Source organism: Psychrobacter sp. M13, from assembly GCF_030718935.1.
Classification (GTDB): domain Bacteria; phylum Pseudomonadota; class Gammaproteobacteria; order Pseudomonadales; family Moraxellaceae; genus Psychrobacter; species Psychrobacter immobilis_G.
In genome coordinates this window covers 288,358-403,700 of the sequence record NZ_CP132194.1, presented here as the reverse complement: position 1 = coordinate 403,700, position 115,343 = coordinate 288,358, and the positions used below count along the sequence as shown (strand labels likewise).

The following is a 115,343-nucleotide window of genomic DNA, read 5'->3' as shown; positions in this document are numbered from 1 at the left end:
ACACTTTAATTGTATTAAGTCTATTTTTAGACTTTTATTTTGCATTATTGGTCATCAACTGTTTAATTAGTGTGACTGTTGTTTAACTTATTTTAATTATAATACGCTCTAAAACTATTTATTTTATTGCTTACCTGCCTATTATGGGTTTAGTCATTCACTTGAAAATTAAATAAATAATAATCCACTACATTTTAAATATCATATTGATAGGAAAAATAACAATGTCAAAAGACAGTACTCAATCTAATACAACAACCGATAACCCTGCTTCTAATACCATCACTTTTGCTCTAGCTCAGTCACACTTTTTGGTTGGTGATATTAGCGCCAACGCTGAAAAGATGCGTACGTTAGCTATTGAAGCGCGCACTCAAGGCGCTGATGTCATTGTATTTCCAGAGCTTTCCCTTTTAGGCTACCCTCCGCAAGATTTGTTGTTACGCCCTAATCTCTCAGGTCGTATCAAAGCTGCTTTGGCAAATCTGAGTGATATCGAAGATATTGTCATGATCGTCGGCTATCCACACGTTGATCATCACGGCACTTTTAATTCAGCCGCCATCTTGCATAATGGTCATCAAAAAGGCTTTTATCATAAGCAGTTTCTGCCTAATTACGGGGTGTTTGATGAGCGCCGCTATTTTGATAAAGGTCGCAATCAAGTACTGTTTGACTATAAGGGCGTTACCATAGGTCTGCTTATTTGCGAAGATCTTTGGGAGAAAAATCTGATCACTGAGCTCAAAGAGCAAGGCGCAGATTTGGTTATTAGTCTAAATGCCTCACCGTTTGAGCGAGACAAGCAAGAGATGCGCAAAACTATGCTGACTAAGCGTAGTAGTGAAAACAAACTACCGATTCTCTATGTTAATGCCGTTGGCGGTCAAGACGACTTAGTATTTGACGGTGGCTCAATGGCGGTACAAGCTGATGGAGTGATTGCTCATGAAGCCTCACGCTTTATGAGTCAGCTGTTGCTGACCACTTTGGATGTGGCGACGACGACTTTTGATACGCAAGCCAAAGCGCCATTATCATTAAGCCGTGAGTCTGAGATGTATCAAGCTTTAGTTGTAGGCTTGCGTGATTATGTCAATCATTCAGGCTTTACTGGGGTGATTATCGGTCTATCAGGTGGTATAGACTCTGCTTTGACGCTTTGTATCGCTGTTGATGCTTTGGGTGCGGATAAAGTCTATGCGGTGATGATGCCTTATGAATACACTTCAAAAATCAGCTTAGAGGATGCGCAAGCGCAAGCGCGCCGCTTAAACGTATCTTATACGGTTTGTCCGATATTTGATGCCGTTGAAGGTATTCGCCATACCCTTGCGCCATTATTTAATAAATCACCTGCGGACACAACAGAAGAGAATATCCAAGCGCGTGCTCGTGGCGTTATCTTGATGGCCTTGTCGAATAAATTTGGCCATTTAGTGATTACTACGGGTAATAAATCAGAGCTAGCAGTAGGCTATTCAACCTTGTACGGTGATATGGCAGGTGGTTTTGATGTGTTAAAAGACGTTTATAAAACGCAAGTCTACGACTTAGCCAGCTATCGTAATCGTTTAGAGGATACGCCCGTCATTCCTGAGCGTGTTATCACTCGCCCACCATCAGCTGAGCTACGTGCTGATCAAACCGATCAGGATAGCCTACCTGATTATGAGATTTTAGATGGTATTTTGAGCTTGTATATCGATGAGGATATGGGCTATCAAGATATAATTGACAAAGGCTTTGAGGCCGAACTGGTTGCCAAAACTATTGCTATGGTCAATAACAGCGAGTTTAAGCGTGTGCAATCCCCAATCGGTACCAAAATCAGTCATAAAGCCTTTGGCCGTGAGCGTCGCTATCCACTTGTCAATAAGTGGTCGTTAAAGGACTAATTGAACTAACGAAAACTAATCGTATAACTATCAGCTGGGTGCTTGCCCAGCTTTTTTAGTTTTTGTCTTTTATTATTTGATCCTACTCTTTTTCAGTGGTTTTATTCTCTAAATCTCACCTTTATTTTATCCCATTTATACGAGTATTTCATGAGCTTGCTAGCAGCTAGTGTGTTTCTTTTATTACTAATCGCGTTAAGTGCGCTAGTCTCTAGTGCTGAGATAGCCATTGCTGCTGCTCGTAGGATCAAGCTACAAGTACTAGCAAAAGAAGGTGATATCCGTGCGCTTGTTGTTCTAAATATGCAAGAGCATCCTGGTAATTTTATTACCTTAGTCCAAGTCGTTCTGAATGCTGTCGCTATCTCAGCCGGTGCTGTAGGTGAGTCAGCTCTTAGCCCCTATTTGCAGCGTCTCTTCCATAATGAAGCACTATCCTCCGTCATATCATTCGTGCTAGTTACCAGTATATTTTCTTTGTTTGCTGATCTGATACCCAGACGCTTAGCTATGTCAGACACTGAAAATATTGCTATAAAATTAGTAAGACCAATGCTATTTTTGATATTTATTCTAAAGCCCATTATTTGGGTATTCGATAGCGCTGCAAATTTGATATTTAAACTGGCAGGCATCTCAACCGTACGTAAAGATGAGATGACCTCTGAGGATATTTATGCGGTGATGGATGCTGGCGCAGAAGCAGGCGTTATCAAGCACCAAGAGCATCACTTGATCGAAAACATATTTGAGATGCAAGAGCGTACAGTGACCTCGGTCATGAATCCGCGCGAGCATGTGGTCTATTTTGATAGCCAAGCCAGCACAGAGCAAATAGTCGCAGTCATGATCAAGCAGCCACATAATAAGTTTTTGGTCTGCATAGATGATGATTTAGAGCATATCATCGGCTATGTCGAGTCACGTAGCTTCTTGGCCTCAGTGCTTGAGCAGCAGCAAGTATGTTTGACGGATAAAGCTCTGCTAAAGCCCGCGTTATTTATCCCAGACACGCTCTCCTTATTTGAAGTGCTTGAAACCTTTAAATCAACAGGCGCTGACTTTGCAGTCATCGTTAACGAGTATGCCTTGGTGGTCGGTGTGATTACTTTGAGGGATGTGATGAGTATCGTTATGGGCGAGCTGGTGACTTTAGAGGAGCAGCCTATTGTACAGCGTACTGATAACTCTTGGCTGATCGATGGTATGACGCCTATTGAAGACGTCATTCGCGCTTTGGGTATGGGCGAGCTACCGCATAGTCAAAACTACGAGACTATCAGTGGCTTTATGATGTATATGTTGCGCAAAATCCCTAAAAAGACCGATAGCATTGAGTATACTAATTATCGGTTTGAGATTCTGGCTACCGAAAATTTAAAGATCAACCAATTACTGGTGACTAAATTTGAAGAAGAAAATTAGCATAAGTTAATTTGTAGAATATAACTCGGTTGTTGGTTAATCACGCGCCCCAAATATCGCCGTACCCACTCGCACCATAGTCGAGCCATTATCGATAGCTTCACTCATATCACTACTCATGCCCATGCTCAGGGTATCCCATCCTGTAAGCTCAGGATGATCCTGTTTTATATCAGCAAATAATCGCTGAGTCCGCGCAAATGCATCAGTATCAGATTTGGCAGGAATGATCATAAGTCCGCGCAGTTGCAAGCGCTCATAACCCTTAATAGTCTCAATCAATTTAGGTAATTCTGCTGGAAGACATCCTGATTTGCTATCCTCGTCATTAATATTGAGCTGAATAAGTACGTTCAATGGTGGCATATCATCAGGGCGCTGATTGTTTAAGCGCTTGGCGATAATATCGCGCTCCAGGGTCTGCACCCAATCAAAATGCTCTGCTATATCGCGGGTTTTATTACGCTGAATACTACCGATGTAATGCCAGACAATAGCACTCATCTCAGGATCGGCCTGTAAAGTTGTGATCTTTTCAATCGCCTCTTGTAGGTAGTTCTCACCAAACTCGTGCTGGCCTTGCTTGACAAGTGTCGCAATCATTTTGGCAGGCTTAGTTTTGGACACCGCTAGCAAGGTCACTTTAGCCGCCGCTTTGCTATGCTGTTGCTCAGCGGTTTGCTTGTGCACTTGTGCTACTTGCTCGCTAACTTTTTGCCAGTTATCGATCAAGGCAGCTTGATCAATGTTTTCATTATTAGCATTATCAATGTTGGCATTTTTATTGTCTGGCAGCTTTCCGATCATATCATTACTCATAAAAGCCTCACGTTTTAGTTGTACGTTTAAAAGGGTCATTAAAATTAATTAAGGTTGTTATTATAGGGTCACATGATTTAATCTATACTGTTAACAGAGTATTGGCTCATTGCCTGTAGCAAAATAGGGTAACATAGAATTTTTGTAGTCTAGATGAATAACTATTATAGGTATGTGAGTATATTTTATTTACTATTAGGAATAGACAATGAAGTCTGAGAAAAGCACGTTGAGTATTGAAGATTTATTACGCTTTACGGTGAAGCATAACGCATCAGATTTGCATATCTCCGCAGGAATGCCCGCTATTATTCGCGTTGACGGTGAGATGACTCGTATCAACATGCCCGTGATGAGCCATCAGACCGTTCATCAGCTGATCTACGATATCATGAATGACAAGCAGCGCGCAGATTTTGAAGAGTTTTTTGAGACGGATTTTTCATTTGAGATTCCAAACTTAGCCCGTTTTCGAGTGAATGCTTTTAATCAAAATCGTGGTGCTGGGGCAGTTTTTCGGACTATTCCCTCTAAAGTGCTCACTATGGAGGACTTAGGCATGGGCGAAGTGTTTAAGCGCGTCTCTGACTTCAAACGCGGCGTGGTATTAGTCACAGGCCCTACTGGTTCGGGTAAGTCCACTACCCTAGCGGCTATGGTGGATTATATTAACGAGACTCGTAAAGAGCATATTTTGACTATCGAAGACCCTATTGAATTCGTTCACGAATCCAAAAAGAGTTTGATTAATCAGCGTGAAGTGCACCGTGATACTCTAGGTTTTGAGCCTGCTCTGCGCTCAGCATTACGTGAGGATCCAGACGTGATCTTAGTCGGCGAATTACGTGATCTTGAGACCATTCGTTTGGCTCTGACCGCTGCTGAAACAGGACACTTAGTATTTGGCACTTTGCACACCAGCTCAGCGGCCAAAACGATTGACCGAGTCATTGATGTTTTTCCAGCCTCTGAGAAGTCTATGATTCGCGCTATGCTATCAGAATCACTGCAAGCCGTCATTTCACAAACCTTATTACCCCGTAAGACAGGTGGCCGAGTGGCTGCGCATGAGATCATGTTAGGCACGCCCGCCATTCGTAATTTGATCCGCGAAAATAAAGTGGCACAGATGTATTCATCGATACAGACTGGTGCAGGTGAAGGGATGATTACTTTAGATCAGTCGCTCAAGAATCTAATAACTAAAGGCACTATTAGTAAGGAAGTTGCTAGACCTTATGCCAAGCAACCAGATGCCTTTTTATAAGTAAAATTATTATAAGTTAAGTTGATGGACGTTTGATATTCAATATCACTAAGTACTTACCCTTACTCTTTATTTATATGTGACTCTATTATGGACTTCGATAAGTTATTACAGTTAATGATCAAAAAAAATGGCTCTGACTTATTTATCACAGCTGACGTCGCGCCTTCAATGAAAATGAACGGGGTTATCCATCCCGTGGGTAAAACGCCATTGACTATCAAGCAAGTCGATACTTTGGTAAAAGGGGTGATGACGCCTGCGCAACGAAAAGAATTCTCTGAGACTAATGAATGTCAGTTCGCCATCACTGATAGTGCTGAATTAGCCCGTTTTCGCGTTAGCGCCTTTGTGCAACGCGATATGCCAGGAATGGTCCTACGTAAAATTGAGAATAAAATTCCGACTGTTGATGAGCTGCAATTACCACCTCTATTAAAAGAGCTGGCTATGAAAAACCGTGGCATCATCCTATTAGTTGGCGCGACTGGTACAGGTAAGTCGACTACCCTTGCTGCTATGGTTGGGCATCGCAATCAAAACTCGCATGGTCATATTATTACTATTGAAGATCCAATAGAGTTTATCCATCAGCATCAAGGCTGCATTATCACCCAGCGCGAAGTGGGTATCGATACCTTATCGTTTGAGTCTGGCCTCAAAAATACCCTTCGCCAAGCACCAAATGTTATTTTGATTGGTGAAATTCGTAATCGTGAAGTGATGAACTACGCTATTCAATATGCTGAGACCGGCCATTTAGTTTTTGCAACTTTACACGCCAATAATGCCAACCAAGCTATTGACCGTATCATTCACTTTTTTGAAGCCGATCGTCATAGCCAGCTATTCATGGATTTATCGCTAAACCTGCAAGCTATCATTGCTCAGCAGCTTATCCCTACCCCTGATGGTAAAGGGCGTCGCGCCGCTATTGAGATTTTATTAAACTCACAACTGATCAGTGACTATATCCGTAAAGGTGAGGTGCATGAGATCAAAGAGGTAATGAAGCGCTCACGGAACAACGGCATGCAGACCTTTGATCAGGCACTGTTTGATTTATATGAAAATAATGAAGTCACTTATGAAGATGCCATGATATATGCAGACTCCCCTAATGATTTGCGCCTGCAAATCAAGCTAAACAGTAAGCATAGCAGTAGTGCTCAGGATCAAGATCAAGACTTGGATAACCTATCCTTAGACACTTTTTAATTGTTGAGTAGAAATTGTCAATTAAAAGCTATCGATTAGAATAAGTCGTTCAAATTTGCAAAACCTTATTTAAGATCACAAAGTTTAAAGTCACAAAAAAGCCTTCGTTATGAAGGCTTAATGGTTAATGGCATCTCGAATTAAAATCATAAAGACTAGGGTCTGTTGAACATTCGATCTTGGCACTGACAGAGACTATTTTTTAGGCAATTCTAGATTAAAAATATCTAGTTTAGTCATTCTAAGCGGATCTTTTTAATGACGAATCGGCAAAAAAGAGTCCTGTCCTTGCAGGCTGATGCTAAAATTGTTCTATTCGTTATAAAAATCTAGCCAATGCACTAAGCATTACCTGCGATTTTTACTTAGACTAGAACTATTTTAGCTATCAGCAGTGCTCATTTATGAATGTTCAACAGACCCTAATCATTCTATTTAGCGCTATCTTGACACTCTTTATTATTACAGATGCCATATAGCACTAACGAGTGTCCCGAGAGCTTAAAGCCATGCTCTTTTGCAACGGCAAGCTGTTCAAGCTCAATAGTAGCATTGTGAAACTCAATAATTTTGCCACAGATATCACAGACTAAATGATCATGATGCTCTTCTTGGGTAATCTCAAATACGGATAGATTATTTTCAAAATTATGACGCTCAACGATGCCTGCTTGCTCAAACTGGGTCAGTACTCGATATACGGTCGCTAGACCAACATCTTCACCTTGTTCAATGAGGGCTTTGTACACTTCCTCCGCGCTCATGTGATGAAGCTCTGCACTCTCTAACAGCTCCAGAATCTTGACTCGTGGCAAGGTCACTTTGAGTCCCGCTTTACGCAAATCTTGATTAGTAAAAGACATAATGTTCCCTTTGACTATTAAAGTCCAAATAAGTAAAAATTAAAATATAAGTAGTTCATAGTGGTTATTTTAAGAAGCTATTTATTTAATAATAAAGCAATTATTATAGTAATCATACTAGCTCGGCGGTATTTAGCAAGCACAGAGTTTTAGTCTACAGACTACAAACGCTCTAAGCTGCACAGCTTAGAGCGTTACAGACATCTGCTCTATCGCTATCGCTATCCTATAAGGTTTATGAAATTAGGTTTATGAAATAATGTCGTAAGTGATAGGCAATTGCAAGTAAATGACGTATCATTTGTCCAAGATTGCTGGTATGCGTTGTTATACTGACGTTTAGCCCAGCCTAACCCATTTTTATGAGTCATCTTATCATGATAAATTCATTAGCTATTTTTTCTAATCGTACTCTACGCAAGCTTGTCCTTGCCATCGGTCTGGGTGCTACACTTACCTTATCAGGTTGTTCGCTATTTAGTGTTTATAAGATTGATTTACCACAAGGTACACCAATCACTCAGACTCAAGCCCAGTCGCTAAAGCTTGGCATGAGCCAAAATCAAGTATTGTACATACTAGGTAGCCCTGCTATTAGGGACACTTTAGCCCCTAATCGCTGGGATTATGTCTATGATTTTCAGGCAGGTACTGAGGGCAGTCGTAAAGGGATTGCTGATGTAAGAGACGCCAGTCAGCATTTAATAATCTATTTTGACGCCAACAGCTTAGTGAGTCGTATTGAAGGTATCGAAACCTTACCTCAGGCTAAATAAATAGCCGCTAAAAGGTTATTTATATAAGAATTTAAGCTTTTAACTTCTAGATCTACTTTTGCGCTGAGACATAGGATCAGCGCTCAAGCTACGATACACCTCAATACGGTCAAAGGGCTGAAGCTGATAGCTAAGTGGCTGCTTTTGCGCAAAGATGCCGACATGCCACAGCTTAGCTGTAGGCACTTTGATATCTATAGCTTGCTGACACCATAACGCTAAATCTGTAAATTGACTCAGCCATCCCGCCTGCTCCAGAGCTTCATATATTGTGCTGCCCTTGATCACTTGCAGTGCCTGATAATGCTGCTCAGTTGCCGTCTTAGCATAAGCTAAATGCACCGTTATCGACTGCTTTGCTCTGCTATCGCTATGATCTGTACTCATCAGCTCAACCACTGTAATATCCAGCCTAATAAAGCTAATACCAATGCTAACGGTACGATGATACGAATCGCTATCCGCCACACATTATAAAAACCTTCACTGGCAAAGTTTAATGATTTGCGCAAATGACTTATTTTCATTTGCCATCCAACAAATATGGATAATAGCAGAACCGCGATACTGCTAATAATGACTAGCACACCAACCAGCCAAGCGGTTGGTACTGCTATTACTAGTAGCACTCCCAAAACTAAAGTCAATGCTAGGCTGATTAACACGCCGAACTTATGCGCTAACTGCTGCGCAGCATAATGCAATAAATAACTCACGACAAACAGCACGCCTACTGAATATAATATCTGAGCGACAGGTGGTAGATTCAAACCACTTATGAATAAAGCTATCACCCCAACGACTAACTGTAATAGCCAGACAGGCAGTACTAATCTAGAAGCACGATAGATCGCAGCTGCTCGTGGCTGACGGTTAGTTTCGGTGTTGTTAGCAACGGTCAACGTCTGATTATAGTTTAAGTGCTGAGCGAACCAATATAAGCCTGTACCAGCGCCAACACTGACCAAGGCCAAAGCAACAGCTCGCGCCCATTCGCTCAAGCTGACATCAGTCATCGTAAAACTAATTTGCGGTAGCCCACTAGTAACCCCTAGCACCAACCCAATCACCATAAGTCCTAAACCAATCGGTAAGGGCGCAGCACCAAGTAAGCTGAGTAGCACCGCAATTACCATCAAGCCTGCGGCAATAGCAAATAGCGGAATATCAGCTGCGCCATTTAGCTCAGTCAGTGCTGATAATAGACTACTACTAGCTGCCGATAGACTCAAAGCGGCAATCGCTATCGCAACTACGGCTGCCAGCCAGCCAAAGCTGCGCCATAGGGAGCTGGCATCCGCTTCGCGGGTGAGCTTTTGCATACCTGCTAGTGGCGATTCAGTACTGCGATAAGCTAAAGCAATCTCAGCATAAACGACTGGCAATGCTACGACGACCATCGCCAGTAACCACAATAGCCAAAAGTCAATCTCGCTAATGGATGAGCTGACAAAAAAGCGAAACAGTAATAAAGGCAATAATGCTGCCATAAAATAAGAAGCATAGCGGATCATCATAATCTCAATCCAAACGATCTAAAGTTAAAAGGTAATCAATTATACAGACCACTAATACGCGGCTATAGATAGATTTTATGAAAGCTAATAGTAAGCTGTAAAAAAACCCCGAGAACGGGGCTTTTAAAACGTAACGATAACGACTGGCTAAGCATCAATTCAAAAAATTAATTCTAATGATGTTCACTAATGATTAATATTAGTGAATGGCACTAACATAATCTGACAAAATACGAATATCGCGATCTGATAGTTTTGAGGCTACCATTTGCATCATGCCCATATCGCCTTCTTTGGCCGCATCGTTATAACGTTTTTGATCATCACCTGTGACATCGTCTTCACGGCCAGCTGCGCGGAACAGCTTGAGCTGAGTGGCGATATACTGAGCATGCTGACCACCTAAACGTGGAAATGCTGCCCACGTATTACCAGCAGCATCTGGACCGTGACAGCCTGCACAGCCAATAACACCACGCGACTTGTCACCACCTAAGAAGATCTTAGTCGCCTCGGCAGTCGTAGCGGGATTACCGAAACCAACTCCCCAAGGCGCTTGTTCAGCGTAGTAGCCCGCTACATCAGCAAGCTGTTGCTGTGATAGATTAGCGACTTGTGATTGCATAATACCATTAACGCGGTAGCCTGATTTAAAATTGACTAATTGCTTATACAGATATTTCGGATTTTGACCGCCTAGATTAGGCTGAGAGGGCACTACACTTACCCCATTAACACCGTGACAGGCCGCACATTGTGCTTCGACGATTTTTTTACCAGCATTAGCGTCATATTCAGGAACGGTGATAGCAGCTTGTACGCTGAAACTTGCAACACATAAGCTGGCGGCAGCGATTAACTTTTTCATTGATATGAATCCTACTAACTCGACGTAAGTATTATTTAGAATGGTTGCGTTAATAAAAGCCAAGATACACCATATCCTAGATAAACTGTAACTAGGTACATTATAAACTACCTTACTATTCGGTAAGACAGCTAAGTATGACAAGCCTTAATTCGAAACCGTTTGCAAGTACTTACTGACATCGGGGTTTATTTGCAATTATTATAGCAAGACTTCACGCTATTTGCTTACTTAATCTTAACATCTGTAGTTTTGCTAACCATAAATTATAGCGTTTGATAACCGTAAATACTGCCTATTTACTCATGTACTTTATAAGTTCACGATAATCCTCATCGCTACAGTTATTGCACAAGCCACCAGCAGGCATCTGAATCATACCGTTTTTGACCGATTTTACTAGCGCTGGCATACCTTTAGATTCTATTAGTTGCTGCCATTTGGCACTATCGCCTTTTTTGATAGCGTTTAAAGCACCGCTATCATGACAAGCACCGCAGGAGTCACTATAAGTCGTTGCAATATCAGCAGCAGACACAGTTGTCATCATAGCAGCACTGCCTATAATAGTGATAAAGACAGGTATTAATAGGCGCTTAATTTTAGCCAATAATTGAGTCATAATGTGCATGATATCTCTCCTTAGATCCGCTATAGACTTTATTTGTAGTCTATAGCTGCTCTTTGTCAAACTTTCCAACCTAGCCTATATTGTAACAAATTATGTAAGGAAAATCCTGCAAAGCTTCATCAATAACTTTAGGAAAGCTTAAGCACTATCAGCAACTTTCTTTGAGCCTTGTTTGAATTTAGTGTTATTCTATATATGATGGCAATAGTGCTATTTTCAATAGAGATTATAGGTAATGCTATTAAATAGTGTCCACACTAATTAGTCACTTAAGCAATTAGTCACTTGATTTTAAATATTAAATATTAAATATTAATGAGCTCCTTATGAGTACCCCGTATAATGATGTTGCTGCTGAACATGCGGCTTTTAATACTAAAGCCCGTCAGCGAATTCAACAAACTGAGTTTATGACCTCAGCTCCTACTTTTCGTCTTTGCCCACCAGATGCTGGGTTTGAGGTTGCTTTTGCTGGACGCTCAAATGCTGGCAAATCATCTGCCATCAATGCGCTGACCAATCAGCGGCAGCTGGCACGCTCATCCAAGACCCCTGGGCGCACGCAAATGATTAACTTTTTTAGTATTGGTGATACCGATAGACGACTCGTGGACTTGCCAGGTTACGGCTATGCAGCAGTGCCATTAGAGATGAAAAAGGAATGGCAAGTTGAGCTTGAGGAATATCTAGTAGCGCGTTCAAGCTTAGCAGGTTTAGTGCTACTAACAGACATCCGTCATCCTATAAAGTTCTACGATGAGCAGATGCTACATTGGGCCAATGAGGGTAACCTTCCTGTCCATATTCTACTCACCAAAGCTGATAAGATGAAATATGGTGCCTCCAAGAATGCACTGCTTAATACCCGCAAGCATCTCAAAAAGCTCGGGCTAAACTGCACTATTCAACTGTTTTCAGCGCTTAGAAAAGAGGGGTTAGACGAATTGGCTGGCGTGATGGGCAATTGGTATGACTATAAGCTAGATGATGAAAAAGTATCCGCAGCAGGTTTTAATGAGCAGACTGATCTAGCGTCACTGAATGCTGAGTTAGACGCTGCTAACTTAGCTGCTGAACCTGAAAGTGATAAATAAGCTTTTATTTTAAAGCTTACAATGAGTTCATAATAGATACGAAAAAAGGGGTTATCACTAACAATGATAACCCCTTTTTATTGTTTTTATAAGTACTTACATGCAGTATTCATTTACAGTACTCATCTGCCAAGCGCTAGACAGTCAATAAGTTGGCCAAAGCTTGTGGTGTTGCGACCTGATAAGTTGGCCGCTGAGCAGCAAGCTCTGCGCTAGATGCCGTACCGTAGTCGACAGCTATGCTAGTCATGCCTATCTGATTTGCCATTTGAATGTCATAGATACTATCGCCAACATATACCGCCTCAGCGACTTGCTTATCCACTGCTAGTAAAACCTCAATCAGCATTTTTGGATCAGGCTTAGAGGCAGACTCATCAGCACAGCGTGTACTGACAAAATAATCATGGCTATTAGAAGCCGTTAGTACTCTTTCTAAACCGCGGCGTTTTTTACCAGTTGCTACTGCAAGCTGTTTACCTTGCTGTTGTAATTTTTGCAGCATGATCTCAATATCAGGGAAAAAGGGCGTACGGTAACTGTTAGCAATATAATAATCGCTATAACTTTTTTGAATAGCTAGCCTTTGCTTGACAGTCGCATTTGGATATAAAATATCGATACCTACATCTAAGCTTAACCCTATAATATCTTTGATGTGTTTGTCAGTAGTAGAGAAGCTATGCGCCTCTCCGGCACTATGCATGGCCTCAACGATCAAGCCTATTGAATCCATTAATGTGCCATCCCAGTCAAAGATGATCAGCTTTTTACTCGCTAAACAATCAGTTGCTGATTGTAGTGTTGTCATAGAGACGCCAATAGCAGGTAGTGGACGTTTGGCATGCGCTTCACTCATAAACAAACCTTATGAACGCTGAAATAAAGATAGTATCAGTAAATAAAATAATATCAGTAAATAACATAATATCAGTAAGTAGGAATAAGACTGAACATAAAGCCAAGCTATTAGCTTGGCTTTATGTTTTACCGAATAGTGACTAAGCCTATTTAGGCAGATCAGTACCTTCTGGCAGTAAGGCGACGATATCTTCAGGTAGTGGTGCGGTAATCGTCTTATAACCTGGAATATCTAAGCGCCAAGCATGCAGGCACAAGCGATGTACGCCTGACTTATCATGGACGTTATACTTGTCATCGCCTAAGATGGCATGACCAATATGCGCTAAATGCACACGGATCTGATGGGTACGTCCCGTCAACGGCTTAGCTTCTATTAGGCTAATAGACTGATTATTGTGCATAAAGCGGCTATGCACAATGATATCCGTTTGGCTCTCTTTGGTTTGCGGGTCTTGCGCATCTACTTTTACTCGGCGCTCACCACTAGCTAGCGTATAGCGCAGTAATGCCGCGTCAATACGTTGCTCATTCAGTATTGGCTGCCCTTTAGCTAGGCACAAATAATGTTTTTGAATGGTTTTATCGACGAGATGCTGTTGCAACGTCTTAAGCGCTGAGCGCTTTTTGGAGATCATCAGCAGCCCTGAGGTATCTTTATCAATACGATGCACTAGCTCCAGATATTTTTTTCCAGTGACTTCGCGCATGGCTTCAATCACTCCAAAATCTAGTCCACTACCGCCATGTACAGCTATACCTGAGGGTTTATTCAGCACCATCATACCTTCATCTTCGTAGACTACGCGTGCTAGCAAGCTTTTGGCAAACTCAGTACTGATAATAGGCTTCTCACGAGTAGCCAGTACCACAGGCGCGATACGCACTACATCCTCACGCTGCACTCTATCGTGTGGCTTACAGCGCTTATTATTGACGCGTACCTCATCGGAGCGGATCATCTTGTAGATATGAGGCTTAGGCAAGCCTTTGAGACGATTCAGCAAAAAATTATCTAGGCGCTGATCGTGTTGATGGCGTGTAACCTCTAGATAATTCACCTTTTCAAAGTTGCTGATCTCGTCGTCAGCGCTTTGTGGGCGAGTTTTACTATTGAAGATAGCAGGGGCTTCGTGAACGGGTGCGTCATTAGTCATTTTGGAGTTTGTCATTTTTAGTTAGGGATTTGCTTAAAGATTTGCTATAGTTTAGCATGTTGAATGCCAATTGAGCAGAGCTTGCAATAATAATCATCGTGAATCATTCATTGTGAATTATTGTGCTAAGAGATTGCTATTGATTTTTTAGCTGGGTAGTCTTCGCAGCTAAATAGTCTGATGCTAAGTTCATGATACCAAGTTTATGGTATCAAAACTTTATGGTATCAAAACCTCATTGATGTCTTTGCTGATTTTGTATGCTTCATCTGATTTTTAGGGCGAGGATCTTACTGATATGTAGATCATGCCTAATTAAATTTTTGTTAACTGTTTAGCAAAACCAGTATTTTGATAGCTTTTTGTACTAATGGCTTTTTTATTAGCATTATTTTTGACAACAAACGTTTTTATAGCAGTGCTTATATAACCATGCTTTGATAAATCAGGCCAATAGCCTTACTTATTGAGCAAAATTTTACTCCATTTACTCACTAAACGTATGACCACGACTTGATTTGCAGATTTTACAACTTGATTTGCAGCTTTGATGGATATGTGCAGTTGAGCAAGGAATGATAGATTAAAGTTAGGATTTTTCTACTGCCTAAATATCGGCGGCCAAACAGATAATAATAGTTAAACTCTTATTTTATAAGCTCTTACAAAGCTAGTACTTTAAGCGCTTATAACTAAGCTCTTGTAAAAGATTATCTCGTTTGCCAAGTGCGCCCCGTTGACTATTTACATAGCGAGACCTTAGCCGATAATCCTTTATTATTTTGTAATATAGAATGACCAATTAATAGAATGACTAAATTTTAGTCTCGAATCACAATAAGCTTACGACTTATAGCGGATGACAGGCTATTGATAATATAGTGAAAGATCGTGTCAGTAGATAAGTTTATCTTGAATATAATGACTTACTAATGTCAGTGACGTGACTTTGAAATATAACCTGAGAAGGTAGATGCTGACAGTCTTACACGCTGTCTAATTAATTTAAGTATCTAAATAGCTAAATACAGTGCTTCATAGTGCGGTCAAATAGCTAAAATAGGTTTAAATTATAATCATCTTTATTTTAGGATAACGCTTTGGTTTAGCAGAATAGCTGAACTCGTAGGTATCTAAACGCTTGAGCTTATAGCCGAACTTTAGAGTGAATAGTATCAGTTTTACAGACCTGTATTTGACCGAGCTTTGTTTGACTGACCTATTTAAGTTATTTATTCATTTGATCGCTTCTTATTATATTGATATTGAATATCTATTAATATTATTCTTGCTCCTGTTCTTGAACAAAAGCCTTGTCGTTGCTCTGCGTACTCATAGGAAACTATTATGAAACGCATTTTAATCAACGCTACTCAAAACGAAGAGATCCGTGTTGCCCTTTGTACGGGTAATCATCTCTATGATTTTGATCTAGAAAACCGTACTCGCGAACAAAAAAAATCCAATATCTATAAAGGCCATGTCACCCGTGTCGAGCCTTCTTTAGAGGCGGTATTCGTCGAATATGGCTCACAGCGTCAAGGCTTTTTGCCGATTCGTGAAATATCAAGCGAATATCTAAGTGGCAATCCACGCGATGAAAACATCAAAAAGCTGATCAAAGAAGGCGATGAGCTGATCGTGCAAGTCGAAAAAGAGGAGCGCGGTAATAAAGGCGCTGCCCTATCGACCTATGTGTCATTAGCGGGACGTTATTTAGTACTGATGCCGAACAACCCACGCGGTGGCGGTATCTCTCGCCAAATCTCAGGCAAGTTACGCGAAGATATGAAGCGGATGCTGAGCAATCTTGATCTGGCCAAAGGTATGAGCGTCATTATACGTACTGCGGGCATCGGCAAAACGCAAGAAGACTTACAGCATGATCTCAATCATCTGCTTAATATCTGGCAAGCTATTCAAGAGCAAAATCAAAAGTACCCTTCTCCGCGTCTAGTGCATCAAGAAGCTGGTGTGGTTACTCGTGCGGTGCGTGATTATCTGCGTGATGATATCGCTGAGATTTGGATCGATAACGAAAACGCTTACATCGAAGCGGCAGGTTTTATAGATGCTGTTATGCCAAAACAAGCAGAAAAATTACGCAAATATACCGACTATGAGCCGATGTTCTCGCGCTTTAACATCGAAAAACAAATCGAGACTGCTTATCAGCGTGAAGTTCGTCTGCCATCAGGTGGCTCTATTGTCATTGACCAGACCGAAGCCTTAGTCTCAATCGATATCAACTCAGCCAAATCGACTAAAGGCTCAGATGTTGCTGAAACTGCTTATCATACTAATCTAGAAGCGGCTGATGAGATCGCGCGCCAGCTACGTTTGCGTGATATGGGCGGTTTAATTGTCATTGATTTTATTGATATGAATGACAATAAGCATCAAAAGGAAGTCGAAAAAAGGCTGATTGATGCCACTAAATATGACCGTGCTCGCGTACAGTTCGGCGATATCTCCAAGTTCGGTCTGATGGAAATGAGTCGTCAGCGTTTGCGTCCGTCGTTAGAAGAGTCTACAGGCTATATCTGTCCGCGCTGTCATGGCAATGGTATGATTCGTGATCTGCGCTCGCTCTCATTATCAATTATGCGCCAAATTGAACAGATTGCTCTCAAAGAGCGTCAAGGTGAAGTACAAGCAGAAGTACCTACTGATATCGCCGCCTTTTTGCTAAATGAAAAGCGCGACAGCTTAGTTTATCTTGAGCAAGATAGTGGTACTCGTATTACTATCCTACCGCATGCTCATCTAGAGTCGCCGAACTTTAAATTGCACTTTAACCGTGATGGCTTTGCGCCATCAAGCTATGAGCGTATTACTGATACTGCCCAAGAGCACAGCGATTTGGGCTATGATGTTGACTGGCAGACCGCTGATTCAGCGCGTCCTGAACAGCAGCCTACGCGCCAGCCACTAAAGGCTATTGCAGATAAAAGCGCGCGCTCAAGCAATCAGCAAGATAATAATAGAAATAACAGTCAAAATACCAATACAGTGACTCATAGCAATGAGCATCGTAACAATAATAGCACTAACAATAACAAGGCTGTGGCCAATCAGGCTCAATCGAATGTCGCTAACAGTGTTCGACAAAGTAACGTTCAACAAAGCAGTACTCAACAAAACAATGCTACACAAAATCAGGCTACACAAAACAATACGCAGCCACCAGCTGTTACTGCTAAGCCGCAAGCCGTCGCTTGGTTGTCCAATCTGTTTGCTCAAGCGCCACAAGCCCAAACAGCACACAGTGTCAGTAGTACGGACGCCGCTAAAGCTATCGAAACACTAGTGAATACTGGGGCGACCAGCTTAGGCTCGTTTGGTCAGGTAGATAGCAGTGTTTTAGCTAACGCTCAAAGCTCATCTACCCAACAAAGTGATAGACAAAATCAGCAGCGTGATGAGCAAACTTCAGATAATCAAAACAATCGTCAGCAAAATAATCGCCATAACGATAATGATGACGAGAGTAATGATGACAAAAGAAGACGTAAGGCACGTAAGTCAAGATCATCAAAGCCGCGCCAAAGAAGAGAGCAGCGTGACGATAATGAGACACAAGACAATCGTAGCACTAGTAATAACGTAGACAATAACGATGCCAACACTAGTGACGCGACGAATGTCAAATCTGATGATCGCAATACACGTAGCAATGAGCCGCGTAATGACAATAGACGCCAAAATGAGCGCAGTCGCAATAGTCGTCAAGACAGCACTCAAAATGATAGCAGTAACGATGCTAGTAAAGACCCTAGCACAGCTGATGAGCAAGCACGTAGCAAGCGTAAGCCGCATAGCAAACGTAGCTCACGTGGAACGCTTGAGCGTAATGAGACCTTAACTGGCTCAAACAGTGATAGCCCTACTGATAATAATGCTAAGCAAAACGGTCAACAAGCCGCTAGCAGTAACAACCGAGCTGATGCCCGTAGCAATCAGAACCCTAATGAAGTTGTTCTACAAATCAATGAGGCGCCAGCAAAACTTAAGTCGCATGAGATCGTGCATTTATCTTTAGATGATAGTAAAGCGGCTAAAGTAGAGCAGAAAACGACTGAGTCTGAAACTGTAAAAGCTGAAAAGGTAGCTGAATTACCTAAAGACAGTGCTGCTAAAGACAATGCCGCTAAAGACAGTGCTGCTAATATCGCGACTGAGACAAGCTCTGCGAGCCAGAGCCAGTCGCAGCCTGCACCCTCGGAGCAACAGGTTGCTGATAATAGTAAAGAGACTGTCAATGAAGCTGTAGTGCCTGCAACTGATACTGATACTGTCGATACAGTTAAAGATGTCGTTAGTGAAGTTGCTAATACTGCCACCAAAGCTCAAACGACAGACAAAGATCAGGCGACAGAAACTGTGCCAGCGAATCAATCAGCACAGTCGCTGACTCCTGAAAAGCTGTTTGCTGAGCGTTACATTACTGCCGCTAAGTTCGGTCAAGCCAGCAACGATCCGCGTGTGGTTCGGGCGCAGCAAGTACAGTCGTCAGAAACGCAGCTACCTGCAACTGAGCAAACATCAGTCAAAGCACCTGCTATACGTGGTACGGTTGGTGAATTTATTCATTCAACCTTAGCCAAAGCACAGGCGCGTCTAGAAGAGGACGGTGTGATCAATTGCTTTATCGCGGCGATTGCTGAGCACAACTCACCAGCGAAGCCTGCAATGAATGCTGCGACTGCTGATAGTGACAATTCTGGCGCTAGCTTTGACTTTAGTAATTATGGCTATCAGCCTCTGAGCGCTGATTACCTAAGTCGCTTTAAGACAATGACGGCAGCAGTGAGTCAGTTTGCAGCGGATCAAGGTAAGACGTCAGTAGCGCCAAGCACTATCACTCAACGCGCTAGCAATGATCCGCGTGGTCAGCATCCAAGCTTTGTAGCACAGACCTCAGAGGTGTCACCACAAGAGAGTGCTGCAACGGATAATACTCAAAAGGACAGTGCCGATAGTATCGATGGTAGTGCCGATGACGTAGATGCGCACAACGTTGCTGCAACCGCGTTAACTAGTGCTATGCAAGCGGACGATGTCAGTGCTGAAAGCGAGCAGCTGTTAGAGGCTGATGCAAGCTTGAAAGCCAAAAGTGCCGAGCTATCAGGTGAGGGCTCTTTACACGCTGAGGGCTCTTCACTAGAATCAGAGGCATTAGCAAAAGACGACAGTCAAGGTAATAAGTCGAAAACCACTATTGCCAGCTATAAGAACATGATTGAGAATGTCGCTGAGCAGCTATTACCACAGACTGGCATGTTCAGTTTGACGACTGCAAAAGTGCCAAAGGCTCGCAGTCGTAAGCCAAAGACTGAGCATAAAAAGCCGACGCAGGCTGAAAAGGTAGAGACGGATGATACAGATACTGATAGCTAACCATTAAGAGTAGTTACTAGTAACACTAGTGTTAGTACGCAAGTAAAAGCCCCGAAACTATTTGTTTCGGGGCTTTTTTATACTTTGTAAATTCAATTGCTGTAATGCTATAAACACAATGCTATAGGATTACCGTTATAATCTTAATGCGCTGCAGATTCGTCGCCGCGCATTTTGCCAACGATAGTAAAGAGAGCGACAACGATAGCACCGATAACAAAACCGACGACACCATTTAATAAGGCATTAGTCAGTCCCTCAAAGACTCCTGTTAGATGCGCAATATCTTCTACACTGTGATATAAAAAGCCAATACCATGGACGATAATACCGCCACCGACTAAGAACATAGCGATAGTGCCTGCAATAGATAAGAACTTCATCAATTTAGGAGCCGCTGATAACATAAACTCACCTAACTTACGCTTACTATCACCAACAGCCGAATCATTGATCAAATGCAGACCCGCATCGTCAATCTTTACAATACCAGCGACTAGACCATAAATACCAACCGTCACTACAACAGACACGATAGATAATACGATAGCTTTTTGTAAAATATCGCCACCAGCTGCGGTAACTGCTCCTAAAGAGATGACTATAATCTCAGCGGATAAAATAAAATCAGTACGAATAGCTCCTTTTATTTTATCTTTCTCAAAAGCCACCAGATCGATACTTTCATCAGCATTGGCTTTTAGGCGAGCGTTCTGTTCTTCATCATGTGGCAAGAGAGTAGGCCAAAACTTGTGAATAACCTTTTCAGCACCCTCATAACTCAGATAGAGACCACCTATCATTAGTAGTGGCGTAATCAGCCAAGGTATGAAGTAACTGATCAATAATGCTGCGGGTACTAAGATCAGCTTATTGACAAAGGAGCCTTTAGCGACTGCCCAAATCACAGGCAGCTCACGATTTGGTTTGACACCAGTCACTTGCTCAGCATTCAATGCCAAGTCATCACCTACCAAAGCCGCTGTCTTTTTGGCTGCAATCTTGGTCATAACACCGACATCATCCATCAAAATACTGATGTCATCGAGCAAGAGTAATAAACTACCACCTGCCATATCTATTCCTTAACATTATTAAATTTATAGTGGTTTTATGGTTATGTATACTAATAACATAACTTACGCGCTCTACGATTAATCATAGCCTACTTGGAGATTGGCTTAGAATAAATAGTAACAATGTATTTTTTTAATGACGATTTTAAATTTTAGCTATTAATAGCGTATCTCTATAAACTACTTTATTGAATCAGCATCTATCTCTAAGTAGTTGTAACTGCTATTTCCAAGTAGTTATGACTGCTAATATGCTTTTGACTGTCATTTTGAAAAATATGTTAATATACAAAGCCTTATTATTTCAAAGCTATTTTAAAGCTTTTACTCCCTAAACGTGTATTTGCGCTCTTGTTTTTGCTTTATTAATAGACCCTTAGTACTCATTATTCAGTATTTGTCACTTAGTACTTATCAATAGAATCTATTAATGGCATTTATCACTATTTATCAGTATCTAGGCGCTTAGCCTACAGGAAAATTTTATGTCCTTATTTTTATCTGCTAAAGCTGCCACTACTCCTCGCAAGCTTACCCGTAATAGACTCGGTACTGTGATGAGTAGTTTATTGATCATTGCAGCGGTCGGCTGCTCAGATAAATCTGCTGATGCAACGACTAATAGCGCTAGCAGTATAGGGGGTGCTCAAAGCATCAAAGCTGACAGCGTAGCAAAAGCCAGTGATCCTGCGGTTGTAAAGTCATTGCAAGCCAATCTGCAAGCTTCGGGTATCGAAGAGACCATCCTTTCAGCCACCCCTACCGATATGGAAGGTATTTATTGGGTGACGGGTGAGGGTCTGCCGCCGTTTTTTGCAGATAAAGCAGGTAAGCATATTATTCAAGGTCAGATCATCGCAGTTGGTGAACCGACACCTATTGATATCAGCGCCGCTTTTATGGCAGATAGCGCTCAACAAGCGCTAGAAACCGTCGATAAAAAAGACATGATTATTTATCCGGCTGTAGGTGAAACCAAATCTGTATTATATGCCTTTACGGATGCAGACTGTGGTTACTGCCGTAAGATGCATGAAGAGATGGCTGATATCAATGCTCTGGGCATCGAAGTGCGTTATCTAGCTTGGCCACGCAGTCAAGAGAGCGTGCCTAAGATGGAGGCCATTTGGTGCAGTGAAGATCGCATGGCAGCTATGAATCAGGCCAAAATGGGCGCTGATGTGCAAGGCCCAAGCTGCGCTAATCCTGTACAGCAACAAGTAGAGCTCGGCGCAGCGCTCGGTGTACGTGGTACGCCTGCTGTCTTTACTCAAGCGGGTGAGCAAATCGGTGGTTATCTACCTGCTGCGCAATTGGCTGCGGCAGTCGGTATTAACTGATCATTATCTGTATTAGTTGATTACTACTAAGAGCCGATTACTACTAAAGTAAATAACCACGCATCTCAACGGTGGTTATTTGCTGGCAGATGCTTGGCAATATGATACGATAATGAAAAATAATTTTTGCATTCCTAAATGCTGTATACCTGAATACCACCATCCCCTTTTATTTTATACTTTAAACTTTTGAGGATACTGTGAGCAAATCCATTAAACTTGCGATACTTGGCCTAGGTACTGTCGGTACCGGCGTAATCAATCTAATCAACGATAACTTAGACGAGCTAAAGCGTCGTAGCGGTCGCGATATTATCATTAGTGAGGTTGGCACCCGCCGTCAGCGTGATGATATCGACCCAAACATCATCCAAAACCATGACTTAATGGCTATCGCCGAGAGTGATAATGTCGATATCATTATTGAAGTAATCGGCGGAACTACGCTTGCCAAAGATATTATTATGCATGCCATCAAAAACGGTAAGCATGTGGTCACCGCCAATAAAGCGCTGCTCGCTGAGCATGGTAACGAGATATTCGCTTTGGCCGAAGCCCATAATGTACATGTTGCTTATGAAGCGGCTGTCGCAGGCGGCATTCCTATTATCAAAGTCATGCGCGAGGCCTTGGCAGCCAATAAAGTCGACTGGCTAGCAGGTATCATCAATGGTACAGGCAATTTTATTATGACGGAGATGCGTGATAAAGGTCGCACGTTTGCTGACGTATTGACCGAGGCGCAAGAGCTGGGTTATGCCGAGGCTGACCCGACCTTTGATGTAGAGGGTATTGATGCCGCGCACAAGCTTGCCCTACTAGCCTCTATTGCTTTTGGTATTCCGCTACAGTTCGATAAGGTCTATTGCGAAGGGATAAGAAACATTACTTTGCAAGATGTCAGTTATGCTGAAGAATTAGGCTATCGTATCAAGCATGTTGGCTTCGCTGTACGCCGTGCGGGTACTGATGGAGACAACGCGGGTATTGAGCTGCGCGTCCATCCGACTCTGATTCCGCAAGATACGTTACTCGCCAATGTTAATGGCGTCAAAAACGCAGTGTTGGTAAACTCTCATCCTTTAGGTCAGACGCTCTATTATGGCGATGGCGCAGGCGCAGGCGCAACGGCTTCAGCAGTTATGGCTGATGTGATGGATCTAGTAAGAGTATTGAGTAGTACCAATCATGGCGATAACGGCCACCATGTGCCGCATTTATCTTTTCAGCCTGAACAATTATCAGATACGCCAGTATTACGCGCGGAGCAGATGACTACGGGTTACTATCTACGCGTTCATGCTTTTGATAATCCAGGTGTACTGGCTGATATCACCCGTATCCTAAGCGATGCTGGTATCAATATCGATGCGATACTACAAAAACCTGCTCATAAAGTTGGTCAAGTGCCTGTCATTATCTTAACCTTGCCAGTGGTTGAGAGTCAGATGAATCTAGCTATTGAAAAGATCGAAAAGTTAGAGGCTATCGCAGGTAAAGTGGTACGGATCCGTTTAGACGAGCTCGCTTAGTAGTTCTAGCTTAGTACCTTTATTTCAGTAGTTCTAATAGCCTAGTAGCTCTGATGCAATAACCTTATTACAGTAGTATTGACTAGCTAGTGCGCCTTATACTTACTCTAATTGGCAAAAAATTGTTATAACATGGCTGAGCGTAGCGTATAGCTACTCTAAAAATATTTGAATATTAAGATAAGGAAAATAATTATGTCAGCAACTATGTCAGATGACGCCATTGTAATCGTTAACGGTGCTCGTACGCCAATGGGTGGATTTCAGGGCGCACTAAAAGACGTCAGCGCTACCGAATTAGGTGCTGCGGCAATCAAAGCTGCTGTAGCCCGTGCTGGGGTCGCAATCGACGATATTGATGAAGTCATTATGGGTTGTATTTTGACCGCAGGTCTTGGTCAAGGTCCAGCTCGTCAAGCCATGCGTGCAGCTGGCCTGTCCGATGCTACAGGTGCGGTGACTATCAACAAGCTCTGTGGTTCTGGCCTTAAGGCCGTGATGCAAGCTTATGACGGTATCAAAGCTGGTAGCTTCGATATCGCTGTGGCTGGCGGCATGGAGTCGATGACCAATGCGCCTTATATTATGCCAGGTGCACGTGGCGGCTACCGTATGGGACACAAAGAAGTCAAAGACCACATGTTCCTAGATGGTCTAGAAGATGCTGAGACTGGCAAGCTAATGGGTCAATTCGCTCAAGATATGGCTAATAAAAAAGGCTATACTCGCGAGCAGATGGATGAGTTCGCTATCGAATCGCTTAATCGTGCCCTTACTGCTATCAAAGATGGTCACTTCGATAATGAGATCACCCCTGTCACTTTTGAGACTCGTAAAGGCGAGCAGACGGTCGATACTGATGAAGAGCCAGGCTTAGCCAATGCTGAACGCATCCCAACTTTGCGTCCCGCTTTTGCCAAAGACGGTACGATCACTGCGGCTAATGCCAGTTCAATCTCAGATGGTGGCGCAGCGGTTGTCGTTATGAAAGAGTCGCAAGCTAAATCTAAAGGTCTAGATTATCAAGCGCGAATTGTCGCCACAGCTTCTAACTCACGTCATCCAAGCGAGTTCACTATCGCACCGATTGGTGCTATCGAAAAAGTCTTAGCTCGCGCAGGCTGGTCTGTTAGCGATGTCGATCTTTGGGAAATTAATGAAGCTTTTGCGATGGTGACTATGGCGGCAATAGATGAAATGTCTATCGATCATGCCAAGGTCAATATAGAAGGCGGTGCGTGTGCATTAGGTCATCCAGTAGGCTGCTCTGGCGCTCGCATTCTAATCACGCTAATCAATTCATTACAGCGTACTGGTGGTAAAAAAGGCGTTGCAACGTTATGTATAGGTGGCGGCGAAGCAGTAGCTGTGGCTATTGAATTGCCATAACAGCTGCCAAAGTATTAGTTGCAGCACATAGATTTAAAAAATAATCTGAAAGTTTTGATAATGACCACCGCATTGGCTCTAGTCAATGCGGTTTTTTTGTTTGCTTCTTTTGAAGACTCGTCAAAACAACACATATCCACCGACACTGTAAAAACACGTTAACTTATACCCAAAGGATGTTATGGCATTTACAGCCTATTACACGCCTTTACGTCTAGCGCACATTTTGCTACCTCGCGCATATATCTCATCAAAAACCTGAGTGCTACTATTATTACAAGTTGAGGCAAAACATTTTTAAGACTATTTATTACTTAGATATTAATTATTTAAACAGTCATTTGCATATAACGAAAGATTTTACTTAGCGTTGTTTCTGACGCTAGTGTTTTTGAATTTTAATATTAATAATCAACATTTACTCATATAAAAGGACGACAATAATGAGCCAACTAATTCGTTTACAAGATATTCAAGCAACTCACCGTGATCTAATTGGTGACGACTATTATGATCCAACTCACAAAACGGCTTATGGCGTTAATGAAGAAAAAATCGGTAAAATCGATGGTGCTCTAGTAGAAGATACTACAGGTCGTATTCGTTACCTAATCGTAGATGCAGGCGGTTGGTTCAGCTCAAAAGAAGTATTAGTACCAGCAGGGTTAGCTCGTATCGTTGGTGATGATGTGTTCTTTGACAGCTTGACCAAGTCTCAAGTAGAAGCTATGGAGCAGTATGACCATGACTATCAGTACAGCTATAAAGAGCAATATGAGAATGATCGTAAAGCGTTTGTAGCAGATACTATTCCAACCGAAGAGCGTATGGAATTTACTGATACTAACTATGATGCGCCAAATACCTTAGAGCTTTTAGAAGAGCGTTTGACCGTAAATAAAGATCGTATTGTAGCGGGTCTTGTTAAAGTCGGTAAGCATGTCGTAACTGAAGAGCGCAATGTAGAAGTTGAGCTAGAAGAAGAGCATGCGCATATCGAACGTACTAATGTAGACCGCATGACTGACAAGCGTATTGGCGATGTAGATGGTACTGGTACGGTTGAAGTTCAACTAGAAGCAGAACGTGCTCGCGTTGGTAAAGAGACTTATGTCACTGAAGAAGTTAATGTCGGTAAAACCACTGAGCGTCATACTGAGACCATCGTTGATACTATCCAACGTGAAGAGCTAGATATTGATCGTGATGGTAACGTAGTAGATGCTAATGGTGCCTTGTACGAAGGTGACAACATCACTGCAGAAGACGTACGCCGCGCTCGTGGTATGTAATAAGCTAATTGTTGACTCATTATTGGTTAACAAATAATAGCCGCTACTCTTTATTACTTATAAGATTATTGATAAGTAACTTAGTTTTAAGTAATTTAGTTTAGTGAATTAAGGCCAGAGTCCGTCTCTGGTCTTTTTTTATGGCAGCATATTTTATAACTTACTAAAATATACTTTGATACTAATGATAACTGAGCTTATAAGGTATACATTATTATCAATGAGCTTTATTGCATTTAATATCGTTAACAGATTACTAGCTGATTTACTTTTATATAGTTGCCTATTACCTGTTTTCAAACTAAAGGACTTATACTATGAATAATGATAATAACAGTAATAACTTAACTGAAAACCCTACCTTATCTCCTACTGCTACTGCTACTGCTACTGCTACTGATAACACGAGAGTTGTTAATGAAAGCAATGACAATACGCTTGCTGCCGCAGATAGTACTGTTGATAAAGAAGTAGCGGCTATTCGAGGTGGAGGTGGTTATCTAGAGCTATTAGAAGAGCGCCCAGTAATCAACAAAGAGCGCCTAGATACTGGTCGCGTCACCGTGACTAAGCATCAACGCACTAAAATGATCGAAGTGCCAATCGAGTTGGTCGAAGAATATATCACTGTCCAAACCGAATACCACGATGCCGAAAGCCGTGATCTATTGTCAGGTAATTATGATGATAAAGATATCTTACGTCATGTTGAGCCCTCTTTGGATAGTAAAGCGGTGATTACTGTTAATGATAAACAAGTGGCTATAGGCGATGCACCTATTGAGATCGTAATATCCAGACAAGTTGCGACTATTACCAAGCAGACTTATGCTATCCAAGAAGTTGCGATAAATAAAAGCGTACATACTCATGTCGATAACATAGAAGTCGAGCTTAAGCATGAGGAGCTGGATGTACAAGAGGAAGGGTTCTTAGATCATGGTAATAGGCCTATCGTTAAGTAATAACCCTAAACTTAGAGGTAATGATAGAAACTCATTAAACGTATAATCATAAAACTGACAGACATAAATTTTACAAAGCAAAAAAGCAACGTTATCGTTGCTTTTTTGCTTTGTAAAGGTTCAATTAATAGAGATTTAACTAACTGGCTTTATTACACTCATAAGTATCAACATTAGATTCATCAGCGCCTGCGGTACGTATGACACCCGTTGCACGCTCAGTATGCGCCGTACGCCACTGCACAAAACCTTGACCGCCATCTAGTGCCGTACTACCTTCAAATACTTCAGGGTTAGCGCCTTCATTGGTCTTGTTCAGACTCACTGTACCTTTATCGGTCACTAGCACCACACTATTTTCGTCATCTTTATAAGTCGCTTCAACTTTTAGTTCAGGTGAGCATAGATAGATCATTTGCGTCACATCAGCATTGACGTTAGCAATGGTATCATCGGTGACTTCATTCAGTGTAGCATCGTCGGTTGCCACTACTATATCATTTGGCTCGGCTGGATCTGCTGACATTGGCACGGCTTGTTCAGCTGCGATATCCTCTTCTAAGCTTGGCTCTACTTCAGCTTGCTGCTGACAAGCACTAAGCCCAATGACGCCAGCTAGTAAAGTTGCTGCAATAACGGACGAGCGAAACTGTTGTAATGATCTTAAACTCATACCCTACTCCTAAATTAAGATGCTAAATGCCTATATATCAAATAACTACATGTCAAATAACAGTATGCCAGACTCTGATATGCAAAATACTATAGCGCGTCCGCTTATCAACGCCTATGTTGAATTTGTAAGCGATAACTACTAATAACTACCCGTTATTAAATTTTGCCATGACATTGCTTATACTTGAGGTTTGAGCCACAAGGACAAGCCGCATTACGACTTACATTCATATTAGCATATGGATTAGGCTCGGCTTGCGCGCCCTCATCAATCGCTGCACCTGCACCAGCCGCTGCTACGCCACCACTCAAGTTGACTCGCATTTGACCATTAGTACGAGCATTGCTACGCGCACTTTGATTAGACTGACCCTGATTGGCATTAGCAGGCTGCTGGCCATCATTCTCGATACCACTAGCATCATTATGCTCAAACTGCATCTGCATGCGCTCGCGATCAGCCCGTTTTTGCTCTTCTAGTGCTTCCATCTCTTCTTTACTTGGGATATGTACTCGCGATAAATCCTGTACCGTCTCAGACTTAATAGCGCCAAGCATCATCTGAAACAGCTCAAACGACTCACGCTTGTACTCTTGCTCAGGGTTTTTCTGCGCATAGCCACGCAAGTGAATCCCTTTACGCAGCTGATCCATCTGCGTAAGATGCTCTTTCCAATGCTTATCGAGACTTTGAAGCATAAAGTGACGCTCAAGCTGAGCAGCGTTTTTCTCTCCCATCTGCTCGCGGCGGCTATGATAATGCTCCAGCGCGGTATCAACGATTTTTGCTCGTAGCGCCTCTTCATCAAGACGACGATCTTCATCTAGCCAGTCATTGATCGGCATATAGAGCTTGAACTCGTCTTCCAGCTCATCTTCTAAACCATCAACATTCCACTGATCATCAATAGAGCCTGGTGGAATAAACTGATTGATCATGGCGTTATAGACCTCGAAGTTCATCACCTCAATGGCTTCTAATAAATCAGTCTCATCGAGTAGATCATCACGCTGACCGTAGATGACTTTACGCTGCTCATTGGCGACGTCATCATATTTTAGTAGGTTTTTACGCGCATCAAAGTCGCGGCTTTCAACTTTACCTTGTGCGTTCTCAATAGATTTGGATACCATCTTATGCTCGATGGCCTCGTCTTCTTTGAGACCCATCGCTCGCATCATATTGACCACGCGATCCCCTGCGAAAATACGCATAAGATCATCTTCTAATGATAAGAAAAAGCGCGACATCCCAGGATCGCCCTGACGACCTGCACGACCTCGTAGCTGGTTATCGATACGGCGCGATTCGTGACGCTCAGAGCCAACGATATGTAAGCCACCTGCGGCAACGACTTCATCATGTTTGATTTGCCATGCTGCTTTGTGGCGTTGCATCTCTTCAGGACTGACAGAATCGATGTCTTCGATAAATGACTGCCAGTTACCACCCAAGATAATATCCGTACCACGACCTGCCATGTTAGTAGCGATAGTCACTGATTTTGGACTACCTGCCTGCGCAATAATCTCTGCCTCACGCTCATGCTGCTTGGCATTTAGGACATTATGTTTAACGCTTTCTTGATCCAGTAAGTACGATAACTCCTCACTGGCCTCAATAGTCGCTGTACCGACGAGCACAGGTGCGCCTTTGGCCTGAATCTCTTTGATCTCGCGGATGATGCCCTTGTATTTGCCAAGCTTAGTTAAAAAGATCTGATCGTCCATATCCACCCGCGCAATAGGCTTGTGCGTTGGAATAACGATAACATCTAAGTCATAAGTCGACTTGAACTCAGCCGCTTCGGTATCAGCTGTGCCTGTCATCCCTGATAGCTTTTCATATAGACGGAAAAAGTTCTGAAAAGTCGTTGTCGCAAGCGTTTGGTTCTCCGCTTGGATATCACAACCTTCTTTGGCTTCGACCGCTTGGTGTAAGCCCTCTGACCAGCGACGACCTGGCATCGTACGGCCTGTGTTTTCATCAACGATAACCACTTCGCCTTCATCAACAATGTAATGAACGTTTTTGACAAAGACATGATGCGCGCGGATAGCGGCTTGTACGTGAGCCAATAGTGGTAGACGACTTGGGCTATATAAACTCTCTTCAGGACCTAATTCGCCAACTTCAATCAAAAAGCTTTCGATCTTTTCATAGCCCTTTTCACTGATCTCAATCTGACGGTTTTTCTCATCGATCCAAAAGTCTTCTTCTTCGTTATTCTTATTAGCCTCTTCATCTCTTGAACGTATCAGCACTGGAATAATAGTATTAATCAGCGCATACATCCGAGATGAGTCTTCCGCTTGACCTGAGATGATAAGCGGTGTCCGTGCCTCATCGATCAAGATAGAGTCAATCTCATCAATAATACAAAAGTTCAGCGGGCGTTGCTTTTTCTCTTGTAAACTAAACACCATATTATCGCGTAGATAATCAAAACCATATTCGTTGTTAGTACCGTAAGTGATGTCCGCTTGATAAGCTTCAACCTTCTCTTGTGGCGGCTGCTGCGAGTAGATAACGCCCACCTTTAATCCCAAGAAGTTAAATAAAGGACGGTTCAAATCCGCATCACGAGCTGCGAGATAGTCATTCACTGTGACCACATGCACGCCTTTAGCGCTAACAGCATTCAGATAAATGGCTAGGGTCGCCATCAAGGTTTTACCCTCACCCGTCTTCATCTCAGCGATTTTGCCTTCGTGCAAGGTAATACCACCGATCAGCTGCACGTCGTAGTGACGCATACCTGTGATGCGTAAGGACGCTTCACGACACACGGCAAAAGCTTCGGGTAATAGCGCATCTAGACTCTCGCCCTTTTGAAAGCGCTCTTTGAACTCTACAGTTTTTTGTTGCAGCTGCTCATCACTCAAGGCTTGAATGCTGGGCTCATGGGCATTGATCTTAGTGACAACACGGCGCATACGTTTGAGTTCACGATCATTTTTGGTACCTACCACACTGCCTACAATCTTCGATAACATAATTTTAACCTATAAAATTTTTGATAATTTGCAATAATTAATGTGCTTTAGAGCCCCGCTTTTTTTATATCTGTCATATGCGACTGTTATTAGGGGCTGTTGTAAAAACAACTGAGTATCAACTTAAAGATGTCGACATTATATATGGTTATGATGCCGATGAATACAAGAGCCGTAGACAGATATTTGCTGCGGTATAAATGCCCTAAGGCATGTTAAAATAGCAATCATCAAGCAACACCAATATATCAAATAAGAGATCTTGCATGCCCGTAAAACCAGCCACCCAAAATCAGCACTCATCCAATAGCCCCACCTCTAAAGTACTCACAATCGGTGATGCAGTCTACGATTTGGACGATCATACGCCAATGATGGTGCAGTATTTGACGATGAAAGTGAACTATCCACAGGCACTGCTGCTGTATCGGATGGGCGATTTTTATGAGCTGTTTTTTGACGATGCCAAACGCGCCGCGCAGATATTAGATATCACTTTGACCCGTCGTGGTACCGATAAAGCAGGCAATACTATCGCGATGGCAGGTGTGCCGTTTCATGCCGCCGACAGCTATATGGCAAGACTTATTGCTGCTGGGCAGACCGTAGTCGTCTGCGAGCAAATCGATGAGTCCACCACTAGTCAACTCCCTACTATGGGCGCAAAAAGTAAAAAAGATACTGCCGATAATATTAACACCTCATCCAAAGGCGGCAAGGCCAAAGCGGCTACGATTATGCGCCGCGAAGTGGTCAAAACCCTGACCGCAGGGACTATCACTGATGATGCCCTTATTAGCGAAGGATCCACCCCGACAGTCGTCGCTATCGACATAGCAGCTATGACAAAAGGTGTCAGCAAAGATGCTAATAAAAATGCTAGTAAAGAACAACCGTTACAAGCGGCTATCAGTCAGCTCGATTTGGCAGCTGGTACGCTGACCACTCAGGAGTTAAGCGCTACTAGTAGTGATGAGTTGCAAATACAAATGCTGACGGTATTGGCGCGCTTTGCCCCTAGTGAGTGCATCGTAAGCGAAGCACTCAATGATACTATTGGTGAGGACTGGCTGCTATGGTTACGTAGCACGCTTGATTGTCCGATAATCGAAGTAGCCGCCAATGACTTCCATAAAGATCACGCACCCAATACCTTGTGCCAGCAGTTCGATGTCCAGCGCCTCGATGGCTTAGGTATATTGGATATGCCTTTATCGCAGACCAGCTGCGCGGCGCTCATTCATTATGCGCGTCAAACCCAGCAGCGCCATGTGCCTCAAGTGAATCAGTTGATCGTTGAGCACGATGATGACTATTTGATCATCGATGCCAATAGCCAACAAAACCTTGAACTGTTCGCGCCTGTCAGTAGCAATGGCACTTCGCTAATCTCAGTCGTCAATCATTGCAAGACCCCGATGGGCAGACGCTTACTAGTACAACAGATGAAGCGACCTTTGCGCCAACACAGTCTTATTGATCAGCGCTTAGATGCTATCGGTATTCTACTAAATAATGAGCGTCAATCAAACGATCATCAACCGAACACCTCGGTCACTGAACTACGTCAAACCCTAAATGCTATTAGCGATGTCGAGCGTATCAGTAGCCGTATTGGGCTGATGAGTGCTCGTCCGCGCGACTTACGTAAGCTTTGCGATAGCATTGCCAGCAGTGCACAATTGGGTGAGCAGCTGAATACGCTATTTATGGGTACTAGCAAAGGCTCTGAGCAGAAAAGCTCTGAGCAAAAAGGCTTATTGCCATTGTTGATGCAGTATTTACCGGCCCAAATGCCTGCTATTAAGGAAATAGCCGAGCTGATTGGGCGCTCTATCGTCATCGAGCCGCCTGCGCATATCCGTGATGGCGGCATGATAGCCTCAGGATTTGATGCAGAGTTTGATCGCCTCAGCCACTTGCATGATAATATCCAAGCGACTCTTGATGAGATGTTAGAGCGCGAACGGCAAGCGCATCAACTGTCCAGTCTAAAAGTTGGCTTTAATAAAGTTAGCGGCTTTTATTTTGAGCTGCCAAAGATGCAGGCACAAAACGCCCCTGAGCACTTTATTCGTCGGCAAACTCTTAAGAGTAGCGAGCGCTTTATTACTGATGAATTAAAGACAGTCGAGACCGAATATCTCAGTGCGCAAACCCTAGCGCTAGCTCGCGAAAAACAGCTTTATCAGCAGCTATTGATTACTTTAAGCGGCCAGTTAGGTCAGCTGCAACAGCTAAGCGCTGCCATCGCCCAAATCGATGTGCTCAGCAACTGGGCACAATTGGCTATCACTTATAACTGGCAGCGACCTATAATGGGCAATGAGATAGCGAGTGACGACTTAGTAAATAGCAAAAACGCAGATAGACCAAACTTAAACAACGCAGGCTCAGATAACTTAAACTCAAATAACGAGCGTCAGCAAACTCAGCTTAACTTTGATGAGCCGTCATTAGCAAATAACCAAGCTCCTAATAGCATTAGTAGAAGCAGTCAAAATAGCCCAACCAGTATCGATATCAAAGCGGGTCGCCATCTAGTCGTAGAAGCCGCACTGAACCCTAGCTTCGTTACTAGCAAAGCCAATAAAAACAGTACCGCTAAGCAAATTCGCACCTTTGTCGCTAATGATTGCCAGCTTGGCACTGGTGCAAGTAACCTTGATAATCATAGTTTTGATAACAACAGCCTTAATAACAACAGTCTTGATAAAAACAGACATCCTGAGCGGCTGCTGCTGATTACAGGCCCGAATATGGGCGGTAAATCGACTTATATGCGCCAGACTGCGCTGATAGTGCTACTCGCCCATTGCGGCAGCTACGTGCCAGCGGCGAGTGCCCGTATCGGTGATATCGACCGTATCTTTACTCGTATTGGCTCAGCTGATGATTTAGCAGGTGGCAAATCGACCTTTATGGTGGAGATGATAGAGACCGCTAATATTCTCAATCAGGCGACCAATAAATCATTAGTGCTGATGGATGAAGTCGGACGCGGTACGGCAACGACCGACGGGCTAGCCATTGCTCATGCTTGTGTCAATAAGCTATTAGAGATTGGCTGCCTAACGTTGTTTGCTACCCATTATTTTGAGCTGACCCAATTGGCTGATAGGGGCTTTTATAGTTGTGACAATACTGATGGCAATAACAATATCAGCCCTTATAAAAACAGTAATAAGCCTACAGGCATACGCAACGTCCATGTAGCAGCAAGCGACGTCGACGGACAGTTATTGCTGCTACATCAAATTCGTGAAGGTGCTGCCAGCTCTAGCTTTGGGCTGCATGTCGCTAAGATGGCAGGCATCCCGCATGAAGTATTAGAAGATGCTAAACGCTATCTGGTGGATAATCTAAACATCGATAACGTAGCGATTACCAATGTTGCGGCTAACAATGCTACTGCAACTCAGGCGCTAGATGACACTATTAATCGTAAAAGCGACTTAGCTAATTCAGTAAATGACGAACGCCAGCTCAACTATCCTAATAGCAATCAAAGTCATGCGGATACTATTGCTGAGCAAGCAACGAGCACAGCTGAAAAAACTAAACAGAATCAATTACTTGATCTACAGCAGGCTCTTGATGACATCCATCCTGATAGTTTAACGCCCAAACAGGCCCATGATATGCTTTATATGCTAAAACAACTGATTAGCTCATAAAGGCAATTGTTTAAATGGCGCAAAAGCGCTAAAATACGCTTTATTTTATGTCACTTATTTAGTCTGATGCTTTAAGCCATCAGCCGACCCAATAACAGGTAGCTATCACTATGACCTTTGTCGTTGCAGATAATTGTATTCTTTGTAAGCACACTGACTGTGTGGAAGTTTGTCCTGTGGATTGCTTTTATGAAGGCCCAAACTTCTTAGTCATCGATCCTGACGAGTGTATCGACTGCGCCCTATGCGAGCCTGAATGTCCCGCAAATGCTATCTTCTCAGAAGATGAAGTACCAAAGGGTCAAGAGATCTTCATTGAGCTAAACGCTGAGCTGGCGCAAACATGGCCGAACATCACTGAGCTAAAACCGCCTATGCCAGATGCCGAAAAGTGGGATGGTGTCGAAGGCAAAATTCAGTATTTAGAGAAGTAATGGCTTAAGTCATCGTTATTATTTTTGTTGTGAATAGGCTATCGCTTTTGCTATGGCCTTTTTTCATGCCAATCAATTGGCAACCCTTATGCGTTGTTATAGATTTATTTTATTGAAAATACTTATCTTTTGTAGGGTGCTTTTTAAGCACCGTTTCATAAGGAATAAAGGATTTAGATACATATTTATAGTTATCCATTTTCATTACCCTCATGATTTTTTTCACACATCGTTGGTACGTGGAACGCACCCTACGCGACTTTTCTGGACTATATCTTCACCTACAAACTCTCAATAGACCGATAATAATATCTATCTAGCCTTGGCAGATCATCAGTATGCACGGGTTGATCTTCGTTAAAGAACTTTACTTGAGATAACTTTTGGCTATCAGGACAAGCAAAATTACAGAGCATAATATTCTGCAAATTATTGCTGTCATTTCTGGTAATGATGTAGGCTGAGTCGCCAAATACTTCATGCCAATTTTTTAGTATCGTTTGGGTATAGCCATGATCTTTGAGCGTCTTACCGATCATATTGGCCATGATGTATTTACTATTTTGTTGAAACTGTCTGAGCGCTTGTAGGGTGTATAAGTTACCTGCCACATAGCGCCCTTGAAAAGCATCAATCAGCATAAAGTCATAACGAGCTTGCGCGTTGCGAGTCAAATAACCACGCGCATCATCCCCTATAAATTCAATATTTGATGCTATCGGAGCTTTTAGAAAGTGTGCTTCGATAATATCAGGTAAGTCTTTATCGATATCGACTACAGTGAGTGCCATTTTAGGATTATGATGCGCCACCTCACTCGGCGTACCCATCCCTGCCCCACCTAAAAATATCAAAGACTGTGGCGCTGTTTGCTCGATAGCAGCCACGGTAATCTTGCCATACCAATGACAGTTTTGCTTGGTGAGGTATATCCAGCAGCTACTGGTAGACTGCCCAGGCTTATCCGTGATGGTGACCGCCAGCTTATCCTCATAGATGATCTGCTTAATGAACCAAGCACCCGTCGCGGTCTGATAGCCTGTATCGACTTTACTTAAGAAGATAAAGCCACCCGTTATGATAATAGCGGATACCGCGAGTAGATAGTTTTGCTTCGGTGTTAGCTGACTAGCATAATCATCTGGGTAAAGCTGCACTGCCAGCTTAGTACATAGATAGGCACTACTCGACAAAGCAACGATAAATAAGGCTAAGCTACTCATCAGACCTATATAAGGTAATAATAAAATCGGCGTGAGTGTCGAGCCGAGCACACTGCCTACTGTGGTGATTGCCACCATTGTTCCAGCGTTCTTGCCTGCGTCAACGCCAGTGCTATTTGGATATTTCAAGGTCAAAAATTGCGTAATCAGCGGAATAGCGGTCGATCCAAACGCTAACCCTACTCCAAATAATAAGCCCACACCCATAGCGGCAATGATAGGACTGCTAGTACTCATAGTCATAGCGGCGAGTAGTGGCAGTTGGATAACGCAGGCGATAGCATGAGAGATGGCGGACAGTGACAGTACATGCCCTGCCTTGAGTAGTGCTTGCCGTGGGGTGGTAATACCATTGGACAGCCGCCCGCCATACCAGTAACCAACGGCTATGGCAATTAGCACCATAGCGAGAATAACGCCAGTAATAGCAATGGAGGAGCCTATATAAGTGGCAGATATGCGAATGGCATAGATCTCGATACCGAGACCTGCAAAGCCCTCAAGTAGCGCGATAGCGAGACATATTCCTAAGACTTTTCGTTGCATAATCCATCCATCGCTATGACTATTTATAATAGAGCGAGTTTACACTATTAAGAAGTAGCTTTTGCGTAGAGAGGCAAATTTTATAGCGTTAGAAAGATGAGTTAAGCATGACCGTAGACTGTACTTTAAACCATTATCTTTTTGGCTAAGGGATAACATAAGACGATGAGTATGCCCCAAACTATCCAACCATATTGTAAAATACTCTCAGAGGGTATTATTCCAATTAAGTTTACAAACAAAGCCATTAAAAAGAAAATAAGCGTACTGATCAGTACTGCACCAATAATATATTTCATAGTCATACCTCATTATTAAGCTAAAAATACAATAGCTAATGAGCAGCTATTCTGCAACAGTACGACATTCAGCAGGAATAATATTCTGATCATCAGCTTGAGCGCTACATCTCCAACTCACAGGTGCAGTGACGGCTACTCCTACTACTAATGCAGGCGTTGGCGTCAAAGTTATCTGTGCACCACCTGAAGCCGCTGTCCCTTTTACCGTAATGACACCTGCTTCACTAATAGCGACAGGGCCACAGTTTTTAGTGACTGCATTGGTAGTAAAGCCTGAGGCAAACTCAGTACCTATGCTCGCGTTTGTCATGACCACATTCTTTGCGGCTCCTACTAGTGATAAGCATTCAGAAGTCCGCGCGCGCTGCGTATAGTCTTGATAAGCAGGAAGCGCAATCGCCATTAAGATACTTACGATAGCTATCGCGATCATCAGCTCAATTAGCGTAAAGCCTGACTGCGAATTCTTATAAGAGTGCCAAACTTTTGATTTCATATTGAATAATGAAATCAAAAGTAGAAACCTATGATGCATATCTCGTGCCTTAGTGTTTTTAGCAAAATATCCAAATATACCTTTCAAACCAGATGACATAGAGTGTTGCACTTTGTATTGAACTAGCCAAAAGTCTGGACTAAGCGCTCTAAATCGAAACATCTTACAGACAGCTATCATTTAAATCAAAACTTAAACCCTTATCTCTAAATTTTAAATTCATATAATTTAGCGGTATTGTTGCCTCTTGCTCATTATAAATACTAGCTTTATAAAACATAATCAAATTCTTATTACTAGGATAACGATAATAAATATTTTCTAGCGATTCTAATTGATGGTTTTGGAGTACATAACAGTCGCCCAAAAACAATATATCGTTATTTAAATCGACCGCATCTAATATCAGCAATTGAGGTTTGATAGAGGTGACTTGTTCAGAGAATAAGCTCTCTTGAGCGTATAGATTTCTTTTATCGACCAGTTTTACATAATCAGTGACTAGCAAGACTACTACGATAGTCATTGATGATAAGCCAAATATGACCAGCTTATTTATTTTTATAGTGCTCTTTTTATTGAGACTATTATTAGAAAGTTTATGGTTATAAAAACTATTTTTATTAAGATTATTGTTACCAAGACTACTATTATCAATATTATAGGTAATGACCCCAATATATATGCCAATAGGCACTAAAAAGTAAGCATAAGCAAAAGGATACTCAAGCAGGCAATGAGCTGTAAAGGCAATGACCATTGAGAGGTAGATAAGATCATTAGTGGTTGTTATTTTTATATAAGACCTTATGAACCAAATAACGATAGAGCCAATAATCAATAGCCCTATCGGTATGCCCACCCACAGCATAATGTCCAAAAACATATTATGAGAATATTCAAGCCATACATTAATTGGATATGTGGTACTGATTTTAGTTTGCGCAACAGAGGTCTGATTCCAGCCATAACCGAACCACGGTTTATCTGCTATGGCGATGATGGTCTGCTTCCATATATACAGACGCGAAGAGTCACCGCCAGCTCTATCAAGCATCGTTATGCTATTACCACGAATAAGCAAAGTGAAGTAAGGCACGACTATCACTAAAGCAAAGAATACTAAGGCGTTTTTTAGCATAGTGCTAAATAAGTTTAACTGGCGTTTACCATAGAATAGGATAAGCAATAAAATAACGACAACCCAACTGGTTCTGGACTGAGTCAGGACGATCCCAAACATAATAAATGCATTGATACTGAGATAGAGCGGCGCTTTTATATGCTGATTACGATAGCGCCATAGGTTTGAGAACAGTCCAATAAATAATAAAGTCGCGAGATTATTAGGTTGACCGATATTGGCAGAGGGGCGCAAAGCGCTGCTATCTAGTATCAATACAGACTCTACAATACCCGTCCATTGGATCAGCTGTAGTACGACGCAGGCTACCGCTATCGAAGAGAAAAAGGTAGAGAGTTTATCAATAGCATTTGCTGTTTTGTGCAGGCTAGTACCAGCGACGATACTTAAAAAGAACACTAGTAGATATAGAGTAGCGAGGACTAACTCTTGTCGGAAATAGAGCAAGCCAGTTAAATATTGAACGATAGGAATGGATAAGATAAATAAGAAAGCGTAACTATAAGCTTTATTAATTTGAATGTCTTTGGTAATGGCTTGCGAGCTAAGCAAAACGATAAGCGCGAGGATAGCGCAAAGGTCTTGGAAGGCACTGACCCATGGCTGCATAAAAATAGGGCTAAGATAACTTAGCCCTAATAGTATATAAAAAGTAGAAAGTAACATTATAGAAGTCTAGCCACCTGCCGTTACGTTACGGCACTCAGATGGTACAAACTTTTGATTAGTATCAGCAGTAGTACTACATACCCATTCAACACCACCACCACCAAACTCAGGAGTTAAAGTCAATGGTACTTCTTTAGCAGCTTCCGTAGTAGTCACTGTAATTACACCGTTTACACAACCTGATGATGCAACGTTTTTAGTTGCTGCTGAGCTACTAGCAGTGATAGTAGATACTCCTGTACAAGCAGCACCTTCCTCCCCGTCAGCAATAATCTTATTGTTACTAATAATATTCTCTGATACGGTTGCTTTCATAGATGACGCAGTCGTTAGTGCTTCTGAGACACGAGCACGAGTCGTATAGTCAGTGTACGCAGGGATAGCAATCGCCGCCAAGATACCGATAATAGCGATAACGATCATTAGTTCGATTAGGGTAAAACCTTTTTGAGCATTCATAATAATATCCTTTAAGATAAGGTGACGGCTATTTATTAAGCCTGCCAACTATAAATATAATGTGTGTTGAATAATATCAACGCTAGTAGAGGGTGATGATCAAACCTACTAACGGTTTTATTATTCCTCTTATTATAATTGTTGCAGGTAGCGTGCCAACTTTTTAGAACAATACCCCTTTGATACTTTTATTCTCGCCTTCTATCAGTAAAACTATAAATATCACTATCTAAATCATCATTCAAATGTATTTAAACAAAGAATATAGCTGCTTTGTGAGTAAATTTTGGCTTAAAAGCCTTCAAACTACCAATCACTCAGCAAATATTGTCACATACAGCTCAATTGTTAGCTTTACGTTACAAAAATTGTCACCCTATAGTAGTATTCAATTATATGAATGTAAGGCTGACAATTTTTGTCACCTTTATTGAGTTTTGGTAGATATTAGCTTTATTTATTCCATTCATCATTCGAGCCGCATTTTTTATCAGTACCACTGCCTCTACACTTTTCACCATCGCCATCTAGAGTTATAGTCCCATCAGTTGCCATTCTTTGATCTGTGACAGGAGTCGCCGTAATTGTCCAATCTTTACTGGTCAACTCAGTACCATCGTTCGGCGTGATCGTTACTGTATATAAAGCGGTACCTGATACTGGAAAGCGGCTACTGCCTGCGTTATCGGGCACAGATATGAATACGGCTGTCAATGGTATATTATCGTAGCGCTTATAATTTATTTTATTGGCTTCTATGCGACTGGCGATCTGTTGCATCTCGCTCATCATCTCAGCACGATTGACTCGCTCTATATAGCCATTATAAGCGGGATAAGCAATAGTCGCTAAAACACCTATAATAGCGACCACGATCATCAACTCTATAAGCGTAAAGCCTGTTTGCTGACTGCTGTCAGATCTTTTATTTATTGTGGTCGACCAGGATATTACCATGTCGTCACTCCTGTACCGCAATCGGCAGCAGTTATAGCAAGGCTTGATGTAGTAGCGCAGCGCAGACCTTGACTATTGATCATAAAACTCTTAGCGCCTGTCAGATCAATGGGTGTAGCTATCATCACCCAATCATTAGCGCTGGTGCTACCTTCGTGCAAAGTACTAAAGGTACTTGTTCCAACGATATGCCCGACTTTTATGGTATAGCGACTATTGCCTGTAGCAAACCCAAGCTCTCCTGTGCTATCTGCAATCGTATCCGCTTGAGGCTTATAGCCTTTATAAGTCAAAGCTTTGGCTCGCCACTGCTCAAGCTCATTAGTAAGGGCTAACATCTTACGCTGTGCATTAGCTTCAGCATTACGAATGATATAAGCCCGATAGCTCGGTATAGCGATAGCCGCTAGAATGCCAATAATAGCCACCACAATCATCAGCTCTATTAGAGTAAAGCCGGATTGCTTTGTAGCTTTATCGTTCATCAGTATAGTCATATCAATGCTCAATCCAACTCAGTGGGTTGATACGTTTGTCAGTATTGACACCAGCTAAAGGATCACAATCGGGACCCGTACATACCGCTGGGTCAGGATCACAGTCGCCATTTGGACAGATAACTTTGGGCTTACAAGCATCTCCTTCACAACGATTGACCAAACTACTAAAGATACTAGTATCATTGAACTGAGTGACAATATTATCGACAATTCCTGACCCTGCATTAAAGGTAGAGCGAGCAGTCACTACCCCATTACCATTGCCATCTAGGCAAGTACCATAAGGCAGACAAGTACGTTCTCGTTGAGTCGCACCTATGACACCAGCGCTACAAGCTTGAACGGCTTGGCCCTTATCAGGATTATATGAAGAGGAGACTAATATCCCAGCTAGTGCATCAGGCTCATTGAACATTTTCATCTTATAAGAGCCCGTAGTCTGCGTTGGCTCATTTAACCAAGTATCAAACGGCATATACCAGCCTTGTATCGCACCACTTTGCATATTTTCTTTGATACCATCTCTAGCGGCTGCTCCACCAGGTATCGCTGCTGCACCAATATCAGCAGCAGTAAAGGTCAGTTTTTGTAACTTATTACTATCATTAGATGCTATCCCAACTCCGTTTACAGATACAGGTGTGCGTAAACTTATCGTCGGTGCTGTCCCTGTTCCATAAAAGAACAAGTCGCTACGAGCCACGTCCTTATCGATGATACTGTATAGCGCGTTAGGAACACTCCTTGTGGCCGTTACTGGATTGCTCCGATCGCCTGTCCCTACGGTCACCATAGCTTGTACACCACTAGCAGTAACTGGCTGATTAGCAGCATTCGTGTAGCCGAACTTGCCATTATAAAAGGTAATCAGTGGACGCTCATAAATACGCGGTGGTGCATCGCCAGTACCCACTTGATCACTGACGTCTAGCACTTTAACGACTCGATCTACTTTAAAGTTATTAGTATCTGCATTGTTATTGATATCAGCGCGCCAGACTTGGCCGCCTAGATCGGCAAAATAAATATGATCGGTTAGACCATCATAATTGCGGTCTAAGGTTCTAATTTGAGTAACTACGCTATGCTTAAGATCAGTTGCTTTTGAATACTGTAATGAAGCGGTCATAGAAGCAGAGGTCGCAGTAACGCTAGTACCACTGTTATTAGCCCACCATAATAGCTTGCCATTACCAGTTTCAGCATCTACCTTTTCTTCGTTATTGGTTTTGGTTTTAACTTCACCCATTTGTACCATATAGACGCCATTGCCTTGGGCAGCGGCTTTATTGTTACATTGGGCATTATTTGGGTAGCTAGTACTTAATTTAAACTTTGCATCCTCATAACAAGTATCATAACCACCAGGTAAAAAGCTCACCATGACGCGTTTGCCGCCGCTTTTGACATAGCCTAGAGCCGGCTTACCCCACGATTGTCCCATCTTTGCAAAGGCTTGCTGTTCTGCTGCATTACTAGTGGTGCTACTTGTAGTACCTGCTAGCACTGTTGCGGTCGCTCCAAGTTGGTCTTGTAACTTATTAGCATAGTTGGAGCCGACACTATAGATCATCTTAGGGGTACTAGGAATGGAGACATCTAGGGCATAATACATAGAGCCGCCCATTCGTAGACCACCTAGTGCAAAGCTTTGATCAGCCTCATAAGTATTGACAGTCGTTGCTGCATCACCAGCACCTGTAGGGGTCGCTTTAGTAGTATAAGAGGCATAAGTGAGCCAAGGGGCATCGACACCATAAGGATAACTGCCGTCTTCGGCAGAGCCGTTACCAGCGAGCGCTTTGGGTTGTAAGTCAAGAATCTGCTTGGGTACAAAAGTAAAAACTTCTTTACCCGTACTATCATCGAGCATATGCAGCGCACCATCCATAGAGCCGTAGATAACATAGTCTTCGCGCTTGCTAGTATCGAATTTGCCAGTTGCATCAACGGCTACTTTTTTGGTGATGAGCTGCGGTATAGAGTGCAGGACACCACCGATATTTTTTAGACTAGTATTTAATGAGGCAGTGATTGCGGTACCATCAGTTACTGGCGTGCCTGTAGAGGGAGCTGTAGGCACAGGTTCACCATACCCCATAAAATTAAGTAAGGTTAGTTTTTGCGGATTAGTGTAACCCGCTAGAGAGCCAAAATTTGCAGGCTTATTTCCTGCCACTACTTGTGGATTGACAAGATTACTGCCGACATCGACAAACAGGTTTCTATTACCTACACTAGTAGTCACATTTTCGAATACTTTTTGATAAGCACCACCAACCTGTGGCGCACCGCCATCCGGTCTTAGGGCATCAGGACGACTGGAATCAAGAGTATTCCATAAGTCATAAGTATTTTTTGCAAACAAACCGCTGTTACCAGAGAATACAAAACTGTCATTACCACCAAGTAAAGTAGCATTTCTAACCTTGTATTTTTTTAGGTTGCCATTCCATAGACTAGATGATCCAGGAACAGGCTCAAGTATAGGCAGATAAGCAAATTGACGTGACTCAAGTCCCCCTAAGCTATCGAGCGGTACTGACATCGTGCCTGCCGATATTGGTTCAATCTCAGTTTCACCAATTTCTTTGATGAATGATTTGACACTCTTGGCGATATCGTCAGACTCTGCAGTATAATAAAATCCACCTTCACCAAAGCCTTGATCTTTTTTGCCCAAATTACATAAGTTTTTGGCATCCTGACTGGTGACACTAGGATCATTACAGTTGTAGGTATCTTTTCCTCCTACTATCGTCCGTCTGTCGTATAACTCTTTGTATACACTACCAAAACCTACAGTTGCAGTTGCAATAGCATCTTTTTTGGAGTTATTGTCACTGTTTAATGCCTTTGCATATTGTCCAATCAACTCCCATCCGGGCGTACCGACATTTGCTCCAGAGGGAGTATTACCTGATCTATAATAGGTACCTTCAGAGGTCAGCTTAGGATTACTAATACTACTAACAGACAGCGAACTGCCCGACAAACTGGTATTCATGAGACTTCGAGTAGCTGCTTCTGAGGAAACCCCATTGGGCTCGCCATCAGTCAAAAAGTATACGCCATAACCATCACACTGGGCTGGCGTCGCAGGCATAGGAGATGAATAGGAGGTATTCCCTTTCAACATATAAGCGCCCGCTTCGGCGTAGGCATTGGCTATTGGCGTGGTCGTTGTCGGTTCTAGGGCAATTATTTTATTAATCAATATTTTTCTATTCTCGAATGTCAAATCAGCAATTTGGGCATCTATATTGCCGCCACTGCCCAAAAAGCTACCTAAGCCAATTTTATATTTGGTTAGGTTAACATCTGTACCGAACCCTCGAGCAGTTTTGGGATTAGCAAGTAAAGGAATGAGCGCCATTTTTAGACGCGACATACGATCATAATATGGTTGGCCACTTCTAGTACGATAATAAACTCGATAGCTAACCTCTCCAATATTTACCCCTTGATCATTGTACAATAGCTGTGGCTCCATTCTATCGTCGGTAACCAATGTTGTCGTACAAAAAAAGAAGAAACAATTTCGTACCGTTCTTGGATCTATATTGTAATCATCTTTAATGCTGTCAAAGCCGCTACTATGACCCATACTGATTGAGTTATCGAGCATCATCATAATAGAGGCATTACCCCCTTGCGCCGCTTGATATATCTCACGATCACTAGTATGACCAGCACTCGTTGCCATACAAGTCAAAACTACTGTTGATAATAACTTGATAGGCCAGCCTTTCATAATAGGACGGACTCTATCAGTTTTGATTCTGTTTAAGACTCTCATAGTCATCATCCCTAAATATTGATTGCTGTTATATGTAAATTGTTAGTCATTTATTGCTTTTAAGCTGACGCGCTAAAAATAGCAATAGCTTAAATAATCCTAGTTTCCAGAAACACAAGTCACCCCAACCGGCTGGTTGATATAAGTCTGCTGTTGAGTCTGATACGGTACGCTTAATGCGGTTAGACAGCTATCTACCGTAGTAGATCCTGTACGCATCTGCTTAAAGCAGCCCGCGATAGAAGTAGTATCATTGCGGCTAGTACTAGCGCTGCCTAATGGGGCGTTAGAAAGTGCTGGTATAACTGAGGTGACATAACCGATAAAGGTAGTACAGCCGATAGCGGCATTAACCCCAGTTGTCGCAGGTTCAACATTGTTAGACGAGGTGCCTGATCCTTCTTGAGAAAAAACACCTGCACTCTCAGGTCGTACAAAGGTCATTTGGGTAATGACTCGACCTTCACTGACATAATCATCGCCATTACTGGGATCGCAATAACCGTTATTTTTGGCGGTCAATAAGGCATCGTTTCTATTAACCTCACTGATCTCAAGAATACTAAATAGCTTCGTGCTCCGCGGTCTAACACAAAAACTGATCTTGTGGCCTTCTCGTTCGCTACTCGATATATAACCTTTAAGAGTATCATTTTTTTCGCGGCTAGCAGCACTCAAGATGCGATCTTCTTTTTCAACTTTCATCAGGGCGGCATCATTAGCTTGAAACAATAACTTGTTTACTTGATCAGCGGTTGTCACTTTGAGATCGGTGGTGCTCTGCCTAACAGCGACTGCTCCTACTATCATAATTAAGATCAACACTAATAAAACTACAATTAACGCAACACCTGATTGACTGTTTAAACTCGTAAACACTTTAGGATGTTTCATAGTTTCAGGTTTCATTATAAACCTCCTCTCGCATTACGTAACAAAATAGTCGTCTCGTAAACATTACGTAAGTAGGTTGGACCCGCTGCTACAGTATCACTAAGCTCTGCATCTACCTTATCCAAAACGGTGAACTGTAAATCACTATTGTTCTGCGCAGTCGCGGTTGGATTGTTTGAACGCGCTAATATACCTATCTGCAAGCTGACAATACGCCTAGTGTCGAGCACTGTGGCAAGACTTGCAGCTGCGGGAATCGGTACGTATGCAATAGTTAAATTTTCGGGATCAGTAGCAAAGTCTCTACTAGAGGATATACCTAGCGTCGCTCTAAAATAATCAACATTAGGTATGATAATAGTGCCAGTCCCTGCTAGATTATTATTTTTTACACTAGCTGCTACAGCTGGAGCAGTTGGTGTTGTAGTTACTGCAGGTACGGCTGGTACTGTATAACTGGTTATATCAATACCTGTCTGACTTCCAGCAGTAGTCTCATTATAATTATAAATAGCTGAAGCACAGGCTAAACCTAGTGCATTGGGAGTAACTGTAGTATCCGTTCTCACAAAATAGCGCTCAATCACATAAAATCCTTCTGGTATCGCAGCCCCTTCGCAATCAAAAGTGCCTTCTCTATCCGATCGATATTGAATCGTTAGCTGATCGCTATTGGTGATACCTGCTAAATTGCTAGTACTATTAGCGGATGCATTACTAGATAATAAAGCTGCTGGAATAGCAGCACCATCTAGTACCAATCCAGATAAATTACCTTGTAACCAACTAACTGGTGAACCAGTACCAGTTGGCGCGGTGAGTACCACTCCTCCCTGCGGGGTCAAATGATTCATAAAAAACTCATTAAAGACCCCTGTTGATTTGGCACCATAGTTAGTACGTCTTAAGTGCTGCTGAATCTGAGAAAAACCAAAAGTAGCATTGTCTTGAATCTGTGAGCTGGCCTCTTGGCGGCGACTATTGACTGAGCTGGTATAAAATATTTGCAATGCGGCTGCAGAGATAAGCAGACCTAGCACTAAGGAGATCATTAACTCTACTAAAGTAAATCCCTTTACCCTATTAAAAGTCACTACTTTCACAGCAGGTGCGCTGTTGTTTGAAGTGCTTGAGCACGAGGAGCTATGATGCTTTGAGTTCATCTCATATCTCCATCATCATGCAAGTGGCTGCAGAGTAATAATTACCACCTGCTTGTGCGGCTACACCTTCGGCAGCGGCCACTTGCGCTGTTAGACAGTCTGTCTCATCATCACTACCAATAGTAGCTGTAGTATCACCCCATGCTGAAATTAGACAGTATGAATACATAATATTAGCTGTTGGATCAGTGCCATTACCACCCGTACTAGGACAAGGATGCATCTGTATCTGAAAATCGTAGTTCTGTAATTCAGTCCTGAATTTGTAGCTTTCAGCAGTCGCTAACTCTGCTGCTTCGCAAAGTGCAGTTACCGCTGTACCATCTAAACCACACATCTCACCTGGCTTTGTAGGTATTGTTACAACATTGAGTTGAGTCTCATAAGTCGTGACAGCAAAAGGATTAGCATGAATTTTTTCTGCTATATTACGCATCATGACCAATGACTGTGAGCGCTCAAATGATTCATTAGTTACTTTAATAGCCTGACCTTGTAAGGCGCTATAGCCCAGCATAGCTACTGCTAGTAACAACAACGCAACCATCACTTCTACCAAACCTATGCCTGCCTGTGTGGTCTTAGTGTTCATTAACAACTCCCAGCATCTTTGATACTAATATTCGCAATTTTATTGACTACAACTTGCTTTTTTGTCTCTTTAGTAGAACCCGTATCACAGATAGTATAGACAACTTCAGTACTTGCTCCACTTACCATTTTATTCGGCTGAAAAATAACTTGAGTGACACTATCAGGGGTAATAACTTGGGTAATATCGCTTTTACTATTAATACTATAGCTAGCTATAATGGCGCTATTCCTACCCGTCAGAGTGATTGTCTTTAGCGTGCTGTTATAGGCAACTGTAACGTCTTGACGGCGGATGATACTCTCAGCCTTGGCTTCTTTTAGGGCACTTTCAATATTTATAGCAGTTGACTTTACCCGCTGATTAGCCAATTGAGTACCAAAGCTAGGTGCTGCAATGCTAACAATAATAGCCATTATCGCAATCGTTATCATAAGCTCAATAAGCGTGAAACCTGCGCTGGTCTGTCTATAAAAGGCGCTATTAGTTATCGATGCATTCACAGCCAAATCCTATTTATTTGCTTAATTATGCTAATGGCAATATTCATTTATGAATAACATGTAGACTAATTTTGACTAGATATTCACTATAGTATTCATTAGTCATATACTTAATCGATGCAATATTCGTACCATTATATTTATCAGATCGATTGTAATTATCCTAGCAATAGAGATAAACCTAGCTCATGCTCAATAGCAGATAAATAAAAACGTACTAAAAATTATATAAAAGTCTTTATAAACCAAATAGTTATATTTATTATACAGGATGTCTACATCAAATGTTATTGACAATATCATGACATGCGCTAATTACTGCCATGGGCTAAAGCATAGGCATAAAATCTATGATTATGACTGTTAGTATTTGCAGAGTCAGAGCTTGTATTGGTTCCATATTGAGCATCAACCGTCTCATACAGCGCTCGCGCTAATGCTTGTAAGCTGGCGCCCGTCGTCGCGATATCATCAAATAATAATAGACGTTTGACAGGCGGTAGCTCGGTAACCCTAAAAGCATCGTCGAGGTTGGCTAAGCGCTCGCTACGAGTCAGACCCTGCTGACTTACCGTACTATCAATACGTACAACACCGCGCCACAATGGGATCTGCCAGTGCTTGGCCAAATAGCTAGATAGTATAGTCACAGGATCAAAGCCGCGCTGACGTAAGCGATTATCGGTAGTTGGCATCGGTACAATGACACTGTTGCTGCCATTGCAGCCTGTAGGCCGTGGTAATTGGCGCAATACATGAACGAGTAATGGCAACTTAGTTATATCCTCAGAATGCTTAAAGCTGCGAAAGGCTTGACGGATAGGATAGTCATAAAAGGTAGCAGCCTGAATAGGCAAAGCAAGGTTTGAGGCGATATCAACGCTGAAAGGATCTGGCAGCCAACTTATACTGTGCTGACAATGCTCACATAATAGGCCACTATTAAATAAGGCAAAGGTAGGTTTGGCAGTAGATGCCGTACTGGCAGATGCAATATTGGCATGCGACATACTGCGCTGGATGTGACAAAGCTGACAGCGGTTATAAAGATACTCAGCCAGCCAAATCCCAAATTGATAAGGAGGTAGACGTGCCATGACTACCTCCTTATTAGATCGTTAGGGATGACTTATCAAAGATAGCTGACTAGAGATAGCTGGTTAAAAATAAATACTAGGCTATCAAATTATACAACACATTTAGGGCGTGTTTGATTTTAGAAGCCTTTCCAATCATTGAGTACGATGCCAAATCCAATAGCAGTATTTTCATAGTTGTAGTCGATAATGGACTCGCCATAGCCTTGGAATAGCTGCACATAGCCATTGACGTTATCACTTAAAGGATAGATATAGTCAATTTGCGCTGCGCCCTTATTGGTAGAAGGGTTGTAGCGTAGTGTACCGCTGATACTCTGCTGATTAGATAAGTCGTAAAGGAATTTTATATCGCCATAACCCATAAAGTCTTCGATATCCTCGTTATCTTCACTACTATCATCTTCATTACCTATCCGCGTCCATACTCGGGGTACGATTGAGAACTTACCCCATTCAGCACCAGCCATCAAATAAGCTCGATTCCATGAGCGTGAGACAGGATCAGAGCGTCCATTTGAGTGATGCATAGCGCCAACACCCAACATACGCAAACGACCGCCAAAAGGTAGATTGGCTGTGACAGGCTGCGTCAAAAAGATCTCGGGCTGATAGTCAGTCGCTCGAAATGGTCGCGAGTTATCCTCGTTATAGACTTGCCAGTGCGCTTGCTGAGTATAACCAAACCATAAGTCAGCGTTGGTATCAAACAAATCCTCACCGACTTTGGTCTTTAGTGATAACTGAAATTTTAGCTCAGTATTACGGACATCATTAGAGGTCGATGGTTCACCCACTTGAGAGGGGCTACTAGGATTTAGATTGGGATCCACAGTGTAATATAGTGGCAAGACATAATTTGGTCGATACGGGCGAATAGTCCAAGTACCACGCTGGCTGTTTTTATCCAAATCATAAGCCAAGCTGAGTGGCGAATATTGCTCAATATCTGCTTGAGTGACGCCGGCATCTACTAGTATTTGAGATTCACTTTTAGTCAGTCCTACAGTATCTAAGGTGGCATTGTTTGACTGATTGGCTGCTAGATCATTATCAAAATCTTGATCATTAGCCGCAAGATCATTATCAAAAGCTTCATCGCCTGCTAATATAATTTGCGGATTACCAGTAATCGTAGATTTGATTGTCTTAACCAAATCTAGCGATTGCTTGGTCGCCGTATTCGTCTCACCTTGGGTGGCAACTTTATCAAAACAAGCCAAGCGTGCCGCGTTAGTCTGTACTTGAGTACACTCAAAAAACAGCTCTGTTTGCTGTGCGACAAAGGCTTTGCTAACAGGTTTGCGGCTCGCCGTAGGCATATTTGGGTTTTTTAATTTATCGTAAATAACTTCTGGGGAGTCGTCATCTTGCTCAACTAGTACGCCAGTAGCAGGCAATTCGGTAAAACGATCATCCGTAACCGCCTGAGCTTGTATCGCAGTAGCACTTAGAGCCAAACCAATAGCTAGGCTCAAATAACTTTTTGAGCGATGACTTGTAGTCGTTACACACCCAGCCTGACGCTGCGAGATAATATGAGCAAACATAGAAATCCTTTATCTTAAATGGCGGTAGTGGCAGTAATGCCAATAGACGATCTAGAAGATGAGCTAATAAATGAAGGGGAACTTTTAAGTATTAGATATTGTTGCTTTATTGTAATAAAAATAAGGTCACTATACTAGCTTTATCATTATTAAATATCCTTATGAGTAAATGATACAGAGCCAGTCATTTTTAGATTAAAAGCGATTAAAAAAGCCAGCGACTATTTTAATAGTCGCTGGCTTTTGACACTAGTACCTTGAGATCTGTTATTTATTTAGTTCCGTTAAGGTTTGCTCAAACTGGGCGCGACCTGTCTCACCGACTTGTTTATTGACCAGTTCACCGTCTTTGTAATACAGCAGCGTTGGTGGACCGAATAACTGATAGCGCGCTAAGATCGCTTTTGAGTCCTCAGTAGTATCGGTGATATCCAAGCGAACCAGTTGCCAGTCTTGCATTTGCGCGGGACGATTGGTGAATAAGTTTTTATCCATTATTCGACATTCAATACACCATTCGGCGGTTACATCGACTATGACTTTAGGGTTAGCCGCCGTAATAGCATCAAGCTCTGCTAAGCTCGTAATATTCTTATCAGTGGTGTGATTTGCAGATAGATTCTGACTGCCTATCTGTCCTGTTGGTGATTGCATCATCGACGTGGCGCTTATAGACTCTAGTGGCTGTAGGCTATCATCATTGCCTAATGCTGCGCCAACGACCAAAATGATGGCCCAAATACCAAAGATCAAACCCAGTGCTTGGGTGAGTATCCTGCCTTTGCCAAGCCAGCTCCACGCCCAAGTTGCGACCACCATAAACCATAACGCCCAAACCAGTAGCATAGCGGATGAAATAAATACCCGCTCAATCAATAACAGTGCTACGGCTAATAGCAGCAACGCAAAGCCGATTTTGACCCAGTTCATCCACTCGCCAGCCTTAGGCATAATACTGCCTTGGGTTGCGCCAATGAGAATAAGCGGTGCCGACAGGCCAAAGCCTAGCATGAATAATGCAGCGAAACCAAGTAGCGGACTGCCGATAGTGGAGACGGCCAATAGGGCACCAAATAATGGCGCAGAAACACAAGGGGATACGACTAACGCGGATAAAAATCCAGCGGCTAAGCTACCCCCTGCGCTCCCTAATTTGCTATCCCCTGCTTGGCTTAAGCCTTGCATCTTGCTACTGAGTGCACGTGGCAAGCGAATACTAAATAAGCCCAGCATATATAGCGCAAGGAGCACAAAAACTATCGCAAAACTAATCAGAATAATCGGATTTTGTAGCCAGCCAATAATCCCTAAGGACTCACCAAATACGGCAATCAATGCTCCCAAGATACCGTAAGCAGTAGCGACACCGATAGCATAGCTAGTCGTTAGTATGACGCCTTTTTTTACCGTTGGATTTTCTTGACGTCCTACAATGTTGGCGACGATAGGTAGCATCGGTAGCACGCATGGTGTAAATGCCAAGCCTAAACCTGCTAAGAATAACAATAGCATTGCCAACCAAGGATGCTCAGCTAAGCCAAACGGATCAGCCTCGTCTACATTAACACTTGCCTCTGCGCTGTTGATATTACTGATACTGTCACCAACTGGATTACTATCGGCACCAGACATAGTATTGCTGTCAGCGCCTGATATCGAATTAGTATCATCACCTGATATAGAGTTAGTGTCTGCTCCAGTTATAGTATTAGTGGTGGCAGGTTCGGCACTATCATTTTTGGCATCACTTTCGGCATCGCTTTTAGCAATACTATCTTGATTCGTGTTAGTAGCGGTTGCCGTAGCAGCAATCGTAACTGTGGTTTTTATCTTTTCAGGCGGATAGCACAGCCCTGCTTTGGCGCAGCCCTGCCAGCCGATAGTGAGATCAGCATTAGTGATACTTTTGCCAGTAGCACTCGTCAAAGTGGTCGTCGCCACCATAGTCGCTTGGTCAAATACCGGCACTTTACCAAAGGTCGGATCGTCAATCATCACAGGCGTGCGATTAAAAGTGAAAGGCGTAGCGCTGACACCAGCAGGCAAAGTTAGCTTGAGCTGATCTTTATAGACATAATGTTCAGGCGTAATAGTAAAGTTAACCGCTAATTGCGACCCTTTAGCAGTCGCTTTATTAATACTATTAACCTGAAAGGCTTGATCGACTGGCAAAAACTTGGCTTGCGCGTCGCTTTTGTTATTACTAAATAAATCGCCTAAGCTGGCGGCTTGCACTGTCGTTGTAGCGCTCAGTCCAGTGACTAATGTTGCTAAGGTTACTAGGCTGGTACTGGAAAGCGCCAATGCTAAAGCGTAAGATTTTCTGCAGGTAGCTTTTTTATTTAATAATGTTTTGTTTGCTGGTGTCTTTGTGAACATGAAAGCTACCTTTATTGCTTATGTTTGAAACTTGCTGCTGATTGCTTTTATAATAATGAACGATAAGCTCATTATTAACGAGTCATTTAAGGGCTACTTAGCCGCTAAGATATTTACGCTCGTTTTAATCTTTTCGGGTGGATAGCACAGTCCTGCTTTGGCACAACCTTGCCAACCAATGACTAAATCAGCGTTTTTAAGCGGTTTGCCATTAGTAGAAGTCAAGGTCGTCGTCGCAATCATAGTGGCTTGATCGAACACGGGTACGCGACCAAAGGTAGGGTCATTCACCGAGACGGGTGACTGGCTAAAGGTAAATGGCGTAGCCCGCACCCCTTTAGGGAAAGTCAAAGTCAAACGGTCTTTATAAACATAATGCCCTGGGGTGATCTTGAATTTAATAGCTAGCTGCGTACCTTTAGAAGTCGTCTTTGCGGTATCGACTACCCCAAAGGCTTTGTCTACTGACAAAAACTTGGATGATGAGCTTTTATTATTACCGAATAAGTCACTGAGACCCGCGGCTTGAGCCGTCATAGTTGTCGCGCCCATTGTAGCTACCAGCACTGCGCTAGTTAAAGCTGACTTCACAACATGAGACTTTTTTGATAAGTTAAAAGACATAAAGAGAGCACCTTATTATTTTGTATTCTTGAAGCTTGAGTTTTGCAAAGGTAGTTTTTATAACGGTAATTTCTTAACAGTGTTTCTAAGATGGTTTTAATATTCGGTGTTTATGATGTCAATTATCGTCTATACAATAATAAAAGCAATTATCGCAACATCACTGCTGTAAGTAAGATACATGATAGAAATATGAGTTTTCAAGCCGCAATAAATGATCGGCAATAAAAATATCAACCAATAAGACTTTACTGGTTGATATCATAAGTAGCTAACAGCAATCTGCTCGAGCGAAATCTTTATATGAGACTAAATCTGAGCATAGATATCCGCATCGAGACCTTCTCCGCCTTGGCTGTTATCGCCGCCTAAAGAGAATAAATCATAAGGCTTGCCATCACTGCCAGGAGCGACGTATTGCATCTCATTTTCCCAACCATCTGTTGGATAGCCGCCTTTTATATAGCCACCGTCAGGATAGTTTTTGGCATCCGCTGGCGGGGTAATTAGGGCATCCAAACCTTGCGCTGTTGTGGGATAGCGCGAGTTATCCACTTTATACATATCTAAGGCATTAGATACGGTAGCCAATGCGGTTTCTGTCGTTTTTACGCGAGCTTTATCACTTTGTCCAACGACTCTCGGCACGACTAACCCTGCCAAAATAGCTAAAATCACGATAACGACCATGATCTCAATCAAGGTAAAGCCAGATTGACTGTTAGGTAATTTTTTAGAGTTTTGTTTCTTATCGATTATAGTCGTCATTAATATCGTCGCTCTTGGTGATTCATGGTTCATTTTAAAAAATAATATGCTTGATTAATAGCCACTATAGACTATGATTTTAAAATTATCTACTTATGAAAGTTGTTATTAAAACGTATCTCATCCTGCCAAATCATTCATATTAACGATAGGTAACATCACTGCCATAACGATAATCATGACCACCACACCCATCAACACCAGCATCAATGGCTCTAATAGCGCAAGTAAAGTACTGATAAAGTTGGTCGCCTCTGCCTCTTGCATATTGGCGGCGCGGCTCAGCATATTTTCAAGCTCACCTGAGTTTTCACCACTTTTTATCATCTGCACCATCATGGGCGGAAAGTAGCTGGAGCGCTCAAGCTGGCTTGAAAGACTAGCACCCTCGGTGACCCGATCAGACGCAGTGATAATAGTGCGTTGAATATGCAAATTAGTAGTAACCGCAGCGCCAATATGTAGCGCTTCAATTAAAGGCACACCTGAGCGCACTAATATCGCCAATGTACTGGCAAAACGCGCGGCATTGAGCCCTTTGGAAAGTCGAGCCAGTATAGGCAATCTAAGCACTACACTGTCAATAGTTAACTTGCCCGCTTGCGTATGCGCAAAGCGATAAAACAAAAAGGCGGTTGCCACTGACACTATGAGCATCAGCCACCACCATTGGGTAATTAGATTCGATAGCGCCAGTACAATCTGAGTGATGAGTGGTAGAGCCTGCTCAGATTGCTCAAAGACTTTGACGATTTTGGGCACAACAAAACTCATAAGTCCGATGATCACTGCCAGCGCCATAACCATCAGCACAATAGGATAAATCATCGCCCCTTGGATTTTCTTTTGCAAGGCAAAGCGGTTTTCGGTGTAGTCGGCTAATTGATTAAGAATAAGATCTAGATGACCTGACTTCTCACCAGCGGCAATGGTGGCGATATATAGCGGTGGAAAGCTGGCTGCTTGCTGTAGCGCGCGAGCTAGACTTAAGCCCTCTAACACATGTGAGCGCACCGCTAGCATTAAGGACTTGATATGGGTTTTGGGTGATTGCTTGGCGACAGCGGCTAAGGTTTCTTCTAATGGAATACCTGCTGCCAGCAACACCGATAGCTGGCGCGTCAGTAAAGCTAGCTCATAAGCAGAGGGCTTCTTATAACGGCTTTTACTGGAGCTTTGCTTATCGTTGACTGCGTTAATCTCAACGGGCGTCCATGCTTTGTCGCGCAGCTGCTGACGTATTTGCCGTGCCGAGTCACCCTCAAGCAGGCCCTTTTGCATCGCCCCTTGGTCATCAAGCGCTTTGTAGTGGTAAGCTGGCATAGCTTTGAGCATCCTAGAGCGAGCGAAAGGTTACTTAAAATAGTTAGTGAACAATTTAACTCTAAAAAAGCGGCGTCGAGTCACTACTATCAGGCATGATGCCTTGCAGTAGCAAAACATCTAAATGCTGCTGCTGGAGTTTTTTATCAAAATCATTGACCTCAGCAATGAGCATTTTCTCAATTCGCTTGTCACTGGCATAGACGCTCAATCTAGCACAAATTACCGCCAGCTGATAAATGCGTTTTTTGCAGTAGCCATCGAGTCCTTGTAATAAGCGTACCATATACGGGGTCTCAAGGCTGGCGTAATCATAGTCCAAGATTACCTGAGAGCCAAGTGCAGTAACGCCATAGCTGATCGACAAATGCGCACAAAAGTAACAGCTGAATAAATAACCGATGACATGCCCAATATAGTAAGCGCGATCATAGGTAAAGCTACTCACACCAAAGTGACTAAGCACATAGCTGTTAAGACTGGCAAGATCCGCTACTGGCTTGGGATGTTTGAGCTTGCCGACCGTCGGCAAGCATAAAGGATTATGACCGTCTTGGACAGTGAGTTGCCAGCCTACAGGCTGCTGAGCCGGCATATGGCTTACGATATCAGCGATGATATCATCAACCACATGTAGCTGTTGCCAGAGACGCTCAATAGCATCAATATCTAACAATCCACGCTTATCAAGCTGCTGTGATAGTAGATACTGCTGACGCTCTAAAAATTGCGGCTTTAGATTTTGTACCAGATATGTTGGACGATTATTGGCAGACGCTTGATATAGCAGACGCGTACGCGCATGCTGATTACGATACAAAGCCAAACGCTGATCAGCAACACTGGTTTCGTTGACAGTAGTAACAGGGGCATCTACGGCACTAGCACTGTATTTTACAAGTAAGCCTTTATCAGATAAACCTTTATCAAATGAACTTTGTACGCCCGCATTAGTTTCAGCATTTATACTGGTGACTGGCACTATAAATAAATCTAGTAGCTCAGCTTTAGTAAGGGCTATATCCGCGACGCTTTGTGACATATTATGAGACTGCTGTGTTGCCAGCTCCATAGCTGTTGCTTGCTCAGTAGTAGACTTATCTGTAGCAGTCGTAGTGCTAACAAGCTTATGGCTAGATTTAGCTGAGGTTTTATCTGTCGTGTTAAGCATCGGTTGAGTCATAATCTGCTAGCACCAATAAAAAGTAAGTCTAGTCGCCTATTATAAGTAGCCACATACGCTTAACAATAATAGCTCAAGCAAAAGCCGCCAGCTTATTAGGCTATAGTACCTCAACTGCGAAAGCTTGTCAGCTTTCGCACTAATGGATATAAAGAAATACTTATCAGCCATAAAAAATAGCGTTAAGAATGATCGTTTCTTAACGCTATTTTTCGATGCTATTGAGCTTCACAGTAGAGCATGTTCTCATTCAGCAAAATTCATAGTTAAGCGATTAGCTTTTTTTGATGCCTCTGACGATAAGCTTTTGGTGATACACCATAAACTCGCTTAAAGGCTTGGCTAAAGGTCGAGTCTGAGGCATAACCGACCAGCTCGCTAATACGACTAATGCTATTCTGTTGCAGACGCAGGTAGCGTGCTGCTAGACGCAAGCGATAATCGATCAGATAAGTCAATGGCGGCATACCTACGACATCCTTGAAACGCTGAGCAAAGCTTGAGCGCGACATACCTGCAACCTCAGCAAGCTTATTGATAGTCCAAGATTTATTAGGCTCATAATGCATAGCCACTATTGCCTTTGCCAAATAAGGATCTTTCAGCGCTTTTAACCAGTTATCAGTTGCTTCAGGCATACTTTCGACATAAGTTCGCAAACACTCTATCATCATAATACTTGCCCAATGATTGATGACCGCCGTTCTACCCATACGCTCTTTTTCGGATTCTAAAGTCAATAACTTGACTTCAACATCAACTACCCCAAATCTACCATCAGATTTCTCACTCAGCTCAGGCAATAATGTAGGCAATACTGATAACAAAGGGCGGATCATTTCTTTATCATATTGGCACTCAATCAAGATCAAACAAACATTCACATCCCCTGTGTTATTGAGCTGAACCACATGGTTATGATCAGCTGCCAACGCCTGTTCTAAAGGTTTTGCATCATCACCGTTATAGCCAAGCGCGTAGCTAATATGCTGAGCGGCGTTAGATATCATTAGAATATCACCTGCATTCGCTTGTCTTACTTCATCTCCAACATCAATACAAAACCCACCAGATAGCACAAGATAAAATAAAATAGTATCTTTTTTATCAATCGAATAAGACCAATTGCCGACCCCGTTCAAACGATAGTATTTGGTCTCGAGCAAATTTACATTTTGTAGCAATACGCTTAATGCGTCCATTGATAATTTCCTTAACGGCTCATTGAGCTAGCCAACCGTAGAAAATAAACCACCTACTAAGTACCACACAAGGTAAATCGTTTATTTTGGACCTTACATGAGAATATAAATACGTTAACACATTTTAAAAATAGTGCTATCAGCATCCCTAATAACCTTCTGCTTGAGATGCAGTTAGAGAATTGTCTATCTTAGCTAAAAAATTAAGATAATCTGAAGTATTATTTAAATATTCTTAATAATTATATACTAAAAAGATGATAAAAATAAGGTCAAGCAATAGATAGGGAATGGCAAGTACAAAATGATTGGTATAAATACAATGCTAATAGTTATAAAAAACATAAAATGTAGACGAAAAAAAATGCCAAAAGAGGCATAGGTAGTCTTAACATTTAACAAGTTATAGATACTATAAAATATGGGGCGACTGATGGGACTCGAACCCACGACAACCGAGATCACAACCCGGGGCTCTACCAACTGAGCTACAACCGCCATAACTGTTGCCAACGATCAGCATATCTACAGGCTAAATGGTGCGCCTGGCAGGATTCGAACCTGCGGCCACCTCCTTAGAAGGGAGATGCTCTATCCAGCTGAGCTACAGGCGCTCTTAAGGGCTTTTTATATATTTAACTTTTGCTCTCATTCAAATAATCGACTTTAAGCAATTAAAGCATTATACATAAAAAAAAGCCTGTAAGGCTCTTGAAATAGATGGTCGGAGTGATAGGATTCGAACCTACGACCCTCTGGTCCCAAACCAGATGCGCTACCAAACTGCGCCACACTCCGATGTACTCTATTATCTCGATAAAAAGTGTTGTTTTAACAAACTAGCAAAGCTGCTAACTGGTTAACGTTCCTCGCTATCGAGGTGCACATATTAAGGGCAAAAGGAGGTGCTGTCAACTGCTATTTTCAATTTATTTAAAATAAAGTCTAATTTTTATTAAACAGCTTTTTATTAGCTTAAATTTTCAGCAAAAATAGCTTCACTTTTTAGTAATCAATGATTTATTTATTGATTGCCAGTCGTTCAAAGTCCCTGTCAATACATTAAAGGGCATAAGCCATAGCTGAGTGTGATTGGTCTGCTCTAAGCGACTCGTTGAGCGGTGCTGCTGTAGAGCAACAGGTTGGCGCGTGTGCTCAATGACAGGATAAACTAGCCAAGCTTGCGCGGCTTGATAAGCTTGCGCGTAGCTGGTTAATTGATAAGCGTCGCTAGCACTAATGGCATTGGCCTGCGCTAAAGCCTTCCATTTAATATCTATGACATGGCTATACACCAAAACCTTTGTATTGTCATAGTTGTTGTCACAAGTATCATCACAAGGCGTATTTTGACCAACAAGTAAGTCAGGCCGTATAGACAAGCAGTTCTGTCCCCACTGATCTCGCAGCCAGCTGTGCTGCGCTTGATACAGTGTCTGATAGCCATCATTGAATTGCGCAAACATCGTTGTGATACGCAAACTTGCCCATTGCTCGAAAGCTTGGTTCATATTGAATAATATACACAATCGCGGCTGGTTAGACGCTATAGCTTTAGACGCTATAGCTCTAAAGACATCATTTGTATGATTTAACTTAAGACTGCTGCCTGTTTGTAGGCTTGCTTGCTGTCTGTACAATAACCAGTAAGCCCAGTCCAACAGCTGCTGTGCTATATGGAGCTGAGAGCGCATCAACGGTTGGGTATTAAGCTGAGTTTTAGCAGATTTATATAGGGCATTTAGCTGGTTCAGCTCATGGGTACTAAAAGCGCTTACCGCTCGCCATGCTGATAAATGCTTAGCGGGTAATGATATCGCCAAGCTTGAGTGTTGTGAGGATAAAGACTGAGATAATAGCGGTTCTAGTAAACCTAACGCGCTTTTGATTAGCCGATTACTTAGCGTATCTTGGCTTAAATGACTCACTTCGCTGATCATTTTATGCGGCTGTGCGCCATTATGTCTTAGCTGCTCTTTGATCAATAACTTGCCCTGCAAGCTAGAAGCGTTCTGAGTGAGGGTCTGATAACCTTGTGTCGGTTTATAGAGTGCTATCAGCTGCATAAACTGCTTGGTTAACCATTCGGATATCGGTAGGGTCTGCATGGGTAATGCTGCAAGCACCTCGACATCACCGCTGAGCTGATCTAAGGTCTTATAATGGGGCTGCCGATCGCAGTCTTTATGAAATAAATCAACTAACATCTGCTGCACCCACAGGCGTGTTACAGCGATATCTTTAGGGCCTTGGTGGCTATTAATACTGTTGCTTTCATTAATAGGCTTCGGCAATATCTCCAGCGTCATACCACTTGGCAGTACAATAATGCCGATGTAATGACCGACTTTTAGCTGCCACTGTCCACTCTGACGCTTGAAACTAAAAACGGCAAACTCTTGGGTTAAGAGCCAATCAAAATCAGCCGCTTGACTAAAGTCATTTACCGTCAAGCGTTGATGTTCAAAGACCGTAATAATACTATCGCCATAAGGCGCTCTATAAGCACCGTTTTGCTTATCTGTACATTGAGCTCTATTCATACGATGACTATTTATTTCTTCTGTCAGCATTAAGCTAGCATCCATTTTTATGAGCAAAGATATACACTATTAAGGCGTCACGCGACTCTCAAATAAATTCAAAACTCACTGCTTACTATCTAATATTGTAACTTTACAAACCTGTTTGCTGGGCTAAAGCCACAGCCTACGCGATATTAAGTAAATACTCGATGTAATCAACTAAAATTTAAATTTTTGCTGTAGGGTGTGGTTAGCGCAGCGTAACCCGCCGTCCAAATTAAGAGTAAGTTATACTCTTAAAACCGTAGAATATATCTTATACAGGCTATATTCAATACAAGCGCTGATACACTTTAGCAGTAGTAAACTCACCCGATCTAGCGATCAGCTGTGGATTTATTTGGTAACTCGTTGCGATCATGGATTGCCCCAAAAAGCCGCTTGGTGTATTGAATCCTGCATTAAAATCGGCCTGCTGCGTTTGATAGCTAGAGCGATCATCAATTTGTATCTGCGCGTCTTGAATAAACTGCAACCCAAACGGCTGCGATTCATCATTGAATAAATACTGTAATAAGCCAAGCTGACCACCAGTTGCCTGTACTAGTTGCGGGATGATCTGTTCTATCAATGCGGTTTGCAGAGTCTCTACAGTGTCAATTGACCATAGAAAAGCGTGACCCAACTGCGCCTCCACGCCTAACGTTTGCACAATGCGCTGATTAAAGCCTGCTAATATCTTAGCCAAATCTATTGCTGACTCTGTAGGCTCATCTTCATCGTTGTCATCAATTTTGGTATCAGAGCATTGAATAGTCGCTAATAGCTCAGGTTTTGGCGGACAATCAATAAAGCGAAATCGCCGACGCATCGCCATATCAAGGGGCGCAAGCGAATGATCTTGAGTGTTCATCGTCGCATAGATATCGACGTTACTTGGCACGCTAAAGGGCCGTCCAGAATAGGCCAGCTGTACTTGCATAGCCTGTGCTTGCCCGCTACGCTTATTGGGCTCGATCAGACTGAGTAGCTCGCCGAATACTCGCGATACGTTAGCGCGATTGATCTCATCAATTAGCATCGCATAGCGCTGCTTGGGATCACTTATGGCACGCTGACATAACTTTAAGAATGCGCCATCTTGAATATCATAGCGCATTTGACCGCCCTGCCCCTGTGACCCAATCGCGCCTATAACAGGTCGAATTCCCTCGACAAACTCTTCATAACCGTAAGCTTGATGAAAGCTAACCATGCTATAGCGTTTGATGCTGATGTCTTGGCAGCTTGCAGGCCTATGCTCATACTGTGCTTGCTTAAGCTCTATCAGCTGCTGCACCAAATCCTTTAATAATGGCAAACTATCAGTCAATAAATACCAAGCGCCGCTCTGATCTTTATCAAAATAAGCTTGGCTGGCACGATGATCACAGCTGACCGTTGTAGACTCTATAGGACTGTGCATTTGCAGCACTGACCATGCCGTGCTATTTAAATTCTTAGCGCGTGCATTTTGTGCCGCTTTTGCTACAAAAAACTCATGCGCGACAATTTCAGGCACTTTTGCCAAATCCTGCTGTTGATTGTGCAGATCTAATAATACCAAACACACCACTTCACGCCAGCTCAACGGCTGCAATAATTGAGTTAATAATGCCTGCTCACTTAGTGTTGGCAGATGATCAGTATACTGCTTGGCAATTTGTAATAGCTGATACGTTTTACCTGTACCTGCAACCCCAGTATAAATAATATTGGTCGCTGTAGTGATTGAGGTCTTAGAGGGAGTACTAGAAACATCGCGCATAATTGACCTATAAAATACCGCAAAATAGACTGTGAATGACAAAATTATATTACTAAGCTAATCGTTATGTTGCCGTTAGCTTATTATTTTTTAAGCGCAGCAGTCTATGTTATTCATACTAAAAAAGCGCTGGTTAATGCTACCATAGTTATATCACTATAAAAAACTATGTGTCTAAAATCAGTAGCTTAAATACAGGTCATAGTGAGCAATCATCCTACTTATCATCATTGCTATTATTAAATTGCTACATCTTTTTAATTTTTATAAGACCTACCAGTTATTAAAATCAGTTATTAAAACCCAAGGAATATGACATGTCAGAGCTGTTAAATAAACTATCCAATAAAGCAAAAGAGACTAAGCTTCCTAAGCTCTCTGCCAGAATCACTGATGCTATCACGTCACAAGACAAGCCTGCCAATGATAAGCTCAAGCCGATCAACAATCAGTTTACAAAGCTGTTGTCAGTAACTAAATATCTACCCGCTGGCACGCGCTCAAAGATATTATCCAAAGCGTTTGGCAAAGTTGTGCCTTATGTCGGTACTACGGGCGTCTACTACGAAACTGTTGAGCCTAATGAGGTAGTGGTCAGTTTGAACAACAGCAAGGCGGTACAAAACCATATTGGCACTGTGCATGCGGTTGCTGTCACTTTGCTCGCAGAAACGGCTACTGGTTTTATTTTGGGTCTAAACTTACCTAGCGATCGGATATTATTGATTAAGTCGTATTCAGTTAACTTTTATCGTCCCCTCAAAAAGGGACAAATAGCGGCTATTGCTACGTTGTCTGATACGCAACGTTTAGAGATTTTAGAGACACCTAAGGGTGAAATGATTATCCCTTGTGTCATTAATGATCGCGAGTCCGATAGCGCGCGCGACCCGATCGTCGTTGAGATGACTTGGGCGTGGATACCCAAATCTGAGCTGGAAGCCCGCCGTCAAGGTAATAATAGCAAAACGCAAAGCACAGAATCTGCGAATGATGTAGCTGACAGTAACATGGCTCACGATAAATCAGCTTCAGATAAAGCTGACAAGCTTCAAAATACCTAGTAAGTATTAGAGCATGTTGACGCTTTTTTTAGGCTATAGAATCATTAAATAATCAGAGCGTCATCCAGCATGGCGCTCTCTTTGGTGACGCGCAGTACTTCCTCTAAAGTGGTTCGGCCAGCTATTACCTTGTGCAGACCATCAGCACGAATAGACGGTGTCAGCTTACGTGCATACTCCTCAAGCTCGTACTCTGCGGTATTGCTGTGAATCATGCGGCGCATAGTATCGTTGATAGGCACGACTTCATAGATTGCCGTACGACCCTTAAAGCCTGATTGATTGCACTTGTCACAACCGACCGCTTTGGGTATCTTTATTGAGGTATCAGCCCCTACGTTAATCTCAGTGAATAGTTTGGCTTGCTCGCTATCTGCTGGCTGCCAGCTATGACAATGAGTACATAGAGTACGTACTAAGCGCTGAGCGACAACACCAATAAGAGATGAGGATAATAAAAACGGCTCAACACCCATATCTTGCAAGCGCGTCACGGCACCAATGGCGCTATTGGTATGTAAAGTAGATAACACTAAGTGCCCTGTCAATGACGCTTGTACGGCAATTTCAGCCGTCTCTAAATCACGAATTTCACCGACCATCACTACATCAGGATCTTGGCGCAACATCGCGCGTAAACTCTTAGCAAAGGTCATATCGACCTTGTTATTAACTTGCGTCTGCCCGATACCATCGAGCTGAAACTCAATAGGATCTTCAGCGGTTAAGATATTACGGGTTTGATCATTGAGATCCGTAAGGCCTGCATATAGGGTGGTAGTTTTACCTGAGCCTGTCGGCCCTGTGACCAAAATAATACCGTGCGGCTGATAGATAAGGCGAGTCAGCTCTTGATAGTCATTATCTGATAGTCCTAGATAAGTCATGTTTAAGCGCCCTGCTTGCTTATCGAGCAAGCGCATAACGACGCGCTCACCAAAACTCGAGGGCAGTGTCGATACCCGTACATCGACCTCGCGTCCTGCCAGCCGTAAGCTAATACGCCCGTCTTGCGGGACACGCTTTTCAGCGATATCCAGCTTGGCCATAACTTTAATACGCGAGACCAGCAATGGCGCTAACTGCCTTTTTGGGGTGATAATTTCTTTGAGTTCACCATCGACGCGAAAACGCACCACTAAGCGTTTTTCAAAAGTCTCGATGTGAATGTCTGAGGCATTGAGACGAATGGCTTCAGATAGCAGCGCATTAATCAGCCGAATGATGGGCGCATCGTCTTGAGAGTCCATCAGATCTTCGGTCTCAGGAACACTATCGGCCAATCTATCTAGATCAGGATGATCCTCAAGACCAGCTGCAATATGCTGCGACTCACCTGTGTTACCCGCATAAGAGGCGTTCATACGTTTTTCAAAGTCATCTGCGCTGATGCTCTCATAGACGGGTATGCCGCGTATGCCTTGCTGCTGCATAAACCGTACCGCTTCATTAATAGCCGATAGTGGCGTCGCTTTGGTTAATACCAGCGTAGGTGGTAGCTCAGGGTCGATTGCCAATACAATCAATAGCTGATGGCGCTTGGCAAAAGGGTATGGCAATTGCATCATAAGAATAACCTGATAAAAAGTAGCCTAATAAAAATAACCTGATAAAAAATTTAACTGTCTTGTAACTGGCTGAGGGCGTGTCGAACATTCACCTATAACGAGTTGGTCGTGACCGCATTAGCACAAAAAAGAGTACTCGTGAGCTGGCATGAGTTTGTTATACTAACATTTTGTATTATCTACAGCATGTCATCAATCAGTAGATATGGTATTTTACTTATTTTAACCTTATCACTTATACGCACTGAGATTCTATATATGTCACAAGTTACTTCTAATGAGCAAGACTTATTGATATCTGACAGCTTTACAGTAGGTAGTCGCACGTTTTCATCAAGGCTATTGGTTGGGACGGGTAAGTATAAAGATATGAGTGAGACAGGTCACGCTATTGCGGCCTCTGGCGCTCAGATTGTCACGGTGGCTATTCGTCGAACTAATATAGGTCAAAACCGCGATGAACCTAATCTGTTAGATGTGATTTCCCCTGATAAATATACTATCTTGCCCAATACCGCTGGCTGCTTTGATGCCGATAGCGCGGTACGCACTTGTAAGCTCGCCCGTGAGCTATTGGGCGGACATAATCTAGTCAAGCTTGAGGTATTAGGTGATGAAACCAGTCTTTATCCTAATGTTATGGAAACCCTAAAAGCGGCCAAAATATTGATCGACGACGGCTTTGAGGTGATGGTCTATACCTCAGACGATCCTATAGTCGCCCAAGAGCTTGAGAGTATGGGCTGCGTAGCTATTATGCCGTTAGGTAGTTTGATAGGGTCAGGACTTGGCCTACTTAATCGCCATACCCTCAGCCTAATTATTGAAAACGCTAAAGTACCTGTGCTAGTCGATGCAGGCGTTGGCACGGCGTCTGATGCAGCAATTGCGATGGAGCTAGGCTGTGACGGGGTGCTTATGAATTCAGCGATTGCCAATGCGCAAAATCCAGTGCTAATGGCACAAGCCATGAAGCATGGTGTTTGGGCAGGACGCGAGGCGTTTTTGGCAGGGCGTATGCCAATGAGAAGGATGGCTAGCGCAAGCTCGCCACAGACTGGGTACTTTTTCCAATAAGCAGCTTTCAATAAACAGTTTTTGATAAACCACTTTCAATAGATAATTTTAATGATCTGTCTTTAGCAAGTTTTTACTATACTCTGTTGGGTGAACTTTTAATTACTATACGACTACTTATTCATTATAATCTTAAGGCTTGTTGAATATTTACAAATAAGCCCGGTCAAATACTTAATAGACCTTAACTTTTATTAATCGCCGTAAAAGGACTTATCATGCGACTAATGAGCGCCGTTGATCAATTATTTTTAATTTTAGAATCGCGTAAACAACCTATGCATGTCGGTGGTTTATTTTTGTTTGAATTGCCTGAAACTGAGCGCGATATAGATAGCGATTTTGTTTATAAATTAGTGCAGCAAATGCAGACTTCAAAAGCACCTCCCAGCTTTCCTTTTAATCAGGTGCTTGAGAACCTATTATTTTGGAAAGAAGACGAGCAGTTTGATGTTGAGCATCACTTTCGTCATGTCGCATTGCCCAATCCTGGACGCGTCCGCGAGCTGCTGATGTATATCTCCAAAGAGCACAGTCGCTTGCTTGATCGAGCTATGCCGCTGTGGGAGTGTCACGTTATTGAGGGTATTTTACCTGAAACTGAGGGCGGTCCTGAGCGCTTTGCTTTTTACTTTAAGATTCATCACTCGCTAGTCGATGGCATCGCCGCTATGCGTATCGTTGAAAAGGCCCTATCACAATCGCCTACTGAACCCGTGACGCTGCCGATATGGTCAGTGATCACTCGAAAAACCAGTAAAGCTGAAAAGGCTCAACCCACAGCCCGTGCAGCATTGCGAATTATAAAGGAGCAGCTATCCACTATTAAACCTGTTTTTACAGAGTTAGTAGATAATTTTAAGCACAGTGGCGACGAGGATTACGTTGGCACTTTTGATGCACCTATGAGTATTTTGAATCGTCGTATTTCAGCGTCTCGGCGTATTGCGGCGCAATCTTATGATATAAAGCGCTTTTATGATATTGCCGACACCTTTAGCATGAATCAAAATGATGTAGTGCTGGCAGTCTGTTCAGGAGCGTTACGTCGTTATTTATTAGATATGAATGCGTTACCAACTAAGCCACTGGTGGGTTTCGTACCGATGTCACTACGCTGTGATGAAAGCGCTTCTGGCAATCAAATCTCGTTTTTGATGGCGAACTTAGCGACGCATTTAGAAGATCCTGTTAAGCGTATGCAGCTGATTCATGACAGTATGAACAGCGGTAAGCGCCGCTTTCGACGGATGAATAAAGCGCAAGTGATCAATTACAGTGCAGTTGCCTACGCTTGGGAAGGATTGAATGTCTTTACAGGTTTGTTCCCAAAAAAGCAGGCCTTTAATCTCATTATCTCTAATGTCCCTGGCTCCAAAAAGCAGCTGTATTGGAATGGTGCACCGCTCAAGGCCTTATACCCAGCGTCAATCTTAGTCGATGGACAAGCGCTCAATATCACCCTTGCCAGCTATCAAGATAAAATTGAGTTCTGTATTACCGCTTGTAGTAAGATCTTGCCCCATGTGCAGGATATGCTAGGATTGATCGAGCAAGAGCTAAGCTTACTTGAGAGTATTAGTGAAAAAAAACGCTTAGGGCTGCGTGAAAGTTAATAGACTATAAAAGTTTAGGTATGTGAAGAACATAATAAAAAAGCTGACTCCATTACAGAGTCAGCTTTTTTACTTGGCGCAGTTTGACTGTATTTAATCAAAGCTTAAGAGAATAGAATCTTAAACCGCATCGCCCCATATTGGCACGACCACTTGCATCAACGGCTTAAGCATTTTGATATTACAAGCAAAGATAGAGCCTGTGGTCATAGAGTCGTGCGCGCCTTTGTGATCGACCACAGTGCCGCGTGCTTCGGTCACAATAAGCTCGCCTGCGGCAATATCCCAAGGCTTAATTGACATCTCAAAATAACCATCAAAGCGACCCGCTGCTACATAGCAAAGATCCAATGCTGCTGAGCCTAAGCGACGAATTTGCCCGCCCTCTTCAGTGACCTTTAATAGGCTATCAAAATGCTGCTTGGCGTAAGAGATGGACTCCCCATTACGGGTACGCTCTAGCGGATGACCTGTAGTGAATAGTCCACCGTCAATAGTTTTACGCTCACTAACGTTAATACGGCGATTGTTCAAGCGTGCGCCTTTGCCACGACTGGCTGAGAACATCTCATCACGTACAGGATCATAGACTACCCCATGCTGAGTGACGCCTTTATGCTGTACTGCGATCGACACACAGAACTGCGGAATGCCATGTACAAAGTTTTTGGTACCATCGAGCGGATCGATAATCCAGCACCAGTCAGCGTCTTCACCGCGACCATGCTTCATCCCGAACTCCTCCCCTAAGAAGGAATGGTCAGGATAGCTGCTCTTTAGTGTCTCTATAGTCAGCTCTTCACTAAAGCGATCAATACGTGTCACTAACCCATCAAGGCCCTTTGACTCAATATCAAATTCAACTTTATGGCGGTTTTGATGCGCGTATAAAATCTCTTTACCAACTTTTTCAGCAGCACGCGCTGCGATGACAACCATGGGTTCCATAAATAACCTGTTTGTTTGAGGAATAAAAAACGAAATAATTTTTGGCTTTAAAATACTTTCTAGCTTTAAGATACTATCCAGCTCTAAGATACTGTTATATGAAACTTAAAACTACTTTAATAAAGCTTGTAACTGTTTGAGCACGCCTGCCACGTCTATACCACTATCCACCCATTGCTCAGCTGGCGAACCGTGTTCCAAAAACCGATCAGCTATAGCAATATTGGTTATAGCCACTCGATTGGTCTTAAAAGCTGTCGAGCTATTGAGCAGATATTCATTGACCGCGCTACCTGCACCGCCCATCAACACATGCTCCTCGACGGTCGCAATGTGGGTGACGCCTTGCGTTATCAGCTCTTCTAGCAGCTCGCAATCTAAAGGCTTGACCCAGCGCATATTGATAACTTGTATCTGCAAATTATTATCACTCTGGATCAACTGCTCAGCAGCCTTCAAAGCGGTATCCACAAGAGTACCAAAGGCTAAAACAGCCAATTTAGTCGTCGCCTGCTCTAACCCCAATACTGACTCTATAACGCCCTTACCTATTGGATATAGCTGAGCGGGGCGTTCGATAACTGCGCCTATGCCACTACCGCGTGGATAGCGGATCGCCGTGCAGCCTTGATACTCATAACAAGTATTAAGTAGCTGGTAGCATTCGTTCTCATCCTTGGGTGCCGCTATCAGCATATTGGGCACACAGCGCAAAAAGGCAAAATCAAATATACCTGCATGCGTTGCGCCATCTTCACCGACTAACCCTGCCCGATCTATAGCAAAGGTGACATCAAGATTCTGTAGGGCAACATCATGAATGAGCTGATCATAACCGCGCTGCAAAAATGTCGAATAAATAGCGACAACGGGTTTTACCCCTTGAGTCGCCATACCAGCCGCTAGTGTTACCGCGTGCTGTTCTGCAATGGCCACATCAAAGAAGCGCTCTGGATACTGACGCGCAAAGTCCGTCATTCCTGAGCCTTCTTCCATAGCGGGGGTAATCGCCAGCATTTTATCATCAGCAGCGGCTTTATCACATAAAAACTCACCAAATACTTGCGAGTACTTAAGAGTGGGCTTGAGGGCAGGCTTAGAGGACTGATCGTTACTCATCGCTGTCTTTTCGGAGCTAGCAGCGAGCTTGCTAATAGCATGGAAGCCAACGGGATCACTCTCAGCAGGTGCAAAACCTTTACCCTTGGTCGTATAGATATGAATCAGCACAGGGCCTTTTATTTGTTTGGCGAGGCTTAATACGCGCAACAACTCAGGCAAGTTATGACCATCAAAGGGGCCAAAATAGGTAAAGCCAATGGCTTTGAATAAATTATCTTCAATCTTTGGCACAGCGCGCAGCTCGCCATGGCGATTACGACGGTCAAAACCCTGCATACTAGGGCGCGCACGTAGTACTGGCTCACCTGACTCTGAGATATCAACTTGATATCCTGACTCCCAAAGCGTCGCTAAATGGCGTGAAAAGCCACCGATTGAACAGGAGATAGACATATCATTGTCATTTAAGATAACCAGTAGATCAGCGTTTTGTTGAACAGCATCATTCATGGCCTCAAAAGCCATGCCACCGCTCATCGCCCCATCGCCTATGATACAGGCGACCGTCTGCTCGCGCTTTTGATATCGTAGTGCCAAGCTCATGCCTAGACCTGCCGATATTGAGGTTGAGGAATGACCCACACCAAACGTATCATAGATAGATTCCGCGCGTTCAGGAAAAGCGGTCAAGCCTGCTTTTGCGCGAATACTTGCCAGCTGCTCGCGGCGACCCGTTAGCACTTTATGACCATATGCCTGATGACCGACATCCCAGACGATCTGATCACGTGGCGCATCTAGCAGATAATGTAAGGCAATAGTCAGCTCAACCACTCCCAGATTAGCACCGAAATGACCACCGCTTTGACCGATTGAATATAAAAGAAATAGGCGCAGCTCATCCACCAAACAGATAAGCTGTTCGGTAGATAGCGACTTGAGATCGGCTGGGCTAGCGATAGCGTCTAATAACGGCGTATTAGGACACGCCTCTGGAATCGTCAAATAAGTCTGTTGTAAACCAGATAGGTGAACAGCAGAATCAATAGCTGACGTCGATGTAGACCGAGACTGTGGGGAATGAGATGACTGCTGCATAAACCGTACTATACCTGCTGCTGACAAGATAATGACCTACCATATCGAATGTACACCGTTATCATTAGGATACGGCGTCATAACTACTCTATAGCCTTAACAATAGCAGACTAAAACTAGCCATTATGAGCTACAGATGACAATAGGTTCAAGGGATCACCACTAAATCATTTGTTTTGAATGTCAATAATAAACGTTGTTATTTATTAGTAATAGATATTGTTGCTCATTGATAATAAACGTTGTTATTGGAGATTCATACTAAATGTTGATGACGGTACAGTAAGCCCAAGCAAAGACTTGTGACTGTATCTGTCAAAATAGTATGGCATAATAGCATTTTTTTTAAACCATCGCTCCAACCATCGTGCTGACTGTGTGAATTTTATGTGTTTTATTGCTAGCCTAGTCGATGTGGGCTAGTATTTTGGTTAATCATGCCAATATAACTACAGTTACCCTAGCAGCCATCACTCTTAACCCTCTAATGCTTAAATAATTAATGCCCAAATAATCGGCCTACGCAGGACAGCAATGTCATATCATTTTATTACCAGTGCCAAATTACCGACTCGTCATGGCGAGTTCGATATTCATATGTTCGAAAACGGTGACGGTCAAGAGCACGTTATGCTGACCGTTGGCCTCCCCAGAGCTGCATTAGATAAAGACATTGAGCAAACACCCTTAGTGCGTATTCACTCTGAGTGCCTAACAGGTGATGCCTTTAGCTCGCTCAAATGTGACTGTGGTGCTCAGCTCAATACGGCGATGCAGACCATTCAGCAAGCAGGCTGTGGGGCTATTTTATATCTGCGTCAAGAAGGGCGCGGCATAGGTTTGACCAATAAGATTCGTGCTTATGCGCTGCAAGATCAAGGTCATGATACCTTAGATGCCAATCTGATGTTAGGCTTTCCAGCAGACGCGCGTACCTATGAGATGTGTGGCGCGATGCTCGCTCATGCGGGTGTGGATAAAGTTCGGCTCATCACTAACAATCCAGACAAAGTCGCTTATCTAGTTGATCATGGTATCGAAGTGGTTGAGCGTGTGCCTTTGGTAGTTGGTGTTAATGATATGAATGAGGAATACTTGGCAACCAAGCGCGATCGTATGGGTCATTTGCTTGATAAAGACTTTAATACCGCCATGCATCTCAACAAATAAAAATAAAAAAAGTAATAGAAATAGACATTCATAAATCAATAAATGGATATTTTATGAGTATTTTAAATAGTGATAATCTTTCCAATTTGTCAGCGCCAGACTTATCAGTAGCAGACGCTACAACGCCAACCAACGATGACATCATGCGGGTTCGTGAGTTTTTAGTCGATCTGCAAGCGCGTATCTGTCAGGCGTTAGAGGCCCAAGAGAAAGATGGTGGCGGCAGCGCAACTTTTGTCCCTGATGACTGGCAGCGTCCTGAGGGTGGTGGCGGTCGTTCATGTATCTTAGCTGATGGTAAAGTTATAGAAAAAGCGGGGGTCATGTTTAGCCATATTCATGTTCATAATCTACCTGCGTCAGCCACAGCTCGTCACCCTGATATCGCAGGTCGCCAGGCACAAGCTATGGGCGTGTCATTAGTGGTGCACCCCAAAAATCCCAATGTACCAACCAGCCATGCTAATGTGCGCCTGTTCGTTGCAGAAGCTGCTGACAAAGACCCTATTTGGTGGTTCGGTGGCGGGTTTGATTTGACGCCTTTTTATCCTGTATTAGCCGATTGTGTGCATTGGCATCAAGTCTGTCATGATCTGTGCACTCCTTTTGGTGATAGCGTCTATCCTGATTTTAAGCAATGGTGTGATGAATATTTTCATCTACGTCATCGTGATGAGCAGCGCGGTATCGGTGGACTGTTCTACGATGATGTCAATCTTGAGAGTCGTGGTTGGGACTTTGAGAGATGCTTTGAGTTTATGCAAGCAGTAGGTCAAGGTTATCTCGACGGTATCATACCTATCTTTGAGCAGCGCAAAAATACTGCCTTTACTGATGAACAGCGTGAATTTCAGCTGTATCGACGTGGCCGCTATGTCGAATATAACTTAGTCTATGATCGTGGTACTTTATTTGGCCTACAAAGTAATGGTCGCATTGAGTCCATCTTAGTCAGCATGCCGCCCCTTGCCAGTTGGCATTATCGCTTTGAGCCTGTAGCAGGTACAGCAGAATTTGAATTGACTGACTATTATCTAAAGCCGCGTGACTGGTTGACTTTATAGTCTTTATTGGCATAATGGATCTAATAGGCAAATGAATTTTGTATTTTATAGGGTCAGCTTTGTAGCTGACCTTTGTTTTATAAATAATGCAAATACTAGTTTGTAGCCGAATTTTGAGAGTAGCTTGCCGTTGGACTTGCTTACTCTCTTTATTAATAGCCACATACGAGGATTTTTTATATGTCAAAGCTTTATAGCACTAAATCGTTAAAATCTATGGTTAGCATCACTTTGATGAGTGCAGCACTTGGTCTCACAGCTTGTAGTGGCTCTGTTGACCCAGATGTCAAAGCCCGTCAAGATATTATGAAAAACTACGGCGATACCATGAAGGTTGTCGGCGGTATGGTTAAAGAGCCTGATACGTTCGACGCTGATGTGGCGAAAGAGCAAGCTTCATTTTTGGCAGGAGCCTCTAAAGATCCTTGGGTACATTTTGAAAATCAAGAAGCAGTAGGCAATGCTACTGAAGCGGTTTGGAGCGATAAAGAAACTTTCCTTGCCGAATCAGAGAAATTTCAAAAAGTAACAGCAGAACTAAATACTGCGGCTCAAACGGCAACTAGTGTGGATGACATCAAGGCTGAATTTGGCGCGGTCGGTAAAAGCTGTAAGTCGTGCCATACTGATTTCCAAGTAGAAACAGACGATTAAGATTTTTTAAGTGCCTAAAAAAGCCGTTATATTTGAAATATAGCGGCTTTTTCGTTTTTAATATCTCTTATACTCTTAGGCTCAATTACTTAGTAATTAAACTTGGCGTCTCATCTTGTTCGGTGCTCGCCTGTTGTTGATCAGCCAGCTTCTTGACGATAGCCTTGACCGAAGGGTCGCTCAAATCTAGCGTACGTACTGGGAACGGCATATCGATGCTTGCTTTATCTAGCGCTCTTTTGACTTCAACGAGCACTTGATCGATAGATTTTACTTTATTGGCTTGAGTGCCATCATCTATGAACCAACGCACAACTAGATCAATGGTAGAGTCGCCTAGATTGACTGCGATGATTGTCGGTGAAGCATTCGTTGATACAGTATCAGATCTCTCTAATGCCTGCATAATCTCCGACTTGGCCTCATCAATATCATCAGCATAGCCAATACCTACTGCTAGTTGCAGACGGCGCTGCTTATAGGCTGTATTAACTGTCAATGCTGAAGTATATAGATCTGAGTTGGGAATAACGACTTGGCGACCGTCATAAGTTCTAATCACTGTTGCTCGTATCTTAATATCTTCAACGGTTCCCTCGTAATCACCTGAGACGATCTGATCACCAATACGAAACGGCTCTGAGAGCAACAGTAAAATACCCGATAATAAGTTCTGGAAAATATCTTTAAAAGCAAAACCAATGGCTACCGAACCTATGCCGAGCGCGCCGATGAGTTTGGCTGGGGTAAATCCTGGTATAGCGACGACCATCGCGATCATAAAACCAATAAAAAATATCAATGCACCGCCTACTCGCTGGAATACTTTGACTAAATTTTGATGGCTACTACGATTGCCTAATAACTTGCGCACTATCTTTTTAAATAATTTTGATAGCAACCAAAAGATAAGCATCACTATTATTGCGGCGACAAAATACGGAATACGCTCGACAAAACCAATCAATAGCTCATTGGCAGTATCAGCAATGGCTTTGTAGGTCAGCGCATCATCAGTGGCGGCAACAACTGTAGTATCAGTAACAGTATCGGAGGTAGGCATAAACGTAGTGTTCCTATCTTTTATAGTATTTTTATAATGTTTTGCTTGCAAGGTTTAGCTCACAGCACTAAACGATATCTTATTCAATCCTTAGGCTGTACAGGCACATAAAACCAACCTTTATAATATCTAACCCATCAGCCCTGCTTCAACAATCTCAATCCAATAGCCATCAACATCCTTAATAAAGGCGATGTTTTTCATGCTGCCATCCTCTGGACGCTTTTTGAACTCGACCTCATTAGCATCAAACCAGCTAACTGCGGCCTTTAGATCAGGCACACTAAAGCAGATATGACCGAAGCCTTGCGGCTCAGCGTTACCATCATGATAGCTAAAGTCGTCTTTAGTCTCAGTACCATAATTATGGGTCAGCTCCAGAATACCGCGCTGACGGAAAGTATAAATAGCCAAATCATCACCTGCGGGCAAGTTTTGACGCTCATCATCGGTAAGCTTCGCCAAAAAATACAAATCAAAGCCCATTTCAGGGAACTTTTTGATCGCCAATAAAGTCATGCCTAATACGCCTGTATAAAAGCTCAATGACTTAACAGGATCTTTGACTCGTAGCATCGTGTGGTTAAAAGTAAAGCCATTAGTCGCCATAGCGATAGGCTGGACGCCTTTTACTTGGATACTGCTATCAGGTTGAGCGCTAGTGTTATTTTGGCTATCTTGGGTGGTGGTAGAATCAGACATGACTATCCTTGTATTTTCTATGAGTTAAAAAAGCTATAGCATAAAACAGTACTGTCGTATTTGTTACCGCCTTGCTGTTCTATTTTTTAGCATATTTGTACTTACCTTTTAATAAAGTATCAGCTGTCTAAAAAACGCACTAAACCCGTTTCTAAGTCATACTCTGCACCAACGATGAGCAGCTGATTGCTATTGACCAAATCCTCTAGAGCGCGTGAGCCATGTTTGAGCTGGCTGACTGACATCATTACATTAGCGCGAATAGAGCGATCAAGGAGCTCATCAGCATCAGCGTCTTGACCATTAGCAGTGGCTAGCTCATGCAAGTTATAGACACTCGGACGAATGCGATCAACGATAGACTGTAGATTTGGTGAGTAGTTTTTCTCAGGATTAATGAGTGCGTCTACGCAAGCCGTGACAGCGCCACAATGAGAATGACCAAGGACGACCACAAGCTTAGTATCGAACTTTTCAGCGGCAAACTCGATAGAACCAATTTGCGATGGCGCGACTATGTTACCTGCTACGCGAATCACAAATAAATCACCTAGACCTTGATCAAAAACAATCTCTACAGGTACTCTTGCGTCCGAACAGCCCAAAATAATAGCTAACGGATCTTGATCTTTGACTAATTCTGGGCGGCGCTGCATCGAGGGATCGCTGGTCAAACTATCGACGTAACGTGCGTTACCTTGTTTGAGCAAAGCAAGCGCCTCTGCTCCTGTTTTTGGGCGGTTGGCATTCGGCATGAGTCATCCTTGGTTATAAATGGGGTTACTAGGACACGCCCTAGTCGTCTATAAAATTATTGTATAGCAAAATAATCATAAAAACTTTTCTAAAAAGCAATTTATTTTAAGCTTAACTTCATAAACGATTAGCGGTAAATGAGCAGAACAGTATTAATAAAATGAGTGGCACGCAACGAATAAGATCAACAAGACAAAGTCTAAATTCTTATTTCAAAGAAGTATAGCTTGCAATAAGTATAGCCTGCATAATCTGTCGCTAACTTACCGCAACTGGAGCAATAGGTTTGTTATAATACGCAGCAACTATAGCGAGCTTAGGCTTAGCCCCTTTACCATCACAGCGCCAATATTTTGGTCGTTTAGGAACCTCTATTATGACTGACTCCTCCTCACAGATACAAACGACTGACCTTGATGCGCTACTAAAAATAACAGGGCTAAAAAAAACCTACGATCAGACCGAAGTACTAACTGATATTAATTTAAATATTAAGCACGGCGAGTTTTTAACGCTTTTAGGGCCATCAGGCTGTGGCAAGACCACTTTACTACGCCTGATAGCAGGTTTTGAGCAGCCAAGTGCAGGTGCGATATACCTAGATGGTATACAGATGGCAGGATTATCAGCTGATAAGCGTCCCGTTAATACTGTGTTTCAGCAGTATGCGCTATTCCCGCACATGAGCGTCGCGCAAAACGTGGCTTATGGGCTTAAGCTGAAAAAAGTACCTAAAACTGAAATTCAGACGCGAGTGCGCGATATCTTAGCGATGGTACAGATGGAGCATCTAGCCAATCGTCGTCCACAAGACTTATCTGGTGGTCAGCAGCAGCGTGTGGCTATTGCCCGAGCCGTCATTAATCGTCCAAAACTACTGCTATTAGATGAGCCACTATCAGCACTTGATTATAAATTGCGCTTGCAGATGCAATCAGAGCTTAAGCGTCTGCAGCGTGAGCTTGGCATTACTTTTGTATTCGTCACTCACGATCAAGAAGAGGCGCTATCAATGTCAGATCGTATCGCGGTGATGAAAGATGGCAGATTCCAGCAGATTGGCACGCCTATTGAGATTTATGAAAATCCAGCCAATCTGTTTACCGCCAGCTTCATTGGTGAAACTAACTTATTCAAAGCTGAGGTAAAGGGCGTCTATCCCGAGCAGCCAGACCGTAATGGGCAAGTCACTAATGGTCGTATCGAAGTCGAAGTTTGCGAAGCACAATCACAGAATCAGGCACAAGCTGGCCCAACAACGTTGCGTAATCTGCGCCGTCCTAACTTTGCCAATGACGTAAAAGTCGGCGACATTGTCAATCTGTTATTACGCCCAGAAGATTTGCGTATCTATGAAGTCGATGATAGCGCTCATGCTGGACTGCTTGGCCGAGTCATTGAGAGTAACTATAAAGGCAGCACTCTAGACTCCATTATTGAGCTGGATAATGGTCATATCATTAAAGCTTCAGAATTCTTTGATGAGGATGATCCTAGCTTTGACTATAAAATACATGAGCCTGTTAAAGTCACTTGGGTCGACGGCTGGGAATGGGTATTGCCTGATGATGACTCTGTGGATACTGATGCTAATACTGAGAATAGTACTGAGACTGCGCAAACTAAAGTCTTTGACATATCTAATGCTACCCATAAAGGTATCCGTTGATGGCTGGCAAAAATACGACTCGTCTAAGTAATAAAAGCACCTTTCGTACTGCAACGCTTTGGCTGATTTGGGGCTGGCTGCTACTATTTGCGCTACTGCCGAATATATTAGTCATAGCCGTGAGCTTTTTGACTCGCGATACCAGCGACTTTATCAGCTTGCCCGCCACTATCGACAGTTATTTGCGTCTCGTTGATCCTTTATACTTTGAAGTATTTATGCATTCATTATGGATGGCAGGACTTACCACTGCTATTTGCTTATTGCTAGGCTACCCTTTTGCTTGGCTAGTCTCTAGAGCTCGCGCTCGTTGGCAACCGCTGCTCATGCTGTTACTGATCCTACCCTTTTGGACCAATTCTTTAGTACGGGTATATGCGCTCAAGCTATTACTAGCGACTAATGGCCTAATCAATAAAGCATTGCTAGCCATCGGTATTATCGATGCACCAATAGACATGTTATATACCCAAGGTGCGGTGATTATCGGTCTGACCTATTTGCTATTTCCCTTTATGGTATTACCCTTGTATGCAGTATTTACGGATCTGCGCGATGACATGTTGCTAGCCTCGCAGGACCTAGGGGCATCCAAGCCCCAGACCTTTTGGCACGTGGTCTTGCCACTGACCACTCCTGGTGTTATTTCAGGCGTGCTATTAGTACTACTGCCTGCGATGGGTATGTTCTATGTTGCTGATATCTTGGGTGGCTCGCGTAATTTACTAGTCGGTAATATTATTAAAAATCAATTCTTAGATGCACGCGATTGGCCATTTGGTGCTGCGGCTAGTGTTCTATTAACGCTTGCGATGGCAGTACTATTACTCGCCTATCGGGCTAGTAGCAAGCGTATTGGCAAAACCGACTTTAATGAGGTGGCCTAATGTTTAATTCTAGTCCTCCCTCTGTCAAAACAAAAAGCCAAGTCGGTAGCGTCGCTGCTAAAGGCTATTTAACCCTAATATATGCGCTACTCTATTTGCCTATTATCGTCTTAGTAGTGATGTCTTTTAATGCCTCAAAGACGGGCTATAACTGGGGCGGCTTTAGTCTCAAATGGTACGAGTCACTATTTAATAACCAAGCGATGCTCGATGCCTTTTGGCATTCGATAGTCTTAGGGTTAGTCGCGGCTACAGTCTCAACGGTGATAGGCGTGCTAACCGCTATGGCGCTGCATCGCTATAACTTTCGCGGTAAAGGCTTATTGAACGGGTTGCTATTTGTGCTAATGATGTCACCTGAGATTGTCCTTGCGATATCGCTACTGGCGCTATTTTTATTAATTGGTCTACAGTTGGGTTTTGTATCTTTATTATTAGCACATATTACTTTTTGCTTACCTTTTGTGGTGATTACTGTATTTGCACGCTTGAGCAGCTTAGATGAGAGCTTGATGGAAGCGGCGCGAGATTTGGGTGCTTCTGAGTCAACGATGATACGTACGGTGCTGATTCCAGTAATACTACCCGCAGTAATGGCAGGATGGCTGCTCGCATTTACCCTATCGCTTGATGATGTGGTGGTATCGACCTTTGTTACCGGGCCGAGCTATGAGATTTTGCCCTTGCGGATTTACTCGATGGTACGCGTAGGTCTTAAACCTGAGGTCAATGCTATTGGTACGTTATTGTTAGCTGCCTCTCTAGTATTAGTGATGATCTCGCAGCTGTTATTACGTCGTCGTTAAATTTTTAGAAAACAAAATTTAGGTCACCTTATGTTAGAGCTTCGTCATCTTAATACCTTAACTGCGCTACGAGCGCATGGCTCACTGGCGGCTGCCGCTGATGAATTACACGTTACTGCCTCTGCGGTCTCACACCAGCTCAAAGAGCTAGAAAATTACTACGATATCAGTCTGGTCAATCGTCGTACTCGCCCGCTCACCTTCACTCCTGCTGGTAAAACGGTACTAGCGCTAGCTGACAGTATTATGCCACAAGTCACACGTACTAAAGCCAATCTTAAGCGCTTAGCCCATGGTCAAGCAGGCAGGTTACGCCTAGCTTCTGAATGTCATAGCTGCTTTGATTGGCTGATGCCGATACTCAATCATTATCGCCGTGAGTGGTCGGATGTCGAGCTGGACTTTGCGACAGGGTTTGAGCCTGAGCCGCATCATTTATTACTAGAAGGTGATATTGATTTATTGATTACTACTAGTAATCTACCAATAGAAGGTCTGAGCTATCAGCCATTGTTTGAGTACGAGAGTCGTTTAGTGCTATCGCCATTACACGATTTGGCAGAGCAAGATGTTATTCAACCTGAAGATTTAACCGAGCAGACGCTGATTGCTTATCCTGTAGAAGCCAAACGTTTAGATATTATCGCTAAATTTATGACCCCAGCTGAGGTAAGTTTTAAAAATATTCGTACCACGGAGCTGACCGCGATGCTGATTCAATTAGTCGCTAGCGAGCGCGGAGTGGCGGCATTACCCGATTGGGTAGTAGCGGAATATGAGAAAAAGGGCTGGGTAGTATCAAGGCGATTAGGGAAAGGTGTGCATTGTCAGCTCTATGCGGCGACTCGTACTTCAAGCCAAGAGACGGCTTATATGCAGGGCTTTGCTGGTTTGTTAGAAGGGATTGTTAAGCCGTTGTGAGGCTTTCATAAAAGTACATGATCTTTGATGAAATAAATTAACCAAAAAATAAGCGTATATTATGGACGAAGCAATAAAACTCCCAAGCTTTGGTAAGATCTTAAATGAATCTATTCAACTTATGAAGTCTAATCTAGCAGTCAAAAAACCTATAACTCAATCAGCTTTTCATAAGCATATAAATAGCAGACTCTCAATCACTAAGGAACAGAAAATCCTAAAGTTTTTAAGCACCGCAGATATTGAACTTGCAAATGAAGATGAGGACGAAGATGTATCATCGACTTGCTGCTATGATGAGGTTGTGAGCCTAGTCATTCTTATTTTAGATGCTATTGGTTTGATAGAAAATAGTTTCTTTAACTTAGTATCAAACTATGATAATAAGACTTTAGATTTTTTGAATATTAATGAGACCATTACACCCGAAGTTTTTGACAAGATAGATATAGATAACAGATGTTGTCTATGGCTTATCACTTCTGAAATGAACGACTACACTCAAATGGAATTCGATAAAGGATGTCTTGGTAACACAACAAGAGTCAGAAGTAGTTTGTTTAAACAATATGAAAGGTTGAACAAAGCAGCTTATGGCGAAGATTTAGATCCTCTGCTAACTCATCTCATTAATAAGTGTAAAGGTGTTTTGAGCCTAATGCTCGGTAGCAATGCTAAAATATCTGCGGAAGAAAATACAAGTGTTTCGAGGACTGATATTCTTAGTAAGATAAACAACTTAACTCCTCTAGAGTTTGAAAAGTTCTCATTATCGCTTTTATCCAACGTACTTGAAAAAGATAATGTTAGAGCAATCGTTTCATCCAAACATACAGGCAAAACGGCAGATGGAGGAGTGGACGGTATAGTGAAAGTTAAGACTAAACTAAAAGGCACTCAAGAATATTGTATTCAGTGTAAGCACTACTCCAAAAGTATAGGCGTACAAACGTTACGCGAATTTTTGGGAACTTTACTACACTTTAGAAACTATCACCAAGGTTACTTTATTACTAATTCCAGCTTTTCTCCAAAAGGATTAGAGTTTGCATCAGACAAGGCTAATATCGTCCTTCTAGGAGGCGAGGATTTAATTGACTTAATGATTGAGTATGAGATTGGAGTAAAAAAAGAAGAGTCAGCTAAGATATTTAAGTTAGACGAAGTTTATTTCAGAGATTTGTTAATAAATTAATGCTGAACGTTGTATTTTTGTTGTTTGGAACAACCCAAATTTGTAACAGAAATGTAGTGAGAGAATATATTCTTTAACAACCTGAAGGATATATTTATGCAAGATATACAAATTACAGTACAAACAGTACTTTTTATAAGTAGTCTCTTCGTACTTTTCGATATTTTATTTCGGTGGTTATGGATAATTTATAATCTTTTTCGTTAAGGTGTTTATCTGTTTAAATCTTATAGTGGATATCTAAAGTAACTGCTCAAATAGGTTGCTTAAACAATAAGTAGATTATTTAAAATAGACCGTTATAGTGAAGATGCTTATAACGGTCTATTAAACAACTAATATCCATCAAAACCTACAAAACCAACCTAAACAAATAAAACCCTACAGCCGTCGCCAATAAAGTCAGCCCCACATGCAACCCGACCAAGCCTAGCCCTGCCAATACTCTACCAGCGCTAATAAAAGTAAACACCTCAGCGCTAAAGGTGCTAAAAGTCGTCAAGCCGCCCAAGAATCCTGTAATAACAAACAATCTGATATTGGGCGATAAGTCGCTACCTACGCGCTCGAACCAAACTAGCGCTAACCCTATCAGTAGACCACCCAAGACATTTGCGCCAAGGGTGCCAAGCGGTATCCAGTGATGCAGCGGATTAAAGCGCGCTAAATAGCCGCGCAAACACGCGCCTAATGCTGCACCTAAACCAATGGCAAGCCACTGCATAAGGGTATCCTTTTATTTATTAGAACAAATTTTAGTATTAAAAATTAGCTTAAAGCATTGGCAACAATGCTGGTAGTTCGGTCATCGGCCAACGCGGTACACAGGTGACTGCAAGATCATCAGACTGCCCTGCTTGCAAACGCTGGTAGCCAGCATAAGCAATCATCGCGCCATTATCAGTGCAGAGCGCGGGCGGTGCGTAATGAACCGTTGCATTCACCTTTGCCAGCTCAATCTCTAACGTCTCGCGCAAATGGGTATTCGCACTGACGCCGCCTGCAATAACCAGTCTATTCATATCGACTTGCTTAAGCGCTTTGATAGATTTTTTGACTAAAGTATCGACCATCGCCTGTTGAAAGCTGGCGGCAATATCAGCACGTACTTGCGGATCGCTTTCAGAACCATTTGTATCTTTAATTAAATTATGCACCGCTGTTTTCATACCACTAAAGGAGAAGTCCAATCCGCGATGCAGCATCGGACGCGGTAGCGCATAAGCATCTACCTTACCCGTCTGGGCGAGCTTAGCAATGTTTGGACCACCTGGATATTCTAAGCCTAGCATTTTTGCGGCTTTATCAAAACACTCGCCTGCCGCGTCATCTATCGACTCGCCTAGTATCTCGTACTGACCGATACCTTTTGCGGCTATAAGCTGAGTATGGCCACCCGATACCAGTAGCGATACAAAGGGAAAATCAGGCGAGTTAGCACTCATCAGAGGCGCGAGCAAATGCCCTTCCATATGGTGAATACCGATAGCAGGAATATCTAATCCATAGGCAAGGCTGCGACCAAATAGCGCACCCGTCATTAGCGCTCCAATTAGCCCTGGGCCTTTGGTATAAGCGATTGCATCGATGTCATCTTTGGTGATATCACACTGTTCTAATAGCTCATTGAGCAGAGGTACTAATTTGCGGATATGGTCACGACTGGCCAGCTCTGGCACTACGCCACCATACAGAGCGTGCAGCTCAATTTGCGAATATAACACTTGTCCAAGTAAACCCTGATTGTCAGTATCTATTAACTCACTATCAAAAACGGCCAACCCTGTCTCATCACAAGAGGTTTCAAGTCCTAATACTTTCATGCTCATGCCTTTATTTGTTATCAGTACTCATCAAGAGAGCGACCAATTTTTAACTCAAAAAAACCGCCATTGCGATTGACAATGACGGTTAGTTTGATAAATTTCAATAGCTAAAACTTATCTAGCTAACGGCTGCCAACATATAATCTACTGAGGCTTTGACTTGTGCTTCAGTAATCCCGTTCACAGCCTGCGCAGGCATTTTATTAAACCCTTGCGCTGAGTGCATATACAGCGTCTCTTTGCCTTTAGCGATACGTGGTATCCATGCTTGTTTATCACCGAGTTTTGGCGCATTTAATAGACCATTGGTATGACAAACCTTACAATTTGACTCATAAAGCTTAGCACCAGCATCAGCATCAGCAGCTAATATCTCAGGCTCAGCGCTAATGTTAGTGTCTGCCTCTATAATAGCAACCTCATCGGCTGGTGCCTCGATCACAGCGACCTCTTCAACAGGCTTTACAGCCTCAGGCTCACCGACATCGACTACTTCAACCTCAGGCTCACTAACGGGCGTGTCATCAACTGCAGTATTATCACTACAAGCGCTAATCATTAATAGCGCACTAAGACCAAATGCTAGCTTTGCCATTGATGATTTACTTATTAAGATTCGCATAGCGTTCATAGTCAATACCCCTACTCACTCTAAATATTCGCTCTAACATTTGCAACCGTTTAGCTAGCCGCTGCAATCATGTACTCAACCGCTTGACGGATCTGATCTTCTGTCACGCCGTTATAAGCCTGAGCTGGCATTTGATTAAAGCCGTTCGCTGAATGCGATGCTAAAGTCTCTACACCTTTTTCAATACGCGGTGCCCAAGCAGCTGCATCACCATATTTTGGCGCATTGAGCAGACCACTAGCATGACAAGCCATGCATTGCTTATTATAAAGCTCGGCACCTACATTGACCGCTAGATCTTCGGCTGCAGCAGGAGCATCTGTAGCTGGCGCTTCTGCACCATCTGCTACCACTTCCATATCTGTAGCCGTAACTTCAGGCATCGGTGCAGCAACTACCTCTGGAAACTCCATATCTTCAGCTTCTGGTGCTAGCTGACGGGCAATATCAGCCGCTTGATCAACGCGATCAACCGCTAAAATCTCTTCGTGCTCGCTGCTACAACTCGTCACACTCACGCCCAAGGTCAGCACTACTGTCGCTAATAGTGCTGCGCTCAATGACTTGTTTGACCCTAATTTTGATCCTACTTTGCTCATTCCAACATCCTCAATAAAATTGACGTAAAAGCATAGAATTGGCTACCGTCAGATTGAGATTATAATAGCATAAATTGCTAATAAATCGTTATAGGTAGTAAGGATTTTGTACTAAAAAGATGCTGATATAGATTAAAGACTTTGACTTTGTTGCATTTTTTAAGTAGAATAACTGCCCTTGTGCCCGGCTATGGTCTGTGCATAAGATTTTGTAAAAAGTTATGTCAAAATTATCCTAGTTTGAGCTGATGTCGGCAATCTTGAGATATTGCGGCTAAATACTAATATACAGCCAAACTAATGCCTTTAATCTCATCCCTATAAGGAGTCTTCATGCCTGCAGTTAAGGTCAAAGAAAACGAACCTGTTGATATCGCTATCCGTCGCTTCAAGCGTGCTTGCGAAAAAGCTGGTGTATTATCAGATGTACGTAAGCGTGAGTTTTATGAAAAACCTACACAAGAGCGTAAGCGCAAAAAAGCAGCTGCTGTGAAGCGTTATAAGAAAAAAACCCAACGTGATACTGTCCGTACTACGCGTATGTACTAATTATTATTTATCGAGAGTGCCAACTGGGTCTCTCTTAAATAACTAGCTACAAGCGTTATACTAATACCACTGCTATCTATAGATAACAGTGGTATTTTTTATGCTACAATTTTTGTTAATAGCGGTTTTATTTTGCTTTATAAATTAAATTTTACCTACTAAGGAATAATAATAGCTATGAGTCCACTTCAACAACATATAGCCGATACGATCATTACTTCTATGAAAGCGCGTGAGATTGAACGAGTCAAAGTCATGCGCAATGTACAAGCCGTCATCAAGCAAATAGAGGTCGATCGTCGGATTGAGCTTGACGATGCAGATGTACTAGATGTCCTGCAAAAGCAGCTCAAACAGCGCCAAGAGTCATTGGCTATCTTTACTGAAAATGACCGTGACGATTTAGCAGCCAAAGAGCAGTTCGAGATTAATATTATCAATGAATTTATGCCCAAACAAATGGATGATAGCGAGATTGCAGCATTAGTGAATACTGAGATTGCAGCGCAAGGAGCAACGTCGATGCGCGATATGGGCGCGGTGATGGGTAGCCTAAAAAAGAAAACAGCAGGTCGTGCAGATCCCGCCCTCATCTCAAAGCTGGTTAAAGAAGCATTACAGGGTTAAACGCCTAAAAATTTTATTGTCGCTCATTAAAGTACCGCTTAAGGCTTGTAGTCTTTAGCGGTTTTTACGTTTTTGACCTCTTGAGCGATATTGGCTAATAGTGGCCTAGCACTACTGGCTTGCGCGCTTGCCTGCATTTGCTCAGCCAATTGCTGCGCTTGGGTCAATGAGGTCAACGCGCTATCGTAACGGGCATTCCATAGCTGATCATGACTGCGATAGCGTAGCGCATTGATCGTTGCAATCTTAGCCAATTGTGGTGAAGTCGTCGTCTTAGCGATCTTCTCGTTCGCTAATTGCAACAGTTGCCAAGCATAGCGGTCGCTTGGCTGCTGCTGGGTTAATGGCTTTAATAGCGTTTGTGCTTGGGTAGGATTATCACTATTAGTAAGCGCCTCTGCTAAATAAAGACGTAAATCTCGACGTTCAGGATATAGACGCTGCTGAGCTGCTAACATTTGCGCCGCTTGCGTCCATTTATTTTGCTCAGTTAATATCTGGCTTTGAGTAATAGACAATAGTGGCTCTAGCGCTTGGCGCTGCACTGCAGGCAAAGCGTCTAGGATTTTGTATAGTTGCTCCGCTTCAATAAATCGCTGCTGCTCACCGTACCAGCTCAATAGCGCCAGCTTTGCGCCAGCGCTGTTATTAGCAGCGCTCATAAGCGCTGTTGGCGTTACCTGTTTACCAGTAATTTGCACCCGCCAGTAGAGCAAATCAAACAGCGCTTGATGACGCTGCTGCTGGCTCAGCGACAGTGAAGGATAACTTTGCGCACGGCTCTGTGATTCACTCAAACGCTCATTGCTGAGTGGATGTGAGCGGATAAAACTAGGCAAAAACTGATTGGCGCTTTGATTGAGCTGACGCTGTTGATCCATAGTGGCAAAGAAGCTCACCATGGCACGCGGATTATAGCCCGCCTGATTCATAATCTGCATCCCTACCCGGTCAGCCTCGCGCTCATTACTACGGCTAAAAGCCATGCCGCTATTCATTGCAGCGGTCTGAGAGCCCATCATTACTGCCGCGCCTGCATCACCATCGACTGCTGAAGCAGCAATCGCCGCCAGCATACCGCCGATTTGTAGTAGCAACGCCTTCTTGCGCTCATCAGCACTATGTTCATAGTGGCGCTGACTGATATGAGCGACTTCATGCGCGACGACACTTGCTAACTCATCCATACTTTTGGCAGCCGTAATCGTGCCCGTATTGATACCGATTAAGCCACCTGGCGCAGCAAAAGCATTAATACTAGGATTATCGATGATGACCACTGCCAATGGCGCTTGTTGGCGCGCCTGCGCATTGAGTCTCCATGTCATCTCCTTGATGGTTTCTTGCACCCAAGGGTCATGCTCCATTTTTGCTTGACCATTAATCCTTTGTAGCGACCACTCTCCAGCGAGCTTATTTTGGTGCTGCTCTGCAAAGCTTAAACTATCTCCACGTAGATTGGGCAGTGCCAAGGCCTCTGCCTGTCTATCTTGAATAGGGTATTGCCAAGGGCTATATTCTGAATCTAACCCATTAGAATTTACAGATAGACTTGTAGATTGATTCGCACTCATTACAGGCGTAGATGCAGCATAGCTACTAGCTACAAAACTATTAGCTACAAAAATAGTAGACACAGGACTGCTTATCATTATTAGTAATAGCAGCTTAGCTTTGGACTTATGGATAGGCAACATAATAGTTTGATACCTTTTTTTGATGTCGTTTTGACTATAAGAGCTTAGCACGAGCAAATCAATGCTAATCTATTGTCTGCTACCAATATCTAAGCGCTGTGATACCTTTGCGCAACACAGCTATATCCAACACTGAGATATCCGATAACGTTACATCAAATAGCCATATAAGTTAAGCTATTGATAATTCCAATCATCGTGTTTATTACCAGTGGTCTAAACAGTAACTTTTGCTTATAACTAGTTTGTTATAATAGAGTGCTCATCATATTTAATTGTAAAGACCTTCTTTAAAAGTATAAGTAGAAGTACAAAATTCAAAAGTACTAAAGGCTTTGTTTATGTCCACTGATAATAATACTCACCCAGCTGCGCCTTATCAGCTAAATCTTGCTCAGGATCTAACAGCCACTGAGCAAGAGATCATTATCACTCATCTACAATTATTGCCAAGCGATTACATTAAAAAGGTTCAAAAGCTAGACTCAAGTGCAATACCTTTGACAGATAGCGGTGTGATTATAAAGCAAGTAGTGGATGGACGCGGTTTGGCTTGTCCTATGCCGCTACTAAAAACGAAAGTGGCGCTACGTAATGTTGCAATTAATGAGGCACTGTATATCATCGCAACGGATCCTAATTCGCAAGCAGACATTGTCGCCTTCTGTCAGCAAAACTGGCAAACTAAGGACAGCAGTTGCTTGCAATTACTAGTAAATCATAGCACTACTAAAACTAACCAGCCGTCTACTGATGCGTCCGACACTGCAAGTTTCGATACAATATTTCACTTCATCATTACCAAAACTGATAGCAACTAAGACGGGCTATCCTTTACAATTAACATAACTCATAATATAACTAAAAGTTAAGTGTTTATTGCGCTAACTAATCTTCTATTAATCAAGGTCAAGAATATGGCTACTGAATCGGTGACGACCCCTAACAACGATGACCCTAAGACCAGTGCTGTGAAAAACACCAAAGCTGTAAAGAATACAACAGCAAAGAGCACGTCTGCGTCTAGCAAAAAAATTAAAAGTGTCGCAGCAAAGTCGGCTGAACCTAAGAATAAACAGAGCAAATCTGCCGTAGTTAAGCAGGTGCAAGAAGAGAATACTGCGAAAGATAAAACTATCAGTAGCGATAAAACGGACAGTAAGCTTAGTCCTGAAAAAAATGCAGCACGTGAGGCTGCTCTAAAGGCAGCAGCAGAGCGCCCTCCTTATGATGCGAGCGCGCTAGAAGAGACGAGTACGCGTGACTTAGTACCTGCTATGCCGACGCATCTGTCAGCACCTGGCGTAAATCTTGGTGCTTATATTAATACCGTGCATCAGATTCCTATTTTGACTACCACGCAAGAGCAGGAGCTGGCGCATCGCTATTATGATGAAGGCGATGTTGAGGCGGCGCGACTACTGGTGATGTCGCATCTGCGTTTTGTCATCCATATCGCGCGCAGTTATTCAGGCTATGGTTTACCGCAAGCCGATCTTATTCAAGAGGGTAACTTAGGTCTAATGAAAGCGGTGAAACGCTTCGACCCTAATAAAGGCGTACGCTTAGTCTCTTTTGCAGTGCACTGGATTAAGGCTGAGATTCATGAATTTGTGATTCGTAACTGGCGTATTGTCAAAGTAGCAACCACCAAAGCGCATCGTAAATTATTCTTTAATCTACGCAGTCTGAAAAAGACGAATAATCAGCTTACTTTAGAAGAGGCTGATGCTATCGCTAGTGATCTCAACGTCACCCGCAAGCAAGTGCTAGAGATGGAGTCGCGTTTGACCTCTTATGATGCCTCCTTTGAGACTCAGTCGAGCGATGATGATGATGGACGTTATGCGCCGCAACTGTTCTTAGAGGATGGTATTGATCCTGCTGAGATGCTTGAGGAAGCCGACTGGGAAGAGAATAACTCATCCGCGCTGATAGCGGCTATGGATACTTTGGATGATCGCTCGCGAGATATCGTTGAGCAGCGCTGGCTGACTGAGCAAAAATCTACGCTACATGAGCTGGCAGCAGTTTACTCCATCTCAGCAGAACGGGTCAGGCAAATCGAAAAAAATGCTATGGATAAAATCCGTAATGCGATGACTATTGATAGTGTGATTTTGCCAGATGATATTCAGTAGTCTTGTGAGTAGTAGGGTTAGCGAATTAGACAATAGCAAAGCTCAATAAAGGCTGTAAACAGTTGCAAGGGTAGTACATGGTGAATTGGATAGGTATCGGCGCTATTAATATGGCTATTGCTGTAGGTCTTGGCGCTTTTGGTGCACATGGTCTAAAGAATATCGCCAGTGCTGAGCAGTTAGCGTGGTGGCATACCGCTACTTTATACTTATTGGTTCATGCTATCGGCCTGTTGATCGTCGGCTTATTAATTCGCCTAAATTATGCTACTCAGACCAGCGCTTGGCTATTACAGATTGGAATCATTATATTTGCAGGTAGTTTATATTCGATGGCGTTAGGCGCTCCGCGTTGGTTTGGTGCTATCACTCCTATCGGCGGTGTGCTTATGATTGCAGGGTGGCTGTGGTTAGCAGTGACTGCATTGCGCTTAGGAAATAGCACTCTATAGCATTTGATAGCATCTAATATTAGAGGAATAAACTTATGAGTATTATCACCGTCAATGGTAAGACATTACAGACCACACATCAAACGCTACAGCTAGTAGTTAATGAGCTGGGACTAAGTGTTGGGCGCTATGCAGTCGAAGTCGATGGTGAGCTCATTCCCAAAAGTGAGCTGGGACTAATGCGTGTCGTAGACGGAATGACTATCGAAGTGGTGCAAGCCGTTGGTGGTGGCTGATTTATTTTTATTGATACTGTTTTAATAAAATTATTTTCATTCAAAAATAGATATAAAAAAACCTCAGCGCTTCAAGCGTTTGAGGTTTTTTAAAACATAATTATCATTAAATCTGAAAAAGAAAACATTGAAATCAGGCAGAGAGATTGACCGAATAAGCATAACTATAATTATGTTTTAGTATTATAATTATCACTAATTATAACCAATACCGCATCGGTCAAAGACACGACTACTGTACATCTTCTCTCTACCTACTTATCAATCTACCTCTATTTATCCAATGATCTTAGTATCTGTCGATCTATTAAATCGCAGAGGCCACATCAGCGACATCATTATCTATATAACGCCCATCACGTCCTGCTCCTTGAGTCTTTTTACTCTCTTGACGCGTCTTATATTTACGGACTTGTCTCTCAAGCTTATCGGACATATCATTGATAGCTTTATACATATCATCATCGAACGCTTGTACAAACATCTCTTTGCCTGAGACGCGCATTATAGCTTCAGCCTTGTTACTTTTTTGACCGCCATCACTAGCGCCACTGTTATCCAAAGATAAAATAACTTGGATACTCTGAATTTGATCAAAATGACGCTCGATTTTTTCTAATTTTTCGCTTACCGCTGCATTCATCGCGTCGGTTACGGTGATATGATGACCACTGATCGAAACATTCATATTGTTATCCTTATATTTATAGCTAAAACTATAGAAAATAAAGCCAACTAGCTGTATTTTCTTACCTTATCGAGAGTATTAAACGCTATTAAAAACCGTTGATTTATCCTTAAAATCTTCAGAAATTAACGTTCTTTATTACTGGGTTTTTACTCCCGATGTAGTTCTAATTTGTCATGAAAGCTGTAGAGTAGCAAGCCGCATTATTGTAATTAAATGTATCTAAGGCTGGGGTTTTCTACAGACTTATATATAATCAAAAAATTTTGTTTTTAATTATCAAACATATATCACTGATTAAACCGTTTGGTATTAGATTATCAGCCTAATACTTTTGTTTACGATAGGTCGATGAGCCGATATTCAAAGCTTCACGATATTTGGCAACGGTGCGACGAGCGATATCGATACCTTCTTCTTGCAAAGCACTTTGTAATCGACTGTCTGAGAGCGGTTTTTTAGGATTTTCATCAGCGATAAGCTGTTTGATCATCTCACTGATAGCCGTTGAGGAAATATCACCATCACTACTACTTACGTGCGATGAAAAAAAGTATTTTAATGAAAATAGTCCTTGAGGCGTCAAAATAGATTTGCTGGTCGTCAAACGTGAAATAGTAGATTCGTGAAGCTCTACCTCTTCAGCGATATCTTTAAGGATTAAGGGCTGCATAGCACGCGCACCATACAATAAAAAATCTTGCTGGCGACGAATAATGCTAGTACATACTTTTAGTAAATTTTGATTACGCTCTTCAATACTGCGTATAAAAAGCCGCGCATCAAGCAGATTATCTCGTAGATACTGGTTGTCAGGACTATCATCGCCGCGCTTAACTAAACTGGCATACTCTTTATTAACTTGTAGTTTGGGCAAAGTATCAGGATTCAATCTTACATCCCAACTATCGGGTGTGCCTGAGCTGTCTTTATTATTGGTGTTATTGGTGTTATTGGTGTTATTGGCTTTTTTGGATGATTTGATAGTGCTACTACCCCGTAGCGGAGTCACTAATACATCGGGTATATCGTAGCTCTCGGCAGGCTGCATATAATCAGGCTGACTACTCTGAAAAGATAATCCAGGAGCAGGGTTTAGGGTACGCAGTAATGTTAATGCAGGATTGATTTGCTCTGTAGCTAAGCCCGTCAGGTCAGTGAGCTTTTTGATATTATTACTCACTAGATGCTCGCTGGCACTCAATAAGGCATGAGCCTCTGCCAGATGGTCAGTGCTCGAATCGAGCTTATCTAATTGTATAGCTAGACACTCGCTCAAACTCCGTGCGCCAACGCCTAGCGGATCGCAGGACTGAATGATACGTAGAACAGCAGCTATCTCATCATATTCTATTTGAGTGTCCCACTGATAGAAGCTGGCCATCGTATCGAGACTTTGCAAAAGCTCGCCGATATCGAGTCGAATAAAACCCATATCATCCATCGACTCAACCAAATAATTGGCAATCAAAACATCGGTCTCTGATAACCGCTTGAAGTTCAATTGCCAGCGTATATAGTCTTGAATAGTGGCACTGGTGCTGCCTTGATAGCTGTCCAATTCGTCCAATCCAGCGCTGCTACTCGTTGAGCCTGAACCGCCAGCTGAGGCATAGTTGCCACTATCAAAACTGCTATACTCAAAGCTGTCGCTACTATAATCATCACTGCTATCCATAGCCTCATTATCTAGACTACTTTGCTGTAATTTATCTAAGCTGTCTGAATAGTTATCATCGTTGCTACTATTAGAGTCGGACTCATTACCAAACTCACTATCAGCATTTGACTTAAGCTCTTTTTGGTTGGCTGCACTGGCCTCATTCCACATCTCAAGCGTCATCGGCTCATTTGGCTCGTGGTTTAGCTCATCGGCATGATCGTAATCAAGCTCTTCTTCCTCTATTCGCTCTAATAAGGGGTTGGCATCGAGTTTAGCTTGGACCTCTTGCGCCAGCTCAAGACTAGATAGCTGCAATAGCTTGATAGCTTGCTGCATCTGTGGGGTCAGCTTTTGTGAGGTGCTAAGACTAGCTGCCAAGCCAAACGACATACTCATAGGCAGTTTATTGCACTCCGATATTTATGATGCATAAAATTGATGATATTTGGACTAACCAAATGACAGCCCAAATAACAGATTTAGCCAAATAGTAGCCGTAGTATTTTTCACAGCTCTGATACTATGCTAATTTATTCTCAATAGATCAGCTTTATTTTCGTTAAAAAATGAACCGTTAGCTTTAATCTTATTAAAAACCGTATGTGCCATATTAACAAATATACTCGAGAAAATACTATGAATAATAAATCACTTATCGTGGCGGCTGTGCAAATGAATAGCCAGCAAGATATTGCCACCAATCTAATAACCATCAAAGCCGCTATTAGCGAGGCCAGTATGCAAGGTGCTCAGCTAGTAGTGTTGCCAGAGAACTGCTGTAGCATGGGTCAGCAGTTTGCGACCGCTCAGCGCTTTGACGAGCTATCAGCGACAATTGCCTCTTATGCTACTGAATACCAAACTCACGTGTTGGCAGGCTCGCTACCTTGTCTATATCGTCCAAATGGGGTCATCGTGCCTGATGGGCGTATGCGTCAAGTCAGCCAGCTATTTAGTCCTGATGGTCATCAAGTGGCGCGTTACGATAAGATTCATCTGTTCACTGCGACTGTCGCTGATAAGCAAGGCAGCTATGATGAAGCGTTGACCTTTGAGCCTGGCGAGCAAACAGTGGTGGCTCCTATTGAGGTTGAGAATGGCGTTTATCAATTGGGTATGATGGTGTGTTTTGATCTGCGTTTTCCAGCATTAGCGCAACGCTTGCGCCAAGCGGGTGCTGAGATACTTAGTGCGCCTGCTGCTTTTACCTTTATGACGGGGCAAGCGCATTGGTCGCTACTATTACAGGCACGCGCTTTAGACAGTCAATGTATGGTCATAGGTGCGGCGCAAGGCGGCGATCATCATTATAAGAACGGCAGTATCCGTCAAACATGGGGGCATGCCGCGATTACCGCTTTTGATGGGACCATCATTGATAGCTATGACGCTAGTGCGCTTACTAAGAGAACTGAAAATAAAGACGATGCACCCTATGCGCTAGTATTTGGCTCTTTAGATATAGCGGTGCAACAACAAGGACGACAACGTATGCCTATCTTTGGTTGCCATCGCTTGGCATAGCTTGTCACAATTTGGCATAGTTTAAATCATCCAAAATCAAGTGACCAAAAATATCTATTCTATATCGCTTGTACTATGAGTTGCGCGCGGATGAGCGCGATCATAAACTTGGGTCAGCTTAGCAAAATCAACATGGGTATAGATTTGGGTGGTGCTAATATCGCTATGCCCCAGCATCTCTTGCACTGCCCGCAGATCACCACTGCCTGAGAGCATGTGCGAGGCAAAGCAATGACGCAATAGATGCGGGTACATATTTTGCGCAATACCTGCACGCGTAGCAGCAACTTTTAGTCGTTGTTGTACGGCTCGACTGGACAGCCGAGTACCGAGCTTTTCGCTAATAAATAACGCGCTGTCCTGTTGCTCCACCCATAGATTACGGTGTGGGAGATAGCGTTTGATAGCGGTAGCGGCCTTATTGCCAAGCGGCACTATACGAGTCTTATTGCCTTTACCTGTAACCCGCAGGCGCAAATCGGCTAAATCTATATCCGTCATATCCAGCGCTACTAATTCACCGACCCGTAAACCACTGCTATAGAGTACTTCAAACATAGCTTTATCACGCAGCCACAGCCTCGCCTGCTCTGGTGTCTCAGGTACAGGCTGATCTAGCAGTTGACTTAGTAGATCGATATCCGCGATTGACGGTAGCGGTCTTGGACTGCGTTTGAGCTGATAGCCCGTCGTCGGATTGATACGCGCCAGTCCCTCTTCAATCAACCAGCCATAAAAATGGCGAATAGCCGATAGCTCTTGCTGCACACTCGCCAGCGCCAGCTTATCCTCGTCAATACGCTGACTAATATGCTGCGCTAATTGACGTTTGTCACAGCGCGTCCACGTCAGTTGCTTACCACGCAAAAACAACGCTAGCTGCCTGACCCCAGCAAAATAAGCGCTCAAAGTATGCTTAGAGTGGTTGCGCACGGCTAAAATATCGAGCCAGCGCTGCACAGGTGTTAGCAGCTCAACAAGCGCTGAATCTGTTTCTATAGCTTTAAGCGAGTTAGCAATAGTCATGCATTGTCCTCTTCTGCAACCCTAAAAGAGCGCTACTACTTCATTTAGCTTACGATGGGTTAGGCTCGATTCCTGCTTGTGCCATCAGTCCATCAGGACTAAACACCCCTTCATAAACAAAAGCCGTCGGCCCTGTCATCATCACCGAATAGCCTGGCTGCCAGCGTACTACCATACTGCCGCCATACAGCTGAGCACGGATATCCTCGCCCTCATCTAGCCAGCCCTCTCTTATGCCCACTGCTACCGCCGCACAAGCCCCTGTGCCGCAGGCTTGCGTCTCACCGACCCCGCGCTCATAAACTCGCAGTCGAATATGACGCTGGTTCATGACTTGTACAAAGCCGACATTGACGTTATTGGGAAAGGCCGAATGCGCTTCAATCGCTTTGCCCAGCTTGGCAACATCTGCTTCTAAGATGTCATCAACTTTGATCACGGCATGGGGATTGCCCATATTCGCCACATAGAGCTGTACTGGTGTACCAGCGACATTAAGATGATACGCATTTTGGATCTTGGTCGTGGCTTTGGGCGTGAACGGAATCTCATTGGGCTCAAACTTTGGCTTACCCATATCTACTTCAACCCAGCCATAACGGTCAGTAGTCAAAGTAATGACCCCACTGGCAGTCTCAACTTTTAGACGCTGTTTAAAGGACAGTTTGCGCGCTTGTACGAAGCGGGCAAAACAACGTGCGCCATTACCGCACTGTTCAACCTCTGCGCCATCGGTGTTAAAAATACGATAGCTAAAATCAACATCTGGACGCATCGGTGGCTCGACCACCAGCAGCTGATCAAAGCCAATTCCCAGATGACGATCACCCAATAACTGCACCAACTCCGCGCTCAAATCCAAACGCTGAGTGACTAAGTCGATAACCATAAAGTCATTACCTAGACCGTGCATCTTAGTAAATTCTATTAACATATACCTATGTCCTATTTTGTTTTTATATGTGGGTTATAGTAGCACGGCTTATAGTAGGATAATGGTTACAGATGATCATAACCTATTAATTTTTGCTAATAACAAACGGTGAGTAACGCTGATAAAAGTTGACAGTAATTGATACAAAACGCTTAAAACTTAGGTAATAAAAAACCCATTGTTGCAGTAACAATGGGTTCTAGTTGTAGCTATATTTACATCGAAATCAAATAAATACTATTTATTATCCCTTATTACCCCAAGGCATCTCATTAGCATATAGCGCCTCGACGGTTTCGCGTTTGCGTACGAGCTGATGCTTAGTGCCTGCAACCATGACCTCGCAGGCGCGCGGGCGGGTATTATAATTGCTACTCATCACCATGCCATAAGCACCAGCGCCAGTGATGGCTAATAAATCATTTGCCGCTAAGCTCAGCAGGCGCTCTTTTGCCAAAAAGTCGCCCGTCTCACAGATAGCGCCAACGATATCCCATGATGGCATATCATGTACACTTACGCTATCAGGTAACGCACTAGGAATGACTGCCATTTCAGCTTGATACAGTGCAGGACGAATCAAATCGTTCATCGCAGCATCAACGATAGCAAAATTCTTATGCTCAGTCGGCTTGAGTATATCGACACGTGTGAGCAAGATACCTGCATTGGCAACCATACTACGACCCGGTTCAAAGAATACTTTGAGATTAAGCTGGGTAAGCTTGGGCAATAGCGCCCCTGCAAAGTCAGCTATAGTGACAGGTGACTCATCGATGTAACGTACACCCAAACCACCGCCCAAATCAACATGAGCAAGCTCAATTCCTAGTTCAGCTAACTTGTGGATCAGCTCAATCAACTTGTCTAAAGCAGCAATAAACGGCTCCACTTCAGTCAGCTGTGAGCCGATATGACAGTCAATACCGACGATATCGATATGTGACATCGTTGCGGCTTGGCTGTAGACAGCAACCGCTTTGTCATGAGCGATGCCGAACTTATTATCTTTAAGACCTGTGGAGATATACGGATGCGTGTTGGCATCGACATCAGGATTGACCCTTAATGATATCGGTGCAAATTTGCCCAGTTGCTCAGCTACTTCATTGATTAATATCAGCTCATTGACAGACTCAACGTTAAAACAGTTGATACCTTGGTTAAGAGCAAATTCGATATCATCACGCGTTTTACCAACGCCTGAGAATACAACTTTTGCAGCCGCGCCGCCTGCCGCTAATACCCGCATTAGCTCGCCACGAGAGACGATATCAAAGCCTGCGCCTGCCTCTGCCAGTACACTTAATACCGCAAGATTAGAGTTGGCCTTTACCGCATAACAAATCTGATGATCGATAGTAGCAAAGCTATCACTATAGTCCTGATAAACATTTAATATGGCTTGTTTAGAGTAGACGTAGCATGGCGTTGCATATTGCTCAGCTAGCTCGCTAACGCTTACGTCTTCTATATATAGCATATGATTGCGGTAGCTCAGTGCTGGCAAATGGTCAGTTAGCACTATGGGGTCAATATATAACCCTTGCTCGGTTTGGATAGTTACACTTGCAGTGTGAGTCGCGTTCATTGGCGACGTAAGATTACTCATAGTGATATCTCTAATCTTTTTAAATTATCAAGGTGAAGTATTGGGATTATAGGGCGTGTCCTCATTTTGAAAATGATGATAAAAATGAGATAGATTTTTGCCAACAGCTATTATCTAAAACTTACCCTACAAACATTAGTACTATAAGATTATTAGTTATTAATAATCATTAGGGTCATCACTGACTTCAGGAAATATCTGCTGCTGCTCTAGGTAGCGCTCTTGTTTGTAATCGCTGTCATCAAGATCAGCAAAAGCGGCATCCTGCGGATTGCTAGTGCTTGCCAAGTCATCAGAGCTAGTGGTCACTGTTTGAGTGGCTGGATCCACTAAATATAATTCGTTTTTTTGACCACAACCTGTCATAGCTAATGTCGCTAAAGAGATCGCCACTAGGGCACATTTTGCAGATAAGAAAGAATGATTAACGCTTAACATAGTAGGCATATCCTAGTGAGGCAACTATAAATCCCAAAGCCGTTCAATGGTATAAAAGCTTAATTGAGCCTGGGGCGTGTCCCTAATCTGAGCGTCTGAAACTAGATGGGCTAAAAAAGGCTAAATTCTGGCAGGGCGGTGTCAAATAGCTCATCAATATCCCGATATTAATAACACTATTATCCTATCCCTGCTGCAATTTATCTCATTTTTATCGCCATCTTCAAATTGAGTACACGCCCTACGTCTGCTTGATCATTAGCGAGCAAGATAGAGTCATTTGCTAGCGGCCAATAATAGCATTAATTGATAAGTCTTTGCAGATTCAAGGTGTATTTGCGCAAAATTATAAGCTGATATGAGCCTTTTTTTAACACTATTTTTAATGTTGAAATTCGACGGTGTCACTTTTTGATAAATAATATAGCTTATCTAGACAAACTTACTTACAATTTGAGTTAACGCTTGTACTGCTATGCTAGCTATGCTGTTAGTTAAGAAATGAGCTTATTAGGTGCTTGACTAGAGCCAATATAAAACCTTATAGTCATCAAGGTGTAACTAATAAAGCAGGCAAATGGGTTGTATTTCATAAGCTTAATAGACATGGTATTGATAGAAAATAGCCAATATTTTATGACTTCACCTAGCAAGTGGTATATAGCACCTTCTAAATTTACACTATAAAATAGCTATTGATTTTTGTTTGTTCAACAGCTGTTAATCGTCTATGATTAACCTACCATCAACCCTCTAAGGATAGAGTATGAGTGACAGCGTCAATAATCAAAACGATCAGAATGCAGACACCTCGCAACTGACCAACCCTACGTTAGTACTAAACTGCGGTTCTTCTTCAATCAAATACGCGCTAATCAGCGAAGATGAGTCTACGCGTATTGTCGGCTTGGCTGAGAATTTGGGACTTGATACTGCCCGTATTAAGCACACTAAGCTGAACGGTGAAAAGCTTGAGATTGCTATTCCAGGTGGTCGTCATGAGTTGGCGCTACAAAAAATCCTTGAGCTACTTGAGCAGTATCATTTTGTTGCTGTTGGTCATCGTGTGGTACATGGTGGTCGCGAGTATTCAGAGGCGATCAAAATTGACGCGCATGCACTATCAGAGATAAAACGTCTGAAATCATTAGCACCGCTACATAATCCAGCGAATGCGCTAGGGATTGAAGCGGTACAAGCGATCTATCCTGACATTCCACAAGTCGCCGTTTTTGATACGGCGTTTCACCAAACGATGCCCCCTGTCGCCTATCGCTATCCTGTACCAAAAGCCTTATATGAAGATCATAAAATTCGTCGCTATGGCTTTCATGGTACGTCACACGCCTATGTCTCAGAACGTGCCAGCATGCTGACTGAAGTCAAAGGCCCGCATGGTTGGTTGACCGCACATTTAGGCAACGGCTGTTCAGCAGCGGCCGTTTATGATGGCAAAAGTCTAGATACCAGCATGGGTCTTACGCCACTTGAGGGTCTGATGATGGGTACGCGCAGCGGTGATGTCGATCCAAGCTTGCACATTCATCTTAAGCGTCAGCTGGGCATGAGTCTTGAGGACATCGATAAGATGCTCAATAGCGAAAGTGGTCTGCTAGGTATCTCAGGCTTATCCAATGATTTGCGTACTGTTGAGCAAGCCGCATCTGAGGGTCACAAAGATGCGCTACTGGCTATCGAGATGTTCAGCTATCGCGTCGGTAAATATCTTGCCAGCCTAAGCTGTGCGCTACCTGAATTTACCGGTATTATCTTTACGGGCGGTATCGGTGAGAACTCTGCCACCACCCGCGCTCGTATTGTGAATGTGATGCGTCACTTCGGTATTAAGTTTGATACGGATAAAAACAAAACCTTGGCTGGCGGTGCGGAAGGCAGCTTCCAAACTGAGGACAGTAGCGTTGAGCTATGGGTCATCCCAACCGATGAAGAGTGCCGTATCGCGCAAGAAACTCGTCAAGCGCTTGGTCTAAACTAAGTATCGACGATAAAACTGAGAGTAGCTGATCCTTATTTAACAAATACAGCTTAGCGAACACAGCGACTCTCAGCACGCCGATTAAAAACCAAAATAAACCGTAGGATACGCTATGCAAACCATTTTACTTGTTCCTATTAGCCGTGGTATTGGGGTCACATCAGCCGCGCTAGGGCTGATACGCGCGCTTGATTATAACGGTGTCAAAGCCGCTTTTATGAAACCGTTCTTGCAAGATGACACCCTCGATAAACAAAACAGTCTCGATAGCTCAAGTGCGCTTATTATGCACGCCTTTGCCTTAACACCGCCCCAATCTATCAATCGCCAGCGCGTTGAGCGCATGATCGGCGATGGTAATCTCGATGACTTGATGGAAGAGGTGGTCGAAAACTTTCAGTCTATCGGTCAAGATCAAGATGTCATTATCTGTGAAGGTCTAGTGCCGACCACTGAGGCCTCTTACGCCTCACAGGTCAACCGCGCTATCGCTCATGCACTGGATGCCAAGATTATCTTTGTGAGCACCGCTGACACCAGTAACCCCGCTCATCTAGCTGATAAGCTTGATGTCCACGGGCGCGAGTTTGGTGGTATCGCTCATGAACGCACTTTAGGCTGCATTTTAATGCGCGTTGATGTCCCTAATACTTTTGACAATCAACCTGTCGCTCCTGGTGAAGCAGTCTACAAACTTGATGAAAAATTCGTCAGTGACGTTCAGCGCCTATCCCCGCACTTTCAAACCGATAAATTTCGCTTGATAGGCGTTGTGCCTTTTAGTGACTCGCTATCAGTGCCACGTACTTGGGATATCGCTGCTGAGCTTGATGCCACTTGGCTCAACGTCGGTGAGGCGAAGAGTCGCCGTATCACGGATATCAGCTTGACCGCACGTTCAGTAGCACGCGTCGATGAAGTGTTTAAGCGCGGTACGCTAATCGTCGTCCCAGGAGATCGCGATGACTTGCTATTAGCGGCGGGACTCGCTTGTATCAATGGCATCCCGCTGGCAGGTATTGTGCTAACAGGCGGAGTCATCCCGAATGAGACTGTCGCTGAGCTGTGGCAGTCGGCATTGAAAACGGGCATTCCAGTGATGAGTGTCGAGACCGATAGCTTTGAGACCGTACAGAGCCTGATGCATATGAGCGCTGAGATTCCAAGTGATGATACTGAGCGCGCCACCGATGTCACCCGCTATGTCGCCGCCCATCTCGATCTGAGCTGGATTAAAGATTATTTCAGTGGCGATTATAAACCGCGTCTGTCTCCTGCCGCGTTCCGTCATCAAGTGGTCAAAAAAGCACAACAAGCCAAAAAACGTATTGTACTACCAGAGGGCGCAGAACCTCGTACGGTAGAGGCCGCCTGTATCTGTCAAAGCCGAGGCATTGCCAATTGTGTGCTACTAGCTAAGCGTAGCGAGGTTGAGCAAGTCGCCAAAAACCGCAGCTTAGTATTGCCAGAAGGGCTTGAAATTATTGATCCTGATACGCTAGATATGACCAATTATATCGATGCAGTGGTCGCCGCTCGTAAGGGCAAAACCACTGATATCGCTGCGGCTGAAAAGCTAAAAGATACGGTCTATCTAGGCACAGTGATGTTGCTGTTAGATGAGGTTGATGGACTAGTTTCGGGCGCTGTTCATACGACGGCCAATACTGTACTCCCAGCATTTCAGTTAATCAAAACCGCACCGCAGTATTCACTGGTCTCTTCTATCTTCTTTATGCTACTGCCTGAGCAAGTTGTGGTCTACGGTGACTGTGCGATTAATCCAGACCCAACTGCTGAAGAGCTGGCTGAGATTGCCATTCAATCGGCGCAATCGGCAGCAGCCTTCGGTATTGAGCCAAAAGTGGCGATGATCAGCTATTCAACAGGGGCATCAGGATCAGGTGCTGACGTTGAAAAAGTTAAACAAGCAACTGCTATCGTCCGTGAGCGTGAGCCAAACCTAGCGGTTGATGGGCCACTACAATATGATGCTGCCTCGGTCATGAGCGTCGGCAAACAAAAAGCACCTGATTCAAAGGTAGCCGGTCAAGCCAACGTGTTTATATTCCCTGATCTAAATACAGGTAATACAACCTATAAAGCGGTGCAACGTAGCGCTAATGTCATTAGTGTTGGGCCGATGCTGCAAGGGTTAAACAAACCTGTCAATGATTTATCTCGAGGTGCTCTAGTCGATGATATCGTCTACACTATCGCACTGACCGCTATTCAAGCATATAGCGATGCTATTTAATTTATTGTTTTGAGTTAACTCAACTATGCAAAGCCGATTATCATAATGATAGTCGGTTTTTTATTGATTGTAGGCGTAGAGTGCATTTTATGCACCGATGGTTAGTTGTAGCGTCATTATCGGTGCGATGGATTTCACCCTATAATATTTAAAATCCTTAATCTAGAAACTAGATTGAAAGTTAAGTTACCGCTAGTCTATCAAGCAAAATTTGTATTCACTCGTTATAATGACGCCATGAATAAACAACCTGCTCCGTTTCAAGCTGAAAAAAATATAAAGCCTGCTATTCGCGCTTATCTTGGCGGCTCTTTTGACCCCATACATTTGGGTCATATGCAAATGGCAATGGCTGTCTATAACACGCTTGCACCTATGGCAACTGAACGAAAACGCGAGCTGCAAGTCTCTTTACTGCCTAATGCGCGCTCGCCTTTTAAGACTCAAAGCACTGATCCTAGTGATCGACTTGCTATGCTAAACCTTGCTGTGCAAGAGACGCCTGTGAACATCGATGAGCTCGAACTGTGGCAAACCCCACCTGTCTATACTATCGATAGTGTGCGCACGCTGCGCAATCAATATCCTCATGACAGCCTAATATTTATCATGGGTATGGATAGTGTGCGTAACTTAGATAAGTGGAAACAAGGGTTACAATTGACGGATTACATCAATTTATGGGTGTTTAATCGTGATGAAACTTTAATGCTAAACGCACAAAGTACAGCTGCTTTCGCTAAAAAGATCGCCGTTGAGCTGCAAGCGCAGGTGACTGAGTCATATTCTGAGCTGTTATTTATACCAGTAACGCCAGACCATCAAGCACTAGCGCACGGTTTCTTGAAAAATGACCTGTTGAAAGACCGCCCCTTGAAAGATACTCACCAAGGACGCATTTATATAGATACTCGAGCCGTCATGAGTGTATCTAGCACTGAGATTCGCCAGCAGTTTCGTGAGCAAAATCTTACCAAAAACAATGCGCTATTACCATCAGCTCGCGACACTGCGGTTATGTCAAACCAACCATCCAAATCATTAAATCCTAAGGTTTATGATTATATTATTGCCCATCAGCTATATTCTGCTGACTAATTCCGTTAAAATCGCACTATATTTGTTTTATTGCTCTTAACTTGTTTTTATAAGGCCTGTTAGCAGCATTATCCTATTTTATTATTACCGATTATTTAAGAGATTTAATTTTATGACCCCAACTATGACTAATGAGCGTTTAGAGCAGTGCTTAGCACTGGTAAAAACCGCTTTAGAAGATATGAAAGCCAAAAACATCACTGTGCTCAATGTCGAAGAGCTAACTGACGTGATGGAGCGTATCGTCATCGCTGATGGCACCTCAAAACGTCACGTGCGCGCGATGGCGGATAGCCTTGGCGCTGATGCCAAGAAAGCAGGATTTATGCCTCTTGGCCGTGAAGGCGGTAATGATTCTGATTGGACGTTGATTGATCTTGGCGCTGTCGTTGTGCACATGATGATGCCTGCTGCCCGTGAGTTTTATGATCTTGAAGGTCTATGGTCATCGCCTGAACAACTAGCTGAGCTAGTCGCTGTACCACGTGAAAAGAAAACTGCAGGTCGCCGTAACAAGAATAAATAGTAATTTTTATAAACAGTCTTTATTAGAATTACCATGCTAGATCAAAGAGGCCAGATTAATATTCTGGTCTTTTTTATGTTTAGATTTTGATAAGACCTTTAATTTATGAGCTGAAAACTAACGATGATTAGGCTAAGATAGCTGTACTCTTTAAACCATATTTTGCTGCTTGATAAACATAATATGAAAAACTGGAATCTTAGATGAATACCGACTTAATCAAAACGTCACCACCGAAAAAAGGAGCGGATTTCAACCAAAATCTACCGCTACATATCGCCACTCTTATCGAAGTCCGCGCGGGCAAAGCCATGCCCTTTGCGCGAGAAGCAATGAGCGCTATCGATAAAGCGCCTATTAAAGCACCTGTCGCCGTTGATTTTATGGGTCTTACCACTGATGAGCAAGCCGATCGTAAACATCATGGCGGCTCCCTAAAAGCCGTACATCAAATGGCGACAGCAACTTATGGACATATCAATGCTGAGTTTGATCTAAACGTGCGTATGGGCACATTGGGCGAAAACTTGATTACCGAACCTGTTAACGGCTTGCCTGATATAAATGAGTCTACGGTTTGTATTGGTGATGTTTTTCAGTATGGTGATGCGCAAGTCGATGGCAGTGCTAGCGTGCAGCTACGTATTGTACAACCGCGCCGTCCTTGCTATAAAATCAATGACCAAATTGGTCAATTCACCAAAGTGCCGAACATCGCCTCATGGATAAGCAAACAAGGTATCGCAGGCTGGTACTTTCAAGTGGTGCGTAATGGCATAATTAGCGCTGATTTACCTGTTTACTTAATCGAACGCCCCTATCCGTTTGCGACTTTAGAAAAACTATGGCAATTATCTAATTCAAAAGATAAGTTTGCCGCTGACATTATTGAGCCGTGGTTAGCGATTGAGTGTTTAGAGGACAGTTGGAAAGTAGTGCTTAGGAAGAAAGTCAGGAAGGATTAAAATAATGAAAAACATAAGTAATTGGAAGTTTAAAAAATGGGTAAATTGGATTGAAAATTCTCCTTCCGATATACCCACTGATATTTGGAATTATATTAATTTAGAAATTTATCCTGAAGATATAGAGATAATATCAACCATTCTATTACCAATTACTTTTGAATATAAAGGAGTTATTTTACTTAATATCGAAGGGATCTATGAAAAAGAAATTAGTGAGATGTATGATAAAGGTTTGCTAAACATGGTTAACAAAGTTGAAGCTCAAGAAAGTATGAACAGATTAGTAGTGAATGACATTTTCTTGAATACAGCTGATAAATCTAGCGATGACACTATAATGAATGTAGCGGAGCTTATAAAGCATAATTGGGAGTATCATCTGATGAAAAAATATCCTAATAGACATTTCAAAGTTGAGATTGTGGGGGAAAGTTTTTATCCTGTAGTAACCTTCTATGAGCCGTGACATAGAGCTGTTTATTATTTTACATTTAAACAGGCTCAATTCTAATAGAATCTAAAAAAAATCCTATAGTTATCAAATTTAATATAAGAAACTATAGCGTATTTTATATTATCATTCCTACACCGAGCACTTCATGGCAAAAAATCTCATCGCTTTAGCATTAGCCGCTGGTTTAAGCTTATCATTAGTTGGCTGTATCACCACCACGGCTCCAATCGCTAATACTGACTCTTTTATCGTCGATAACACAACCTACAAATCCACAGGTAAAAGCCAGCGCATCAAAACTATCGTCCTACACTATACCGTCAGCGATAACGAGCGCTCTATTCAACTATTAACCGCTGGCAAAGTCAGCTCGCATTATCTCATTTTAAAAAATGACGACGATAAAATTTATAATCTAGTACCAGAAAGCGAGCGCGCATGGCACGCAGGTGATGGTAGCTTTGCAGGTCGTACTATTATAAATGACACCTCTATTGGTATTGAGATCGTCAATAAAGGTATTCAGCCGCAGTATCTCAATGCACTTAAGAATGATAATTTGGACTATCATCCCTATGAGCACTTTGTAGAATTTGATGAGATACAGATTAAAAAAGTCGCGCAATTGGTTAAAGATATTGCAGCACGCTATGAGATTTCTCCAAAAAACATCATCGGTCATTCAGATCTTGCACCCTCACGTAAGATAGACCCCGGTGCAAAGTTTCCTTGGCAGCAACTGTATAAGCAATATGGCATCGGCGCTTGGTATGATGACGCTGATAAGGTTGCTTTTATGGATACAGACGCATTTTCAGCGGCAACGATACCTGAGCTGAAGCAAGAATTCAGAAATTATGGCTATCAGATCAATAATAGTGACGAGTGGGACAAAGCCAGTCGTGATGTCGTCTATGCGTTTCAGCTACACTTTCGACCCCGTAATCCAACGGGCGAAGTAGATTTAGAGACTTATGCTATTTCAAAGGCATTGAATAAGAAGTATGCTGATACCAACGATTTTTATTAGCCATTAACAACCAAAAATCTATCCATAACAACAATGAGAAAGGAAATACTATGAGCACATTGTTTAGCGTAAATTTGAATAAATTGGCTTTAATCCGTAACTCTCGCGGTACTGACTACCCTAACCTGTTGACCTTTGTGAAGAAGCTAATTGATCTAGGTGTCAAAGGCTTTACCGTACACCCGAGACCAGATGAGCGTCATATCAGATACCAAGACGTCTATGATATCAGTGCATTCTTAAAGGACTATCCAGAGATTGAGTTCAATATCGAAGGTAATCCGAATGAGCAGTTTTTAAAGATTATCCGTGAAGTAAAACCGCATCAATGCACGCTCGTGCCAGATAGCGACGATCAGCTGACCTCGGATCATGGTTTTGATATCATTAAACATCATGAGTTTTTATCAACGTTAAGCAAAGAGCTAGAAGCTTTCGGTACGCGCTGTGCAGTATTTATCGACCCTGATATCGAACAAATCAAAGCGGTCATCGAGAGTGATGTACAGACAATCGAGATGTATACCGAAGAATGGGCACGCGCTTACAGCAATGGTAAGAGCGATGACAACATTGGTTTCGATGAGGTCAAGCAACGCTTTAGCGACTGTATTAACCTCGCTAGTGAAAACGGTATGCGCGTCAACGCGGGACATGATTTAAATCTAGATAATTTGGCGGATTTGCTAAACCTTGGTGATATCGCTGAGGTGTCGATTGGTCATGCGTTTACAATTGAGTCGCTAGAGCAAGGCATGGATAATGTCGTACGTCAGTATTTGGCGATTTGTGGGTAGTCCATACTAATAAGCAAATAGTCTATTCACTTTACACTCAATGCGGTGATGCTGGGATATATTTTATGCAGCCTCTGTCAGCGTAGACACAGCAAGCAAGTAAAATTTATACCAGTAGCACGGTAATATTGGCGTATCAATTTTATTTTAAAATGACTACAGTTTGGTTCTATCAGCAGTCCTTATATCTGCATTATCAATACAAACGCTAATAATATTAAAAAAAGGAATCTTTATGTATCAAGACTTTCAGAAACACTTACAACAAGAAATCAGCGATATACGCGAGGCAGGACTATATAAAAACGAGCGCGTTATCACCTCTCCGCAAGATGCGCTAATCAAGATTGCCGATGGCCGTGAGATGCTTAACTTCTGTGCCAATAATTATCTTGGATTGTCTGACCACCCTGAGATTAAAAAAGCAGCTATCGAGGCTATTGAAAACTCAGGTTATGGCATGTCATCGGTGCGGTTTATCTGTGGGACGCAGGATTTGCATAAGCAATTAGAGGCGGCGATTTCTAAGTTTTTTAATACCGAAGATACGATTCTTTATGCGGCCTGTTTCGATGCCAATGGCGGTGCCTTTGAGCCACTGCTGACCAGCGATGATGCCATTATTTCTGATTCATTAAATCATGCCTCAATCATCGATGGTGTGCGCCTGTGTAAAGCGGCCCGTTATCGCTATGCCAATGCGGATATGCAAGATTTAGAAACGCAATTGCAAGCAGCGCAAGCACAGCGTTTTCGTTTGATTGTGACCGATGGTGTGTTTTCGATGGATGGTAATGTAGCGCCAATGGATGAAATTTATGCGTTGGCACAAAAATATGATGCCATGGTGATGATTGACGAGTCGCATTCAGCAGGCGTGGTCGGTCACACTGGTGGCGGCGTGACGGAATTGTTTGATCTACGTGGTGATATTGAGCTGATCACTGGTACTTTGGGCAAGGCATTTGGCGGTGCTATTGGCGGCTTTACCACGGGTAAAAAAGAAATCGTTGAGATGTTGCGTCAACGCTCACGCCCGTATCTGTTTTCAAACTCCATTCCTCCCATGGTAGCGGCGGCTGGGGTAAAAGCGTTTGAGATGCTGTCGCAAGACAATACCCTACAAGATAAATTGCATGAAAATACCGCCTATTTTGTGAAGAAAATGCAAGATGCAGGCTTCGATATCAAGCCCACAGAATCGGCCATTTGTGCGGTGATGCTCTATGACGCCAATGTCTCGCAACAAATGGCAGATGCGCTGCTTGAAGAAGGTATTTATGTGATTGGCTTCTTTTATCCTGTCGTACCCAAAGACGAGGCTCGCATTCGTGTCCAGCTCTCTGCTGCTCATACTCGCGAACAGCTCGACCAATGTATCGCCGCCTTTATCAAAGTCGCCAAGCAAATGAAAGTGATTGATTAAGCGTCGTTCAGTATTTATCTAAATTCAACAATAAAATGCAGCTACATAAGAGAAAAGTATGAAAGCACTGGTTAAAGCCCATGCCAAAAAAGGCATCTGGATGCAAGACATGCCAGAACCTACGGTTGGCATCAATGACGTTAAAATAAAAATTAAAAAAACCGCCATTTGTGGTACAGATTTGCACATTTATAAGTGGGATGAGTGGTCAGAAAGAACCATCAAGACGCCGATGATCATCGGGCACGAATACGTCGGTATCATTAGCGAAATGGGCGATGGTGTAAAGCACTTTGAAGTGGGTGATCGAGTCACTGGCGAAGGACATATCGCTTGCGGGCATTGCCGTAACTGTCGCCGTGGTAAGCTACATGTGTGTGAAAACACCATCGGTGTGGGCGTTGACCGTGATGGCGCGTTTGCCGAATATTTGGTAATACCTGCTGATAATGTCATCAAGCTCGATGAGCGTATCAGCGATGAGATGGCAGCCATCATGGACCCCTTTGGCAATGCCACGCATACTGCCCTTTCATTTCCTGTCCTTGGTGAGGATGTGCTGATTACGGGTGCGGGGCTGATTGGTTCGATGGCAACGGCGATTTGCCGCTTCGCAGGAGCGCGTAATATTGTGGTTAGTGATATCAGCGATTATCGCTTGGCGCTTGCCAAAAAAATGGGCGCGACGATGACTATAAACCCAGCCAAAGGTGAAACCATCGAAGGCGCCATTGCTGAGTTAAAAATGCACGGCTTTGATATCGGGCTTGAGATGTCAGGCTCACCTCAGGCTTTTGATTCGATGATTAGTAACATGTATAACGGCTCTAAAATTGCGCTCTTGGGTATTTTGCCTAACACCACCACGGTGGATTGGAGCAAGATTATCTTTAAGGCTTTAACCCTAAAAGGTATCTATGGCCGCGAGATGTGGGAGACATGGTATCAGATGGAGCAAATGCTGATTAGCGGTATCGATCTATCGCCCATCATTACCCATCGCATGCACATTGATGACTTTCAACAAGGCTTTGATATCATGGAAAGTGGACAATGCGGTAAGGTGATTTTAGGTTGGGATTGATTTTGGTGAGTTGTGGTGGTTAGGTTTTGAGAGGAATAGTTGTGGATAGAAAAATAGTTTTTTATGATCTTCGTATGCTAGCAAAAGTAGAAAACGGAATTTACATTTTAGATGTTTCTGTTGAAAGTGGATTTGCAGAATATAACGTGATCGTAGATATAAATGCTCAAGACTTTGAAGTAATTGAAAACAATAAGTATAGAGCAACACTGCTCAAAGCTGCACTACATCGACCTTTTCAGCTTAAAAAAACCGCATTGAACAAGGCTGAACAACGATACTATCTAGATATGATCCTTCATGCAGATGAATCTGAGGTCAACATATTTCTTACAAAGTTAGATCATGGACAAGCTAATGGTGCAATATCCAGCATGGTGCGTAAAGCAAGCAACAGAGATATAGAAAAACTTCGTAATGGTGACTGGTTTTAATAAGAAATTCTATACCCAGTATTGAGTTCTCACGAAAAATGAAATTATTAGTATCAATTGGTTCAAAATTACCTTTGTTTTAAAAAGTTAAACCACATAAATTTAAGTCTCTTTGCAATTTTAACTGTGAACTAATGGACTAATGGACTAAAAGGTGTAACTTAGTGTCAAACTTACGATTGATGATATCAGCTTAAAGCCCAAAATTAGTTTATAATTAAAGGTATAATTTATTTATAATTACCTTTAATATCTGTATAAAATTTTAAAGAGATATAGAATGTGGAATATACAAGGAGTTGTACCGCCGGTTGCTGTTGGTGAAGCAGGACATAGTGCCAATCGTTCTCCATATTTAGTCAATATTGTTCAATTTGTAAAAGATTTTGCTCTTTCAGCTCAACGAATAAAAATATTGATAGGATTTTTAGAATACAGGCAAGCGCTCTACTCTGCTGGTATTACAACAGGTTTTCAATGGATAAACGGTAGTTTTGTTGAGAATGTAGAGGTATTGGCTGGACGCGCTCCAAACGATATTGATGTAGTCACTTTTTCTCATTTGTGCAACACTATACCCAATTTTGAAGATTGGGTTAATCAAAATTTACCTTTATTCAGTGCTCCACAGGCAAAGGCTCAATACAGGGTCGATTGTTATTGGGTAGATATGGATGCGGAGTTCAATGCAGACTCAATTGAGCGTTGTACTTACTGGTATAGTATGTGGTCACACCAAAGAGAGACTAATCTTTGGAAAGGTTTTTTTCAAATGAATTTATCTCCCGAAGATGACAGAAGAGCTGCTGAATATATTACTAGTTTAACTACAGAGTCTAATCATGCGTGAAAGCGATTACAACAAGTTGCTTGCTGAAAAAAGCACACTTGAAAGTCTAATTGAAAAAACGCCCTCTTATGCTATTGTTGATAGAATAAGTCTAGAGTCTCGTCTTCAAAGTGTACAAGAAAATATTCAAAGAATTGATACTCGTAGGTTAGTTAAAACGACCACTTTCACATTTAGGGGCAAACCAGTTGATAGAAGTCACGGTATTACAGCAGAATTTTCTGGCAAAGCTCTTGATTGTTTAAATGATATGGTTGCAAGTGTAGTAGCTAGTCTAAATAATAACTTAAGTTCTTGTGGTCCTATACCAAATAAAGAACAAAACCAACTTTTAATTACAGGCACTGCAACAGGCTCATTTGGCTTCGAACTAGAATTACCAGAACCTAATCAAGATTTGATTGCAGAAAGAAACGGGACTGAAGAAGCTATCGACGATATTCAAAAATTATTACGTTATGGTATTGATGGTACAGATGAACAAATTAGTGATGTAATAGAAGATATTCATCCGAGAGCTGTTCGTAAAGTATATGACTTTCTTGATCTTATGCTTCGCAGTGAAGCCTTATTTGCAATTGAGTATAACCAGAACCTAGTAAGAATCGATTCAAAAGAAACTCTAGATAAACTCATTAGTCGATTTTCAGATGAAAACATCAATGAATATGAAGAAGAGTATAGTGGTGAATTTGTAGGAATTTTACCCCACTCTAGAAATTTTGAGTTCATAGAAAATTCTAACCAAACTCTAATAAGAGGAAAAATCGATAATTCTTTTTCAGATCCAGATGTTATAAATCGCGAATATTTACACAAATATGTTTCTGTGAAATTCTGTGTTATTCAGGTTGGTCAAGCTAAGCCTAAGTATACACTAAAGGACATAAGAGAAAGTTAACAAATACTTTAGGTACATACACAAAAAAGGTGAGCCTAAGCCCACCTTTTTTATTATTTAAAACAACTCAAACTGTATTGGCAAATATTAACGCAACCAAGCACGAGCGTTACGGAACATACGCATCCACGCGCCGTCTTCATCCCACTCTTCTGGTTTCCAGCTGTGGTTATAGGCTTTTAGGTTACGCTCAGGATGCGGCATCATGATAGTGACGCGACCATCAGTGCTACACAGACCCGTGACACCGCCGACCGAACCGTTTGGATTGAGCGGATACGTCTCAGTTGGATGACCTTGGCTATCGACATAACGCATCGCAAGCTGACCGTGTTTTGCCATACCGTCGATTTCGTTGTTGTCTAGTGTGGCATAACCTTCACCATGTGCCACAGCGATTGGCAAGATACTGTCTTGCATGCCTTTGAACAAGATAGACTTGGTACGCTCGACTTTTACGTTGACCGTACGCGCTTCAAAACGAGCCGACTGGTTGGCGATGAAGCGTGGGAAGTTATCTGCACCTGGGATGAGGTCTTTTAACTGAGCCATCATCTGACAACCGTTACAGACGCCTAATGAGAAGGTATCAGGACGGGCAAAGAAGCGGACAAACTGCATGCGTAACTCGTCATGGAACAAGATAGAGTTCGCCCAACCAGAGCCTGCGCCGAGTACATCACCATAACTAAAGCCACCACAAGCGACCAGACCGTCGAAGTCACGTAAATTGATACGACCACTCAGTAGATCACTCATGTGTACATCGACCGCTTCAAATCCTGCTTGAGTGAAGCCTGCTGCCATTTCTGTCTGACCGTTGACGCCTTGCTCGCGGAGGATAGCGACTCTTGGTCTGCTGTTATCAGAATCAGCACGGCTAGCCAAGTATGGCTCTTCAACCTTTTGATTCAAATCAAAGTTTGGCGCAGCGATAAGGCCTTTATGACTGGCATCGCTAATCAAGTCATACTCTTGCTGTACGCATTCTGGATTGTCACGGCGACGGGCGATTTGATAGCTGACTTGGCTCCACTCTTGCTGTAATTCAGAACGCTTAAAGTTTAAAGTGTCTTTGCCCATTAGCGCTGGCGTTTGAATAATTAAGCTGTCTTCCTCAGTGCTTTGACCGACTAAGCTCAGCATGTCATCAACATTAAATTCTACTGCTAACTGCATTAGTGCCGCGACGTTTTCGGGTAATACTTGAATGACTGCGCCTAGCTCTTCGCTGAATAGCTGACCGAGTATATTATCATCAGTCAATGACAGCTTGATACCTTGGCGGCTAGTAAATTGCATTTCAGCGATAGTGGCAAGTAAGCCGCCATCACCGATATCGTGATAAGCACTGATGACGCCTTGCGCGTTGCCCGCTTGGACGAAGTTAAAGAAATCAACTAAGTCGCTCGGCTGTGCCAAATCTGGGCAGTCGTTACCCAATTGGCTTTGTGTTTGCGCAAGGATTGAGCCGCCTAGACGCAATTGTCCTTTTGATAAATCAATCCGATAAAAAGCACTATCACCATTAATGAGTTCAGGTGTTAGCGTTTTTGCTACATCAACGACAGGGGCAAAAGCGGTAATCACAAGGCTCATAGGCGAGACCACTGATTTGTCTTCGTTAGTGTCGCTATCCGTCCAATTAGCGCGCATGGAGAGAGAGTCTTTACCGACGGGGATTGCAATGCCAAGTGCTGGGCAAAGCTCTTCACCAACAGCATGCACCGCGTCAAACAAGGCGGCATCTTCCGCATCATCACCACACGCTGCCATCCAGTTTGCCGACATCGTGATATCTGATAGCTGATTAATACGTGCGCCAGCAATATTGGTAATCGCTTCACCGACTGCCAAACGTGCTGAGGCTTTAGGACTAATTAAGGCAACAGGCGTACGCTCACCGATACTCATGGCTTCGCCTGTCATGGCTTGACCGTCAAGCGCGACGAGTCCAGTCGCGGTAACTGCACAATCTGCGACGGGCACTTGATAGCGACCGACATACTGATCACGCACGACCATACCCGTGATAGAACGGTCACCAATGCTGATCAAGAATGATTTGCTAGCGACCGTTGGGTGACGCAAGACATCAGTAATAGATTCGGCTAGATTCACTTTGTCTAAATCTAATGCTGGCAAGCTGGTTTCTGTACGGCTAAAGCTACGCTTCATCTGTGGCGTACCACCGAGCAACACTTGCATCGGCATATCGACAGGCTGGTCTGCTAATAACTCATCATCAAGGATCAGCTGACGCACATCAGTCGCCGTACCTAAGATGGCATACGGGCAGCGCTCACGGACGCATATCGCATCAAACTGCGCTTCGCTCTCGGGATGAATGGCTAACACGTAACGCTCTTGCGCTTCATTTGACCAAATCGCCATTGGTGACATGCCAGCTTCTAACGATGGGATTTTACGCAGGTTTAGTACCGCGCCCATCTCATGGTCATTGACCAGTTCTGGCATCGCATTAGAGATACCACCCGCGCCCACATCATGCAATGACACGATAGGGTTACCGTCTTTGCCGTTATTGCTGGCATCGACATCATTACCGGCTAGTGCCCAGCAGCGATCCATCACTTCTTGGCAACGACGCTCCATTTCAGCATTGTCACGCTGAACTGAGGCAAAGTCCAAGCCTTCATCAAGTGAACCACTATCAACAGAA

At 42.9% G+C, this 115,343-nt stretch carries 95 protein-coding genes and 3 tRNA genes (1 of these 98 running past the window's edge); 45 read left to right on the top strand and 53 right to left on the bottom strand.

The features are described 5' to 3' along the window. The first annotated feature begins 224 nt into the window (after positions 1–224). Both Q9G97_RS01760 and Q9G97_RS01755 read left to right on the top strand, forming a co-directional pair. Complete coding sequence (locus Q9G97_RS01760) at positions 225–1,898, top strand: NAD+ synthase (RefSeq protein ID WP_305899488.1); 1,674 nt, start codon at positions 225–227, stop codon at positions 1,896–1,898. Positions 1,899–2,048: 150 nt separating this feature from the next. Continuing rightward, complete coding sequence (locus Q9G97_RS01755) at positions 2,049–3,323, top strand: hemolysin family protein (RefSeq protein ID WP_305899487.1); 1,275 nt, start codon at positions 2,049–2,051, stop codon at positions 3,321–3,323. A 36-nt stretch (positions 3,324–3,359) separates the two neighbouring features. On the opposite strand, the gene Q9G97_RS01750 is transcribed toward Q9G97_RS01755, so the two are convergent. Continuing rightward, positions 3,360–4,130, bottom strand: a complete 771-nt coding sequence (locus tag Q9G97_RS01750) for a YggS family pyridoxal phosphate-dependent enzyme (protein ID WP_371747919.1) — start codon at positions 4,128–4,130, stop codon at positions 3,360–3,362. A gap of 241 nt (positions 4,131–4,371) precedes the next feature. Between Q9G97_RS01750 and Q9G97_RS01745 the strand changes: the two genes are divergently transcribed. Beyond that, positions 4,372–5,409 carry a type IV pilus twitching motility protein PilT gene (locus tag Q9G97_RS01745; RefSeq protein ID WP_305900247.1) on the top strand — a complete coding sequence of 346 codons (1,038 nt, stop codon included), beginning with the start codon at positions 4,372–4,374 and terminating at the stop codon, positions 5,407–5,409. A 90-nt stretch (positions 5,410–5,499) separates the two neighbouring features. Next, on the top strand, positions 5,500–6,627 hold the full coding sequence (locus tag Q9G97_RS01740) for a PilT/PilU family type 4a pilus ATPase (RefSeq protein ID WP_305899485.1): 1,128 nt from the start codon (positions 5,500–5,502) through the stop codon (positions 6,625–6,627). A 431-nt stretch (positions 6,628–7,058) separates the two neighbouring features. Here the strand turns inward: Q9G97_RS01740 and fur are convergent, their stop codons facing one another. Further along, on the bottom strand, positions 7,059–7,490 hold the full coding sequence (gene fur / locus Q9G97_RS01735) for a ferric iron uptake transcriptional regulator (RefSeq protein ID WP_305899484.1): 432 nt from the start codon (positions 7,488–7,490) through the stop codon (positions 7,059–7,061). 362 nt (positions 7,491–7,852) lie between these two features. On the opposite strand from fur, the gene Q9G97_RS01730 reads away from it, so the two are divergent. Further along, positions 7,853–8,266 (top strand): outer membrane protein assembly factor BamE, encoded by a 414-nt coding sequence (locus tag Q9G97_RS01730; RefSeq protein ID WP_305899483.1) that lies wholly within the window; start codon positions 7,853–7,855, stop codon positions 8,264–8,266. 39 nt (positions 8,267–8,305) lie between these two features. On the opposite strand, the gene Q9G97_RS01725 is transcribed toward Q9G97_RS01730, so the two are convergent. The 4 genes from Q9G97_RS01725 to Q9G97_RS01710 form a co-directional block, all read right to left on the bottom strand. Next, positions 8,306–8,653 (bottom strand): RnfH family protein, encoded by a 348-nt coding sequence (locus tag Q9G97_RS01725; RefSeq protein WP_201571356.1) that lies wholly within the window; start codon positions 8,651–8,653, stop codon positions 8,306–8,308. Beyond that, positions 8,653–9,783, bottom strand: a complete 1,131-nt coding sequence (locus Q9G97_RS01720) for a hypothetical protein (RefSeq protein ID WP_305899482.1) — start codon at positions 9,781–9,783, stop codon at positions 8,653–8,655. Before Q9G97_RS01720 ends, Q9G97_RS01725 begins: the two co-directional genes overlap by 1 nt. 199 nt (positions 9,784–9,982) lie before the next feature. Continuing rightward, positions 9,983–10,651, bottom strand: a complete 669-nt coding sequence (locus Q9G97_RS01715; protein WP_201571354.1) for a cytochrome c — start codon at positions 10,649–10,651, stop codon at positions 9,983–9,985. Between the two features lie 295 nt (positions 10,652–10,946). Further along, positions 10,947–11,282, bottom strand: coding sequence for a c-type cytochrome (locus Q9G97_RS01710; RefSeq protein ID WP_201571353.1), 336 nt, complete (start codon positions 11,280–11,282; stop codon positions 10,947–10,949). Positions 11,283–11,608: 326 nt separating this feature from the next. Here Q9G97_RS01710 and yihA point away from each other — a divergent pair, with 326 nt between their 5' ends. Further along, entirely contained in the window at positions 11,609–12,376 is a 768-nt protein-coding gene (gene yihA / locus Q9G97_RS01705) for a ribosome biogenesis GTP-binding protein YihA/YsxC (RefSeq protein ID WP_201571352.1), read from the top strand. Positions 12,377–12,512: 136 nt separating this feature from the next. On the opposite strand, the gene Q9G97_RS01700 is transcribed toward yihA, so the two are convergent. Continuing rightward, positions 12,513–13,187 carry an HAD-IA family hydrolase gene (locus tag Q9G97_RS01700; protein ID WP_305900246.1) on the bottom strand — a complete coding sequence of 225 codons (675 nt, stop codon included), beginning with the start codon at positions 13,185–13,187 and terminating at the stop codon, positions 12,513–12,515. 196 nt (positions 13,188–13,383) lie between these two features. After that, positions 13,384–14,394: an RluA family pseudouridine synthase gene (locus tag Q9G97_RS01695; protein ID WP_201571351.1), complete on the bottom strand. Its 1,011-nt coding sequence runs from the start codon at positions 14,392–14,394 to the stop codon at positions 13,384–13,386. 1,347 nt (positions 14,395–15,741) lie between these two features. Between Q9G97_RS01695 and Q9G97_RS01690 the strand changes: the two genes are divergently transcribed. Further along, complete coding sequence (locus tag Q9G97_RS01690) at positions 15,742–19,794, top strand: Rne/Rng family ribonuclease (RefSeq protein ID WP_305899481.1); 4,053 nt, start codon at positions 15,742–15,744, stop codon at positions 19,792–19,794. Between the two features lie 143 nt (positions 19,795–19,937). On the opposite strand, the gene Q9G97_RS01685 is transcribed toward Q9G97_RS01690, so the two are convergent. Beyond that, positions 19,938–20,870, bottom strand: coding sequence for a DUF808 domain-containing protein (locus Q9G97_RS01685; RefSeq protein WP_305899480.1), 933 nt, complete (start codon positions 20,868–20,870; stop codon positions 19,938–19,940). 485 nt (positions 20,871–21,355) lie between these two features. Here Q9G97_RS01685 and Q9G97_RS01680 point away from each other — a divergent pair, with 485 nt between their 5' ends. The 5 genes from Q9G97_RS01680 (at position 21,356) to Q9G97_RS01660 (ending at position 27,388) form a co-directional block, all read left to right on the top strand. Further along, positions 21,356–22,210 carry a DsbC family protein gene (locus tag Q9G97_RS01680; protein WP_305899479.1) on the top strand — a complete coding sequence of 285 codons (855 nt, stop codon included), beginning with the start codon at positions 21,356–21,358 and terminating at the stop codon, positions 22,208–22,210. 200 nt (positions 22,211–22,410) lie between these two features. Continuing rightward, positions 22,411–23,742 (top strand): homoserine dehydrogenase, encoded by a 1,332-nt coding sequence (locus Q9G97_RS01675; RefSeq protein WP_305899478.1) that lies wholly within the window; start codon positions 22,411–22,413, stop codon positions 23,740–23,742. Between the two features lie 207 nt (positions 23,743–23,949). Continuing rightward, on the top strand, positions 23,950–25,131 hold the full coding sequence (locus Q9G97_RS01670; RefSeq protein WP_305900245.1) for a thiolase family protein: 1,182 nt from the start codon (positions 23,950–23,952) through the stop codon (positions 25,129–25,131). A 443-nt stretch (positions 25,132–25,574) separates the two neighbouring features. Next, complete coding sequence (locus Q9G97_RS01665) at positions 25,575–26,423, top strand: DUF2382 domain-containing protein (RefSeq protein WP_201571346.1); 849 nt, start codon at positions 25,575–25,577, stop codon at positions 26,421–26,423. A gap of 317 nt (positions 26,424–26,740) precedes the next feature. After that, the gene (locus Q9G97_RS01660) at positions 26,741–27,388 is read left to right on the top strand and encodes a YsnF/AvaK domain-containing protein (RefSeq protein WP_305899477.1); all 648 of its coding nucleotides are present in this window, start codon (positions 26,741–26,743) and stop codon (positions 27,386–27,388) included. 139 nt (positions 27,389–27,527) lie between these two features. On the opposite strand, the gene Q9G97_RS01655 is transcribed toward Q9G97_RS01660, so the two are convergent. After that, on the bottom strand, positions 27,528–28,061 hold the full coding sequence (locus Q9G97_RS01655; RefSeq protein ID WP_305899476.1) for a hypothetical protein: 534 nt from the start codon (positions 28,059–28,061) through the stop codon (positions 27,528–27,530). A gap of 158 nt (positions 28,062–28,219) precedes the next feature. Continuing rightward, on the bottom strand, positions 28,220–31,060 hold the full coding sequence (secA, locus tag Q9G97_RS01650) for a preprotein translocase subunit SecA (protein ID WP_305899475.1): 2,841 nt from the start codon (positions 31,058–31,060) through the stop codon (positions 28,220–28,222). A gap of 266 nt (positions 31,061–31,326) precedes the next feature. On the opposite strand from secA, the gene mutS reads away from it, so the two are divergent. Beyond that, positions 31,327–34,737, top strand: a complete 3,411-nt coding sequence (mutS, locus tag Q9G97_RS01645) for a DNA mismatch repair protein MutS (protein WP_305899474.1) — start codon at positions 31,327–31,329, stop codon at positions 34,735–34,737. A gap of 110 nt (positions 34,738–34,847) precedes the next feature. Continuing rightward, positions 34,848–35,171: a ferredoxin FdxA gene (gene fdxA / locus Q9G97_RS01640; RefSeq protein WP_305899473.1), complete on the top strand. Its 324-nt coding sequence runs from the start codon at positions 34,848–34,850 to the stop codon at positions 35,169–35,171. 281 nt (positions 35,172–35,452) lie between these two features. On the opposite strand, the gene Q9G97_RS01635 is transcribed toward fdxA, so the two are convergent. The 24 genes from Q9G97_RS01635 to Q9G97_RS01520 form a co-directional block, all read right to left on the bottom strand. After that, the gene (locus Q9G97_RS01635; RefSeq protein WP_305899472.1) at positions 35,453–36,940 is read right to left on the bottom strand and encodes a fused MFS/spermidine synthase; all 1,488 of its coding nucleotides are present in this window, start codon (positions 36,938–36,940) and stop codon (positions 35,453–35,455) included. 345 nt (positions 36,941–37,285) lie between these two features. After that, positions 37,286–37,777 (bottom strand): pilin, encoded by a 492-nt coding sequence (locus Q9G97_RS01630; protein WP_305899471.1) that lies wholly within the window; start codon positions 37,775–37,777, stop codon positions 37,286–37,288. Between the two features lie 124 nt (positions 37,778–37,901). After that, positions 37,902–39,491 carry an O-antigen ligase gene (locus Q9G97_RS01625; protein WP_305899470.1) on the bottom strand — a complete coding sequence of 530 codons (1,590 nt, stop codon included), beginning with the start codon at positions 39,489–39,491 and terminating at the stop codon, positions 37,902–37,904. Positions 39,492–39,557: 66 nt separating this feature from the next. After that, complete coding sequence (locus Q9G97_RS01620) at positions 39,558–40,010, bottom strand: pilin (RefSeq protein ID WP_305899469.1); 453 nt, start codon at positions 40,008–40,010, stop codon at positions 39,558–39,560. Between the two features lie 453 nt (positions 40,011–40,463). Continuing rightward, the gene (locus Q9G97_RS01615; protein WP_305899468.1) at positions 40,464–40,967 is read right to left on the bottom strand and encodes a type IV pilin protein; all 504 of its coding nucleotides are present in this window, start codon (positions 40,965–40,967) and stop codon (positions 40,464–40,466) included. Continuing rightward, on the bottom strand, positions 40,961–41,452 hold the full coding sequence (locus tag Q9G97_RS01610; RefSeq protein ID WP_371747918.1) for a type IV pilin protein: 492 nt from the start codon (positions 41,450–41,452) through the stop codon (positions 40,961–40,963). Before Q9G97_RS01610 ends, Q9G97_RS01615 begins: the two co-directional genes overlap by 7 nt. A gap of 13 nt (positions 41,453–41,465) precedes the next feature. After that, complete coding sequence (locus Q9G97_RS01605; protein WP_305899466.1) at positions 41,466–45,266, bottom strand: hypothetical protein; 3,801 nt, start codon at positions 45,264–45,266, stop codon at positions 41,466–41,468. A gap of 99 nt (positions 45,267–45,365) precedes the next feature. Continuing rightward, positions 45,366–46,175 (bottom strand): PilX N-terminal domain-containing pilus assembly protein, encoded by an 810-nt coding sequence (locus Q9G97_RS01600; protein ID WP_305899465.1) that lies wholly within the window; start codon positions 46,173–46,175, stop codon positions 45,366–45,368. Next, positions 46,175–47,323, bottom strand: a complete 1,149-nt coding sequence (locus Q9G97_RS01595; protein WP_305899464.1) for a PilW family protein — start codon at positions 47,321–47,323, stop codon at positions 46,175–46,177. The genes Q9G97_RS01600 and Q9G97_RS01595 overlap by 1 nt, the downstream gene beginning before the upstream one ends. Before the next feature lies 1 nt (position 47,324). Next, on the bottom strand, positions 47,325–47,915 hold the full coding sequence (gene pilV, locus Q9G97_RS01590; protein WP_305899463.1) for a type IV pilus modification protein PilV: 591 nt from the start codon (positions 47,913–47,915) through the stop codon (positions 47,325–47,327). Further along, complete coding sequence (locus tag Q9G97_RS01585; protein WP_305899462.1) at positions 47,915–48,418, bottom strand: Tfp pilus assembly protein FimT/FimU; 504 nt, start codon at positions 48,416–48,418, stop codon at positions 47,915–47,917. Before Q9G97_RS01585 ends, pilV begins: the two co-directional genes overlap by 1 nt. Positions 48,419–48,729: 311 nt before the next feature. After that, positions 48,730–49,515, bottom strand: a complete 786-nt coding sequence (locus Q9G97_RS01580) for a ComF family protein (RefSeq protein WP_305899461.1) — start codon at positions 49,513–49,515, stop codon at positions 48,730–48,732. A gap of 119 nt (positions 49,516–49,634) precedes the next feature. Then, positions 49,635–51,065 (bottom strand): phospholipase A, encoded by a 1,431-nt coding sequence (locus Q9G97_RS01575; protein WP_305899460.1) that lies wholly within the window; start codon positions 51,063–51,065, stop codon positions 49,635–49,637. Between the two features lie 267 nt (positions 51,066–51,332). After that, positions 51,333–53,444 (bottom strand): protein-disulfide reductase DsbD, encoded by a 2,112-nt coding sequence (gene dsbD, locus Q9G97_RS01570; RefSeq protein WP_371747898.1) that lies wholly within the window; start codon positions 53,442–53,444, stop codon positions 51,333–51,335. A 93-nt stretch (positions 53,445–53,537) separates the two neighbouring features. Beyond that, a complete protein-coding gene (locus tag Q9G97_RS01565) occupies positions 53,538–54,068 on the bottom strand; it encodes a protein-disulfide reductase DsbD N-terminal domain-containing protein (RefSeq protein WP_305899458.1) in 531 nt (176 codons plus the stop codon). A gap of 309 nt (positions 54,069–54,377) precedes the next feature. Further along, on the bottom strand, positions 54,378–54,836 hold the full coding sequence (gene gspG / locus Q9G97_RS01560) for a type II secretion system major pseudopilin GspG (protein WP_305899457.1): 459 nt from the start codon (positions 54,834–54,836) through the stop codon (positions 54,378–54,380). Positions 54,837–54,956: 120 nt separating this feature from the next. Beyond that, complete coding sequence (gspF, locus tag Q9G97_RS01555) at positions 54,957–56,159, bottom strand: type II secretion system inner membrane protein GspF (RefSeq protein ID WP_305899456.1); 1,203 nt, start codon at positions 56,157–56,159, stop codon at positions 54,957–54,959. Between the two features lie 61 nt (positions 56,160–56,220). Further along, positions 56,221–57,342 carry a hypothetical protein gene (locus tag Q9G97_RS01550; RefSeq protein WP_305899455.1) on the bottom strand — a complete coding sequence of 374 codons (1,122 nt, stop codon included), beginning with the start codon at positions 57,340–57,342 and terminating at the stop codon, positions 56,221–56,223. Positions 57,343–57,608: 266 nt separating this feature from the next. Further along, positions 57,609–58,544 (bottom strand): AraC family transcriptional regulator, encoded by a 936-nt coding sequence (locus Q9G97_RS01545; protein ID WP_305899454.1) that lies wholly within the window; start codon positions 58,542–58,544, stop codon positions 57,609–57,611. A 422-nt stretch (positions 58,545–58,966) separates the two neighbouring features. Beyond that, a tRNA-His gene (locus Q9G97_RS01540) sits at positions 58,967–59,042 on the bottom strand. A gap of 39 nt (positions 59,043–59,081) precedes the next feature. Then, positions 59,082–59,158, bottom strand: a tRNA-Arg gene (locus Q9G97_RS01535). A gap of 107 nt (positions 59,159–59,265) precedes the next feature. After that, a tRNA-Pro gene (locus tag Q9G97_RS01530) sits at positions 59,266–59,342 on the bottom strand. 200 nt (positions 59,343–59,542) lie between these two features. Beyond that, positions 59,543–61,087 carry a hypothetical protein gene (locus Q9G97_RS01525; RefSeq protein WP_305899453.1) on the bottom strand — a complete coding sequence of 515 codons (1,545 nt, stop codon included), beginning with the start codon at positions 61,085–61,087 and terminating at the stop codon, positions 59,543–59,545. A gap of 313 nt (positions 61,088–61,400) precedes the next feature. Beyond that, the gene (locus tag Q9G97_RS01520) at positions 61,401–62,876 is read right to left on the bottom strand and encodes an McrB family protein (RefSeq protein WP_305899452.1); all 1,476 of its coding nucleotides are present in this window, start codon (positions 62,874–62,876) and stop codon (positions 61,401–61,403) included. A gap of 317 nt (positions 62,877–63,193) precedes the next feature. Between Q9G97_RS01520 and Q9G97_RS01515 the strand changes: the two genes are divergently transcribed. After that, positions 63,194–63,940 carry a DUF4442 domain-containing protein gene (locus Q9G97_RS01515; protein WP_201571303.1) on the top strand — a complete coding sequence of 249 codons (747 nt, stop codon included), beginning with the start codon at positions 63,194–63,196 and terminating at the stop codon, positions 63,938–63,940. Positions 63,941–63,984: 44 nt separating this feature from the next. Here the strand turns inward: Q9G97_RS01515 and gspE are convergent, their stop codons facing one another. Then, on the bottom strand, positions 63,985–65,508 hold the full coding sequence (gene gspE / locus Q9G97_RS01510) for a type II secretion system ATPase GspE (RefSeq protein ID WP_305899451.1): 1,524 nt from the start codon (positions 65,506–65,508) through the stop codon (positions 63,985–63,987). A gap of 258 nt (positions 65,509–65,766) precedes the next feature. On the opposite strand from gspE, the gene Q9G97_RS01505 reads away from it, so the two are divergent. Further along, positions 65,767–66,585, top strand: a complete 819-nt coding sequence (locus Q9G97_RS01505; RefSeq protein ID WP_201571301.1) for a thiazole synthase — start codon at positions 65,767–65,769, stop codon at positions 66,583–66,585. 218 nt (positions 66,586–66,803) lie between these two features. Next, positions 66,804–68,201 (top strand): wax ester/triacylglycerol synthase family O-acyltransferase, encoded by a 1,398-nt coding sequence (locus Q9G97_RS01500; protein ID WP_305899450.1) that lies wholly within the window; start codon positions 66,804–66,806, stop codon positions 68,199–68,201. Positions 68,202–68,321: 120 nt separating this feature from the next. Here Q9G97_RS01500 and Q9G97_RS01495 read toward each other — a convergent pair whose 3' ends face one another. Both Q9G97_RS01495 and dxs read right to left on the bottom strand, forming a co-directional pair. Beyond that, on the bottom strand, positions 68,322–69,149 hold the full coding sequence (locus tag Q9G97_RS01495; protein WP_305899449.1) for an inositol monophosphatase family protein: 828 nt from the start codon (positions 69,147–69,149) through the stop codon (positions 68,322–68,324). Positions 69,150–69,260: 111 nt separating this feature from the next. Next, positions 69,261–71,309, bottom strand: coding sequence for a 1-deoxy-D-xylulose-5-phosphate synthase (dxs, locus tag Q9G97_RS01490; RefSeq protein ID WP_305899448.1), 2,049 nt, complete (start codon positions 71,307–71,309; stop codon positions 69,261–69,263). A 534-nt stretch (positions 71,310–71,843) separates the two neighbouring features. On the opposite strand from dxs, the gene ribA reads away from it, so the two are divergent. The 3 genes from ribA to Q9G97_RS01475 all read left to right on the top strand — a co-directional run bounded on the left by ribA (position 71,844) and on the right by Q9G97_RS01475 (position 74,197). Beyond that, positions 71,844–72,479: a GTP cyclohydrolase II gene (ribA, locus tag Q9G97_RS01485; protein WP_305899447.1), complete on the top strand. Its 636-nt coding sequence runs from the start codon at positions 71,844–71,846 to the stop codon at positions 72,477–72,479. Positions 72,480–72,532: 53 nt separating this feature from the next. After that, the gene (gene hemF / locus Q9G97_RS01480) at positions 72,533–73,543 is read left to right on the top strand and encodes an oxygen-dependent coproporphyrinogen oxidase (protein WP_305899446.1); all 1,011 of its coding nucleotides are present in this window, start codon (positions 72,533–72,535) and stop codon (positions 73,541–73,543) included. Between the two features lie 180 nt (positions 73,544–73,723). After that, positions 73,724–74,197: a cytochrome c gene (locus tag Q9G97_RS01475; RefSeq protein ID WP_305899445.1), complete on the top strand. Its 474-nt coding sequence runs from the start codon at positions 73,724–73,726 to the stop codon at positions 74,195–74,197. 85 nt (positions 74,198–74,282) lie between these two features. Here the strand turns inward: Q9G97_RS01475 and Q9G97_RS01470 are convergent, their stop codons facing one another. From Q9G97_RS01470 to Q9G97_RS01460, 3 genes are all read right to left on the bottom strand, one after another. Then, on the bottom strand, positions 74,283–75,260 hold the full coding sequence (locus Q9G97_RS01470) for a mechanosensitive ion channel family protein (RefSeq protein ID WP_305899444.1): 978 nt from the start codon (positions 75,258–75,260) through the stop codon (positions 74,283–74,285). 129 nt (positions 75,261–75,389) lie between these two features. Further along, a complete protein-coding gene (gene gloA / locus Q9G97_RS01465) occupies positions 75,390–75,869 on the bottom strand; it encodes a lactoylglutathione lyase (protein WP_371747917.1) in 480 nt (159 codons plus the stop codon). Between the two features lie 212 nt (positions 75,870–76,081). Next, positions 76,082–76,717: a carbonic anhydrase gene (locus Q9G97_RS01460; RefSeq protein ID WP_201571284.1), complete on the bottom strand. Its 636-nt coding sequence runs from the start codon at positions 76,715–76,717 to the stop codon at positions 76,082–76,084. A gap of 377 nt (positions 76,718–77,094) precedes the next feature. Between Q9G97_RS01460 and potA the strand changes: the two genes are divergently transcribed. The 5 genes from potA to Q9G97_RS01435 all read left to right on the top strand — a co-directional run bounded on the left by potA (position 77,095) and on the right by Q9G97_RS01435 (position 82,196). Continuing rightward, positions 77,095–78,387: a spermidine/putrescine ABC transporter ATP-binding protein PotA gene (gene potA, locus Q9G97_RS01455; RefSeq protein WP_305899442.1), complete on the top strand. Its 1,293-nt coding sequence runs from the start codon at positions 77,095–77,097 to the stop codon at positions 78,385–78,387. After that, positions 78,387–79,274, top strand: coding sequence for a spermidine/putrescine ABC transporter permease PotB (potB, locus tag Q9G97_RS01450; protein WP_305899441.1), 888 nt, complete (start codon positions 78,387–78,389; stop codon positions 79,272–79,274). The genes potA and potB overlap by 1 nt, the downstream gene beginning before the upstream one ends. Next, a complete protein-coding gene (gene potC / locus Q9G97_RS01445; RefSeq protein ID WP_305899440.1) occupies positions 79,274–80,080 on the top strand; it encodes a spermidine/putrescine ABC transporter permease PotC in 807 nt (268 codons plus the stop codon). Before potB ends, potC begins: the two co-directional genes overlap by 1 nt. Before the next feature lie 30 nt (positions 80,081–80,110). Further along, entirely contained in the window at positions 80,111–81,001 is an 891-nt protein-coding gene (locus tag Q9G97_RS01440) for a LysR family transcriptional regulator (protein WP_305899439.1), read from the top strand. Positions 81,002–81,062: 61 nt separating this feature from the next. Then, the gene (locus Q9G97_RS01435; RefSeq protein ID WP_305899438.1) at positions 81,063–82,196 is read left to right on the top strand and encodes a restriction endonuclease; all 1,134 of its coding nucleotides are present in this window, start codon (positions 81,063–81,065) and stop codon (positions 82,194–82,196) included. Between the two features lie 352 nt (positions 82,197–82,548). Here the strand turns inward: Q9G97_RS01435 and Q9G97_RS01430 are convergent, their stop codons facing one another. The 4 genes from Q9G97_RS01430 to Q9G97_RS01415 all read right to left on the bottom strand — a co-directional run bounded on the left by Q9G97_RS01430 (position 82,549) and on the right by Q9G97_RS01415 (position 85,252). Then, positions 82,549–82,920 (bottom strand): CrcB family protein, encoded by a 372-nt coding sequence (locus Q9G97_RS01430; RefSeq protein WP_305899437.1) that lies wholly within the window; start codon positions 82,918–82,920, stop codon positions 82,549–82,551. A 49-nt stretch (positions 82,921–82,969) separates the two neighbouring features. Further along, entirely contained in the window at positions 82,970–84,019 is a 1,050-nt protein-coding gene (gene tsaD, locus Q9G97_RS01425; protein ID WP_305899436.1) for a tRNA (adenosine(37)-N6)-threonylcarbamoyltransferase complex transferase subunit TsaD, read from the bottom strand. A gap of 121 nt (positions 84,020–84,140) precedes the next feature. After that, the gene (locus Q9G97_RS01420; RefSeq protein WP_305899435.1) at positions 84,141–84,653 is read right to left on the bottom strand and encodes a cytochrome c5 family protein; all 513 of its coding nucleotides are present in this window, start codon (positions 84,651–84,653) and stop codon (positions 84,141–84,143) included. Positions 84,654–84,703: 50 nt separating this feature from the next. After that, complete coding sequence (locus Q9G97_RS01415) at positions 84,704–85,252, bottom strand: cytochrome c5 family protein (protein ID WP_305899434.1); 549 nt, start codon at positions 85,250–85,252, stop codon at positions 84,704–84,706. Positions 85,253–85,585: 333 nt separating this feature from the next. Here Q9G97_RS01415 and rpsU point away from each other — a divergent pair, with 333 nt between their 5' ends. After that, the gene (rpsU, locus tag Q9G97_RS01410; RefSeq protein ID WP_201571244.1) at positions 85,586–85,801 is read left to right on the top strand and encodes a 30S ribosomal protein S21; all 216 of its coding nucleotides are present in this window, start codon (positions 85,586–85,588) and stop codon (positions 85,799–85,801) included. Positions 85,802–85,978: 177 nt separating this feature from the next. Beyond that, the gene (locus tag Q9G97_RS01405; protein ID WP_305899433.1) at positions 85,979–86,428 is read left to right on the top strand and encodes a GatB/YqeY domain-containing protein; all 450 of its coding nucleotides are present in this window, start codon (positions 85,979–85,981) and stop codon (positions 86,426–86,428) included. Positions 86,429–86,466: 38 nt separating this feature from the next. Here Q9G97_RS01405 and Q9G97_RS01400 read toward each other — a convergent pair whose 3' ends face one another. Continuing rightward, positions 86,467–88,065, bottom strand: a complete 1,599-nt coding sequence (locus tag Q9G97_RS01400; RefSeq protein ID WP_305899432.1) for a M48 family metalloprotease — start codon at positions 88,063–88,065, stop codon at positions 86,467–86,469. 401 nt (positions 88,066–88,466) lie between these two features. On the opposite strand from Q9G97_RS01400, the gene Q9G97_RS01395 reads away from it, so the two are divergent. From Q9G97_RS01395 to thiS, 4 genes are all read left to right on the top strand, one after another. Continuing rightward, positions 88,467–88,946 (top strand): sulfurtransferase TusA family protein, encoded by a 480-nt coding sequence (locus tag Q9G97_RS01395; RefSeq protein WP_305899431.1) that lies wholly within the window; start codon positions 88,467–88,469, stop codon positions 88,944–88,946. Positions 88,947–89,402: 456 nt separating this feature from the next. After that, the gene (rpoH, locus tag Q9G97_RS01390) at positions 89,403–90,266 is read left to right on the top strand and encodes an RNA polymerase sigma factor RpoH (protein ID WP_305900244.1); all 864 of its coding nucleotides are present in this window, start codon (positions 89,403–89,405) and stop codon (positions 90,264–90,266) included. 77 nt (positions 90,267–90,343) lie between these two features. After that, a complete protein-coding gene (locus tag Q9G97_RS01385) occupies positions 90,344–90,718 on the top strand; it encodes a DUF423 domain-containing protein (protein ID WP_305899430.1) in 375 nt (124 codons plus the stop codon). Positions 90,719–90,753: 35 nt separating this feature from the next. Continuing rightward, positions 90,754–90,954 carry a sulfur carrier protein ThiS gene (thiS, locus tag Q9G97_RS01380; RefSeq protein WP_305899429.1) on the top strand — a complete coding sequence of 67 codons (201 nt, stop codon included), beginning with the start codon at positions 90,754–90,756 and terminating at the stop codon, positions 90,952–90,954. 307 nt (positions 90,955–91,261) lie between these two features. On the opposite strand, the gene hpf is transcribed toward thiS, so the two are convergent. Both hpf and Q9G97_RS01370 read right to left on the bottom strand, forming a co-directional pair. Continuing rightward, a complete protein-coding gene (gene hpf, locus Q9G97_RS01375) occupies positions 91,262–91,642 on the bottom strand; it encodes a ribosome hibernation-promoting factor, HPF/YfiA family (RefSeq protein ID WP_305899428.1) in 381 nt (126 codons plus the stop codon). A 325-nt stretch (positions 91,643–91,967) separates the two neighbouring features. Further along, positions 91,968–93,701 (bottom strand): RNA polymerase sigma-54 factor, encoded by a 1,734-nt coding sequence (locus tag Q9G97_RS01370; protein WP_305899427.1) that lies wholly within the window; start codon positions 93,699–93,701, stop codon positions 91,968–91,970. 240 nt (positions 93,702–93,941) lie between these two features. Here Q9G97_RS01370 and Q9G97_RS01365 point away from each other — a divergent pair, with 240 nt between their 5' ends. Beyond that, positions 93,942–94,829, top strand: coding sequence for a nitrilase-related carbon-nitrogen hydrolase (locus tag Q9G97_RS01365; protein WP_305899426.1), 888 nt, complete (start codon positions 93,942–93,944; stop codon positions 94,827–94,829). A 54-nt stretch (positions 94,830–94,883) separates the two neighbouring features. On the opposite strand, the gene Q9G97_RS01360 is transcribed toward Q9G97_RS01365, so the two are convergent. The 4 genes from Q9G97_RS01360 to Q9G97_RS01345 form a co-directional block, all read right to left on the bottom strand. Further along, on the bottom strand, positions 94,884–95,855 hold the full coding sequence (locus Q9G97_RS01360) for a tyrosine recombinase XerC (protein WP_201571219.1): 972 nt from the start codon (positions 95,853–95,855) through the stop codon (positions 94,884–94,886). A gap of 49 nt (positions 95,856–95,904) precedes the next feature. After that, complete coding sequence (gene dapF / locus Q9G97_RS01355; protein WP_201571216.1) at positions 95,905–96,789, bottom strand: diaminopimelate epimerase; 885 nt, start codon at positions 96,787–96,789, stop codon at positions 95,905–95,907. A gap of 244 nt (positions 96,790–97,033) precedes the next feature. Next, positions 97,034–98,272, bottom strand: a complete 1,239-nt coding sequence (gene lysA / locus Q9G97_RS01350; protein WP_371747916.1) for a diaminopimelate decarboxylase — start codon at positions 98,270–98,272, stop codon at positions 97,034–97,036. 288 nt (positions 98,273–98,560) lie between these two features. Continuing rightward, positions 98,561–98,839, bottom strand: coding sequence for a lipoprotein (locus Q9G97_RS01345; protein WP_201571214.1), 279 nt, complete (start codon positions 98,837–98,839; stop codon positions 98,561–98,563). Between the two features lie 766 nt (positions 98,840–99,605). Here Q9G97_RS01345 and Q9G97_RS01340 point away from each other — a divergent pair. The 13 genes from Q9G97_RS01340 to Q9G97_RS01280 all read left to right on the top strand — a co-directional run bounded on the left by Q9G97_RS01340 (position 99,606) and on the right by Q9G97_RS01280 (position 112,660). Further along, entirely contained in the window at positions 99,606–100,835 is a 1,230-nt protein-coding gene (locus Q9G97_RS01340; RefSeq protein WP_201571212.1) for an acetate/propionate family kinase, read from the top strand. Positions 100,836–100,947: 112 nt separating this feature from the next. Next, positions 100,948–103,092, top strand: coding sequence for a phosphate acetyltransferase (gene pta / locus Q9G97_RS01335; RefSeq protein WP_305899425.1), 2,145 nt, complete (start codon positions 100,948–100,950; stop codon positions 103,090–103,092). 237 nt (positions 103,093–103,329) lie between these two features. Further along, positions 103,330–104,190: a nicotinate-nicotinamide nucleotide adenylyltransferase gene (locus tag Q9G97_RS01330; protein ID WP_305899424.1), complete on the top strand. Its 861-nt coding sequence runs from the start codon at positions 103,330–103,332 to the stop codon at positions 104,188–104,190. A 112-nt stretch (positions 104,191–104,302) separates the two neighbouring features. Beyond that, positions 104,303–104,716 (top strand): ribosome silencing factor, encoded by a 414-nt coding sequence (gene rsfS, locus Q9G97_RS01325; protein WP_305899423.1) that lies wholly within the window; start codon positions 104,303–104,305, stop codon positions 104,714–104,716. A 203-nt stretch (positions 104,717–104,919) separates the two neighbouring features. Continuing rightward, positions 104,920–105,681, top strand: coding sequence for an MOSC domain-containing protein (locus Q9G97_RS01320; protein ID WP_305899422.1), 762 nt, complete (start codon positions 104,920–104,922; stop codon positions 105,679–105,681). 4 nt (positions 105,682–105,685) lie between these two features. Beyond that, positions 105,686–106,150: a hypothetical protein gene (locus Q9G97_RS01315; protein WP_305899421.1), complete on the top strand. Its 465-nt coding sequence runs from the start codon at positions 105,686–105,688 to the stop codon at positions 106,148–106,150. A 133-nt stretch (positions 106,151–106,283) separates the two neighbouring features. Next, the gene (locus Q9G97_RS01310) at positions 106,284–107,168 is read left to right on the top strand and encodes an N-acetylmuramoyl-L-alanine amidase (protein ID WP_305899420.1); all 885 of its coding nucleotides are present in this window, start codon (positions 106,284–106,286) and stop codon (positions 107,166–107,168) included. Between the two features lie 50 nt (positions 107,169–107,218). After that, on the top strand, positions 107,219–107,965 hold the full coding sequence (locus tag Q9G97_RS01305; protein ID WP_305899419.1) for a pyridoxine 5'-phosphate synthase: 747 nt from the start codon (positions 107,219–107,221) through the stop codon (positions 107,963–107,965). A gap of 235 nt (positions 107,966–108,200) precedes the next feature. Further along, positions 108,201–109,391, top strand: a complete 1,191-nt coding sequence (gene kbl / locus Q9G97_RS01300) for a glycine C-acetyltransferase (RefSeq protein ID WP_305899418.1) — start codon at positions 108,201–108,203, stop codon at positions 109,389–109,391. Between the two features lie 58 nt (positions 109,392–109,449). Then, the gene (tdh, locus tag Q9G97_RS01295) at positions 109,450–110,475 is read left to right on the top strand and encodes an L-threonine 3-dehydrogenase (protein ID WP_305899417.1); all 1,026 of its coding nucleotides are present in this window, start codon (positions 109,450–109,452) and stop codon (positions 110,473–110,475) included. A 41-nt stretch (positions 110,476–110,516) separates the two neighbouring features. Then, positions 110,517–110,909, top strand: a complete 393-nt coding sequence (locus tag Q9G97_RS01290) for a hypothetical protein (RefSeq protein WP_305899416.1) — start codon at positions 110,517–110,519, stop codon at positions 110,907–110,909. Positions 110,910–111,189: 280 nt separating this feature from the next. Further along, a complete protein-coding gene (locus Q9G97_RS01285; protein WP_305899415.1) occupies positions 111,190–111,759 on the top strand; it encodes a hypothetical protein in 570 nt (189 codons plus the stop codon). After that, a complete protein-coding gene (locus tag Q9G97_RS01280; protein ID WP_305899414.1) occupies positions 111,752–112,660 on the top strand; it encodes a hypothetical protein in 909 nt (302 codons plus the stop codon). The genes Q9G97_RS01285 and Q9G97_RS01280 overlap by 8 nt, the downstream gene beginning before the upstream one ends. Before the next feature lie 87 nt (positions 112,661–112,747). Here Q9G97_RS01280 and purL read toward each other — a convergent pair whose 3' ends face one another. Further along, a protein-coding gene (gene purL / locus Q9G97_RS01275; protein ID WP_305899413.1) for a phosphoribosylformylglycinamidine synthase crosses the window boundary here: on the bottom strand, positions 112,748–115,343 show its 3' portion. 1,409 nt of this gene lie beyond the right edge of the window; 2,596 of the gene's 4,005 nt are visible here — the last part of the coding sequence; the start codon falls outside the window, past its right edge — the gene reads right to left on this strand; the stop codon is at positions 112,748–112,750.

Coding starts and splice junctions, on each gene's coding strand:
- Q9G97_RS01600 (WP_305899465.1), bottom strand. CDS start 46,175: ATGAAACCTGAAACTATGAAACATCCTAAAGTGTTTACGAGTTTAAAC.
- Q9G97_RS01755 (WP_305899487.1), top strand. CDS start 2,049: ATGAGCTTGCTAGCAGCTAGTGTGTTTCTTTTATTACTAATCGCGTTA.
- Q9G97_RS01385 (WP_305899430.1), top strand. CDS start 90,344: ATGGTGAATTGGATAGGTATCGGCGCTATTAATATGGCTATTGCTGTA.
- Q9G97_RS01710 (WP_201571353.1), bottom strand. CDS start 11,282: ATGCACATTATGACTCAATTATTGGCTAAAATTAAGCGCCTATTAATA.
- Q9G97_RS01505 (WP_201571301.1), top strand. CDS start 65,767: ATGTCACAAGTTACTTCTAATGAGCAAGACTTATTGATATCTGACAGC.
- Q9G97_RS01620 (WP_305899469.1), bottom strand. CDS start 40,010: ATGAATGCTCAAAAAGGTTTTACCCTAATCGAACTAATGATCGTTATC.
- Q9G97_RS01415 (WP_305899434.1), bottom strand. CDS start 85,252: ATGAGCAAAGTAGGATCAAAATTAGGGTCAAACAAGTCATTGAGCGCA.
- kbl (WP_305899418.1), top strand. CDS start 108,201: ATGTATCAAGACTTTCAGAAACACTTACAACAAGAAATCAGCGATATA.
- Q9G97_RS01750 (WP_371747919.1), bottom strand. CDS start 4,130: ATGATCGGAAAGCTGCCAGACAATAAAAATGCCAACATTGATAATGCT.
- fur (WP_305899484.1), bottom strand. CDS start 7,490: ATGTCTTTTACTAATCAAGATTTGCGTAAAGCGGGACTCAAAGTGACC.
- Q9G97_RS01285 (WP_305899415.1), top strand. CDS start 111,190: ATGTGGAATATACAAGGAGTTGTACCGCCGGTTGCTGTTGGTGAAGCA.
- Q9G97_RS01740 (WP_305899485.1), top strand. CDS start 5,500: ATGGACTTCGATAAGTTATTACAGTTAATGATCAAAAAAAATGGCTCT.
- mutS (WP_305899474.1), top strand. CDS start 31,327: ATGCCCGTAAAACCAGCCACCCAAAATCAGCACTCATCCAATAGCCCC.
- fdxA (WP_305899473.1), top strand. CDS start 34,848: ATGACCTTTGTCGTTGCAGATAATTGTATTCTTTGTAAGCACACTGAC.
- Q9G97_RS01580 (WP_305899461.1), bottom strand. CDS start 49,515: ATGGCACGTCTACCTCCTTATCAATTTGGGATTTGGCTGGCTGAGTAT.
- Q9G97_RS01595 (WP_305899464.1), bottom strand. CDS start 47,323: ATGAACTCAAAGCATCATAGCTCCTCGTGCTCAAGCACTTCAAACAAC.
- Q9G97_RS01340 (WP_201571212.1), top strand. CDS start 99,606: ATGAGTGACAGCGTCAATAATCAAAACGATCAGAATGCAGACACCTCG.
- gloA (WP_371747917.1), bottom strand. CDS start 75,869: ATGGCGACTAATGGCTTTACTTTTAACCACACGATGCTACGAGTCAAA.
- Q9G97_RS01310 (WP_305899420.1), top strand. CDS start 106,284: ATGGCAAAAAATCTCATCGCTTTAGCATTAGCCGCTGGTTTAAGCTTA.
- Q9G97_RS01760 (WP_305899488.1), top strand. CDS start 225: ATGTCAAAAGACAGTACTCAATCTAATACAACAACCGATAACCCTGCT.
- Q9G97_RS01715 (WP_201571354.1), bottom strand. CDS start 10,651: ATGAAAAAGTTAATCGCTGCCGCCAGCTTATGTGTTGCAAGTTTCAGC.
- Q9G97_RS01565 (WP_305899458.1), bottom strand. CDS start 54,068: ATGTCTTTTAACTTATCAAAAAAGTCTCATGTTGTGAAGTCAGCTTTA.
- Q9G97_RS01655 (WP_305899476.1), bottom strand. CDS start 28,061: ATGAGTTTAAGATCATTACAACAGTTTCGCTCGTCCGTTATTGCAGCA.
- Q9G97_RS01525 (WP_305899453.1), bottom strand. CDS start 61,087: ATGAATAGAGCTCAATGTACAGATAAGCAAAACGGTGCTTATAGAGCG.
- Q9G97_RS01435 (WP_305899438.1), top strand. CDS start 81,063: ATGGACGAAGCAATAAAACTCCCAAGCTTTGGTAAGATCTTAAATGAA.
- Q9G97_RS01515 (WP_201571303.1), top strand. CDS start 63,194: ATGTCAGAGCTGTTAAATAAACTATCCAATAAAGCAAAAGAGACTAAG.
- ribA (WP_305899447.1), top strand. CDS start 71,844: ATGTCATATCATTTTATTACCAGTGCCAAATTACCGACTCGTCATGGC.
- pta (WP_305899425.1), top strand. CDS start 100,948: ATGCAAACCATTTTACTTGTTCCTATTAGCCGTGGTATTGGGGTCACA.
- Q9G97_RS01690 (WP_305899481.1), top strand. CDS start 15,742: ATGAAACGCATTTTAATCAACGCTACTCAAAACGAAGAGATCCGTGTT.
- Q9G97_RS01625 (WP_305899470.1), bottom strand. CDS start 39,491: ATGCAGCCATGGGTCAGTGCCTTCCAAGACCTTTGCGCTATCCTCGCG.
- rpoH (WP_305900244.1), top strand. CDS start 89,403: ATGCCGACGCATCTGTCAGCACCTGGCGTAAATCTTGGTGCTTATATT.
- gspG (WP_305899457.1), bottom strand. CDS start 54,836: ATGACGACTATAATCGATAAGAAACAAAACTCTAAAAAATTACCTAAC.
- Q9G97_RS01395 (WP_305899431.1), top strand. CDS start 88,467: ATGTCCACTGATAATAATACTCACCCAGCTGCGCCTTATCAGCTAAAT.
- Q9G97_RS01330 (WP_305899424.1), top strand. CDS start 103,330: ATGAATAAACAACCTGCTCCGTTTCAAGCTGAAAAAAATATAAAGCCT.
- Q9G97_RS01405 (WP_305899433.1), top strand. CDS start 85,979: ATGAGTCCACTTCAACAACATATAGCCGATACGATCATTACTTCTATG.
- Q9G97_RS01280 (WP_305899414.1), top strand. CDS start 111,752: ATGCGTGAAAGCGATTACAACAAGTTGCTTGCTGAAAAAAGCACACTT.
- Q9G97_RS01520 (WP_305899452.1), bottom strand. CDS start 62,876: ATGCGCGATGTTTCTAGTACTCCCTCTAAGACCTCAATCACTACAGCG.
- dsbD (WP_371747898.1), bottom strand. CDS start 53,444: ATGTTCACAAAGACACCAGCAAACAAAACATTATTAAATAAAAAAGCT.
- Q9G97_RS01460 (WP_201571284.1), bottom strand. CDS start 76,717: ATGCCGAATGCCAACCGCCCAAAAACAGGAGCAGAGGCGCTTGCTTTG.
- Q9G97_RS01370 (WP_305899427.1), bottom strand. CDS start 93,701: ATGAGTATGTCGTTTGGCTTGGCAGCTAGTCTTAGCACCTCACAAAAG.
- hemF (WP_305899446.1), top strand. CDS start 72,533: ATGAGTATTTTAAATAGTGATAATCTTTCCAATTTGTCAGCGCCAGAC.
- pilV (WP_305899463.1), bottom strand. CDS start 47,915: ATGAACACTAAGACCACACAGGCAGGCATAGGTTTGGTAGAAGTGATG.
- Q9G97_RS01345 (WP_201571214.1), bottom strand. CDS start 98,839: ATGTTAAGCGTTAATCATTCTTTCTTATCTGCAAAATGTGCCCTAGTG.
- yihA (WP_201571352.1), top strand. CDS start 11,609: ATGAGTACCCCGTATAATGATGTTGCTGCTGAACATGCGGCTTTTAAT.
- Q9G97_RS01575 (WP_305899460.1), bottom strand. CDS start 51,065: ATGTTTGCTCATATTATCTCGCAGCGTCAGGCTGGGTGTGTAACGACT.
- Q9G97_RS01440 (WP_305899439.1), top strand. CDS start 80,111: ATGTTAGAGCTTCGTCATCTTAATACCTTAACTGCGCTACGAGCGCAT.
- Q9G97_RS01720 (WP_305899482.1), bottom strand. CDS start 9,783: ATGATGATCCGCTATGCTTCTTATTTTATGGCAGCATTATTGCCTTTA.
- Q9G97_RS01470 (WP_305899444.1), bottom strand. CDS start 75,260: ATGCCTACCTCCGATACTGTTACTGATACTACAGTTGTTGCCGCCACT.
- Q9G97_RS01365 (WP_305899426.1), top strand. CDS start 93,942: ATGAATAATAAATCACTTATCGTGGCGGCTGTGCAAATGAATAGCCAG.
- Q9G97_RS01725 (WP_201571356.1), bottom strand. CDS start 8,653: ATGAGTACAGATCATAGCGATAGCAGAGCAAAGCAGTCGATAACGGTG.
- Q9G97_RS01685 (WP_305899480.1), bottom strand. CDS start 20,870: ATGGCAGGTGGTAGTTTATTACTCTTGCTCGATGACATCAGTATTTTG.
- Q9G97_RS01670 (WP_305900245.1), top strand. CDS start 23,950: ATGTCAGATGACGCCATTGTAATCGTTAACGGTGCTCGTACGCCAATG.
- Q9G97_RS01320 (WP_305899422.1), top strand. CDS start 104,920: ATGAATACCGACTTAATCAAAACGTCACCACCGAAAAAAGGAGCGGAT.
- Q9G97_RS01665 (WP_201571346.1), top strand. CDS start 25,575: ATGAGCCAACTAATTCGTTTACAAGATATTCAAGCAACTCACCGTGAT.
- Q9G97_RS01430 (WP_305899437.1), bottom strand. CDS start 82,920: ATGCAGTGGCTTGCCATTGGTTTAGGTGCAGCATTAGGCGCGTGTTTG.
- gspE (WP_305899451.1), bottom strand. CDS start 65,508: ATGATGCAATTGCCATACCCTTTTGCCAAGCGCCATCAGCTATTGATT.
- thiS (WP_305899429.1), top strand. CDS start 90,754: ATGAGTATTATCACCGTCAATGGTAAGACATTACAGACCACACATCAA.
- Q9G97_RS01615 (WP_305899468.1), bottom strand. CDS start 40,967: ATGGTAATATCCTGGTCGACCACAATAAATAAAAGATCTGACAGCAGT.
- secA (WP_305899475.1), bottom strand. CDS start 31,060: ATGTTATCGAAGATTGTAGGCAGTGTGGTAGGTACCAAAAATGATCGT.
- Q9G97_RS01730 (WP_305899483.1), top strand. CDS start 7,853: ATGAGTCATCTTATCATGATAAATTCATTAGCTATTTTTTCTAATCGT.
- Q9G97_RS01545 (WP_305899454.1), bottom strand. CDS start 58,544: ATGGACGCATTAAGCGTATTGCTACAAAATGTAAATTTGCTCGAGACC.
- potC (WP_305899440.1), top strand. CDS start 79,274: ATGTTTAATTCTAGTCCTCCCTCTGTCAAAACAAAAAGCCAAGTCGGT.
- Q9G97_RS01660 (WP_305899477.1), top strand. CDS start 26,741: ATGAATAATGATAATAACAGTAATAACTTAACTGAAAACCCTACCTTA.
- Q9G97_RS01305 (WP_305899419.1), top strand. CDS start 107,219: ATGAGCACATTGTTTAGCGTAAATTTGAATAAATTGGCTTTAATCCGT.
- Q9G97_RS01475 (WP_305899445.1), top strand. CDS start 73,724: ATGTCAAAGCTTTATAGCACTAAATCGTTAAAATCTATGGTTAGCATC.
- potB (WP_305899441.1), top strand. CDS start 78,387: ATGGCTGGCAAAAATACGACTCGTCTAAGTAATAAAAGCACCTTTCGT.
- Q9G97_RS01680 (WP_305899479.1), top strand. CDS start 21,356: ATGTCCTTATTTTTATCTGCTAAAGCTGCCACTACTCCTCGCAAGCTT.
- Q9G97_RS01700 (WP_305900246.1), bottom strand. CDS start 13,187: ATGACAACACTACAATCAGCAACTGATTGTTTAGCGAGTAAAAAGCTG.
- rsfS (WP_305899423.1), top strand. CDS start 104,303: ATGACCCCAACTATGACTAATGAGCGTTTAGAGCAGTGCTTAGCACTG.
- gspF (WP_305899456.1), bottom strand. CDS start 56,159: ATGCCAGCTTACCACTACAAAGCGCTTGATGACCAAGGGGCGATGCAA.
- rpsU (WP_201571244.1), top strand. CDS start 85,586: ATGCCTGCAGTTAAGGTCAAAGAAAACGAACCTGTTGATATCGCTATC.
- Q9G97_RS01610 (WP_371747918.1), bottom strand. CDS start 41,452: ATGAACGATAAAGCTACAAAGCAATCCGGCTTTACTCTAATAGAGCTG.
- Q9G97_RS01360 (WP_201571219.1), bottom strand. CDS start 95,855: ATGACTATTGCTAACTCGCTTAAAGCTATAGAAACAGATTCAGCGCTT.
- dxs (WP_305899448.1), bottom strand. CDS start 71,309: ATGCAGCAGTCATCTCATTCCCCACAGTCTCGGTCTACATCGACGTCA.
- Q9G97_RS01635 (WP_305899472.1), bottom strand. CDS start 36,940: ATGCAACGAAAAGTCTTAGGAATATGTCTCGCTATCGCGCTACTTGAG.
- dapF (WP_201571216.1), bottom strand. CDS start 96,789: ATGTTAATAGAATTTACTAAGATGCACGGTCTAGGTAATGACTTTATG.
- potA (WP_305899442.1), top strand. CDS start 77,095: ATGACTGACTCCTCCTCACAGATACAAACGACTGACCTTGATGCGCTA.
- Q9G97_RS01550 (WP_305899455.1), bottom strand. CDS start 57,342: ATGACTCAACCGATGCTTAACACGACAGATAAAACCTCAGCTAAATCT.
- tsaD (WP_305899436.1), bottom strand. CDS start 84,019: ATGAAAGTATTAGGACTTGAAACCTCTTGTGATGAGACAGGGTTGGCC.
- hpf (WP_305899428.1), bottom strand. CDS start 91,642: ATGAATGTTTCGATCAGTGGTCATCATATCACCGTAACCGACGCGATG.
- Q9G97_RS01495 (WP_305899449.1), bottom strand. CDS start 69,149: ATGGAACCCATGGTTGTCATCGCAGCGCGTGCTGCTGAAAAAGTTGGT.
- Q9G97_RS01630 (WP_305899471.1), bottom strand. CDS start 37,777: ATGCATCATAGGTTTCTACTTTTGATTTCATTATTCAATATGAAATCA.
- Q9G97_RS01605 (WP_305899466.1), bottom strand. CDS start 45,266: ATGAGAGTCTTAAACAGAATCAAAACTGATAGAGTCCGTCCTATTATG.
- Q9G97_RS01315 (WP_305899421.1), top strand. CDS start 105,686: ATGAAAAACATAAGTAATTGGAAGTTTAAAAAATGGGTAAATTGGATT.
- Q9G97_RS01420 (WP_305899435.1), bottom strand. CDS start 84,653: ATGAACGCTATGCGAATCTTAATAAGTAAATCATCAATGGCAAAGCTA.
- lysA (WP_371747916.1), bottom strand. CDS start 98,272: ATGCTATATATAGAAGACGTAAGCGTTAGCGAGCTAGCTGAGCAATAT.
- Q9G97_RS01695 (WP_201571351.1), bottom strand. CDS start 14,394: ATGACTAATGACGCACCCGTTCACGAAGCCCCTGCTATCTTCAATAGT.
- tdh (WP_305899417.1), top strand. CDS start 109,450: ATGAAAGCACTGGTTAAAGCCCATGCCAAAAAAGGCATCTGGATGCAA.
- Q9G97_RS01500 (WP_305899450.1), top strand. CDS start 66,804: ATGCGACTAATGAGCGCCGTTGATCAATTATTTTTAATTTTAGAATCG.